The 113,117-nt window shown below is 64.6% G+C and carries 108 protein-coding genes, 1 tRNA gene and 3 pseudogenes (2 of these 112 only partly in view); 54 read left to right on the top strand and 58 right to left on the bottom strand.

Annotation, left to right across the window (positions count from 1 at the left end):
* On the top strand, positions 1–192 hold the 3' portion of the coding sequence (locus ASE49_RS02775) for a GlsB/YeaQ/YmgE family stress response membrane protein (protein ID WP_056768541.1). It extends 54 nt beyond the left edge of the window; 192 of the gene's 246 nt are visible here — the last part of the coding sequence; the start codon falls outside the window, past its left edge; its stop codon occupies positions 190–192.
* Between the two features lie 42 nt (positions 193–234).
* Here ASE49_RS02775 and nadB read toward each other — a convergent pair whose 3' ends face one another.
* Entirely contained in the window at positions 235–1,836 is a 1,602-nt protein-coding gene (gene nadB, locus ASE49_RS02770) for an L-aspartate oxidase (RefSeq protein WP_056768540.1), read from the bottom strand.
* A 190-nt stretch (positions 1,837–2,026) separates the two neighbouring features.
* On the opposite strand from nadB, the gene ASE49_RS18425 reads away from it, so the two are divergent.
* Entirely contained in the window at positions 2,027–2,197 is a 171-nt protein-coding gene (locus ASE49_RS18425; RefSeq protein WP_162234213.1) for a hypothetical protein, read from the top strand.
* Between the two features lie 201 nt (positions 2,198–2,398).
* Here ASE49_RS18425 and ASE49_RS02765 read toward each other — a convergent pair whose 3' ends face one another.
* Together ASE49_RS02765 and ASE49_RS02760 are read right to left on the bottom strand one after the other, a co-directional pair.
* Positions 2,399–3,361, bottom strand: a complete 963-nt coding sequence (locus ASE49_RS02765) for an ABC transporter ATP-binding protein (protein WP_056768660.1) — start codon at positions 3,359–3,361, stop codon at positions 2,399–2,401.
* 72 nt (positions 3,362–3,433) lie between these two features.
* Entirely contained in the window at positions 3,434–3,835 is a 402-nt protein-coding gene (locus ASE49_RS02760) for a winged helix-turn-helix transcriptional regulator (protein ID WP_056768539.1), read from the bottom strand.
* 91 nt (positions 3,836–3,926) lie between these two features.
* Between ASE49_RS02760 and ASE49_RS02755 the strand changes: the two genes are divergently transcribed.
* From ASE49_RS02755 to hglS, 6 genes are all read left to right on the top strand, one after another.
* Positions 3,927–4,496: an FMN-dependent NADH-azoreductase gene (locus ASE49_RS02755; protein ID WP_056768538.1), complete on the top strand. Its 570-nt coding sequence runs from the start codon at positions 3,927–3,929 to the stop codon at positions 4,494–4,496.
* 128 nt (positions 4,497–4,624) lie between these two features.
* A complete protein-coding gene (locus ASE49_RS02750; protein ID WP_056768537.1) occupies positions 4,625–4,822 on the top strand; it encodes a zinc-finger domain-containing protein in 198 nt (65 codons plus the stop codon).
* 64 nt (positions 4,823–4,886) lie between these two features.
* A complete protein-coding gene (gene tldD, locus ASE49_RS02745; protein ID WP_056768536.1) occupies positions 4,887–6,305 on the top strand; it encodes a metalloprotease TldD in 1,419 nt (472 codons plus the stop codon).
* Between the two features lie 76 nt (positions 6,306–6,381).
* Positions 6,382–6,792, top strand: coding sequence for a hypothetical protein (locus tag ASE49_RS02740; RefSeq protein WP_056768535.1), 411 nt, complete (start codon positions 6,382–6,384; stop codon positions 6,790–6,792).
* A gap of 31 nt (positions 6,793–6,823) precedes the next feature.
* A complete protein-coding gene (locus ASE49_RS02735) occupies positions 6,824–7,243 on the top strand; it encodes a DoxX family protein (RefSeq protein WP_056768534.1) in 420 nt (139 codons plus the stop codon).
* 114 nt (positions 7,244–7,357) lie between these two features.
* Positions 7,358–8,710, top strand: a complete 1,353-nt coding sequence (gene hglS / locus ASE49_RS02730) for a 2-oxoadipate dioxygenase/decarboxylase HglS (RefSeq protein ID WP_056768533.1) — start codon at positions 7,358–7,360, stop codon at positions 8,708–8,710.
* On the opposite strand, the gene ASE49_RS18900 is transcribed toward hglS, so the two are convergent.
* On the bottom strand, positions 8,685–8,789 hold the full coding sequence (locus ASE49_RS18900) for a zinc-binding dehydrogenase (RefSeq protein WP_442945931.1): 105 nt from the start codon (positions 8,787–8,789) through the stop codon (positions 8,685–8,687). The two genes, hglS and ASE49_RS18900, sit on opposite strands and share 26 nt — an antisense overlap.
* Between ASE49_RS18900 and ASE49_RS18600 the strand changes: the two genes are divergently transcribed.
* The gene (locus tag ASE49_RS18600) at positions 8,755–9,093 is read left to right on the top strand and encodes a hypothetical protein (protein WP_235522793.1); all 339 of its coding nucleotides are present in this window, start codon (positions 8,755–8,757) and stop codon (positions 9,091–9,093) included. The two genes, ASE49_RS18900 and ASE49_RS18600, sit on opposite strands and share 35 nt — an antisense overlap.
* Here the strand turns inward: ASE49_RS18600 and ASE49_RS18895 are convergent.
* The 3 genes and pseudogenes from ASE49_RS18895 to ASE49_RS02720 all read right to left on the bottom strand — a co-directional run.
* A pseudogene (locus ASE49_RS18895) lies at positions 9,001–9,339 on the bottom strand (hypothetical protein); the annotation flags it as partial. The gene ASE49_RS18600 and the pseudogene ASE49_RS18895 overlap by 93 nt on opposite strands.
* Before the next feature lie 29 nt (positions 9,340–9,368).
* Positions 9,369–9,566, bottom strand: a complete 198-nt coding sequence (locus ASE49_RS18505) for a hypothetical protein (protein WP_200921946.1) — start codon at positions 9,564–9,566, stop codon at positions 9,369–9,371.
* Complete coding sequence (locus ASE49_RS02720; protein ID WP_056768532.1) at positions 9,563–10,351, bottom strand: SDR family NAD(P)-dependent oxidoreductase; 789 nt, start codon at positions 10,349–10,351, stop codon at positions 9,563–9,565. Before ASE49_RS02720 ends, ASE49_RS18505 begins: the two co-directional genes overlap by 4 nt.
* 103 nt (positions 10,352–10,454) lie before the next feature.
* On the opposite strand from ASE49_RS02720, the gene ASE49_RS02715 reads away from it, so the two are divergent.
* Positions 10,455–11,012 carry a TetR/AcrR family transcriptional regulator gene (locus ASE49_RS02715; protein WP_056768531.1) on the top strand — a complete coding sequence of 186 codons (558 nt, stop codon included), beginning with the start codon at positions 10,455–10,457 and terminating at the stop codon, positions 11,010–11,012.
* Between the two features lie 247 nt (positions 11,013–11,259).
* Here the strand turns inward: ASE49_RS02715 and ASE49_RS02710 are convergent, their stop codons facing one another.
* The gene (locus tag ASE49_RS02710) at positions 11,260–11,682 is read right to left on the bottom strand and encodes a (R)-mandelonitrile lyase (protein ID WP_056768530.1); all 423 of its coding nucleotides are present in this window, start codon (positions 11,680–11,682) and stop codon (positions 11,260–11,262) included.
* 99 nt (positions 11,683–11,781) lie between these two features.
* Positions 11,782–12,996: an MFS transporter gene (locus ASE49_RS02705; protein WP_056768529.1), complete on the bottom strand. Its 1,215-nt coding sequence runs from the start codon at positions 12,994–12,996 to the stop codon at positions 11,782–11,784.
* A gap of 221 nt (positions 12,997–13,217) precedes the next feature.
* Between ASE49_RS02705 and ASE49_RS02700 the strand changes: the two genes are divergently transcribed.
* Complete coding sequence (locus tag ASE49_RS02700; RefSeq protein WP_056768528.1) at positions 13,218–13,904, top strand: SDR family NAD(P)-dependent oxidoreductase; 687 nt, start codon at positions 13,218–13,220, stop codon at positions 13,902–13,904.
* 44 nt (positions 13,905–13,948) lie between these two features.
* Here the strand turns inward: ASE49_RS02700 and ASE49_RS18010 are convergent, their stop codons facing one another.
* On the bottom strand, positions 13,949–14,098 hold the full coding sequence (locus ASE49_RS18010) for a hypothetical protein (protein WP_156370037.1): 150 nt from the start codon (positions 14,096–14,098) through the stop codon (positions 13,949–13,951).
* A gap of 249 nt (positions 14,099–14,347) precedes the next feature.
* Here ASE49_RS18010 and ASE49_RS02695 point away from each other — a divergent pair, with 249 nt between their 5' ends.
* Positions 14,348–15,169 (top strand): TorF family putative porin, encoded by an 822-nt coding sequence (locus tag ASE49_RS02695; RefSeq protein WP_056768527.1) that lies wholly within the window; start codon positions 14,348–14,350, stop codon positions 15,167–15,169.
* A gap of 119 nt (positions 15,170–15,288) precedes the next feature.
* Here ASE49_RS02695 and ASE49_RS02690 read toward each other — a convergent pair whose 3' ends face one another.
* On the bottom strand, positions 15,289–16,428 hold the full coding sequence (locus tag ASE49_RS02690) for a class I SAM-dependent methyltransferase (protein ID WP_056768526.1): 1,140 nt from the start codon (positions 16,426–16,428) through the stop codon (positions 15,289–15,291).
* A gap of 14 nt (positions 16,429–16,442) precedes the next feature.
* Positions 16,443–16,700, bottom strand: coding sequence for a hypothetical protein (locus tag ASE49_RS02685; protein WP_056768525.1), 258 nt, complete (start codon positions 16,698–16,700; stop codon positions 16,443–16,445).
* A gap of 102 nt (positions 16,701–16,802) precedes the next feature.
* Here ASE49_RS02685 and ASE49_RS02680 point away from each other — a divergent pair, with 102 nt between their 5' ends.
* The 4 genes from ASE49_RS02680 to ASE49_RS02665 are packed head-to-tail and all read left to right on the top strand — an operon-like array spanning position 16,803 to position 20,070.
* The gene (locus tag ASE49_RS02680; RefSeq protein WP_162234212.1) at positions 16,803–17,711 is read left to right on the top strand and encodes a LysR family transcriptional regulator; all 909 of its coding nucleotides are present in this window, start codon (positions 16,803–16,805) and stop codon (positions 17,709–17,711) included.
* Between the two features lie 56 nt (positions 17,712–17,767).
* On the top strand, positions 17,768–18,211 hold the full coding sequence (locus ASE49_RS02675) for a hypothetical protein (protein ID WP_056768523.1): 444 nt from the start codon (positions 17,768–17,770) through the stop codon (positions 18,209–18,211).
* Positions 18,212–18,256: 45 nt separating this feature from the next.
* Entirely contained in the window at positions 18,257–19,204 is a 948-nt protein-coding gene (locus ASE49_RS02670; protein ID WP_056768522.1) for a hypothetical protein, read from the top strand.
* Between the two features lie 50 nt (positions 19,205–19,254).
* The gene (locus ASE49_RS02665; protein ID WP_082456253.1) at positions 19,255–20,070 is read left to right on the top strand and encodes an alpha/beta fold hydrolase; all 816 of its coding nucleotides are present in this window, start codon (positions 19,255–19,257) and stop codon (positions 20,068–20,070) included.
* Between the two features lie 21 nt (positions 20,071–20,091).
* On the opposite strand, the gene ASE49_RS02660 is transcribed toward ASE49_RS02665, so the two are convergent.
* The 9 genes from ASE49_RS02660 to ASE49_RS02620 form a co-directional block, all read right to left on the bottom strand.
* Positions 20,092–20,544, bottom strand: a complete 453-nt coding sequence (locus ASE49_RS02660) for a hypothetical protein (protein WP_235522792.1) — start codon at positions 20,542–20,544, stop codon at positions 20,092–20,094.
* Between the two features lie 20 nt (positions 20,545–20,564).
* Positions 20,565–21,878 (bottom strand): acetyl-CoA hydrolase/transferase family protein, encoded by a 1,314-nt coding sequence (locus ASE49_RS02655; RefSeq protein ID WP_056768520.1) that lies wholly within the window; start codon positions 21,876–21,878, stop codon positions 20,565–20,567.
* Positions 21,879–22,000: 122 nt separating this feature from the next.
* Positions 22,001–23,878: a hydantoinase B/oxoprolinase family protein gene (locus tag ASE49_RS02650; protein WP_056768518.1), complete on the bottom strand. Its 1,878-nt coding sequence runs from the start codon at positions 23,876–23,878 to the stop codon at positions 22,001–22,003.
* Between the two features lie 15 nt (positions 23,879–23,893).
* The gene (locus ASE49_RS02645; protein ID WP_056768517.1) at positions 23,894–25,948 is read right to left on the bottom strand and encodes a hydantoinase/oxoprolinase family protein; all 2,055 of its coding nucleotides are present in this window, start codon (positions 25,946–25,948) and stop codon (positions 23,894–23,896) included.
* Positions 25,949–26,021: 73 nt separating this feature from the next.
* Complete coding sequence (locus ASE49_RS02640; RefSeq protein ID WP_056768515.1) at positions 26,022–27,032, bottom strand: zinc-binding dehydrogenase; 1,011 nt, start codon at positions 27,030–27,032, stop codon at positions 26,022–26,024.
* Positions 27,029–28,648, bottom strand: a complete 1,620-nt coding sequence (locus ASE49_RS02635; protein WP_056768513.1) for an FAD-binding oxidoreductase — start codon at positions 28,646–28,648, stop codon at positions 27,029–27,031. The genes ASE49_RS02640 and ASE49_RS02635 overlap by 4 nt, the downstream gene beginning before the upstream one ends.
* Positions 28,649–28,748: 100 nt before the next feature.
* The gene (locus ASE49_RS02630) at positions 28,749–30,134 is read right to left on the bottom strand and encodes an FAD-dependent oxidoreductase (protein ID WP_056768507.1); all 1,386 of its coding nucleotides are present in this window, start codon (positions 30,132–30,134) and stop codon (positions 28,749–28,751) included.
* Complete coding sequence (locus ASE49_RS02625) at positions 30,131–30,490, bottom strand: hypothetical protein (RefSeq protein ID WP_056768505.1); 360 nt, start codon at positions 30,488–30,490, stop codon at positions 30,131–30,133. The genes ASE49_RS02630 and ASE49_RS02625 overlap by 4 nt, the downstream gene beginning before the upstream one ends.
* Positions 30,490–31,707 (bottom strand): class I SAM-dependent methyltransferase, encoded by a 1,218-nt coding sequence (locus ASE49_RS02620; protein ID WP_056768503.1) that lies wholly within the window; start codon positions 31,705–31,707, stop codon positions 30,490–30,492. Before ASE49_RS02620 ends, ASE49_RS02625 begins: the two co-directional genes overlap by 1 nt.
* 84 nt (positions 31,708–31,791) lie before the next feature.
* On the opposite strand from ASE49_RS02620, the gene ASE49_RS02615 reads away from it, so the two are divergent.
* Positions 31,792–32,112 (top strand): REDY-like protein HapK, encoded by a 321-nt coding sequence (locus ASE49_RS02615; RefSeq protein ID WP_056768501.1) that lies wholly within the window; start codon positions 31,792–31,794, stop codon positions 32,110–32,112.
* Positions 32,109–32,945 carry an SDR family NAD(P)-dependent oxidoreductase gene (locus ASE49_RS02610; RefSeq protein WP_056768499.1) on the top strand — a complete coding sequence of 279 codons (837 nt, stop codon included), beginning with the start codon at positions 32,109–32,111 and terminating at the stop codon, positions 32,943–32,945. The genes ASE49_RS02615 and ASE49_RS02610 overlap by 4 nt, the downstream gene beginning before the upstream one ends.
* Positions 32,946–32,979: 34 nt before the next feature.
* Here the strand turns inward: ASE49_RS02610 and ASE49_RS02605 are convergent, their stop codons facing one another.
* From ASE49_RS02605 to ASE49_RS02585, 5 genes are all read right to left on the bottom strand, one after another.
* Positions 32,980–34,335 carry an MmgE/PrpD family protein gene (locus ASE49_RS02605; RefSeq protein ID WP_056768498.1) on the bottom strand — a complete coding sequence of 452 codons (1,356 nt, stop codon included), beginning with the start codon at positions 34,333–34,335 and terminating at the stop codon, positions 32,980–32,982.
* The gene (locus tag ASE49_RS02600) at positions 34,332–35,348 is read right to left on the bottom strand and encodes a zinc-dependent alcohol dehydrogenase family protein (protein WP_056768496.1); all 1,017 of its coding nucleotides are present in this window, start codon (positions 35,346–35,348) and stop codon (positions 34,332–34,334) included. Before ASE49_RS02600 ends, ASE49_RS02605 begins: the two co-directional genes overlap by 4 nt.
* A 93-nt stretch (positions 35,349–35,441) precedes the next feature.
* Positions 35,442–36,209, bottom strand: coding sequence for a GntR family transcriptional regulator (locus ASE49_RS02595; protein WP_235522791.1), 768 nt, complete (start codon positions 36,207–36,209; stop codon positions 35,442–35,444).
* Positions 36,210–36,412: 203 nt separating this feature from the next.
* On the bottom strand, positions 36,413–38,722 hold the full coding sequence (locus ASE49_RS02590) for a TonB-dependent receptor (protein ID WP_056768492.1): 2,310 nt from the start codon (positions 38,720–38,722) through the stop codon (positions 36,413–36,415).
* Positions 38,723–38,861: 139 nt separating this feature from the next.
* Complete coding sequence (locus tag ASE49_RS02585) at positions 38,862–40,139, bottom strand: MFS transporter (protein ID WP_056768490.1); 1,278 nt, start codon at positions 40,137–40,139, stop codon at positions 38,862–38,864.
* A gap of 126 nt (positions 40,140–40,265) precedes the next feature.
* On the opposite strand from ASE49_RS02585, the gene ASE49_RS02580 reads away from it, so the two are divergent.
* The 4 genes from ASE49_RS02580 to ASE49_RS02565 are packed head-to-tail and all read left to right on the top strand — an operon-like array spanning position 40,266 to position 45,748.
* A complete protein-coding gene (locus tag ASE49_RS02580) occupies positions 40,266–41,990 on the top strand; it encodes an alpha/beta fold hydrolase (protein ID WP_056768489.1) in 1,725 nt (574 codons plus the stop codon).
* Positions 41,990–43,333, top strand: a complete 1,344-nt coding sequence (locus ASE49_RS02575) for an MFS transporter (RefSeq protein WP_056768658.1) — start codon at positions 41,990–41,992, stop codon at positions 43,331–43,333. Before ASE49_RS02580 ends, ASE49_RS02575 begins: the two co-directional genes overlap by 1 nt.
* Positions 43,330–44,928, top strand: coding sequence for an FAD-binding oxidoreductase (locus ASE49_RS02570; RefSeq protein ID WP_056768486.1), 1,599 nt, complete (start codon positions 43,330–43,332; stop codon positions 44,926–44,928). Before ASE49_RS02575 ends, ASE49_RS02570 begins: the two co-directional genes overlap by 4 nt.
* A gap of 4 nt (positions 44,929–44,932) precedes the next feature.
* On the top strand, positions 44,933–45,748 hold the full coding sequence (locus tag ASE49_RS02565; protein WP_056768485.1) for a cupin domain-containing protein: 816 nt from the start codon (positions 44,933–44,935) through the stop codon (positions 45,746–45,748).
* 117 nt (positions 45,749–45,865) lie between these two features.
* Here the strand turns inward: ASE49_RS02565 and ASE49_RS02560 are convergent, their stop codons facing one another.
* From ASE49_RS02560 to ASE49_RS02530, 7 genes are all read right to left on the bottom strand, one after another.
* Entirely contained in the window at positions 45,866–46,591 is a 726-nt protein-coding gene (locus tag ASE49_RS02560) for a hypothetical protein (protein ID WP_235522790.1), read from the bottom strand.
* A gap of 62 nt (positions 46,592–46,653) precedes the next feature.
* Positions 46,654–47,313, bottom strand: a complete 660-nt coding sequence (locus tag ASE49_RS02555) for a hypothetical protein (protein ID WP_082456252.1) — start codon at positions 47,311–47,313, stop codon at positions 46,654–46,656.
* Positions 47,314–47,324: 11 nt separating this feature from the next.
* On the bottom strand, positions 47,325–48,173 hold the full coding sequence (locus ASE49_RS02550) for an alpha/beta fold hydrolase (protein WP_056768479.1): 849 nt from the start codon (positions 48,171–48,173) through the stop codon (positions 47,325–47,327).
* A 34-nt stretch (positions 48,174–48,207) separates the two neighbouring features.
* Entirely contained in the window at positions 48,208–49,110 is a 903-nt protein-coding gene (locus ASE49_RS02545) for a hypothetical protein (RefSeq protein ID WP_056768656.1), read from the bottom strand.
* A gap of 94 nt (positions 49,111–49,204) precedes the next feature.
* A complete protein-coding gene (gene leuD, locus ASE49_RS02540) occupies positions 49,205–49,834 on the bottom strand; it encodes a 3-isopropylmalate dehydratase small subunit (RefSeq protein WP_056768477.1) in 630 nt (209 codons plus the stop codon).
* On the bottom strand, positions 49,831–51,270 hold the full coding sequence (locus ASE49_RS02535) for a 3-isopropylmalate dehydratase large subunit (RefSeq protein ID WP_056768655.1): 1,440 nt from the start codon (positions 51,268–51,270) through the stop codon (positions 49,831–49,833). The genes leuD (ASE49_RS02540) and ASE49_RS02535 overlap by 4 nt, the downstream gene beginning before the upstream one ends.
* Positions 51,271–51,298: 28 nt before the next feature.
* The gene (locus ASE49_RS02530; protein ID WP_327195739.1) at positions 51,299–52,510 is read right to left on the bottom strand and encodes a CaiB/BaiF CoA transferase family protein; all 1,212 of its coding nucleotides are present in this window, start codon (positions 52,508–52,510) and stop codon (positions 51,299–51,301) included.
* Between the two features lie 81 nt (positions 52,511–52,591).
* Between ASE49_RS02530 and ASE49_RS02525 the strand changes: the two genes are divergently transcribed.
* From ASE49_RS02525 to ASE49_RS02490, 8 genes are read left to right on the top strand one after another with little or no spacing between them, the layout of a single operon-like run.
* Positions 52,592–53,548 carry a hydroxymethylglutaryl-CoA lyase gene (locus tag ASE49_RS02525; protein WP_056768473.1) on the top strand — a complete coding sequence of 319 codons (957 nt, stop codon included), beginning with the start codon at positions 52,592–52,594 and terminating at the stop codon, positions 53,546–53,548.
* The gene (locus tag ASE49_RS02520) at positions 53,545–54,225 is read left to right on the top strand and encodes an isochorismatase family protein (RefSeq protein WP_200921945.1); all 681 of its coding nucleotides are present in this window, start codon (positions 53,545–53,547) and stop codon (positions 54,223–54,225) included. The genes ASE49_RS02525 and ASE49_RS02520 overlap by 4 nt, the downstream gene beginning before the upstream one ends.
* Positions 54,225–55,127 carry a polysaccharide deacetylase family protein gene (locus tag ASE49_RS02515; RefSeq protein WP_056768471.1) on the top strand — a complete coding sequence of 301 codons (903 nt, stop codon included), beginning with the start codon at positions 54,225–54,227 and terminating at the stop codon, positions 55,125–55,127. The genes ASE49_RS02520 and ASE49_RS02515 overlap by 1 nt, the downstream gene beginning before the upstream one ends.
* On the top strand, positions 55,124–56,050 hold the full coding sequence (locus ASE49_RS02510; protein ID WP_056768468.1) for a polysaccharide deacetylase family protein: 927 nt from the start codon (positions 55,124–55,126) through the stop codon (positions 56,048–56,050). Before ASE49_RS02515 ends, ASE49_RS02510 begins: the two co-directional genes overlap by 4 nt.
* Positions 56,051–56,055: 5 nt before the next feature.
* Complete coding sequence (gene leuC, locus ASE49_RS02505; protein WP_056768465.1) at positions 56,056–57,429, top strand: 3-isopropylmalate dehydratase large subunit; 1,374 nt, start codon at positions 56,056–56,058, stop codon at positions 57,427–57,429.
* On the top strand, positions 57,426–58,016 hold the full coding sequence (leuD, locus tag ASE49_RS02500; protein WP_056768463.1) for a 3-isopropylmalate dehydratase small subunit: 591 nt from the start codon (positions 57,426–57,428) through the stop codon (positions 58,014–58,016). The genes leuC and leuD (ASE49_RS02500) overlap by 4 nt, the downstream gene beginning before the upstream one ends.
* 2 nt (positions 58,017–58,018) lie before the next feature.
* Positions 58,019–58,873 carry an isocitrate lyase/PEP mutase family protein gene (locus tag ASE49_RS02495; RefSeq protein ID WP_056768460.1) on the top strand — a complete coding sequence of 285 codons (855 nt, stop codon included), beginning with the start codon at positions 58,019–58,021 and terminating at the stop codon, positions 58,871–58,873.
* A gap of 4 nt (positions 58,874–58,877) precedes the next feature.
* The gene (locus ASE49_RS02490) at positions 58,878–60,014 is read left to right on the top strand and encodes an alcohol dehydrogenase catalytic domain-containing protein (RefSeq protein ID WP_056768457.1); all 1,137 of its coding nucleotides are present in this window, start codon (positions 58,878–58,880) and stop codon (positions 60,012–60,014) included.
* A gap of 29 nt (positions 60,015–60,043) precedes the next feature.
* Here ASE49_RS02490 and ASE49_RS02485 read toward each other — a convergent pair whose 3' ends face one another.
* Complete coding sequence (locus tag ASE49_RS02485) at positions 60,044–60,409, bottom strand: SDR family oxidoreductase (protein WP_235522789.1); 366 nt, start codon at positions 60,407–60,409, stop codon at positions 60,044–60,046.
* Between ASE49_RS02485 and ASE49_RS17590 the strand changes: the two genes are divergently transcribed.
* Complete coding sequence (locus tag ASE49_RS17590; protein WP_082456251.1) at positions 60,373–60,801, top strand: LysR substrate-binding domain-containing protein; 429 nt, start codon at positions 60,373–60,375, stop codon at positions 60,799–60,801. The two genes, ASE49_RS02485 and ASE49_RS17590, sit on opposite strands and share 37 nt — an antisense overlap.
* 85 nt (positions 60,802–60,886) lie before the next feature.
* On the opposite strand, the gene ASE49_RS18005 is transcribed toward ASE49_RS17590, so the two are convergent.
* Positions 60,887–60,973, bottom strand: a tRNA-OTHER gene (locus tag ASE49_RS18005).
* Between the two features lie 79 nt (positions 60,974–61,052).
* Between ASE49_RS18005 and ASE49_RS17585 the strand changes: the two are divergent.
* Positions 61,053–61,764 (top strand): annotated as a pseudogene (locus ASE49_RS17585) (IS5 family transposase).
* 342 nt (positions 61,765–62,106) lie between these two features.
* Here the strand turns inward: ASE49_RS17585 and ASE49_RS02470 are convergent.
* Positions 62,107–63,348 carry an MFS transporter gene (locus ASE49_RS02470; RefSeq protein ID WP_162234211.1) on the bottom strand — a complete coding sequence of 414 codons (1,242 nt, stop codon included), beginning with the start codon at positions 63,346–63,348 and terminating at the stop codon, positions 62,107–62,109.
* A gap of 142 nt (positions 63,349–63,490) precedes the next feature.
* Here ASE49_RS02470 and ASE49_RS02465 point away from each other — a divergent pair, with 142 nt between their 5' ends.
* On the top strand, positions 63,491–64,207 hold the full coding sequence (locus ASE49_RS02465) for a dioxygenase family protein (protein ID WP_200921944.1): 717 nt from the start codon (positions 63,491–63,493) through the stop codon (positions 64,205–64,207).
* A gap of 964 nt (positions 64,208–65,171) precedes the next feature.
* Here the strand turns inward: ASE49_RS02465 and ASE49_RS02460 are convergent.
* The 9 genes from ASE49_RS02460 to ASE49_RS02420 form a co-directional block, all read right to left on the bottom strand.
* On the bottom strand, positions 65,172–66,713 hold the full coding sequence (locus tag ASE49_RS02460) for a DHA2 family efflux MFS transporter permease subunit (RefSeq protein WP_056768445.1): 1,542 nt from the start codon (positions 66,711–66,713) through the stop codon (positions 65,172–65,174).
* 13 nt (positions 66,714–66,726) lie between these two features.
* Complete coding sequence (locus tag ASE49_RS02455) at positions 66,727–67,878, bottom strand: HlyD family secretion protein (RefSeq protein ID WP_056768442.1); 1,152 nt, start codon at positions 67,876–67,878, stop codon at positions 66,727–66,729.
* 10 nt (positions 67,879–67,888) lie between these two features.
* Positions 67,889–69,292 carry an efflux transporter outer membrane subunit gene (locus ASE49_RS02450; RefSeq protein ID WP_235522788.1) on the bottom strand — a complete coding sequence of 468 codons (1,404 nt, stop codon included), beginning with the start codon at positions 69,290–69,292 and terminating at the stop codon, positions 67,889–67,891.
* 4 nt (positions 69,293–69,296) lie between these two features.
* Entirely contained in the window at positions 69,297–69,716 is a 420-nt protein-coding gene (locus ASE49_RS02445) for a hypothetical protein (RefSeq protein WP_056768435.1), read from the bottom strand.
* A gap of 154 nt (positions 69,717–69,870) precedes the next feature.
* The gene (locus ASE49_RS02440; RefSeq protein WP_056768432.1) at positions 69,871–70,737 is read right to left on the bottom strand and encodes an AraC family transcriptional regulator; all 867 of its coding nucleotides are present in this window, start codon (positions 70,735–70,737) and stop codon (positions 69,871–69,873) included.
* A 210-nt stretch (positions 70,738–70,947) separates the two neighbouring features.
* A complete protein-coding gene (locus ASE49_RS02435; RefSeq protein WP_056768430.1) occupies positions 70,948–71,751 on the bottom strand; it encodes a TonB family protein in 804 nt (267 codons plus the stop codon).
* A complete protein-coding gene (locus ASE49_RS02430; protein WP_056768418.1) occupies positions 71,748–72,431 on the bottom strand; it encodes a Fe2+-dependent dioxygenase in 684 nt (227 codons plus the stop codon). The genes ASE49_RS02435 and ASE49_RS02430 overlap by 4 nt, the downstream gene beginning before the upstream one ends.
* Before the next feature lie 4 nt (positions 72,432–72,435).
* Positions 72,436–74,754, bottom strand: a complete 2,319-nt coding sequence (locus tag ASE49_RS02425; RefSeq protein ID WP_056768415.1) for a TonB-dependent receptor — start codon at positions 74,752–74,754, stop codon at positions 72,436–72,438.
* Positions 74,755–74,815: 61 nt separating this feature from the next.
* The gene (locus ASE49_RS02420) at positions 74,816–75,637 is read right to left on the bottom strand and encodes a tetratricopeptide repeat protein (RefSeq protein WP_056768411.1); all 822 of its coding nucleotides are present in this window, start codon (positions 75,635–75,637) and stop codon (positions 74,816–74,818) included.
* A 57-nt stretch (positions 75,638–75,694) separates the two neighbouring features.
* On the opposite strand from ASE49_RS02420, the gene ASE49_RS18890 reads away from it, so the two are divergent.
* On the top strand, positions 75,695–76,432 hold the full coding sequence (locus ASE49_RS18890) for a PepSY domain-containing protein (protein WP_056768409.1): 738 nt from the start codon (positions 75,695–75,697) through the stop codon (positions 76,430–76,432).
* 42 nt (positions 76,433–76,474) lie between these two features.
* Here the strand turns inward: ASE49_RS18890 and ASE49_RS18885 are convergent.
* Together ASE49_RS18885 and guaA are read right to left on the bottom strand one after the other, a co-directional pair.
* Positions 76,475–76,678 (bottom strand): annotated as a pseudogene (locus ASE49_RS18885) (Arm DNA-binding domain-containing protein); the annotation flags it as partial.
* A gap of 294 nt (positions 76,679–76,972) precedes the next feature.
* On the bottom strand, positions 76,973–78,532 hold the full coding sequence (guaA, locus tag ASE49_RS02410) for a glutamine-hydrolyzing GMP synthase (RefSeq protein WP_056768406.1): 1,560 nt from the start codon (positions 78,530–78,532) through the stop codon (positions 76,973–76,975).
* A 503-nt stretch (positions 78,533–79,035) separates the two neighbouring features.
* Between guaA and gyrB the strand changes: the two genes are divergently transcribed.
* Complete coding sequence (gene gyrB, locus ASE49_RS02405) at positions 79,036–81,573, top strand: DNA topoisomerase (ATP-hydrolyzing) subunit B (protein WP_056768652.1); 2,538 nt, start codon at positions 79,036–79,038, stop codon at positions 81,571–81,573.
* 44 nt (positions 81,574–81,617) lie between these two features.
* On the opposite strand, the gene ASE49_RS02400 is transcribed toward gyrB, so the two are convergent.
* The 3 genes from ASE49_RS02400 to ASE49_RS02390 form a co-directional block, all read right to left on the bottom strand.
* A complete protein-coding gene (locus ASE49_RS02400; RefSeq protein ID WP_056768399.1) occupies positions 81,618–82,376 on the bottom strand; it encodes an SPOR domain-containing protein in 759 nt (252 codons plus the stop codon).
* Positions 82,377–82,380: 4 nt separating this feature from the next.
* Positions 82,381–84,129, bottom strand: a complete 1,749-nt coding sequence (gene argS, locus ASE49_RS02395; protein ID WP_056768396.1) for an arginine--tRNA ligase — start codon at positions 84,127–84,129, stop codon at positions 82,381–82,383.
* Between the two features lie 93 nt (positions 84,130–84,222).
* Positions 84,223–85,242, bottom strand: a complete 1,020-nt coding sequence (locus ASE49_RS02390; RefSeq protein WP_056768394.1) for a PhoH family protein — start codon at positions 85,240–85,242, stop codon at positions 84,223–84,225.
* 262 nt (positions 85,243–85,504) lie between these two features.
* Here ASE49_RS02390 and ASE49_RS02385 point away from each other — a divergent pair, with 262 nt between their 5' ends.
* Positions 85,505–85,996, top strand: a complete 492-nt coding sequence (locus ASE49_RS02385) for an RcnB family protein (protein ID WP_056768651.1) — start codon at positions 85,505–85,507, stop codon at positions 85,994–85,996.
* 61 nt (positions 85,997–86,057) lie between these two features.
* Here ASE49_RS02385 and miaB read toward each other — a convergent pair whose 3' ends face one another.
* On the bottom strand, positions 86,058–87,416 hold the full coding sequence (gene miaB, locus ASE49_RS02380; RefSeq protein ID WP_056768393.1) for a tRNA (N6-isopentenyl adenosine(37)-C2)-methylthiotransferase MiaB: 1,359 nt from the start codon (positions 87,414–87,416) through the stop codon (positions 86,058–86,060).
* A 102-nt stretch (positions 87,417–87,518) separates the two neighbouring features.
* On the opposite strand from miaB, the gene ybeY reads away from it, so the two are divergent.
* The 4 genes from ybeY (at position 87,519) to ASE49_RS02360 (ending at position 90,747) form a co-directional block, all read left to right on the top strand.
* On the top strand, positions 87,519–88,010 hold the full coding sequence (ybeY, locus tag ASE49_RS02375) for an rRNA maturation RNase YbeY (protein WP_056768391.1): 492 nt from the start codon (positions 87,519–87,521) through the stop codon (positions 88,008–88,010).
* A 22-nt stretch (positions 88,011–88,032) separates the two neighbouring features.
* On the top strand, positions 88,033–88,956 hold the full coding sequence (locus ASE49_RS02370; protein ID WP_056768389.1) for a hemolysin family protein: 924 nt from the start codon (positions 88,033–88,035) through the stop codon (positions 88,954–88,956).
* Between the two features lie 53 nt (positions 88,957–89,009).
* A complete protein-coding gene (locus ASE49_RS02365) occupies positions 89,010–89,894 on the top strand; it encodes a LysR substrate-binding domain-containing protein (protein WP_200921943.1) in 885 nt (294 codons plus the stop codon).
* A gap of 91 nt (positions 89,895–89,985) precedes the next feature.
* Positions 89,986–90,747 carry a DUF2059 domain-containing protein gene (locus tag ASE49_RS02360; protein ID WP_056768385.1) on the top strand — a complete coding sequence of 254 codons (762 nt, stop codon included), beginning with the start codon at positions 89,986–89,988 and terminating at the stop codon, positions 90,745–90,747.
* Between the two features lie 77 nt (positions 90,748–90,824).
* On the opposite strand, the gene ASE49_RS02355 is transcribed toward ASE49_RS02360, so the two are convergent.
* Complete coding sequence (locus tag ASE49_RS02355; RefSeq protein WP_056768383.1) at positions 90,825–91,295, bottom strand: peptidylprolyl isomerase; 471 nt, start codon at positions 91,293–91,295, stop codon at positions 90,825–90,827.
* Between the two features lie 172 nt (positions 91,296–91,467).
* Here ASE49_RS02355 and mgtE point away from each other — a divergent pair, with 172 nt between their 5' ends.
* The 3 genes from mgtE to ASE49_RS02340 all read left to right on the top strand — a co-directional run bounded on the left by mgtE (position 91,468) and on the right by ASE49_RS02340 (position 93,835).
* Entirely contained in the window at positions 91,468–92,901 is a 1,434-nt protein-coding gene (mgtE, locus tag ASE49_RS02350; protein WP_056768381.1) for a magnesium transporter, read from the top strand.
* A 28-nt stretch (positions 92,902–92,929) separates the two neighbouring features.
* Positions 92,930–93,325: a DUF1489 family protein gene (locus ASE49_RS02345; RefSeq protein WP_056768379.1), complete on the top strand. Its 396-nt coding sequence runs from the start codon at positions 92,930–92,932 to the stop codon at positions 93,323–93,325.
* 69 nt (positions 93,326–93,394) lie between these two features.
* Positions 93,395–93,835 (top strand): hypothetical protein, encoded by a 441-nt coding sequence (locus ASE49_RS02340; protein ID WP_056768376.1) that lies wholly within the window; start codon positions 93,395–93,397, stop codon positions 93,833–93,835.
* Positions 93,836–93,850: 15 nt separating this feature from the next.
* Here the strand turns inward: ASE49_RS02340 and nudC are convergent, their stop codons facing one another.
* The 3 genes from nudC to ASE49_RS02325 are packed head-to-tail and all read right to left on the bottom strand — an operon-like array spanning position 93,851 to position 97,114.
* A complete protein-coding gene (gene nudC / locus ASE49_RS02335; protein WP_056768649.1) occupies positions 93,851–94,717 on the bottom strand; it encodes an NAD(+) diphosphatase in 867 nt (288 codons plus the stop codon).
* A gap of 43 nt (positions 94,718–94,760) precedes the next feature.
* Positions 94,761–96,062 carry a serine hydrolase domain-containing protein gene (locus ASE49_RS02330; RefSeq protein ID WP_056768373.1) on the bottom strand — a complete coding sequence of 434 codons (1,302 nt, stop codon included), beginning with the start codon at positions 96,060–96,062 and terminating at the stop codon, positions 94,761–94,763.
* Complete coding sequence (locus ASE49_RS02325; RefSeq protein ID WP_056768370.1) at positions 96,059–97,114, bottom strand: A/G-specific adenine glycosylase; 1,056 nt, start codon at positions 97,112–97,114, stop codon at positions 96,059–96,061. Before ASE49_RS02325 ends, ASE49_RS02330 begins: the two co-directional genes overlap by 4 nt.
* Before the next feature lie 29 nt (positions 97,115–97,143).
* On the opposite strand from ASE49_RS02325, the gene ASE49_RS02320 reads away from it, so the two are divergent.
* The 4 genes from ASE49_RS02320 to ASE49_RS02305 all read left to right on the top strand — a co-directional run bounded on the left by ASE49_RS02320 (position 97,144) and on the right by ASE49_RS02305 (position 102,783).
* Positions 97,144–97,716: a DUF721 domain-containing protein gene (locus ASE49_RS02320; RefSeq protein WP_056768367.1), complete on the top strand. Its 573-nt coding sequence runs from the start codon at positions 97,144–97,146 to the stop codon at positions 97,714–97,716.
* On the top strand, positions 97,713–98,450 hold the full coding sequence (locus tag ASE49_RS02315; protein WP_056768364.1) for a thioredoxin domain-containing protein: 738 nt from the start codon (positions 97,713–97,715) through the stop codon (positions 98,448–98,450). Before ASE49_RS02320 ends, ASE49_RS02315 begins: the two co-directional genes overlap by 4 nt.
* A 110-nt stretch (positions 98,451–98,560) precedes the next feature.
* Positions 98,561–99,322: a thioredoxin domain-containing protein gene (locus ASE49_RS02310; protein WP_056768358.1), complete on the top strand. Its 762-nt coding sequence runs from the start codon at positions 98,561–98,563 to the stop codon at positions 99,320–99,322.
* 20 nt (positions 99,323–99,342) lie between these two features.
* Positions 99,343–102,783, top strand: coding sequence for a chromosome segregation SMC family protein (locus ASE49_RS02305; RefSeq protein ID WP_056768355.1), 3,441 nt, complete (start codon positions 99,343–99,345; stop codon positions 102,781–102,783).
* A 160-nt stretch (positions 102,784–102,943) separates the two neighbouring features.
* Here ASE49_RS02305 and ASE49_RS18500 read toward each other — a convergent pair whose 3' ends face one another.
* Positions 102,944–103,114 (bottom strand): hypothetical protein, encoded by a 171-nt coding sequence (locus ASE49_RS18500; RefSeq protein WP_200921942.1) that lies wholly within the window; start codon positions 103,112–103,114, stop codon positions 102,944–102,946.
* 169 nt (positions 103,115–103,283) lie between these two features.
* On the opposite strand from ASE49_RS18500, the gene ASE49_RS02300 reads away from it, so the two are divergent.
* From ASE49_RS02300 to recQ, 7 genes are all read left to right on the top strand, one after another.
* Positions 103,284–104,312 carry an ArsR/SmtB family transcription factor gene (locus ASE49_RS02300; RefSeq protein WP_056768352.1) on the top strand — a complete coding sequence of 343 codons (1,029 nt, stop codon included), beginning with the start codon at positions 103,284–103,286 and terminating at the stop codon, positions 104,310–104,312.
* Entirely contained in the window at positions 104,309–105,214 is a 906-nt protein-coding gene (gene metF, locus ASE49_RS02295) for a methylenetetrahydrofolate reductase [NAD(P)H] (RefSeq protein WP_056768350.1), read from the top strand. The genes ASE49_RS02300 and metF overlap by 4 nt, the downstream gene beginning before the upstream one ends.
* Positions 105,211–106,257 carry a homocysteine S-methyltransferase family protein gene (locus ASE49_RS02290; RefSeq protein ID WP_056768348.1) on the top strand — a complete coding sequence of 349 codons (1,047 nt, stop codon included), beginning with the start codon at positions 105,211–105,213 and terminating at the stop codon, positions 106,255–106,257. The genes metF and ASE49_RS02290 overlap by 4 nt, the downstream gene beginning before the upstream one ends.
* Positions 106,258–106,269: 12 nt before the next feature.
* Positions 106,270–106,788, top strand: coding sequence for a GNAT family N-acetyltransferase (locus ASE49_RS02285; protein WP_056768346.1), 519 nt, complete (start codon positions 106,270–106,272; stop codon positions 106,786–106,788).
* Positions 106,789–106,807: 19 nt separating this feature from the next.
* Positions 106,808–109,432 (top strand): methionine synthase, encoded by a 2,625-nt coding sequence (gene metH, locus ASE49_RS02280; RefSeq protein ID WP_056768343.1) that lies wholly within the window; start codon positions 106,808–106,810, stop codon positions 109,430–109,432.
* A 7-nt stretch (positions 109,433–109,439) separates the two neighbouring features.
* Positions 109,440–110,015 carry an NUDIX hydrolase gene (locus ASE49_RS02275; protein WP_200921941.1) on the top strand — a complete coding sequence of 192 codons (576 nt, stop codon included), beginning with the start codon at positions 109,440–109,442 and terminating at the stop codon, positions 110,013–110,015.
* Between the two features lie 96 nt (positions 110,016–110,111).
* The gene (gene recQ / locus ASE49_RS02270; RefSeq protein ID WP_200921940.1) at positions 110,112–111,992 is read left to right on the top strand and encodes a DNA helicase RecQ; all 1,881 of its coding nucleotides are present in this window, start codon (positions 110,112–110,114) and stop codon (positions 111,990–111,992) included.
* A 7-nt stretch (positions 111,993–111,999) separates the two neighbouring features.
* Here recQ and ASE49_RS02265 read toward each other — a convergent pair whose 3' ends face one another.
* The gene (locus tag ASE49_RS02265) at positions 112,000–112,581 is read right to left on the bottom strand and encodes a class I SAM-dependent methyltransferase (protein WP_056768340.1); all 582 of its coding nucleotides are present in this window, start codon (positions 112,579–112,581) and stop codon (positions 112,000–112,002) included.
* A gap of 17 nt (positions 112,582–112,598) precedes the next feature.
* Positions 112,599–113,117: the final stretch of a L,D-transpeptidase family protein gene (locus ASE49_RS02260; protein ID WP_056768338.1), read on the bottom strand. 921 nt of this gene lie beyond the right edge of the window; only the last 519 of its 1,440 coding nucleotides appear in the window; the start codon falls outside the window, past its right edge; its stop codon occupies positions 112,599–112,601.

Genomic DNA, 113,117 nt, shown 5'->3' with positions numbered 1-113,117 from the left:
CGGTATTTCTATCCCGGCACGGTGCCGATGGGCTGGATCGCCACGATCCTGCTGGGCATCGGCGGCTCGCTGCTGGCAGGGCTCGTCACCAGCCGGGGGCGGGGCGATTTCAGCCGGGCGGGATGTCTTGCCTCGATCCTGGGCGCGATCGTGCTGATATTCATCGGTCGCCACCTCAACATCGACTTCTGACGTGGTTGACTGAAGCGGGCGACGCCCGGGGCGCCCGCTTCTTTACGGCACCAGCACCGTGTCGAGCGGCTGCGCATCGGTGCCCGGATAATCGAGCGTATAGTGCAGCCCCCGGCTTTCATGGCGCTTTAGCGCGCTGCTGACGATCAGCTCGGCGCTTTGCAGCAGATTGCGCAATTCGATGAGGTCGGTCGATACGCGGAAGTGGCGGTAGTATTCCTCGATCTCGCCGTTCAGCATCTGGATGCGGTGATGCGCGCGTTCCAGCCGCTTGGTAGTCCGCACGATCCCCACATAGTTCCACATGAACCGGCGAATCTCCGTCCAGTTCTGCTTGATGACCACCTCTTCATCAGAATCGGTAACGCGGCTGGCGTCCCACGGACGGACCGGCGGCGGTGCGTCGAAGCTGTCCCACCGCTCCAAGATGTCAGCCGCTGACGCTTCGCCGAACACGAAACATTCCAGCAGCGAGTTCGACGCCAGACGGTTGGCGCCATGCAGGCCGCTTTCGGTGCATTCTCCGGCCGCGTACAGCCCCGGCAGGTCCGTGCGCCCATCCAGATCGACCAGCACGCCGCCGCAGGTGTAATGCTGGGCCGGGACCACCGGGATCGGTCCCTTGGTCATGTCGATCCCCAGCGTCATCAACTTTTCGTAGATGTTGGGGAAATGTTCGCGCACGAATTCGGGGGGCTGGTGGCTGATGTCGAGGTGGACGTAATCCAGCCCGAAGCGTTTGATCTCGGAATCGATGGCGCGCGCCACGACATCGCGCGGGGCCAGCTCCAGGCGCTCGGGATCGTAGAACGTCATGAACCGCTTGCCGGTGCGCGGGTTGATCAGGTGGCCGCCCTCACCGCGCACGGCTTCGGTGATCAGGAAGTTCTTGACCTCAAGATTGTACAGGCAGGTCGGGTGGAACTGCATCATCTCCATGTTGGAGACGCGCGCGCCGGCCCGCCACGCCATCGCGATCCCGTCTCCGGTGGCGCCGCGCGGGGCGGTGCTGAACTGGTAGACGCGGCCCGCCCCGCCGGTCGCCAGCACGGTGGCGCGCGCCGTGAACGCTTCCACGTTTCCGGTCTCTTCGTTAAGCGCGTAGACGCCCCAGACCCGGCCCGAGCCGGAATACCGCAACTCGTGCCGCCCGGTGATCAGGTCGATGCAGGACCGGCCCGGCAGCAAGGTGATATTGGGGTGGGCCTGCGCGGCCTGAAGCAGCGCCTGCTGCACCGCCCAGCCGGTCGCGTCCGCCACATGGACGATGCGCCGGTGAGAGTGCCCACCCTCACGCGTCAAATGCAGCGCGTTGCCTTCAGTGTTGAACGGCACGCCCAGTTCAACCAGCCGGGCAATCGCGTGGGGCGCGCGTTCGATCACGTATTCCACGGTGTCGCGCCGATTGAGGCCGGCTCCTGCGATCATGGTATCGCGAACATGCTCCTCGAACGTGTCGCCCGCATCGAGAACGGCGGCGATCCCGCCTTGCGCCCATGCGGTGGAACCGCCGGTAAGCGTGCCTTTGGCCAGCACGCCTACCTTGACCTTTTCGGCCAGGGCCAGTGCTGCGGTGAGGCCTGCCGCGCCTGAACCGATTACGAGAGCGTCGAAGATCTGCGAGGGATCAGAGGGCGTGTTCATTTCGCCTCCTAGCCACCGCGATGGCCGGACTGCAACTGTTTGCTGACCTGGCCCACGTGTTGCAGTGCGGCGTGGGAACGCTTATGATCCAATACGTAATTATATATACGCAATTGCACTGTCATGTCTGCTTGTTACGCAATTCGATTAGTCTAGTTAGCAGCGGAACCACATTAAAGGGCAGTTTATCGTGGCCATCTCGATACCCTTATGCTTTGCCAACAGGCATGACCCGGTCCGCTCCGACGTGACCTGGGATGGCATCAGCTACGTCGGTACGTGCAAGAACTGCGGCATGCAGATTCGCCGCAAGAAGCGGCATTTGTGGAAGCTTGACGATCACAAGAAGTCCGACGGTTAAAACGTTAACCCGCGCCTAACCAAGCAGCGCTCTTTGGCAGGATCCAGAGTGGTGCGGTCCTCACGGCCATCACAGTTGACCGCCCGCGGTTCACGTTCCATCGAAACGCCATCCGCCGCTTTACGCCGGCAAATCTTCGTTAGTGTGATAAACTATTCCGGTCGCAACCAAGGCTTGGCTGCGGCATCCGTTGACCGCGAATCAAGCGGTTTCGCGCACTTCCGTAGTAAGGCTGACGAACACATCCTCCAGATCGGCCTCGCGCGTGGTCACGTCCACGATGGTGAAGCCTTGCGCCTGCACTGCAGACAGAATTTCACCCGCGTTGCTGCGATCCTTGTCATACGTGATTTCCAGCACGCGCTCCCCGCTCACTTCGCATTTCACAAAGCCAGGATGATCGGGAAGCGCCGTCACGTCACGGTCAAAGGTCAGAACGATGATCTTTTCACGCGCCATCCCCACCATTTCGCGCGTCGGTTTGTTGGCGATCAGTTCGCCGTGGTTGATGATCGCGATGCGGTCGCACAGCTGCTCCGCTTCTTCCAGATAGTGGGTGGTCAGCACGATCGTCGCGCCTTCGCGGTTCAGTTCCGACACCAGTTCCCACAACTGTCGACGCAGTTCGACGTCCACGCCGGCGGTCGGCTCGTCCAGCACCAGCACCGGAGGCCGGTGCACCAGCGCCTTGGCAATCAGCAGGCGCCGCTTCATGCCGCCGGACAGGGTGCGGGCATAGGCATTGCGCTTGTCGGCCAGATGCACCGCGCGCAGCAGGTCTTCCGAACGGCGCAACGCCTTGGTGATACCGTAAAGCCCGGCCTGGTTTTCCAGCACCTCGAACGGAGTAAAGAACGGATCGAACACGATTTCCTGGGGGACGATCCCGATTGACCGCTTGGCGTTGCGGGTATCGCGGTCGATGTCGAACCCCCAGATGTCCACCGATCCGGACGTTTTCATCACCATCCCGGCAAGGATGTTGATCAAGGTGGACTTGCCCGCGCCATTAGGGCCCAGCAGCCCGAATATGCCGCCTTCCGGCACGTCGAAGGACACGCCTTTCAATGCCAGTTTGCCTTCGTCCGTCCCGGCCGGCGCGTAACGCTTGACCAGATCGCGGATGGCTATGGCGGGTGTCGAGCTGGAAGAGGGTTTAGTCATGCCCGCCATGTGAAGCACGCCGAGCGTGGCGTAAAGACTGCATCGGCCATCTTCCGGGTCGAAACCGCCGCGCTATGGCCTGTCATTGCGGCTGTCAAAGGCCTGGCGACTGCTTTCGATCGCCGGCCGCGCCTCGACCGCCCACGCACCCAGTGCCGCCACCGGCGTGGCCAGCGAGCGGCCCAGGTCAGTCAACGCATATTCGACGCGCACCGGCACGTTGACATGCACGGTGCGCACCACCAGTCCATCGCGCTCCAGCGCCCGCAGCGTTCGTGACAGCATCTGCTGCGAAACGCCGCGCACGGCACGTTTGAGTTCGTTGAAATGCAGCGGGCCATCCAGCAGCGTCATCACCATCAGCATCGACCACTTGTCACCCACCCTGGCCAGGATATCGCCCACCAGCCGGCAATCCTTGCTGGCAGGATCGTGCACCGGCAGATCAGCTTCGTCGAAGGTAGTCAGCTTCATGGTACCAGGTCCCGCAAATATGCGCCCTTGGCGAACGCGTCACGCCAACATAGCTAGACCTGGTCACTTTTCCAGACCAAGGCCCTCCCCCATGAAGCTTCTCCACCTCGATTCCAGCATTCTTGGCGAAAATTCCGCCAGCCGCGCCATTTCCGCAGCGATCGTGTCTTCGCTGACCAAAGCCGACCCTTCGATCACCGTTACCTATCGCGACCTTGCCTCCGACGCGCTGCCGCACCTTACCACCGACGTGCTCGGCGCACCGGACGGCACCCCCGAACTGGCGGAGTTCCTGGCGTCGGACATCATCGTCATCGGCGCCGGCATGTACAATTTCACGATCCCCAGCCAGCTCAAGGCCTGGATCGATCGAATCCTGATCGCTGGCAAGACCTTCCGCTACACCGCCGAAGGCCCGGTTGGCCTGGCTGGCGACAAGAAGGTGTATGTCGGGCTGGCGCGCGGCGGCTATTACGGCGAAGGCGCGGCCGGCGCCGCTGTCGAACATGCCGAGACGTACTTGCGCGCGGTGTTCGGCTTCATCGGCATTCAGGACCCCACGTTCATCCTCGCCGAGGGGATCGCCATCGACGCGCAAACCTGCGAAAACGCGGTATCAAGTGCGGTCGAGCAGGCGAGCACCCTGTCAGTGTCGGCCTGACGCCCATCGCTTGAGACGAATTCCGCCGCCGCGCCCTGCGCACGGTGGCGGAATTTTGCGCGTCCAACCGCTCCCACGCACATTCGCATCTGGCAATCCGTGCGCGGCGTTGGTAATTGCAGCGCACCATGACCAAACCGCCTGAAACCATCCTCACCGATTCCCATCGCGTTTCCTGCGACGGGGCAACCGACATTCCCGGCGGCGCCGCGCTGGGGCATCCGCGCGTCTGGCTTGAGATCGACGAGCGCGGCTACACCGAATGCGGGTACTGCGATCGCCGCTTCGTGCTGAAGGGCGGCCCGGCGGATCAGCAGGCGGCCTGAGCCCCTCCCGCCCCCTCGCCGATGATGCCTTTCGCCCGCGCGCAAGGCTTACTATATCCCGGCGATGACAAGCACCGATCCGCGCTCGCTCCTCTACGCCCAGCTCTCGCCGCAGGAAGCGCAGGCGCTCGCCGCGCAAACGCTGCAAAATTGCGAGGACGGCGAACTGTTCATGCAGTTCGTGGCCAGCGAGGCGTTCGGTTTTGATGACGGGCGGCTGAAAACGGCGGACTATTCGCGCGATGCCGGGTTCGGCCTGCGCGGCGTTTCCGGCGAAATGACTGGCTTTGCCCACGCCAACGAGATTTCTGCCGCCGCGATCCGCCGCGCCGGCGAAACCCTGCGCCTGCTCGATCCTGCCGGCCCCGCGCGGCCTGCCGCGCCGATCCGTACCAACGCCAAGCTGTATACCGACGCTTCGCCGCTCGACCTGATACCGTTCGCCAAGAAGGTGCAGTTGCTCGAAACGATCGACGCTGCTGCCCGCGCCCGCGATCCGCGCGTGGCGCAAGTCAGCGCCAGCCTGTCAGGCTCATGGTCTGTGGTCGAGATCGTGCGGCCTGATGGCTATGTGGCAACCGACGTGCGCCCGCTGGTGCGCCTCAGCGTATCCATCGTCGCCGAAAGCAACGGGCGGCGCGAAACCGGCTCGTTCGGCATGGGTGGTCGCTATCTGTACGATGACCTGTTCAAGCGGGAAAACTGGAACGAAGCGATCGACGCCGCATTGGCCACCGCGCTGGTGAACCTGGAAAGCATCGACGCGCCGGCGGGCGAGTTTCCGGTGCTGCTGGCGCCGGGCTGGCCGGGCGTGATCCTGCACGAAGCGATCGGCCATGGCCTTGAAGGCGATTTCAACCGCAAGGGCACGTCCGCGTTCTCCGGCCGCATTGGCGAGCGGGTGGCAGCGCCGGGTGTCACCATCGTCGATGACGGGTCGCTGCCCAACCGGCGCGGCTCGCTCACCATCGACGATGAAGGCACGCCGACGCGCGAGACAGTGCTGATCGAGGACGGCATCCTCAAAGGGTACATGCAAGATCGCCTAAACGCGCGGCTGATGGGCGTCGATCCCACCGGCAATGGTCGCCGCGAAAACTACGCCCACGCGCCCCAGGTGCGAATGACCAACACCTTCATGAAAGCGGGCAACGACGATCCCGCCGCGCTGCTGGCAGGCATGAAGAAGGGCATCTTCGCCCGCAACTTCGGTGGCGGACAAGTCGACATCGTATCGGGCAAGTTCGTGTTCTCGTGCACCGAGGCCTACCTCGTCGAAAACGGCAGGCTCGGCGCGCCGATCAAGGGCGCGACGCTGATTGGCGACGGGCCCTCGGTGCTGACCAAGGTGCGCGGCATCGGCAACGATCTGGAGCTTGATCGCGGCGTGGGTGTATGCGGCAAGGGCGGGCAGAGCGTTCCGGCAGGCGTTGGCCAGCCTACGCTGCTGATCGAGGGACTGACCGTGGGCGGCACGGCCTGACCTCCGGTCAGCACAAGTTCAGACGAATCGTGCGATAGACGGGATAGTATGGGGACGGGTTTAAGAGGATCAGGCCATGAAGACGCTTGCGATTGCCGCCACACTTGCCCTCGGCGCTTCCGTGCTGGGCGTGCCTGTCGCCGATGCCCGGCCCAAGCTGACGGGCGAAGAGCAGCTGGCAAAAATCCTGCAGGGGCGTCAGGCCGGCAAACCGGTGACGTGCATTCCCTATTCGCAAACCAACAACGTCACCCTGATCGACAAGACGGCGCTGGTCTACCGCGTGGGCGGCACGGTCTATGTCAACCGGCCCACCAATGCCGATCAGTTGAACAACGACGAAATCATGGTGACCAAGCTCTACACCTCGCAGCTGTGCCGGCTTGACACCATCCAGCTGCGCGACCGCTTCGCCGGACACATGTGGCGCGGTTTCGTCAGTTTGCAGGATTTTGTGCCGTACACCAAGGTCCCAGACGCGAAGTGACGCTGGCCGCCCGGCAGTTGAGGATCGCGGCATGACGATAACCGGGCGCGCCGTCTCTCGATCCCTGCTGGGCGTGATTTACGCAGCCGCTGGCGTGCTTCATCTGGCGCACCCCGCCCCGTTTGTTGCGATCGTTCCACGGTGGGTTCCCCATCCCGATCTGACGGTAATGCTGACCGGCATCGCCGAGATCGCCGGCGCCGCCGGGTTGCTGCAACCCTGGTCGCCGCGTCTGCGCATCGCTGCTGCGTGGGGCCTTGCGCTTTACGCCTTGTGCGTGTGGCCGGCCAACGCCCAGCACATGGTGAACGACATGGCGCGCCCGGACCACGGACTGGGCCTTGCCTATCATGTCCCGCGCCTTTTGCTGCAGCCGGTGCTGATCTGGTGGCCGCTGTGGGCGGCCGGCATCACCAACTGGCCGTGGAAACCAATACCCCGCCGCGCATGATCGTGTCTTGCGCGTGAAATGATCGTTTCTGTTTGCGCAATCCCGTGGCAGATACGCGCTTTAGGTTGAACCGCGCGAGATCGCGCACAGCCGGCAATGGGAGCGTTTTTGGACATGGCCGTCATGCTATCCCCCGATGCGATCCGCTCGCGCTTTTCCGCCGCCATGTCCGCCATGTACCGCGAGGAAGTGCCCCTATACGGCGACCTTATCGCCATCGTAACGCGGGTTAACGCGGCAACGCTGGCAGCCGACCCTGCCCTTGCCGCGCGCCTGGACGCAGATGGGGAAACGGGCCGGCTGGGGCAGGAACGCCACGGCGCGGTGCGGGTCGGCACGGCGCATGAACTGGCCACTCTCGCGCGCGTGTTCGCAGTGATGGGCATGGAGCCTGTTGGCTATTATGATCTGGCGGCTGCAGGCATCCCGGTGCATTCCACGGCATTTCGCCCGATCACGCAAGCCGGCCTCGCGGCGTGCCCGTTTCGCGTCTTCACCTCGCTGTTGCGCAGCGAACTCATCACGGACACAGCCTTGCGCGCGCAGGCCCAGCAGATCCTGGCCGGGCGCCACATCGCGTCCGAAGCGTGTCTGGCGCTGGTGGCCAAGGCTGAAGCCGAGGGCGGCCTGGTGGAAGCCGACGCCGACGCTTTCGTGGCACAAGCGCTGGACATCTTCCGCTGGCATGGCGACGCGATCGTCGATGCGGCAACGTATACGCGCCTGCTGGCGGCGCACGGTCTGATCGCCGACATCGTGTCTTTCCACGGCCCGCACATCAACCACCTGACGCCGCGCACGCTCGACATCGATGCCGCACAGGATGCGATGCGCGCCGCAGGGATCGCGGTAAAGGACGTGATCGAAGGTCCGCCGGCGCGCGCCGTGCCGATCCTGCTGCGCCAAACCAGCTTCCACGCTCTGGCCGAAACATTCCGTCCAGTGGATGCGCAAGGGCACGGGGGGCATGGCGCGCCCAAGCACACCGCCCGGTTTGGTGAGATCGAACAGCGCGGCGCTGCCCTCACCCCAAAGGGCCGCGCGCTGTATGACCAGTGCCTGGAAAACGCCAAAACCAGCGGCATGGCCGAAGCCTTCAGCGCATTCCCGGACGACTTCGAAACGATGCGCGCTCAAGGCCTGATTTATGCTCGGTACGTATGGACGGGTGTATCCTCGTCCGATGCACCCGTGTCCGCAGACGACGCAGTGAAGCGCGGGCTGCTGCAGGCATCGCCCATTACGTACGAGGATTTTCTGCCCGTCAGCGCGGCCGGGATCTTCCGCTCCAATCTGGCCGGCGGCCCCGCCGACACGTATAAAAATTCGTCTTCGCAAGCCGCATTCGAAAGCGCGCTGGGGAGGCCCGTGCACGATCCTTTCACGCTTTACCAAGCGATAGAGGACGCCTCGCAGGAGCAAGCAATGGCCGAATGCAGGCCTACCCTCGATCCAGTGACACGATGACCTTGCCCTTGGTGCGGCCCGTATCGAGATAGGCGAAGGCCGCGTTGACATCGACGAAGGGAAACCGGCGGTCGATCACCGGCGTGATCGCACCGACATCGACCAGCGCCGCGATCTGCGCGAGCTGGCTGCCTCGACAACGAGATGAGCATGCCGCCCGGCTTCAACACCCCGACCGGCCGCGCCGGCGTTTTGGCATCCTGGCTGGCAAGGAGGAGTTCGTAGCCTGTAAGCCGCGTGCTGAAATCCTGCGTCTTATAGGTGATAACGATATCCGCCCCAAACCGGCGCATCAGATCGGCGCCTGTGCTGCTGGCGGTCGTGGCGACGGTCGCGCCAAGATGCTTGGCAAGCTGGATCGCAACCACACCAACGCCGCCTGATCCGGCGTGGATCAGAACCTTCTGGCCCGCGGTTAGCTTGCCACGCTCAACCAGCGCCTGCCACGCCGTCAACGCCGCCAGTGGAAATGCCGCGACGTCCTCCATGGACAGCGATGCAGGCTTGCGCGCCACGTCCGCCGCCGGAACTGCGATCAGTTCGGCAAGCGTGCCGATCCGCCCATCACGCGGGCGGGCATAGACGTCATCGCCGACAGCGAACCCGCGCACCGCACGCCCGACCTTCACCACCTTGCCGGCAACATCATGACCAAGGATCAACGGCGGCTTGTATGCCAGCAGTTGTTTGCCAGCAGTTGTTTGAAAGCGTCGTCCCGGATCTTGCTGTCGAGGGGATTGAGGCTGGCGGCGTGAATCTCGATCAACACATCATCCGCGCCAATGATGGGATCGGGCACGTCGGCAAGGCGTAGCGGCGCACCTTTGCCGTATGCATCAAGGACGAACGCCTTCACGTCAGATCGGCCCTATAGCGCGGAGCCGGCACCGTCTGCGCAAACCCCGGAATCATCGCCACGCGCGCCGCCTGATACGTGTCCCACTGCGCCGCGTCGTGCAGATGCGGAATGGTGACCGGTTCGCGGCGATCGAACCCGACGAGCGCCGCATCGACCAGCGCGTCAACGCCCATCAGCGGGGGAATTTGCGCCGGGTCCGCGCCGGCTCGGCTCCAGATCTCGGTTGCAGTCGCAGCCGGCAGAACCGCCTGAACATAAACGCCCTTCGGTCCCAGTTCGTGCGCCAGCCCCTGGGACAGGAACAAGACGAATGCCTTGGTGGCACCATAAACGGCCTGGCCAAATTCCGGCACCAGCCCCACCACCGAGCCGACATTGATGATCGTCCCGGTTCCGGCGGCGACAAAGCGGGGGGCCACGGCATGAGCGAGCCGCTGAACGGCGACCACGTTCACGGCAACAAGGTTGCTGAGATCGGCCTGCGATTGCGTTTCGAAAGGGCCGCCCACTGAGAGCCCGGCATTGTTGACCAGAACGCCGATATCGGCATCGTCCCGCAAGCGCGCTTCGACGCTCGCCACCCCGGCCTCCTTGCCCAGATCGGCCGGCAGAATATCGATATTGACGCCTGTTTCCGCATGGAGTCGGTTGCCCAGCGCCTCCATTCGCGCCGCATCGCGCGCCACCAGCACCAGGCCATGCCCGCGCCTGGCGAAGCGGTCTGCATATATGGCGCCAATGCCGGACGAGGCGCCGGTTATGAGAACTTTTGGTGCGGTCATGGGCTGATCCTTCGTGGTGATGGATTTTGGATGACATTTGTCATGTAAAATCATATATGATCATCATCATTTATATGTCAAGCGCACCGCAGGAGGTTTCAAAATGCGAGTCAGCCGAAAGCAGATGGACGCCAACCGCGTCCGTATCCTGGAAGAAGCCGGACGCCTGTTTCGCGAGCGCGGTTTCGATGCGGTGACCGTCGCGGACGTGATGAAGGCCGCAGGTCTTACCCACGGCGGCTTTTACGGCCATTTCGAATCGAAAGATGCGCTGATCGCAGCTGTAGTGGCGCACAGCCTGTCACCCGACCGCGTCGCCACGGCGGAGCTTGGCGGGTTGGTCGATGCGTATCTGTCGCCCGCGCACCGCGACACGCCGGCCCAGGGCTGCCCTACGGCAAGCCTTGCAGGCCTGATGCGGTTGCAAACGCCGGAGGCCAAGGCGGCGATGGCATCAGGCGTCGAAGCACAGCTGGCGCGGCTTGTTCAAAGCATGCCGGCAGCGAGTGACGGGGAACGCCGGCAAGCCGCGATCGGGCAATGGGCAGCCATGGTCGGCGCCGTCGTGCTCGCACGCGCTGTCGGCGAGGTGCCGCTGGCAGACGAGATACTCTCGGCAACGCGAAGCTGGATCAAGGGTGCAACGGAGACGCCGACATAAACGTGCCGCGCCATCGCCACGAACCTGAAGGGTACGGTTAGAATTCGCGATAGCGCCCGTATGTCAACGCTGGCGGCGCGTCAGCCCCGTGTGCGCAACGGCATCATAGGGAAATGCTCGTAATAGCCGACCCCGGCCTGCACGAGCGGATCCCGCGCATCCGCCATGCTCTTGAGGAAATCGGCGTGAGGCGGGATCCCCTTGGTCAGATACGCTTCAAAAAACCTCCTTGTCGAAAGCACCGCGATCAGGGGGCGATGACTTTTGAGCCAAGCGGCGCGAGATATTCCTCGTCTGTCACTTTTTCCATCCAGGTCACCGGCGTCCCGTTTACCGCCTCCTGGATCGCAATGTGAGTCATGCTGGCATGAGGCGTTCCGCCATGCCAATGCTTATGCTCGGCGGGGCACCACAAAATGTCGCCAGCGTGGAACTCCAGCTTCGCGCCGCCTTCGATCTGGGTCCAGCCGACGCCCTCGGTCACGATCAGAGTCTGGCCGGCCGGATGGGTGTGCCATGCCGTCCGCGCGCCAGGCTCGAAGTGAACGATCGCCCCGCTTACCCGCGACGGATCGGGGCGCGCGAATTGCCCGGTAATCGTCACCGTGCCGGTAAAATTCTCGGCGGGGCCGGCGACGGTCTTCATGTCATCCTTGCGCATGATGTCCATATTTACTGCTCCAGTTTCGAATTTTGTCGGTTGCGGATTGGCGGTGGCCTGCAACGCAGCGGCTGTAGCCAGGATCGTCAGGACTATCGGCATTCGTGTCTAGGCGACTGACGGGGCTGTAGCGGTTGTTGCCGAACGCCGCGCGCCGAGCAGTGCAAGAACGGCAGAGCCGATCAGCAAGGCCGCGCTGGCGATGAAGGTGGCGCGGTAGCCGGCAACGTCGAACAGTACGCCCCCGCCCCCTGCGCCCAGCGTGATGGCAAGCTGAACCACAGCCACCATCAGGCCACCACCGGCCTCCACATCCTCCGGCAGCGTCCGGCTCAGCCAGGTCCACCAGGCGACAGGAATGGCGGTGCCGACAAGGCCCCAGCCCGCAAGAAGCGCCGCTGTCGCCACCGGAATCGTGCCGGTGACAACCAGCCCGAGCGCGATCGCAGCCATCACAAGAGGCGCGAAAATCAGCGTGGTGGTAAGGCTTCTGGCGATGACGCGCCCGATCAGCCAGGTGCCGATCAATCCGGCTGCACCCATAGCGAGCAGCACCAGCGAGAGCAGCGAAATGCTCAGATCGGTAACAGTCTCCAGAAACGGGCGCAGATAGGTGAACAGCGCAAACTGGCCCATGAACAGCAGCGCCACCGCCGCCATGCCCAGCCGCGCGGCGGGCTTGCGCAAGACGCCCAGCGCGCTGGCGGCTTTTCCCCCACGTGCGGAAGGCATCTGCGGCAGGGTGCGCCAGAGCCAGACAAAGGTCATGATCGCAAGTGGCACGACAACGAAAAAGGCGCCGCGCCAGCCGATGTATTGGCCAAGAAAGCTGCCGAGCGGGGCCGCGACGGTAGTCGCCAGCGCATTGCCACCGTTCAACATCGCAAGGCCGCGCGGGACGCCGTTTTCAGGCAGCAGCCGCATGACCGTGGCGGCAGACATCGACCAGAAGCCGCCGATGACGATGCCGATCAGCGCACGGCCCACGATGAACACTGCGAAGTTGGGTGCAAGCGCGACCGTAAGCCCCGATACGAGCATCAGCACCGCCAGACCCAGCAGCAGCGTGCGGCGGTCCATGCCTGCCGTGAGCCAGGACAAGCTCAGGCTGGTGAGCACGGCGAAAAGGCCGGATACTGCGATGGCCTGTCCGGTATTTCCTTCGGTGACGCCCAGATCGGAGGCGATCGGGGTCAGGATGCTGATGGGCATGAATTCCGACGCGATCAATGTGGCGACGCACAAGGTCAATGCGAAGACAGCGCTCCAGCCGCCGCTGCGCGCGTGGGCCACCGGGTGGAGTGAAAGCGTTCCTGTCGCCATGCCGTATATCTAAGCTCTCGCGCCGGAATGGATTAGACGGCAAAATCGGCAGGCTTCGATGAGCAGTATTCAACGTCACGGCAGGAACCTATGGTGGATCGAGCGGCACGTGTCTGGCCATCCCGGATGCCCGGTTCATCCCCGCCCAAGATTTTTGCGTCAACGGCGGCACTTCAATCGTTACAACGAAGTTCTGACAACACCACACTTTGGAGAAGACCATGGCACGCCAAACCGTCCTGATCATCGGCGCCTCGCGCGGCCTGGGCCTTGCGCTCGCCGAAGAATGGCTGCGCCGGGGCTGGCACGTCATCGCGACCACGCGCGGAAATTCTTCCAGGCTGGATGCACTGGCGGGCCGCTTCGGTGATGCGCTTGTCATCGAGAACCTGGACATCCTCGATGTGCAGTCCGTTCGCGCATTGCATGCCAAACTGGATGGCCGCCAGATCGACGTGCTGTTCGTCAATGCCGGCATCGCGCTGTCGAACGACAAGACCCCGGTCGACGTGAACGAGCAGGATTTTGTCGACATGATGCTGACGAACGCGCTCGCCCCGGTGCGCGTGGTCGAGCTGCTGGACGAACGAGTCGTCGACGGCGGCGTGATCGCGATCATGACATCCGGCCTTGCCAGCATCGCCAACGGCACCGGGTTCTGGCCGCTGTATTCATCGAGCAAGGCGGCGCTGAACATGCTGATGAAAGGCTATGCCGCGCATCACGCGAGCGACGCACACGCTTTGTTGCTCATGGCGCCCGGCTGGGTTCGCACTGACATGGGCGGCGACGAAGCACCGCTCTCGATCGCGGACAGCATCCCCCATGTGGTCGACACCATAGAGGCCAATCGCGGCAAACGGGGCTTGCGCTATGTGGACCGCTTCAACACGGATGTGCCGTGGTGATCCCCAAGCGATCATCAGCACGAACTGCTGGCTGAAGCGCAACGTCACGCCGATCGTGCGCGGATCACTTGGCGTGGCCAGGATAAGCCCGCGTTCTCCTTGGCGCCGGTACGAATGTTGTCGATCACGCCATCGCGGCGGGTGCTGACGCCGGAGACGCGGAAGGCAAGCGTATCGGTGATCGGTCCCGTCACAGTGGCCTTGCCCTGAACGAAGTTGAAGCTGCCATAGGACAGCGCCGCGTCGCCGCCGCTGAAGCTAAGCGCATGCGCGGCGATGTTAATCGCACCGGCCTTTGATGTTTCGCCACCCGCCGCGCCTCGTTCATGCGGAAATACAATGCGATAGCCGCGCGCGTACTCTCGATATCAAACGCGGTCCTGATCTACTTGGGCCTCCTCGAAGCGCTTCGCCCGATGCGAAGCAATCCAATGAGGAACCCCATGAAATCCATCGTTACGGCCGCAGCACTGATCACCGCACTTGTCCCTCTGGCGGCGCGTGCGCAGGAGGATGCGGCGACCACACCCATTACCGTTTCCGGTTCAGTCGCGATTGCGACCGACTACAGGTTTCGCGGGGTTTCACAGTCTGACGATCACATGGCTATTCAGGGCGGCCTGACCGTCAGTCATGAAAGCGGCGTCTATGTCGGCACCTGGGCCTCCAACCTCGCGGGATGGGGCACCTTCGGGGGTGCCAACATGGAACTCGACCTGATCGGTGGCTACAAGGCCAAGTTGGGCAAAAACGCCACGCTCGACGTTGGCCTGACCTGGTACATGTATCCGGGCGGCGCGAACGATACCGATTTCGCCGAACCCTACGTCAAGCTGTCAGGTTCCACCGGACCTGCCACATTGACCGGCGGCATCGCCTATGCGCCCAAGCAGTATGCGCTCGCTAATGTATCGAATGCGCCGAACAGTCGCGGACAGAAGCAGGACAACCTGTACGTGTGGGGTGACGGCGCCCTTGCGATCGGCGGCACGCCTTTCACCGCCAAGGCGCATATCGGGCACTCCGACGGCAACCCGGGCCTTGGTCCGAACGGCACCAGCGTTTCCCCTACCGGAAAGTACTGGGACTGGTCGATCGGCATGGACACGACGTGGCGCAATCTCACCCTGAACCTGTCCTACATCGATACCGACATTACGGCGGCGAGGGCCGCGCGGCTGCAACCCAATTTCAGCAAGGGGCAGGACGGTTCGGGCTCGATAGCCAACGCCGCGCTCGTCGCCTCCCTGACGGCTGCATTCTGACGGCAAGCGCAGAACCGGGCACCATCCCTTGTAGGCAGACGCCCACTGGCGAATCAATTTGTCATCAAGGCGCTGTCGGAGGCGGCGCCTTGCATTGCTATCCTCGCCAACCCTACCTTTCAAAGCGGTTTGCGTGCGCCAGCCAGGAAATAGCGCCCGCCGCTTGTGCGCGTTTCCTGTGCGCGAAAGCCTTGTTGCACGATCAGGCTGGGCGCGTAGAGGCGGAACATGTTTGCCCGATCGAAGCCGGCGTGCGCGAACTCGTCCTCCAGGTTCATTGCATAATAGCCATCCATGAACGGCTCCGCGTTGCAACGGATGTCCCAGTCCCGCAGCGATTGCGTGTAGGGATCGAGTTCATCGAACTGCGGCGCGTCCGAATGGAACATGATGCCGCCGGGCCGCAGCAGGCGGTGACATTCGGCAAAGATATCGCGCGTGGCTTGGTCGCAGGTTTCGTGCAGCAGAATGCGCGAGAACACGAGGTCGAAGCTTTCTGTCGCGTAGCCGGTCCGCTCCGCCATGCGCTGGCTGAACGTCACCGCCACGCCCAGCGCGGACGCGCGCGCAGCACCGAAAGCAAGGCAGGCGCCTGCCACATCGATGCCGATGACCTCGGCTTGCGGATAGGCCTGCTTGAACGGCAGCAGCGTGTGGCCCACGGTGCACCCCATCTCCAGGATGCGCGAGGGGGCGAAATCGGGAAATGCCGCGATCAGCTTGGCGGCCATGCTGTGGCCAACATCATCGACCAGCGGGCCCATCGCGGCGACGCGATGCACGGCCAGCGCGCGATCGTATGTAGCGCCGGCGGCAAGCGGATCGCGTTTACCCGTGTCATCGTAGCCACCGGCCATGTTGTGCGGCTCTGGCTGGATGTAGGTGGGGAACGCCAGGTCCGGGTCCAGCTCCAGCCGCGCCGGACCATTGCCCAGCGCCGCCGCGCGCGCCGTCAACGCCGGGAGCTGCCCCTCCACGATGGCGCGCGACGCGTCGAAGGCCTGCCGCTGCGCTTCGGTGCGCGCGATGTACCACGCCCGGTTGGCTTCGTATTCAAGCATCGCTTCGGCAATCGCGTGCCGATCCGGGGCACGGCCAAGCGCCTGGTTAAGCCGTGGCGCGACGACGCTGTCGTAATGGGCCCGCAACGTCGGGCGCACCTGCGCTTCCAGAAAGGTTTGCAACTCCCCCCAATACGCTTCGCGCGACGCATCGTCGCTGGGGGCCGGGATCATCATGGCATGAGGGGTTTCGTGCATTTCAGACTCCCCTTTCATGCCCGCAGCGCGCCGAACACCCGTTCCAGGAACGAGAGCCGCTTGGTTTTCGCCTCTGCGGCAGCCTCTGGCGATAGCTGATAACCGTCGATGTCAGCACCGCTGAACACACCGCGCTCTGCGGCCAGCCGCTCGATGATCGCCAGACGCTCGCGCAGTACGATCACTTCGGCGGACAACGCCGTGGCGATGCGCAAGCTGCGATCCGCAACGGTTGTGCCAAGAGCATCGGCGGGCGTCGTATCGGCTGGCATGATCGTGGCCGCTCCATAGTTGGTATGCGCAAGTTCTCATCATCGGACGAGCCAGGCTATTGCAGATCCGGGCATTATCCATAACACTTGGTTATGGACTTCATGCGCATCGATCCCGCCAAGCTGCGCCATCTGGTCGCAGTGGTGGACGCGGGTTCGTTTGCCAAAGCCGCACAGACCATCAGCATCAGCCAGCCGGCGATCAGCAAGAGCATCAAGGCGCTGGAAGATGCCGTTGGCAATCGGCTGTTCGAACGCGGCCGCGCGGGAGCACGGCCAACCCCGCATTGCGAACTGCTTGTCGCCCATGCACGCGCCATCCTCGCCGAATACGGGCTGGCGGCGGCGGAACTTCACGCTCTGAGCAAAGCGGACACGCAGCAGTTGGCCATCGGCGCCAGCCTCAGCCTTGCCCAGTCCGTGCTACCACGCGCGATAAGCCGCTTTCGGCAGCGCTGGCCGGAAGCCACGGTGTCGGTGGACGTGGGCTTCTCTGCCCCGCTGCTTGACGGTTTGCTGGCGGGCGATCTCGATCTCGTACTCAGCGCGCCGGAGGATGGCGTGAAGATCGATGATCGCCTGCAGCAAACCTTTTTGTTGGAGGAGCGCGATGCCCTGGTGGTGGGTGCGGCGCATCCGCTGCTCCGGCACGATAGCGTAACGATCGCGCAGCTGCTGGAGTATCCGTGGATCGTGCCGCGCCGGTCAGGCCGGCTCGATCGCATACACGCGGTGTTCGCGGCTCACCGTCTGCCCCCGCCCGCCTACGTTCTGCGATCGGAATCCGCCGACCTGGCGCGCGGACTGCTACAGGAAGAGCCCTTCATCTGCCTGATGGGTGAAGGCGTTTTGCGCGCCGATCTGGCGTCCGGTACTGTTGCGGCGCTGCCAGCGCTTGGCTTCGAACAGCGGCGGGCGGCGTTCCTGTTCATGCGCCGCAGCACCCGGCCCCTCACTGCCGCGCGTAATCTTGCCGCAGTGCTGCACGACGTGGCCAAGGCATTTAATTGACATACAGATAATACATATTAGCCTGACCGAACGTGCAGTCAGGCGGAGATGGATCAATGACCGACATGGCCCAGCGCTTCCCGGTGCTTGCAAGGGGATGTGGCCGATGGACAGGCACGTATACCCATCTTGATCCCGCTGGCGGTCTGATCGACGAACACGCGGTCGATACCGATTCGGACTTTCCCACTGATGGCGCTGCAGACTTTTGCCTGCGCATCCACAATCGTTGGAGAGACGGGCGCGAAACCCGGATCGAACTGCTCGCCGACTATCGCAACGATCGGCTGGAGTGGCGTGATCGCCTGGTCGGCTGGATGTCCGAAATCGACGAGCAGACCGTGTATCTCAACTTCACGTATGCGAACGATCCCGCGATCCGCGTGTGCGAGATGATCCAGGTGAGTCCCGATGGCCAGAGCCGGGCGCGGACCTGGCATTGGTTTCGTGACGAACGGTTATTCAAGGTCACACTCGCACGCGAACGCCGCGCCGACTGATGCATCGCTTTTCTTACCCGACGCGCGAAATGGAGCGTTTCTGACATGGCCACACCGGACCAGACCCGGCCCGAAACACTTTCGATCCACGGGCCGATCATCTCCTCAAGCGACCTTGATGCGCATATCGCCCTGTTCGCGGCATTCGGGCTGGTCGAGGCAGGGCGTTGCGACCGGACCGCTGCGGAAACGCGCGCTATCTGGGGCATCGAGTCCGACGGTTCGCGTGAAGTTACGCTTGCTACGCCCGGAACGGCTTTCGGTATCCGGCTCGTCCAGTTTATCCCCGTAGGCGGCGAGCAGATCCGCGATCCGTCTCGCGGTTCGGATTGCGATGCGCTCAAGGTGATCGACTTCTACGCGCCCGACCTGCCAGCCGCGCGCGCCGCGATCGAGCGCACCGGTTTTCTCTTCAAGCCCGAAATCGCGGAGTATGACACGCCGGAAGGCCGCTATCAGGAAGCGCACTTGTGGGGTCCGGACGGCGTTGTCTGTGCGCTGATTTCCGGCGATGCCGGCCTGTTCGCCGACTTGGCCACCGTTCGGGACCGCCTGGTCAGCGAACCGCAAAGCATTTCAGGGCCGGTGCAGGATTCGGCGGCAACACTCGCATTCTTCGATCGCGTGCTGGGTCTGGACGTCATCCATCGATACGGATTGGAGGATGCCAGCTTTGACGCCATGGTCGGCAGCACGCAGCAGCTGCGGCTCCGCGCCTGGAACGTGGGCACCTGTAAGCGCGAACCTTATTTCGGGGTGATCGATTACGGCCTGCCAGCCGGATCGCAACGCTCGCTGCACGCCGCTTCCTCTCCGCCCAACCGTGGGCTGCTGGGTGCGACCGTCCGGGTACGCAATGCTGCGGCTGTTGCGCAGGCGGCAGGCGTAAAGACGGCCCAGGTAGCGATCCCAGGCTTGGGAGACGCGGTGATCGCCACGGTCAAAGCGCCTAACGGTGCCTGGTATCAGGCGCTGGAGATCCTGTCCGCCTGACGGTGCCGTCATGCTGATCGCCGCTCAACACAATTCCCCGTTTCGTGAAAATGGAGCTACGCATGGTTGCTGTTCGTAGAAGGTATGTGGACGGTCCCTTCGGGCAGATACACATTCGGGTTGCAGGGCCTTCGTCCCCCCAGCGTCCGCCCCTGCTCTGCTTTCACATGAGCCCAATGAGCGGGCGCATATATGCCAGGTTCATCGCGCAGATGGGGGAGGACAGACTGGCCGTTGCGGTAGACACCCCCGGTTTCGGGATGTCGGACACGCCGGAGGAGTTGCCCGAAATATCCGACTACGCGCGCGCGATGGCGGCCGTGATCGACGCGCTGGGGATCGAAGGGCCCGTGGATATCATGGGCTATCATACCGGATCGCTGATTGCCTGCGATCTTGCCCGCATGCGGCCCGAACAGATCCGCCGCATCGTCCTCGTTTCCGCGCCGCTGCTGAATGATGAGGAACGTGCAGCGATGCGCAGTCTGTACCAGCCCATCCTGCCCAGCCTTGACGGCGAACACGTGATGAAACGATGGCGCAGCTTTTCACATCACAACCTCGGTCACGGGCTTGATCTGGAGGCGGTGGCGGACATGTTTCCCGATGGCCTGCTTGGCCGCAACCGGGCATGGTACGGCCATCGCGCCGCGTTCAATCACCAGCCCGACATGGGGCTGCCGGAGGTCAAGCAGCCGATCATGGTCATCAACCCTGACGACGACCTTGTGCAATTCACGCCGCGTGCCGCAGCCTTGATGGTTGACGGCCACATCGTCGACAAGCCGGAATGGGGCCACGGCTTCCTGGACGCTTCCACGTCAGATGCTGTCGCGCTGGTTCGGGACTTTCTCGACCGGGAGTGACGCGCAAGCGAACAGGCTGGTTCAGCGCCTGGCGCGAATGGTGCGCAGCGCCAGCGCCGCCAGCGCGATCATGACCATCACCGCACAGGTATCGGCAGCCAGGTCGCTCCATTCGGCATCGCGATGCAATTGCGGGATCATCTGCGCGATCTCGATCCCCGCCCCCAACACTACCAGACCCAACCCGATCCTGAGCTTTGGTATCTGCGGGTATCCCAGCACGCCCAGCACCGCGAGTGTGGCGAATGCCAGCATATGCTGGAACTTGTCCCCCGGCTCGCCAGGGAATTCCGGCGGATGGGGGACAAGCGCCATGATCACGGCGAACACGAGTGCCAGCCAGAAAGCGATTCGAAACAGGTTCTGCATGGCGCGTATATTGCACTGCAGCACGATAAACGCCAATTGCGTTTTGCCGAGGCGCTGTCTGGCGTGGCGTTCGGCGAGGGCAACAGGGTCGCAGCTTTCAGCCACGCCTCAACTCTCGATCACCTCTAAAAAACGCCCCGCGCGAGATCTTCGCGAAAAGACGGGTGGGCAAGGGCGATGAGCGCTTCGGCGCGTTGCCGGGTGGTCTTGCCCTTCAGGTCCGCCCAACCGAATTCGGTGACCACGATATGCGTGTCGTTGCGCGGCGTGGTGACGGGCCCTGTCAAACGCGGCACTATGCGGGAGATCGTGCCGCCCGCGGCGGTGGCATGGCAGGCGATGATGGATCGCCCGCCCCTGGACGCATAGGCCCCGCGCACGAAATCGACTTGACCGCCCGACGCGCTATACTGGCGTCCGTTGACGTATTCCGAGTTGCAGGCCCCGTCGAGATCGATCTGGAGCGTGGCGTTCACCGACACGACATTGTCGTTACGGGCGATGATGCCGGGATTGTTCACGTATTCGACCGGATAGGCTTCCACATCGCGATTGCCGTCGAGGAACGCGTACAACGGCTTGTCGCCCAGCGCGAACGTGAACACGGAGGTGCCCGCGTGTATCTGCTTGCGGCTGTTATCGACCACGCCGCTTTGCATCAGCATGGACAAGCCCGGCGTCATCATTTCGGTGTGGATGCCCAGATGGCGATGCCCGGCAAGCCCGGCGCACACCGCATCCGGCAGGGCACCAATCCCCATCTGCAGGCAATCACCATCGTTTACGAGCCCGGCGATGATCGCCCCGATTGCATCGTCGGTGGCACTGCGCGGCGCCGGTGGCAGGCTTGGCAGGTCGTCGACGTCATTTTCGACCAGCGCTGTCACGTCCGCGATCGGGATCATGCAATCGCCGCGCACGTAAGGCATGTTGCGGTTCACCTCCAGGATGATCCGCACGCCGCGCTTGCGGGCAACGGCGAGAGAATAGTCGGTACTGGTGCCCAGGCTGAAATTGCCGTCCGCATCCATCGGCGCAACGGTTGCGATCAGGGTATCCACGCCGACATGCTCGGTCATCGAACGCGGCACCTGGCTGAAGTGGCAGGGCAGCACATCGACCGGCGGCAGCCCGCTGGACGCCCGGCGTTTATCCAGTGCACGCTCCACGCCGCCATGAAAGTAGCTCATCGGCACAACGCGATCGTGCAGATCGAAGTCGAACACGCTTGCCCCGGCAATGCCGGTGCACAACAGGTAATAGATGTGCACGTCCCGCACGGTGCCAGCCCTTGCCGCCTGGGCGAGAGCGGACAGAATCGCCGGCGGTTGCCCGGCGCCCAGCGCCATCGCCACTTTGGCGCCCGATGGAATGAGCGCGGCGGCATCGACCGCCGTGCGCTGACAGGCGCGATACCGCTGCCGGTGCGCTGCATTCATCGTTTTCAACCCTCTCCTGCGTCCATCCTCCGCCGTCGTATCGCGGCCGAGTGACGGGCTGGATAATAGGGCGACACCGAAGGCTAAAGCGCCATGCGCCCGGTGTCGCCCGTAAAATTGCCTTATTCGGCAGCCTGCGCGAAATGCTCCCACTGCGGCGCGCGCGGGGCGGGCAAGCCGGTTTGCGCTTCGCACTCTCGACGCAAGGTTTCGATATCGGGGCCGAAATCGAACACCGCGATCTCACCGCGCTCATCGCGCAGGCGGGCGCGCAGCGCCTGAGTGGCGCTCTCGTCCACCGTGCCGTCGCTGCCGATCACCACGCCGTAGGCCTTCGCGCCTTCGGCCGTGACCAGACCTTGCTCGATCTCCTTGGCGATGAGCGCAGGATCGCGCTCGAACGGATCGCCCCAGCCGCCGCCGCCCCAGGTGATGAAGTGGAGCACGTCGTTCGCCTCTACCTCAAGATCCTCGATCTTGTTGCCGACGATGGTTTGCGACCCATCCGGCTTTTCCAGGATCTTGCGCGCCCGCGCGCCCGGTGCGCCGCCGTTGACCCCCCAGGGCGGCACGAACCAGCGGTCGTCATGGATCGCGATCTTGCCCTTCTCCAGAAAGCGGTAGGACATGATGATGCCATTGCCGCCGCGGTGCAGGCCTGCCCCGCCGGAGTCCGCCACCGTCTCGTAACGCTCGATCACCAGCGGAAAATAGCGTTCGAGGAACTCGTTGGGCACGTTGGTGAAATTGGGGAACAGCGAATGGCCATCCGGCCCATCGCCTAGCGGACGACCGGGAATGCCGCCAAAGCCGATCTGGAACAGCTGGAAGTATTCGCCCGCCTTGTCGAACCCGGAATAGAACAAGTGCGGGCTGGACGAGAAGCCGGCCGCCGTCAGGAACTCCGGCGTCTTCTGGCCCAGCAAGCCGCCGAGAATGTCGAACATGCGGCCCAGCGCGTGGGTGCGGCCAGACAGCGCCGCCGGGAAGCGTGGCTTGAGCAGCGAACCTTCCGGAATGCGCACGTCGATCAGGTCGTAATAGCCGTCGTTGAACAGGATCTGCGGATCGAAGACCATGATCATGTAGATGCCGAAGAACATGCGCATCATGTTCTCGTTGAGGAAGAAGTTGATCGAGGCGACGGACTGCGGGTCGGTGCCGTCAAAGTCCAGGACCACCCGGCCGTTCTCACGCCACATCGTGCATTTGATCTTGTAAGGGCCAAAGCCCATGCCATCGTCGCAGATGTAGTCCTCGAAGCTGACTTTCTCCTCGCTGATCGCGGTGTCGATCAGTTGCGCCATCGCCTTGTGGTTGCGCGCCAGAAGTTCCTCGCAAGCGGAGACAAACACGTCATCTCCGAAGCGCCCGGCCATCTCGATCACGCGGCGCGAGGCCACGCGGCACGAGGCGATCAGGGCGTTGAGATCAGCCTTGCACCAGTCCGGCGTGCGGACCTGATGCATGATCAGCTTGACGATGTCCTCGTTGTAGACGCCCTGCTTGTAAATCTTCACCGGCGGGATGCGGACGCCCTCCTGGAAGATCGAGGTCGCGACGATCGGCATCGAGCCGGCGACCATGCCGCCGATGTCGGACTGGTGCCCGAACATCGAGGTGTAGGCGATCAGGCGTCCGTCCTTGAACACCGGCAGCAGCACGAGCCAGTCGTTGCTGTGGCTGACCGCACCGCCCACCGAATACGGATCGGACAGCATGATGAGGTCGCCCTCTTCCACGGTGCCTTCGTACCCGTCCAGGAACGGGCCGATGTAGGAACCGAACTGGCCCACGATCATGCGGCCCTTGTGGTCTGCGATCAGCGGGAAGGCGTCACCCTGCTCGCGGATGCCGGGCGACATCGCGGTGCGCACCAAGGTGGCGTCCATTTCCACGCGGGCATTGCGCAAGGCGTTCTCGATGATGTCGAGGGTTACGGGGTCGATGACCTTCTTCTCGAAGGCGGCTGCGTTGGTCTGGATGATCCGTGCGGGCATCTTGGCGTCCTTCGATCAGGCGTCGGCGAGAGTGATGAGGATGTTGCCGACCGCGTCGACCGTGGCGATGCAATCCGCCTCGACGAGCGTGGTGGAGTCCATCTCGATGACGATGGCAGGACCCTTGATGACGTCCTTGGCCTTCAGCCTGGCGCGATCGTAGATCACCGCCGGCTGCATGCGCCCATCCATGTACAACTGATGGTCGCGCAGCTTGGCATGCGCGGGATCGCCGTTGCCTTCCGGCAGACGGGCCGCCGGCAGGTCGAGCGCCTGGCCCAGGGCCACGGCGCGCAAATTCACGATCTCGTGCTCGCTGTCCATGTTGAAGGTGAACAGCCGCAAATGCTCTTCATCGAAGCGTTCAGTCAGGGCAGCGATGCCCTTGTCACGCAGCTGGTCGATGGTCACTTCCATCGGCACTTCGAAGGCCTGGCCCGAGTACCGCACATCCACTTCGAAAACGACGTCGATGTCCCCTTCAGCCACGCCCTCGGCCCGCAGTTCCTCGCGGATCTGCTGCTCCATTTCGGCCAGCACGGAGAGCAGGTCTTCGGCGGACGTCTTGGAGGCAAGGGTGGAAAACGAGCGCGCGGTTTCGGTGCGCATCCGCGTGGTCGCATCGCCTAGCGCACACAGCACGCCCGGCGAGACGGGCGAGACGGCGGGCCAGCTTCCCATCAGGCGCGCCACCGCGTTGACGTGGATCGGGCCGGCGCCGCCAAAGCCCATCAGCGCGAAGTCACGCGGGTCGTAACCCTGCTGCACAGAGATCATGCGCAGCGCGCCGAACATGTTCTCGTTCACAATGTCGATGATGCCGCGCGCCGCAGCGTACAGGTCGATCTTCAGCGCATCGGCAATGCCCTGCACGGCCTTGATCGCACCTTCGCGGTCCAGCTTGAAGGTGCCGCCCAGCAGCGCTTCGGGCAGGTAGCCCAGCACGACATTGGCGTCCGTCACGGTCGGCAGCGTACCGCCCTTGCCGTACGCGACCGGGCCGGGCACGGCGCCGGCGGACTGCGGGCCCACGCGCAAGGCGCCCGTCAGTTCGGGCACATACGCGATCGAACCGCCGCCCGCGCCCACCGTCTTCACGTCCAGCGCGGAGGCACGCACCGCCAGGTGGCCGACTTCGGTGGTGCGCACGCGGCGCGCTTCCAGGTTTTCGATCAGCGCGACGTCGGTGGAGGTGCCGCCCACGTCCAGCGTCAGGATGTTGCGGATACCGCTGTTCTTGCCGACCCAGATCGCGCCGGTAACACCGCCGGCCGGGCCCGACATCAGCAGCGAGACGGGATGTTCTTCGGACTTCTCCGAGGTCATCAGACCGCCGTCCGAGCGCAGCAGCGAAAGCTTGCCCGCCATACCGGCCTCGCGCAGCTGGTTGCGCAAGTTGCGCACGTAGCGTCCTACCACGGGGCGCACCGCAGCGTTGGCAACCGTCGTCAGGGTGCGTTCGTACTCCTGCATTTCAGGCAGCACGATGTGGCTGAGCGAAACCGGCACGTCCGGCATGATCTCTGCCGCCAGTTCGCCGACCCGCGCTTCGTGCACGCCGTTCAGGTAAGCGTTCATAAGGCTGACGGTCAGCGCCTCGACGCCTTGCGCCTTGAGCTTGCGCAGCGCGGCGCGAATGTCCTCGTCGTCGATCGGGCGCAGTTCCTGCCCTTGCGCGGTCATGCGGCCCTTGATCTCGACCGTGTCTTCCAGTGCGGCCAGCGGTACGGGCTTGGGCCAAACGATCCAGCCGGCAAGGCCACCGGGCACGAAGCTGCGGGCGATCTGCATGACCTGGCGATAGCCTTCGGTGACGATCAGGCCGACACGCGCGCCCTTGCCTTCCAGAACCGCGTTGGTAGCCACGGTGGTGCCGTGCAGGAAAACCTCGATGTCAGCTGGCGTGATGCCCGCCTTCTCGCAAACCGCGTTAAGGCCGTTGAGAATGCCTTCCGAACTGTCATGCGGGGTGGAGGGCGTCTTGTGGCGCCAGAACGCGCCGGTATCTTCCTTGAACAGCAACAGGTCGGTGAACGTGCCACCAACATCTACACCTAGCCGATAAGCCATGGGCAATCCTTGCGAATGACGGAAATGAAATAGGAATGTGCGGTGCCGCTGCCATGCGCGGCCGCAGGGCAGGTCACGGTCGCAGGTCCACGATGACCTTGCCGATGGACTGTCCCGAAAGCAGGCGTTCGACCGCGTCGTAAATGCCATCCAAGCCCGTGAACGCGCGATCGTCGAACCGGACCTTGAGCGTGCCCGAGCGATAGGCAGCGAACACCCGCTCACGCGCGGCGGGCCATTGCTCGGTCAGCAGGCCGTTCATGAACCCGCGCACCGATGCGCCCTTGTAGTACAGGCTATGCGCGATGCGCGGCTGCGTCACGATCTCGGGCCGGCCTTCCAGGTCCGCCGCCGCGCCGCCCACCACCACCCGGCCATGCGGCGCCACGTTCTTGAGGAACGCGTCGAAGATCGTGCCGCTTACCGTATCGACCGCAACGTCGAGCTTGTCAGGGTATTCGGCAGCGAGAATGTCCGCCACGGATTCGGACCGGTAATCGATCACCCGCGCTGCGCCGAGGCTGCGCACGAACGCCACTTTGTCCGCGCCGCCGCACACCGCCACGACATGGCAGCCACGCTCCACCGCCAATTGCACCATCAAGTGACCAAGGCCACCCGCTGCAGCGGAAATGGCGACCGTTTCGCCGTCCTTCACCGCGCCGATGTGCTCCAGAGCCATCGACGCCGACACCCCGGTAGACGCGAGCGCCAGCCATTCGGGCGCGAGTTCGGGCACTTTGACGAAGTGCGATGCCGGCGCCAGGTTCCATTCGCGATAACCGCCGGGAAAGCGCGTGGTGACTACGGCGTCTCCCACGTTGAACTCAGTGACACCCTCGCCGACAGCTTCGACGATGCCCATCGCCTCGACACCGGTGAGCGTGGGCAGGCCGATCTTCACGTAATCGACGGCGTTGCGGGCAATCTGCGTGTCGAAGATGCCGTTGATGCCGCAGTAGTGATTGCGCACCAGCACCTGGCCGGGCGCCGGATCGTTCAGATCGAGCGTGACGATCTGCGTGGCGGCGCGAAAGCTATCGGCAAATCGCTGGAGCTGGATCGCGCGGTACGTCCCGCTCATGCGTTGCCCTTCACCGGGAAGCCGAGAACGCCGGGATTGATCACGCCGTCGGGGTCCATGATCGCCTTGATCCCGTCCAGCAGGTTCCTGGACAGCGCATCGCGGCTTTCGCGATAGGGATACGTGCGCCCGATCTGGAAGTGGCCGCTGCCATAGCGTTCGAAGATCGCCACCACCGCCTTGCGCAGCGACGTTACGAGCGCCGTCGCCGCCTCGTTCTGCGGGCGCTGCTGCAGGCGCGCGAGGTGCGCAGGCTCTACCGCAGACTCGTGGACGGGACGCCAGCCCTGGGGCCAGAAGAACACCGGCTCCACGACAATCGCATTGCTGGACATCGTGGTGAACAGGAAGCCGGTGTGGATTTCGTGAGCGTCCATCTCCGCCTTGTGCTCGGCATACAGCGCCTGGATATCAGCGAAAGCCTGGGGCGCGGTGGATAGCGAGCAGACGCCGTGCACCGGCACCCACGCCTCGCCGGTGGGGCCGACCATAGAGTTGAGCGCCGGGAACGGCATGGCGCGGATCACCTTGGCGATGCTGTTCTCGATCTCCGCGCCGCCAAACTGCGCGGCAATCTTGCGGGTTGCCGCCATGTCGTGATCGACTGCGGCCTTGGAACGGCCCTCGCAGATGACATGGAGCGGATAATCCGTGGGGGCGATGAAGTTGCGCCCGCCCATCGCGATCTTCGCAGCAGCGAGGATGCCCTTGCCGAAGTTCTTCTCCTTGGCGACGACGGCGCTCAACGTCTTGACGTCGGCGGTGAGCGAAGCGCGCTTCATGCGTACCACGGTCAACCCGGGATCGAAGGCGCATGTTTCCGCCGCCAGGCCCTGGCGCGCGATCTCGGCCATGGCTTCGAGCATCGCCTCGCCGCTGGGGAACGAGAACGAGGCGTGATCCTCGACGGCGGGCATGGTGATGAGGCGCAAGGTAATTTCCGCCTTGATGCCAAGCGTGCCGCAGTCGCCGCAGAAGATGCCGGTCAGATCAGGCCCGAAGTGGCGATAGAACGGGGTTTCGCCGCCGGGCCCGCGCGCGCCAGTGCGGATGATCGAACCATCGGAGGCAACCACGGTCAGCGCAACCACGCTCTCGCTCGAGGTGCCGTAATGGCCCGCGCCGAACATCGCGTTGAGCTGCGAGATACCGCCGCCGATGGTGGAGCTGAGGCCGGACATCGGCCCCCAGAACGGCGTACGCAGGCCGTGCGGGGCCAGCGCTTCGTTCAGGTCTTTCCAAGTCACGCCGGCCTCGACGGTCACGGTCATGTCTTCCCGGTTGATGCGCACGACCCGGTTCATCCGCGACATGTCGAGCGAGACTGTGCGGTCGGCTACGGGCACATAGCCACCGGTGTAGCTCATGCCGGCACCGCGCGGCGCGATCGCATAGCCTGCCGCACGTGCCGTGGCGACGGCAGCGGCCAGTTCCTGCACGGTTGCGGGCGCGACGATCAGCGCTACGACGGGCCCGACCGGCGTCCAGATATCCTCGCTGTGCAGCCGCCGCGATGCGTCGTCCGTGCGGATGTTTTCCGCCCCGACAATGGCCGTCAACTTGGCGTGCAGGTCATCCGTGCCCGGCAGTTCCACCAGCAGTCCATCCTGTTGCATGATCTATCCCGAAGTTATGGCAGTGACCGAATATGTATTATGTTTATGACATATAAATTCGGCGTTGCAAGCGCTTCAAACGCGATTGATCGCGCTGCGGTCAATCGGCGCTGGCGCGCGCGGCACCTTCGCCCGCAAGGCGGCCCAACACCACGGCGGTGGTCAGGCCCATGGCCGGCAAATAGCCCCACGATGACGGCCCGGACACGGATCGGGCCGAGCCTCCGCCTGCGAACAGGTTCGCAAATGGCGTCCCGTCCTGGCGCAGCACCCGTGCCGCGCCGTCGATCTGCAGGCCGCCTTGCGTGTGATACAGCGCGCCGGTGACCTTGAGCGCGCGGTACGGGCCGGAAGGCGGCGTTTCGCTGGCCCACGATCGGCCGAAGGCGTCCGTGCCTTTCGCGGCTGCGACTCGTTGCACATCTCCCACGGCAGCAGCCAGCTGCGCCGGATCGGTGCTCGTCAGCTTGGCGAGCGTCTCAAGATCTTCCGCGATCTTCGGCGCATTCAGCGCCATCAGTTGCGCCAGTTCCGGGATCTGCGCACAGCGCTCCTCGATCCGGGCATCGTAGATCACCCAGCCCAGGCCATCCGGCTGCCCCGCCAGGGGATGGACCATTCCGGCAATGTCTGCCGATTCGTCCGTAAAGCGATTCCCCAGTTTATTGACGATGATCCCGCCCTCGATCAGCACCGGGGGGGGCACCGAGATGCCTTGCGGATCGGTAAGCATGGCGTAGCCCTGATAGCTGCCCATGTCCGCCAGCACCGCGCCCAGCCGCTCGGCCACGACGATCGCTTCGCCCTGGCTGCCTTCGTGTCCGTTGTACTTGAGCGTTGCGGTTTCGGGCATGTACCGGTCCGTCATGGCGCGGTTGGCGCCAAAGCCGCCGCACGCCAACACCAGCGCATCGCAGCCGACCTTCTCGATGGCGCCGTCCGCCCGCTCCAGCGCCACGCCGATAATGCGGTCGCCCTGGACGTAGATGTCGACGAGCCGGGTCTCCATCAGCACGTCCACCCCGGCATCGCTCATGCGCCGGTGCAGCAGTTGCACCATGTCGTCGCCGCTATGCCCGGGCCAGCCATGCAGGCGCTGGCGGCTGTTGCCGTAGGACGCGCGGAAACGCAGATCCAGCTCCCACGGCAGGTCATGCGCCGCGCGCAGCCATTCCAGCGTAGGTGCGCTGTGATCCGCCAGCGCCCTGGCGATCACCGGGTCGGTCTGGCCCTTCGCCTTCTCGATAATGTCCGCAAAGAAGATGTCGGCATTGTCCTCAATCCCATGCTCGCGCTGGGACTGAGTTCCCGCCGCACAGAACAGGCCCTGCGACATGCCGGTCGAGCCGCCGGGCCGGTCATCACGTTCGATCACCAGCGGGGTCACCCCGGCATTGAGCGCCGCCAGTGCCGCAACCGCGCCGCAAGCCCCCGCGCCAGCAATCAGCACCGGCACCGAGAACTCGAACCCCTCCGCCTCGCTCACGAGCGCGCGCCCAGTTCGCTGCCGACCGCCTCGGAGGCGATGTCACCGCTCGTCAGGTTGGCCTCGTTGCGCTGCTGCACGATGCGCAGGACCCGGGCGATATATTCCTGGGTCGACAAGGCCCGCTCGATCGCGACGGAGGGATCGGGCGTGAACGTCTCGATCTCGGAGCGGCTGAGCACGCCCTTGCCTTCCAGCAAACGCTCCAACGTATCGATCCGCTGGCGGGCGACGGCGAGTTCCTGCACGGCGGCCATCGTGATGGCGAGCACCGCCTCGACCTCGTGGTCCAGAAAGTACGGGCGCTTTCCGGCGGCTTTCGCCCCGGCTTCGGCCAATGCGTCAGCGATGCTCATCAGACCGTGGCTCCGATCACGTGCCAGGCCGCCTTGCGACCGTAATCCTCGGTTTCGTCGTCCGCCGCATCGGGGAACAAGTCCTTGTCGACCACCGCCGTCACGCCGCCGTGGATCAGCTTCTCGCGTTCGAAGCCGGCGGCGACCATATGCGCGTCCAGATCCAGCTCGTGCATGCGGCTCCAGAACGGCTCATTGTTGTAGAATGCATCCCAGTCCCGCATGGCCTGTTCGAACAACGGCATCTCGGGCGTATATTGCGGCTGCTCCACATGCAGCACGATGCCGCCCGGCTTCAGCAGGCGGCGCGATTCGCGCAGGATATTGTCAAGCGCGGTGCTCGACAGTTCGTGGAGGAACATCGTGGTCTGGATCCAGTCGAAGCTGGCATCGGGGAAGATCGCCAGATCCTCGCCGCTGGCCTGCACGAAGCTGACGTTATCGACACCGAGCGACTTCGCGCGGGCCAGACCGTAGCGCAGCACCGGCGCGCCGAGATCGACGATGGTCATGTGCGCGTTCGGATAAGCCTGCGCGATCGGCAGGCTGGAGTGGCCCACGGTGCCGCCAATCTCCAGAATGCTGGTCGGCGCGAAATCGGGGTAATTGCGCTTTACCCATTTGACCACCGCATGGCCGCCACCATCGGCGTACTTGCCGAGCAAGCCGGCGGTCGTCACGAAGTTGCCGTGATCGTAATTCGCCCCATTGGCGACATCGCCGGGGAACGCCTCGGTATAATAGCTGCCCGGCATGCAATGGTGATCCACCGCCGAGACATACCGGGGCACGGCCACGCCGGGATCGAGCTTGAGCCGCTCGTCGCCATCGGTGAGCTGCGCCGCCGTTTCGGCCAAAGCCTCACGCTGGCGGATCGTCGTCCAGCGGCCAGCCTGCTGGCGCTGCTCCATCGTCATCCGGCGCAGCGCCGACCACAGGCAGAAGCTGTCGTCTTCCAGCAGGGCGCGGCGCGCTTCGTGCCGGTCAGCGATGGGGCGGCCCTGCGCCTTGGCGAAACCGGGCGCGACCTTGTTATCGTACGCCGCCTTCACGCCGGGCACCACGCGGGCAGACAAATGCCGGTTCATCTGCGCCAGGAAATTGATTCGCTCGATCTCGTCATGATTGGTCTGCGGGAACACGGCGTGACGCCCGACCACACGGTAATCGGGAGGGCCATCGTAAGGCTGGGCCGGAGGCACATTCGAGCGTGTCATGACGAGAAGCCGCTTCCCTTCGTTTGGTATATCTCTATAACATATGACACCACACTTCACAGAAGCCAAGAGGATGACGCAGGTATGACTCGGATAATCGTATTGGTGAACCTCAAGCCCGGCAAAAGCGCGGCGGATTACGAGCGCTGGGCGCTCACCACCGACCTGCCGACCGTCAACGCGCTCACGTCGATCGACGGCTTTACGCTGTTCCAGGCAACCGGCCTGCTCGGCAGCGACGACAAGCCGCCGTACGATTACATCGAGATCATCGACATCAACGACATGGACTTGTTCGGCCAGGAAGCCTCCACCGAAGCGATGGGCCGCATCGCCGCCGAATTCAACGAGTGGTCGACGCCCACGTTCATCCTCACCCGCCCCGTCAGCGGAGAGGCTGCATGACCAAACCGCTCGCGGGCAGGACCGCGGTCATCACCGGCTCGGGCCGGAAGGGTGGTCTGGGCGAGGCGATCGCGCTGCGCCTGGCGGAGGACGGTGCCAATATCGTCCTGTCCGATGTCGGCGCGTCGCGCGATGCTGCAACGCCGGAGGGCATGATCGGCCTGTCATCGGAAATGGACGCAATCGCCCAGGCCATCCGCGCCAAAGGCGTCGAGGTTTCCGCCAAGTCCTGCGACGTGCGCAGCCGCGATGAAGTGCAGGCGCTGGCCGACCACGCGGTGGCCACGCACGGCAGCCTCGACATCTGGGTGAACAACGCCGGCATCGGCTATATCGTCAAGCCGCTGCTGGACGTTTCGGAAGACGAGTGGCGCGCGGTGCTCGACGTCAATCTGAGTGGGGCGTTCTATGGCATGCAGGCGGCGGCGCAGCGCATGGTGGCCCAGGGGCGCGGCGGCCGGATCGTCAACATCGCCAGCCAGGCTGCCAAGAGCGGCTTTCCCAACATGCAGGCCTACACGGCCTCCAAGCACGGGCTGGTCGGCCTGGTGCGGTCAGCGGCAACGGAGCTGGGGACGCATGGAATTACCGTGAACAACGTGTGCCCCAATCACGTGACGACCGGTCTGGGCGCCTGGCAGAATGCCTACTTCGCGCAAAAGCAGGGCAAGACCATCGAGCAGTATATGGCCGATATGGCCGGGCGCATCCCGATGGGTCGCCCCGGTCTGCCCGAAGACACCGCCAACGCAGTCGCCTTCCTGTGCCAGGACGGGTCCGGGTACATCACCGCCGAATCGATGAACGTATCGGGCGGCGAAGAACCGCACTGACGCAGTGAGCCCTTCCCTTGCGGAAGGGAGGGGCTCATTCGATCACGGCCGCCAGGGCCAGCACCACGTCGTCCAGTTCATCGAACCGCTCGATCAGATCGACCAGCCCCCGGTGTGCGTGCCCCAGCCCGCCGAACGACAGGCAGCGCTCTGCCTTGGCAAGATGCTCCTCACGGCTGAGCGGCCATTCGGGCGAGCCGAACTGACGTGAGACGCTGTCGCTGACAACCGTGCCATTCGTCAGCACTGCGGTGCCGACAGCCGGTACGAAGGCGGCGGGATCGCCGTTGTCATCGACCTCCACCATGATCCGTTCGGCCAGCGCCAGCAGCGCGGGGTCGGACAGCCGCTCTGGCGTGAAGTCGGCAAGGTCGATCGTGCCGCGCGTCAGGACGACCGCGCCTAGCCAGGCAAAGCACAGCCGCGCATAAGCGACGCTCATGCCCGCAAATGGCCTGCGTCCGACCAGGCGATGGATCAGCGGCGGGGCCCGGTACGTGAAGGACCGAAGGTTGTCGGCGGTGACGCCGCGCCGTTCCATCAGGCTGCGCAGCGCGATGATGGCGCCGTGCGCGGCGCGCCCGGTGGGAAACGGCTTCCAGCTCAATTCCTCGATGCGGTGACGCTTGCCAAGGTCCGCCAGCACGGGCTCCAGATCCACCTCGTCCTCGAACAGCGACAAGTACCCGAACGGACCATCGATCGATCCGTGCGAGCCTTCAAACCCGAGGCGTGCCAAGTCGGCCGCTTCGATCGCCGAGCGCGCGGCGGCGGCGACCTGGATCGCCAGTGCCGGCTTGCCTTCGACATGCGCCTGCATCGTGCCGCTGGCGAAGGCGAGGCCATAGCCCAGCGCGTTGCGCGAAACTTCCGGTGTCAGCTGCCGCATGCGGCATAGACCGCCGATCGATCCGAACACGCCGGCGGTTGCCGGGCGGAAAAACTTGAGCGGTGATTTTACCGCGACGCCCAGCGACGCCACGATGTCCACGCCCGCCACGATGCCGGCCAGAAAGTCAGCCCCGCTCACCGGTGCGCGGCTTGCTTCGGCCAGCAGCACGGCCAGCACGCTTGCCATCGGATGCGCCACGGCGGGTTCGTGCACGCAGTCATATTCCTGCGCGTGGATCTGGTAGCCGTTGGCGAAAGCGGCGTGCGGTGCCGTCAGCCGCGCGCCGGGGCGGCCGAGCACCAGCCCGGTGCCGCCCTGCCCGCTCCACCCGGTAGCGGCATGGAACGCCTCGTCCGCCAGGGCCGCGTTGCGCCCGGCGATGCCGACGGCAAGGCTGTCATGCAAGAAGTTGCGCGCGGCGCGCTGCGCGCTGGGCCCGAGGTCGTGCCACGAGACACCCAGCGCGTGGCCGACGAACCGGTCCGACGCGGCGGTCATCGCAGGGAAATCAGCACCTTGCCGACATGTTCCGCCGCATCGAGATACGCGTAAGCCGCCGGCGCCTCGTCGAACGCGAATGTCTTGTTGACCACGGTTTCGATCCCGTTAGCCTCGACCGCGCGCACCAGATTGACCAGCATCTCGCGGCTGCCGTTGGCAATACCCTTGAGCGTCAGGTTCTTGCCGATGATCGTGCCATAACCCGGCACCGACATGCCCTGCCCGGCGGTTACGCCGATGATGACGATCCGCCCGTTCACCGCCGCCGCCGCGATCGACTGGCCCAGCGTGCCCTGCCCCCCGGTCTCGACCACGATGTCCGCGCCGGCGTTGCCGGTCTGCGCCATCAGTTCAACGCCCCATTCCGGGTGAGTCTTGTAATTGATGGTGATGTCCGCGCCGAGTGCGCGCGCCAGTTCCAGCTTCTCGTCACTGGATGAGGTGATCGCAACCCGCGCGCCGGCGGCCTTGGCAAGCTTGAGCGCGTATATGGCAACGCCGCCGGTGCCCAGGCACAGCACCAGGTCTCCGGCCTTGACCTTGCCCACCTCCACCAGCGCGTTCCACGCCGTGAGCCCGGCTGACGCCAGGGCCGCCGCGTTCTCGTCGGCAATGGCTTCGGGCACGCGGATCAGGGACGTTGCCGGCAGTACGACCTGCTCGGCCAGCCAGCCGTCATGCGTCACCCCGACATCGAAACCGAAGGCATGATACCCAAACGTACCGCCTGCCCAATTGACGAAGTGCGGACTGATCACCCGATCACCCACCTTCACGGCACTGACGCCTTCGCCCACCGAGACAACTTCGCCCACGCCTTCGGATACGGGCACCCGATCGACCGCCTTCTTGGCGCCATAAGCCCCGCGCAGGATCTGGAGATCCCGGTTGTTCAGGCTGATGAGGCGCGGGGCGACGACGGCTTGGCCGGGGCCGGCCACCGGCGTCGGACGGGTGGTCGCCTTCAGCGATTCCAGCCCGCTCTGCTCGCCAATTTCGAATGCTTTCATGAAGATACTCCCGCTTGCTCGCCTCAGGCCCAAGGCCGGCGCGACGGTTGATTTGTATCTTCTATATATCAATTAAAAGCCTTGTCACGCCCTTCAGCGCACATTCGTCGAGAGGGTTGGCGTGATCGTGCCGCCAAGGTGCTGAAGATCAAGACGGATCGTGAACTTGTCGGCGCGATAGTGAGCGAAGGTCAGCAAAAACGGCGTATTGGCGCCATCATAGCTGGTGCGCGTGATGCGCAGAACCGCAGCGCGCGCCTCGATCTCCAGGGCCTGCGAGATCACGCCGTCCGCCTCCATGGCGCTGATCGTCTGCTCTGCGTGTTCGGCCTTGTGCCCGGCTTCTTCGAGCACCTTCAGGATCGGGGCACGGGCGAGAGTTTTGGCGGTAATGACCTTGTGCAGGCGCGCCGGTACGTAGCTGACGATGTAGCCCAGCGGCGCGCCTTCCAGGCTGCGCACGCGCACCGCACGCACCACCTGCTCGTTCGCCGCGATCTTCAATGCGGCGGCCACGGCGGGCGGGGGCAGTTCGGTCGCCACCTCGATGACGTTGACGGTGGTGCGCCGACCGAAGGCGAGCAGCGAATCCACCGCCTGATCGATGTTGGCTTCCATCGGCTTGGTAGGCGATTGAAAGATCACGCGCGTGCCAAGGCGCCGCTTGCGCTCAACGAAGTTCTGCTGCGCCAGCTCTGTCAGCACGCGCCGTGCCGTGATGCGCGACACCGCGTAGATTGTCGAAAGTTCCTGCTCGGTGGGCAGCGCGCTGTGAAACGGGCGTTGGCCGCTCAGGATCTCGTCCCGAAGCTGGAGGTAGATCTGGTGGTAGAGCGGCACTGCCGCGTCCCGATCAATCACTTGCAATTCCTCTGACGCCTGCCTCTGGACATAGCGCTTCCAGATGGCTTGTGCGTAGTTGAGGGTTTGTTACGCGACGTCAAGCACGGGTATCTCCGCCAGGCGGGCAAGCGCCGGCGATCGTCTAGGCGCGGTGAGCCGAAAGAAAAAGGGGCCGCCAGCGGCAGCCCCCTTCCAATTACGTCGTCCGACTGAACCGGTTCTTAGAAGTTGAACCAGAGGCGGCCGGTGAAGCGGCGCGGATCGCCGGGGAACAGAGAGATGAAGTTCGCGGTGATCGTCTCCTGCTTGGTGAGATTGCTCACCCCGAACGAGGCCCCCCACTTGCCCTCGGCGTTGTCGTACGTGAGATTGAGGTCCACGAAGTTCTCGACAGGCGCGAACGCTGTGTTGAGCGCGGCGACCGCATACGACGAGTTGTGGCGATACGCGGCGCTGAAGCCCACGTCGCCGTCCAGCGCGTCCACAGGCAACTTGTAAGTGGCACCGCCGGCAAGCTGGAACTTGGGAACGCGCAGCGGGATCGTGGATGTCTGGATCTGCGACGCATCCGGGACGCCCGGCGTCAGCACCGTCGAGAGGTATTTGCCACGGTTGACAGATCCGTTGATGAAGATCGAGAACCGGGTCGTCGGCGCATACAGCGTTTCCCACTCGAAACCATACGTACGCAGCGTGCCGGCATTGCGGGCCAGCTGCGACACGATGGTCGAGGGCGGGACGATGATACCCGAGGTAACCTGCAGGTCCTGCGTCTTGGCCAGATAGAACGTCCCGTTCAGGCGCAGCTTGCGATTGAACAGGTCGGACTTGAAGCCGGCTTCGTAGGACCAGGTCTTTTCCGGCCGGAATGGCAGAACCTGGAAGGGCACGCTGTTGGTGCCGTTCCAGCCACCCGACTTGAAGCCATTGGTGGCCGAGGCGAACAGGATCGTACCCGGCATGGCCTTGTAGGAGAGCGCGATGCGCGGGGTGACCCGCTTTTGCGTCTGGCTCAGCGGGATACCCGCGGCCAGCACGTCTGCGCTGGTGTAACCGGCGGCGCCATGGTTCCACGCCGGGTTGAAGAACCGGTCCGACTGGTAGAAGTCCAGCTCCTTCTTCTCCCAGGTGTAGCGTGCGCCCAAGGTTGCGGTCAGGTTGTCGACCAGTTCATAGTCGGCCTGCAGGTATGCAGCGGCCGTCTCGACCTTCTGGTGGAAGCGTACATCGACGCCGTACGTTACGCCATTGGCCCGAGTGGTCGCCAGGACATAGGACGTCGTGCCGCCGGTGAACTGGGCTGTCGCCAGATCGTTGTTCTCCTGCAGGTAATAGACGCCCGCCACGTACTTCAGGCGCCCGTCCAGCAGTTCGCTCGACCACTTGAGCTCACCGGAATACTGGTCGTTCTTGATGGCATCGGCCAAGATGAACCCGGCGTACTTGTTTACCGTGCCCGAGCTGTAGTTGTTGATGTAGTCTTGGTTCTGCTTGCGATAGCCGAAAATGGCTTGAAGCGTGCCGCCATCCGTCGCCCAGGAAATGTTGGCGGACGCCGCGTAATTCTCGGAATTTAGGCACAGACCGTTGCCGGTGCTCAGCAGGATGTCGACGGGATTGCCCTTGCAGCTGGTCTTGCGCATGTTGGTCGACGCTTCGTAGAACACAGGCGTCGTGGACGTCCGGAACTTGCTCGACGCCACCGGCAGCGTGCGCACGCCGAAGTATGTGCCGGTATTTCTGGTATACTCGCCCGAAAGATCGATCGTCAGCTGGTCAGTTGGCAGCAGGCGAACGTCGCTGCGAAAGCCATAGCTCTTCTCACCATTCAGATGCTCACCAGTGGTGATGTTCTTCAGATAGCCATCATCATGGATGTAAAACGCCGACCATTTGGTGAGAATTTTTTCCGAGATCGGGATGTCCACGCTCGCCTTGGAGGTGACACGACCGTACGAGCCGTAGGTGCCCTCGAACTTGGCGCCATAATGGTCAGACGGCTTGCGCATGATGATCGACACCGCGCCACCCGTGGTATTGCGACCGAACAGCGTGCCTTGAGGACCACGCAACACTTCGACGCGCTCGGTATCGAAAAAGGCGTAGTTGTTGGCGTTCTGGCGCGCGACGTAGATGTCGTCGACATACGTGCCAACCGGCGGATCGAAGGTCGCAGCCGATTGGGTGTTGCCCAGGCCGCGCAGGAAGTACGAGTTCGCCGTCGCCAGACCCGCGTTGTGCTGCGAGATCATCGAGGGAACGTACTTCGACACCGAGATGGCATCGTTGAGGTTGAGATTGCGGATGGTCGCTTCTGAAAATGCCGTCACTGCAAGCGGAATTTCCTGCACCTTCTCAGGCCGACGCTGCGCGGTGACGACGATGTCGGTGAGGTTGCCGCCCGATGCCGGCGCAGCTTGCGTGCCGGTCTGTTCAGGTGCCGTCTGTGCGTAGGCGCTGCCTCCTGCAACCACCGAAATGATTGCGGCGAGCGCCAATCGCGATACGCACGTGTAATGCTTGTTGCTCATCAAAATGCCCTTCCCTGAGGATTTTGTTCCCACCGCTGCGACTGCCTGCCAATATTTTGTATGGCATATTGTTATGACAATAAGACATATCAAATTGGCTTATGTGTCAAGCGGCATTGATGACGGGGTGCGGCACTTTTCAGTTTTGTTGCCGAATTGTCGCATCTGGCGCTGTAAACACCGGATAGGCGCCAAGAAGAAGCAGCAGGACACTGCCCGTCAGCACACACCCCACGCCAAGCAGCAACGCCGTTGCATACGTTCCGGTGCTGTCGAACGCGTAGCCATAGACTACCGGCCCCAGCCCGCCGCCAAAAGCAATCACCGTGTAGAAACAGCCGTAGATCGTGCCATAGTTGCGCTGCCCGAAGTACCGGCTGATGAGATAGGCCAGCAGATCGAATTCGAAGCCGGCGCCAAACCCCAGGCAAAGCACCGCTGCGAAGGCCGCCGGGCTCGTCAGCGACTCGCCGGAGAGCAACCAGCTGCCAAGCGCTGGCACGAGCAGGATCGCAAAGGCGCACGCCGGCGCCCAGAACCGGTCCAGCAACCATCCGCCGATGATCCGCCCGGCAATCACCGCCAGGCCGAAACTGGCCGTGATCTCCCCGATCCGCGCTAATTCAAAGTGGAAGGACTTGAAGATGTTCTCCAGGTTCGGGGTCGGCGCAGTCAACGCAAAGGCGATCAGGAAGAAGGCCGCCGCCATCAGCCAGAAGCGCGGGCTGCGGATGGCCTGGACCAGCGTGAGACCGTATTCCTCGATGACCTCCGCCGCCTCTGCTGCAAGCGGGGTGGCAACGTCTTTGCGTTCCCGGAACAGCAGCAGGATAAGCGGTATACCGATCACGATCGGCAGCAGCCCGATGGCGACAAAGGCGGTGCGCCAGCCGTAATCCAGAATGATCCATGCGGTGAACGGCTTGATCAGAAAGCCGGTAAGCCCCGTTCCGGTGCTGGCAAGACCAAGCGCGAGGCCACGATTCTTGTCGAACCAGCCGTTGACCACGCGGGTCCAAGTTGCGGAAAGCGTCCCGGCGCCCAGCACCGACATGACGCCCCACTGCGCATAGTACAGCAACAGCGAACCGTTGCTCAGCGCCAGGCTCATGAAGCACAGGCCGAACAACCCCAGCGATACGATCGCCACGGGCCGCGCGCCCCACTTGTCCACCGCGAAGCCGGCCAGCGGGCCTGACACCATCACGACGCCGGATTGCACGCCGATGCTTCCCATCATCGAGGCGAACGACCAGCCGAACGCCTTCGACAATTCGGGCGCGAACATGCCGATGGTGTAGAACGGCACCGGGCTGAGCCCTACCGCCACGCCCACCATCGCCGCCAGCACGACAAGCCATCCCCGCGGCGTTTCGCGCGAAAGCACCTGCGGTTGGGCACCCAAAGCCTGGCTCATCATCAAAGGTTACTCCGGGGCTGGACAAGCGGTCGGTGTTGCCGCACGATAAGTTATAAGAGTATATCAATTGATCGGACGCAAGCTCTGATTGGAGCGTGATGGCCGATCATCAGGAGCGTGACCATGGACAACCGCAGTTCCAACGCCTCCACGCCATCGCGCGATGTTACGCGCCGCTATGTCGACGCCGGTGGCTGCGTGATTCACTATCGCGTGGCGGGCGATGGCCCCGCCGTGGTCATGCTCCACGATTCGCCGCGTTCCTCCCGCCTGCATCTGGCGACCATGCGCGCGCTATCGCGCCGCTTTCGCGTCTATGCGCTCGATACACCGGGGTATGGCAATTCGCAGCCGCTCGCTTCCAGCGATCCCACGATCGCGGATTTCGCAGCGACGCTGGACGCCTGCCTTGCCGCGCTGGGGATCGAGGGCGCGCCCATCTATGCCACGCACACCAGCGCCAAGATCGCGCTGGAATATGCTGCACATCGCGATGCAGCAAAACCGCGCGGCAAGGTCATTCTCGATGGTCTTTCCATTCCGGAGCAGCCGACCGATCCGGCATTCATTGCCGCCTATATGCGCCCTTTTGTCCTTGACGATTCTGGCGGCTATCTGGCGGCGGAGTGGACCCGGATGAGGGACATGCTGCGCTGGTTTCCGTGGTTCGATCGAGCGCCGAGCACGCGTATGCCGATCGCGCAACCGTCCGATGACTGGATCAGCGCCTACATGGTGGACTTCCTCTCCGCCGGGCCGAATTATGCGTGCGCCTATGCCGCGGCCATGCGTTATGATCCGATGCCGGCGCTGCTGCGCGTCAACGCACCGGTAACGGTGGCGGCGCGCTCTGACGATGTGCTTTACGCCAGCCTGGACCGCGTACCGGTGGCGGCAAATCCAAACCTGACCGTCGAGCGCCTGTCCGCCGATCTGCCGGCGTGGCTGGCGTGGCTGGAGAATGCCCTGACCGCTGCCTTGGCGGATGCAGCACCCGCACCGCCGCTACCGGCACAACCTGGCACGGGCGCACACTACTGCGACCTGCCGCACGGTCAGATGCGTGTGCACCGCGCCGGTCCCTCAAGCGATGTGCCGCTACTGGTCCTGTCCGCGCCAACCACGCTGCAGGCGCTTGCCTGGCAAGCCGCGCTGCCGGATCGCGCCACGCTGGTCCCGGAACTGCCCGGTTACGGCGAATCCGATCCCCTTGCTGCGCCCACGCTCGAAAACATGGCCGACGCTGTGGCCGCGATGCTGCAGCAACTGGGCTGCACACACCTGGACCTGCTTGCCAGCGGCCTTGCCACTGCGCTGGCCTGCACCTTGGCTGACCGCCACCCCGATGCCATTGCGCGTATCGTGATCGACTGTTGCCCCAGCCTGACCATTCCCGGCGCGCCTGATCTCGAAACGCTGATGGCCCCCGTTTTCCCCTTCGATCCCGGCGGCGGGCATATCCATCGCTACTGGCACATGCTGCGCGATCAGGAAGCCAACTGGCCGTGGTTCGATGGCAGCGGCGCAGCCGCGCGCCGGATCGCGCCCAGCCTTGCCGCCCGCCCCCTGCACGATGCGCTGGTAGGCATCCTGAAACAGCCGGCCCGGTATGGTGATAGTGTACGCGCTGCCTGTCGGGCCACCGAGACAGCCGCTCGCCCCAACCCGCGCCAACCGGTGCTGATCCTGGAGGACCCGGCAGATGTCGGGTGTTCCGGCACGGAGGCACTTACAGCACAGCTTGCGCAGGCGACGATCATGCACCGACCGGCCCACATCGGCGAAACGGCGCAAATCGTGGCGCAGTTTCTTGCTGAACCCGCCCGCCAGACTGAAACCGTAGCATGATGGGCAGCGCACCAACCTTCACCCCGGCGCACGTCTGGCCCGCACGCAAGTACGCCTGGTACATCGTATCGCTGCTGACGCTGGCATATGCGCTGGCGATCCTTGACCGGGTGTCCATCGGCCTGCTGATCGTCCCGCTGCAGGCTTCGCTGCACATCAACGATACGCAGTTCGGGTTGCTGCAGGGCATGGCGTTCAGCCTGTTCTACAGCGTGCTGGGGCTTCCGCTTGGCGTCTGGTGCGACCGGGCACGGCGCGTTCCCCTGCTCGCCACCGGGTTGTTCCTGTGGAGCGCGGCGACGATCGGCTGCGCGTTTGCCAACACCTTCGGCCACCTGTTCGTGGCGCGCATGCTGGTGGGCGTCGGTGAGGCGGCACTGGTGCCGTGCGCGGCATCGCTTATCGCCGATTATTTCGACCCGTATGTGCGACCCAAGGCATACGGCGTGTTCGTCACCGGCAGTTCGCTGGGCACCGCCGCCGCGCTCACGCTCTCCGGGCTGTTCCTGATCATCGCAGAGGTGCTGATCGCCAGATACGCCGCGTTTGCCGGCATGGCCCCTTGGCAGATCGTGTTCGTCCTTTGCGGTGCGCCGGGGCTGCTGCTGTCAGCGATCATCATCCTGACCGTGCGTGAGCCCAAACGCCACGGCGCCAGCGCCCAGACGCCGCCGATCAGCCTGAAGCCGATCATGCAGCTTTTGCGCGACCATCCGCGCGCTTTCGTCACCCTGATGGTGGGCACCGTGCTCAACCTCGTGTGCGTTTATGCGATCATCGGCTGGTTTCCCGCACTGTTCATCCGCGTTCATGGCTGGGGCGCGGCCGAGACGGGGTGGCTGCTGGGCGCGGTTGGCATGCCCGTCAGCATCTTCGCGGCCATCAACAGCGGGTGGGTTATCGCCTGGCTGACCCGGCGCGGGCACAAGGACGCGCCGATGATCGCCGCGATCTGCTGCGCGCTCTCGATGATCGTCTTCGGCACGTTTTCCTGCATCGTGCCGTCCGCGATCCTGGCCCTCATCGGCTATGGCCTGAACGCCCTGTTCGTGAACTGGAACATCTCGGGCGTCTATTCCGGCATCTCCGCCATCGTTCCCAACGAGCTGCGCGGGCAGGTCATGGCCTTGCACAACATCCTGTCCGGCCTGATCGCGCTGACCGCCGGGAATTTCGCGGTCGGCTTCCTGTCCGACACCGTGTTCACCCAGCCCACCGGCATCGCCTGGTCCCTGGGCACCGTCTTTTTCGCCTGCGGCCTGACATCGGCGATCATCCTCCTGTCGGGACGCGCAGCGTTTCGTGCTGCGGCACAGGCCAATCTGGAAAGGGAAGCTGCATGAACGACACCGCCACGCTGACCCGTGACACGCTTTTCGACCGGCTGGCCACGATCCTGGGCGCAGAGGGGTTCCTGCACGATGACGAGAGCCGCACCCTGCACAGCGCCGACCTGTTCGGCGCCGGGGGCCGGGTCGCAGCCGTCATCCGCCCTGCTTCGATCGACGAACTGAGCGCCGCCGCCAAAGACATCGCCGCCGCTGGCCTGCCCCTGCTGCCGCGCGGTGGCGGGCTGACGTACGTTCAAGGTTATGTCAGCGAGCGCGACGGCGCGGTGGCGGTCGACATGCGCCGGATGAACCGCATCCTGGAGATCGACGAGCAGAACCTGCTGATCACCGTGGAGGCCGGCGTCACCTGGATGCAGATCTACGATGCGCTGAAGCCGCGCGGCCTGCGCCTGCCGTTCTTCGGTACATTCTCGGGCCGCGCCGCCACGGTCGGCGGCGGCCTGTCCAACGGCGCGCTGTTCCTGGGCACCGCGCGCTATGGCACGTCGGCGGAGATCGTGCTGGGCATGCAGATCGTGCTGGCGGACGGCGCGATCCTGCACACCGGGCAAACCGCGATCCGCAGCGCCAAGCACGCCTTCACCCGCACGTTCGGCCCGGACACCACCGGCCTGTTCACGCACGATGCTGGCGCGCTGGGCATCAAGGGCGTCGTCACCCTGCGCATGATGCGCGCGCCCGCACACACAGACTATCTCTCGTTCGGCTTTCAGGACCGCGATGCGGCGGTGGAGGCACTGTGCGAGATCGGCCGCTCCGAACTGGCCGAAGATTGCTACATGATGGACCCGGACAAGACGCGCGCCGCGCTGTCCGCGCCCAGCGACATGGTGAAAGACGCCAAGACGCTGCTGAAAGTCGTCAGCCAGGAAAAGGGCCTGCTGCGGGCCTTGCGCGCCGGCGCGCAACTGGCAATGGCCGGGCGCGATTTCATCGAGGAGGGTTGCTACTCGCTGCACATGGTTCTGGCCGGCCGATCGCGCGAGGCGGTGGACGCAGACATGGCGCTGGCGCGCGCGGTGATCGCCGCCGCAGGGGGCAAGGAACTGCCCAATTCGATCCCCCGGGCCGGGCGCGCCGATCCCTACTCGCAACTCGACGCGGTGGTCGGGCCGACCGGCGACCGCTGGCTGGCACTCAATGCAAAGGTCGCGCACAGCGAGGCCAAGGGACTTGTCGATGCGGCGGAAAGCCTGATCGCGCGCTATCAGCCGGAACTGACCGCGCGCGGCGTCGTCGTGTCGCGCCTCCTTACGGTCATCGGCAATCACGTTTTCAGCTACGAGCCGGTCTTCAACTGGCACGACGCCTGGCTGCCCGTCCATCACGGCAGCATCGGCCAGCCGTTCAAGGCCAGGGTGCCTGAGCCCGCCGCCAACCCGGAGGCGCGCGCGCTGGTGATGAAAGTGCGCGCCGAGCTTATCCAACTGTTCGCCTCGCTGGGCGCGCAGTCCAACCAGATCGGTCGCACGTATCCCTACGCACAGATCATGCGCCCGCAATCGCGCGCATTCCTGAATGGCATCAAGCAGGTGGTCGATCCCGACAACCGGATGAATCCCGGCGCGCTCGGATTGGGAGGCTGACACTATGGCACGACCACACATCGAATTCGTCCAGACCCAGAACGTGGAGTGGCACGATCAACCCGACGGCACGCGGATCAAGTTGCTCAATTGCGATCCGCAGGACGGCGAGGAAACCTACCTCATCCGCTATCCTGCCGGCTTCGATCGCGCAGACCTGGGCCTGGAGGACCGCGCCGAGGAATACTTCGTGCTCGACGGCGCCATCACCATCGGCGGGCTGGAGCGCGGCTATCACGCGTATGGCTTCACCCCGCGCGGGGAGAGCGCCGGGCCGCGCGCGAGCGCTGCAGGCGCCACGTTGATCGTGTTCCGTTATGGCCGCAGCGATCCCAACAGCGTCACGGGCGTGTCCGAGGCGATGGCGGTCGATGCCCTGAACGCGCCGTGGGACATGCGTGCCAGCGATGCACAGATCGCCCACCTGCGGCTGACCCGAAAAGTCCTGCGCCTTGGCCCCAACGACAGCTCCCGTACGTTCCTGCTGCTGGGGCTGCCCCACGGCATGCCGGCGCAAGCCGAGATGCCGGCAGAGATCCACGATCATTTCGAAGAGATGTTCATGCTGCAAGGCGAGATGTGGACGCCCGAAGGCCTGATCCGTCCGGGCGCCTATTTCTACCGCCCGCCCGAGATCGTCCACGGCCCGCATGTGTCGGTGGGCGGTTTCTTCCAGATCATGCGGGCGGGCGCAAACTACGTGCGCACGACCTGGACCGACCCCATGCCGCTGCCAATCGGCCAGGCCTATGCGCCCAAAGTGCCCCAGGGCACGCCGCCAGGCTGGACGCGCGCATACGAGGCCCCTGCGCCTTATTGAGATCGACGCAAAAAACCCGGCCCGGCTTGCTGTTGAAAGCGCGCCGGACCGGGCAAAGTCACGAAGCGAGGGTTGCCCCGCAAGGGCCCCCGCTTCCAGGGTGGACCGTAAATATAATCAGCGGCGGGTCAGTTCGACCAGTTCGTACCAGGTCTGCATATAACCGCCGACGCCGCCCTTGAGGAAAATGGCGTCGTCGTCCGCGGTGACCCACACGTCATAATCGGGGTGGCCGCCGGCCATGTCGCCATGCGGATCGGTGAAGCGGTAGTGCGATGCCTCGAAAGTGCCGGCTCCCACCGTCACCGTCTCATCGCCGACGTAACCGAGATAAATGTTCGTTTCCGCGATCAGCGGCGGCGTCGCGCCGCGATGGTCGGGCGAGGGCAGGAAGGTGCGGAACTTGCGGTCGTGCACGCCTTTGCTCTTGTCGATCTTCTTGGTGATATACGCATCGCCCGCGATCGGGTGCGTGCCGAAACCGTCGAAGTCGCCGCCAACCGGCATTTTCTGCGATACCCGGCCGATCAACGGCCCGAAACTTTCGCATTCGACGAACTCGGGCGTGATGCGAAACAGGCCGGCGCCCATGAACTTGTCACCGATCATCAAGCGCACGAAGCAATCGGTCGGCATGTCGTTGGCATCGAGGCTGTAGGTGATGTCGCGCAGCACCGTGGGCGCGGGTTCGTCAATTTCGCACAGCGCCCGCATGGTGCGGCTGCCATCGGTGTGCTTGGTCCAGGTGAAGTATTCGCGCCCTCGCTCCTCGCCTTCGCGGCCCGGCTTGTTGGACGTGTACAGGATCTTACCAGTGATCGTCTGGTGCACCATTCCGGTCATGCGCAGCTCTCCTTGAAAGTGTTGCTGTTGGTTGATGAGCGTGGATAGGGTTCCGCAAATCCTCAGGTCGGCGTGGCGATGCCAAGCACGCTGGCGGCCAGCACCAGCGCCCAGATGGTAAGCACGGACACCCGCGCGCGGCTGTTGACCGCAGCGATGATCGCATCGGATTCAGGCGTGGGACCGGTGCCGGTCATCGTGCGGATGGCGCCGAACAGCGGCACCAGTTGTTTGCGCACGATCAGACCCAGGGCGATGCAGCACGCCAGAATGCACAGCTTCACTGCGATGAAGAACGGGATCGCGAACGTGCCGAGCAGCCCGCCAATGCCGGCAGCCGCAAGGCCGACAAGCACCCCATAACGGATGGCGATGTCGAGCGTCTTGAAACCCGCGCCGCCGCCGTGCTTGAGATGCACCACCCACGCCAGCGCCAGCCAGGCCAGGAACAGCACCGCGACCACGGCCACACTCGTGCCCGGTACATCGAGCCAGCCCTTTGCCCAGGCCAGCGCAAAGCCGGTGGGAAAGGCCAGGATCAAGGTGGTGCGCGGCGCCATGTCAATGTTGTTGAGGATCTTGAGCGCCATCATCCGCTCACCCACCGACCGCTTCGGGTCGGTCATGAACGTGGAGCTGTAGAACGCCCCCAGATCCCCGCCGAGCCAGTAGATCGGGATCAGGATGTGCAGCAAGGTGAGCAGGGCAAGGCTGATGTCCACAGCTACGATCCTCAGGCCGCGACGGGCTGGGCGAAGAAGCGGGTGATCTTCGCCTTGCGGTCGGCGGCAAAGCCGGGCGCATCGAAGCGCGGCATCGCCTCGAACCGGGCGCCCGGTATCAGCTGCGTCAGTTCTGCGGTAATGTCGAACAAGGGGTCGTTCTCACCGGCGATGACAAGGGAGGGCACGGTGATCAGCGGCAGGCGCGGCTTGGCATCGTACTTGAAGGCGGCACGATAATTCAGGTGATAGGTTTCGCTCGCCTTCATCACCTCGACCACCCAGGCATGCAGGTCCTGCGCACTGCCCAGCCCCCCGTCCCGGCGTCCGGCGCGGGTGCGGTTGTACCACGGGAAAAAGAAATACTGGTCGCGGCAGAACTGGAACAGGCGCAGGAGATAGCTGCCATCCTGATCGGGCACGAACGGATGCGCGTAATGCGTCAGGATATCCTCCAGCTCGTCCGGCGTCAGCCAGCTCATGCCATCGAGCACGACCTTGTTGATGCGGTCCGGCGCGAGGATCGCCAGCTCTCCGGCGATCGCGGCCCCGGTGTGCGAGCCGTACAGGTCTACGGTATCGAGGCCCATCGCGTCCATGAAGCGCAGTTCCGCTTCGGCCAGTTCCTGGATCGTCGGCTCGCGATCAAACAGCGGCGGGGTATCGCCGTTGCCGGGCGTATCGGGCGCATAGACAGTGGCGCTTTCCGCCAGATCGCGGATCAGGCCGAGCAACTGGCGCGAACTTCCCGGCGACGCGTGGATCGCCAGCGCCGCCGGTCCGGAGCCTGCCTTGCGGTAATGGGTCTGCCCGTGGGGCATGTCGACGAAGCCGCGTTTCACTTCAACCACTGGGGTCATGGGCATTGTCCTTGTTGCGATAGGGCGGGCCGGGTCAGCCCCAGGGAAGCGGCTCACCTTCGATGACTTCGAGCAGCGCCCCTTCGGGCGTGCGCAGCACACCCACGGGCACCCCGGCATAGAGCGGCCCATCGCGCGCGACCGGCGGCGAGGCCCAGTGCCCCTCGAGCCGCGCCAGATCGGGATGCACGATCGAGACGATCGAGACGCCGGGCGGCAGCGCGCCGGGATTGCCGACACGCTGTGTCGTACCTTCGGGATACTGGTCCGCTTCCAGCAGGACCTGCCCCTGCCACTTGGCGGTGACCAGCGCGTGCTTGTCGTCCGCAGGCAGCCCAAAGGCGAGCGAGATCATCGAATAGCGGATCGCGACCGGCGCGGAGACTTCCAGCGCCAGCACATCGGCCATCCACGCTGCCGTCTTTTCAAGGTCCGGGCAGGCCAGCACCATAATGAACGGACGGTCGATCGGCGATTTGGGCCGGGGCAGGCCGGCGGAGGGATCGTCGACGCGGATCTCGGTCAGGTAGACGGTTTCCTGATCGGGCCCGCGCACCTGCATCGGCTTGACGTTGGGAAACCCGTCAAGCGGCTTGGGCGGGCCGATCACTTCGAAGTCGCCCGATGCCAGCATGCGTTCGTTGACCGCTTCCACATCCTGCACGCAGATTTCGATCGCCGCCCAGCCATATGTGCGGATCGGCAGATAACCGGGAACGGGATCGCCCTCGATAAAGCGCAGGAACACCGGCGTGCCCGAGGCGGGCTGCAGCACCGCATATCTGCGCTCGCCGCTGGCCGGCGCATCCCAGGATGCGGCAAGATCGGCGCCGACCCGGCCCTCCTCCACCACGGTGTAGTCCAGCCAGCGCGTATACCGCGCAACGGCCGCATCGATGTCGGCAACGATATGCGTTGCGCACTTCAGCAGTGTCACGGACCGCCCTTCCATGTCGGTTGTCTAAAGCCTGCGACCATGCGCGCGACCTGAGGGTTATTTGACCTACTTATATAACAATATGCAAGCGCCTTTATGCGCCGCCAGTCACTTTTTCCAGATACACCCATGGCCGCTGGCGAGCGTCGGCTTCGCGGAAGGCGGCGATCTCTGCCCGGCGCTTGAGCGTCAGTTCGATCGCATCGAGCCCCTCCATCAGCATGGTGCGCGCCTCGTCTTCCATCGCGAAGGTGAAGGCGTGCGAGCCGGCGCGAACGGTGCGTGTTTCCAGATCGATGGTGATGGTCTCGCCGCGCTCCGCCGCTGCAGCAAGATCCGTCACGGCATCTTGCGCGAGCGCGATCGGCGCGATCCCGTTGCGCACGCAGTTGCCGCGAAAGATCGGGCTGAACGACGGGGCGATCACGACCCTGAAGCCGTATTCCGCCAGCGCCCACACGGCGTGCTCGCGGCTGGAACCACAGCCGAAGTTCGCGCCTGCGATCAGGATCTGCGCATCGGCGAAGCGGGCATCGTTGAGCACGAAAGCGGGATCGGGCGTGCGGCTGCCGGGCGCGACATAGCGCCAGCCGGCAAACAGGCCGTCCGCCAGCCCGGTTTTCGACACCGACTTCATCTCACGCGAGGGGATGATCGCGTCAGTGTCGATATTGTCGCGCATCAGCGGCACGGCTTTGGCTTCAAGAGCGACGAGCGGGGTCATGCGTCGCACTCCGCCATGACGCGCGGATCGGCGATGCGACCCGCGATCGCGGACGCCGCCACCGTTTCGGGCGAGGCAAGGTGCGTGCGCGTGCCCGGCCCCTGCCGGCTTTCGAAATTGCGGTTGGTGGAACTGACGACGCGCTGCTGGGCGCCGAAGCTTTCGCCTCCGGCAAAAAAGCACATCGAGCACCCCGCTTCGCGCCATTCGAACCCGGCATCGCGGAATATCCGGTCCAACCCCTCAGCCTCCGCAGCGGCTTTTACCTGGGTGGATCCCGGAACGCAGATCGCCCGCAGACCGGGCGCGACATGCCGGCCATCGAGGATTGCCGCCGCGCGACGCAAGTCGGAGATGCGACTGTTGGTGCAGCTGCCGATGAACGCCGCGTCGATCGGCAAACCCAGCAGCGGCATCTGCGGCGACAGCGCCATATAGGCGAGCGCGCGGTCGTAGTCCGCCTGACCGACACTGTCCTGCAAGGCCTCGGCGGTCGGCACCGTGGCGTCGAGCGGGATGGAATGCTGCGGGCTGGTTCCCCAGCTGATCATCGGCGCCACATCCGCAGCATCGAAGCGGTGCTCGACCGCAAAAACGGCCTGCGGATCGGATGCCAGGCGCTGCCAGTTCGCCAAAGCCGCGTCCCACTGCTCACCGGCCGGCGCGAACGGTCGACCCTTGAGATACGCGAACGTGGTTTCGTCAGGCGCGATGATCGCGCCGAACGCGGCCAGTTCGGTCGCCATGTTGCACAAGGTCATGCGTGCTTCCATGTCGAGCGCGCGCACGGCTGACCCTGCAAACTCGACGATATAGCCCTTGGCGCCGCCGGAACCCAGACGGCTGATGATGTGCAGCGCCAGGTCCTTTGCCGTTACGCCGCGCCCCAGCGAGCCCTCGATGGTGATGCGCATGTCGAGCGGGCGGTCGACCCGTAGCGTCATCGTCGCCAGCGCATGCTCGGCCTCGGTCGATCCGATCCCCCAGGCCAATGCGCCGAACGCCCCTTGCGTGCAGGTATGGCTGTCCGGACAGACCAGCGTCACGCCCGGCAACACGATCGCCTGCTCGGGCGAAATAACATGGACAATACCCTGGCGCGGATCATGCAGATCGAACAGTGTGATGCCGTGGCGGTGAGCGCCCTCGCGCATCGCCGTCAGGAAAGCGGTTCCGGTGGGCATCAGCGTCTTGTCGCTGCGGCCGGGGAACGTGTCGACGATATGGTCCATCGTCGCAAACACCTGTCCCGGCGCCAGCACCTTTCGCCCCGCCTGGTCCAGGCTCTTGAGCGCGACGCCGCCAGTGCGCTCGTGCAGCAGCAGGCGATCGATGGCGAGCAGATCCGTGCCGCTGTCAAGCGAAGCGACCACGTGATCCTGCCATAGCAGCCCGGCCAACGTGCGCGGCCCGCCGTTGCCATCACGGGTCTGCATCGTGCCTGCGGCTTTGCCCTCGATCACGTCAGTCGATCGCGATCTGCGCGGTGGCGACAGCGTTTGAGCGCACCAGCGCGGCGATCTCCGCATCGGCGAAACCGAAGTCCTTCAGGATGCGTTCGCTGTCCTCGCCCGGGCGCGGCAAGTCATGGCGCACACCGGGCAGCACGCCGTTCATTTCGATAGGCGTGGCCGGCAGGCGCACCTTGCGCCCGTCGTTCAGCGTCAGGTCGACCAGCGAGCCATTGGCGTTGAGATGCGGATCGTCGAACAGATCTTCTGGGCGCGCGATCGGCGCAAAGGCGACGCCCGCCTTCTCCAGCTTCGCCAGCAGATCGGCGCGCGTCTGAGCCACCATGATCGCACGGACGACCGGCAGGATCGTATCGCGCGCCAGCACCCGGTCGTTATTCAGCGCAAACCGGGGATCGCGGCCCACTTCGCCCAGATCGAACGCTTTGGTGAATGCGGCCCATTGCGCATCGCTGACCACGCCCACGAACAGCAGTTCGCCCTCGATCGCAGTCTCGAACACGTCGTAAATCGCCCAGGCGGAGATCCGCTCCGGCATCGGGCGCGCAGCGCTGCCGGTTACCGCCATCTGCGCCATATGCTGGCCGACCATGTAGGCGCTGGTTTCGAACAGAGATGAGCGCACGGTGGTGCCCTGCCCCGTAGACTGGCGCTGGTGCAACGCCGCCAGGATGCCGATCACGCCGAACATGCCGCCGGTGATATCGATGACCGAAGCTCCAGCGCGCAGCGGGCGTCCGCTCGGCCCGGTCATGTACGCCAGCCCGCCCATCATCTGGGCCACTTCGTCAAGCGCGGCGCGATGCTCGTACGGTCCGGACAGGAAACCCTTGGCGCTGTGATAGATGAGGCCCGGATTGCTGGCCTTGAAGGCATCGGGGCCAAGGCCCAGCTTGTCGAGCGCGCCGGGCCGGAAATTTTCGACCACGACGTCCGCGCCCTCCACCAGCCGCTTGGCCGTCGCCAGGCCCGTCTCGCTCTTGAGGTCGATGCAGATGCTGCGCTTATTGCGGTTGAACATCGGGAAATAGCCGGAGCCCGAACCGAGCAATTGCCGTGTACGGTCTCCGCCCAAAGGCTCCACCTTGATCACGTCAGCCCCGAGGTCAGCCAGGATCGCGCCGGTGGACGGCCCCATCACCATGTGGCTGAACTCCACCACGCGCACCCCCGCGAGGGGAAGATTTTCCGTCGGCTGCTGCAAAAGTTCGTTCCAGTCGTCTCGACACTGCGGTTTCATTTGATATATAGGCAATACAAATGAGATCAACAGGAATGTCGCAGCATGGACGTCTTGATCAGTGAAGTAGGTCCGCGTGACGGGTTGCAGAGCATCGAGCGCATCATGCCCACCGCCGCCAAGAAAACGTGGATAGACATGTCCGTGGCCGCCGGCCTGACCGAGGTCGAGGTCGGCAGCTTCGTGCCGGCCAAATTGCTGCCGCAACTGGCGGATACCGCCGAAGTGGTGACGTACGCGGCGACCATTCCGGGGCTGACGGTGGCCGCGCTGGTGCCCAACGCGCGCGGTGCGCAGGACGCCATCGCAGCCGGCGCGCACAAGATCACCCTGCCGCTGTCCTGCAGCGAATCCCACAGCCTGGCGAACTTGCGCCGCACCCACGCGCAAGTGATCGCGGATGCGCGCAAGATCGCCGCCGCCATCCGCGAATTGCCGGAAGGCCAGCGCCCGCACTTCGAAGGCAGCTTGTCCACCGCGTTCGGCTGCACCATCGAAGGCGTGGTGCCGCAGGCGAAAGTCGTGGAACTGGCCGAAGCGCTGATGGCGGCGGGTTGTGACGAGGTGGGCCTGGCCGACACCACCGGCTACGCCGATCCCGCAGCCGTCAAATCGATGATCGCGGCGATCTGGAGCGCGGTGGGCAAGGACGCGCTCACCGGCATACACGTCCACAACACGCGCGGGCTGGGCCTGGCCAATGTACTGGCCGCGTTCGATGCGGGGCTGACTACGTTCGACAGCTCGCTGGGCGGCCTGGGCGGCTGCCCCTTCGCGCCGGGCGCCAGCGGCAACATCGTTACCGAAGACCTCGTCTTCATGTTCGAGGCGATGGGCGTGCGCACCGGCGTTGACATCAACGCGCTGATCGCAGTGCGAGAATTTGTGCAGAAGACTCTGGGCGACGAGCCCCTCTACGGATTTACCCCGCTCGCCGGCTTGCCGCTGGGGTTCGTGCCGACGACACAAAAGACCGACATCAAGCAAGGAGCATGGGCGTGACTGTGATCGGAACCAGGATGATCCGCGAAGACAAGACGGCGCGGCAGCTGTTTGACGATCTCATGGCCAATCCCAATCGCGTGAAGTTCGGCTTTGGCCGCAAGCTCGCCATCGTCAACGTGGATTTCCAGAAGGCCTACACCGCGATCGACGAGTTCAAGACCGCGTACGAAACCGATCCGCGCCAGATCGAATACACTAACACGATCTCCGCCCTCGCGCGCTCCAAGGGTATGCCGGTGATCTGGACGCGCGTGGCCTATGCCGAGGATGGTTCAGACTGCGGTGTGTGGGGCACGCGGACCAACACGCCCGACAGCCTGCAGAACATCAAGTACGGCAGCCGCCGCCACGAGTACGACGATCGCGTCGAGATCGATCCTAAGGATGCGCAGTACAACAAGCGCATGCCGTCGGCCTTTTTCGAAACGCCGCTGCAATCGCTGCTGGTCTTCCACGGCGTGGATACCGTCGTCGTCACCGGCGGCAGCACCTCAGGCTGCGTGCGCGCCACGGCGGTAGACAGCCTGTCGCGCGGGTATCGCACGATCGTTCCGATCGAGACGTGCGCGGACAAGCACGAGAGCTACCACTTCGCCAACCTGACCGATCTTCAGATCAAGTACGCCGACGTCGAGCCGGTGCAGACGGTGATCGACTGGCTGGAGGCCCAGTAATGCGTGAGGGCGAGGCAGACCCGGGGCTTTACGATTATCGGCCCTATCGCGACCGACCCCGGATCGAATGGCCCGATGGCAAGACGGTTGCGGTCTGGGTGTCGCCCAACCTCGAATTCTACGAACTCGATCCGCCCGCCAATCCGCACCGCAAGAGCTGGGCCAAGCCGCATCCCGACGTGGTCGGCTATGCGCACCGCGACTACGCCAATCGCGTCGGCCACTGGCGCATGGCCGATGTGATGAGCAAGCATGGCTTTCCCGGCTCGGTCTCGCTGTCCGTCGCGCTGTGCCAGCACGTGCCCGACGTAGTGGCGGACGCCAACGCGCGCGGCTGGGAGTTTTTCAGCCACGGCATCTATAACACCCGCTACAGCTACGGCATGGACGAGGCGCAGGAACGCGCGATCATCGAGGATTCGATCCGCACCGTGCGCGATGCCACCGGCCAGACGATCAAGGGCTGGCTCGCCCCTGCCCTCACCCACACGACCCGCACGCTCGACCTGATCGCCGAATATGGCCTGAGCTACACGTGCGACCTGTATCACGACGACCAGCCGATGCCGGTCGCCACCAGGGCCGGCCAGCTGATCTCGATGCCCTACAGCCTTGAGGTCAACGATCACTACGGCTTTTTCATCTACAACATGAGCCCGCGCGAATACGCCCGCACGCTGATCGAGCAGTATGAGCGGCTGGCTGCCGAGGGGGCGCAGTCCGGCACGGTGATGTGCATTCCGTTGCACAGCTACCTGATCGGCCAGCCCCACCGCATCGGTCCGTTCGAAGACGTGCTGCGCCACATCGCCGCCGATGGCCGCGCCTGGATTACCCGCAGCGGCGACATCGCCGATCACTTCCTGACCCACTATCCCGAACGTGCGAGGGGCGCGGCATGACTTTGGACCCCAGCTATCTAGACTATGCGCATCGCCGCCAGGGCATGGACCATGACCTGTATCCGTGGTCCAATCTGTTCGCGCGCGAGCCGATAGCGTGGCCGGAAAATCGCCAGGTGCTCACCTGGATCGTGATCGACCTGGAATGGTTCCCGATCACGCCGTCCGACACGCCGTTCCGCGCGCCCGGCCACATGCAGACCGCCTATCCCGACTATCGGCACTACACGTCGCGCGATTACGGCAACCGGGTGGGCATCTATCGCCTGCTCGATGCGCTGGCGAAGGTGGGCGCAAAGGTCAGCGTGGCGGCTAATGCCACCTTGGCCGCGCGCTATCCGGCCCTTATCGCAGACGTGGTGGCAGCCGGGCACGAGATCATCGCCCACTCCACCGACATGAACGGCACTATCGCCTCCGGCCTGCCGGAAGACGAAGAGCGCGCTCTGATCGCCGAATCGCTCGACGGAATCGCGCAGGCGGCAGGCACGCGGCCCACCGGCTGGCTATCGATCGCCCGCTCGCAGTCGTTCAACACGCCTGCCCTGCTGGCGCAAGCCGGCCTCACCTACATGTGCGACTGGGTGAACGACGACCTGCCCTATCGCATGACAACGCCCAGCGGTCCGATCCTCAATCTGCCGCTCAATCACGAATTGTCGGACCGGCAGATCCTGAATGTGCAGCAGCAGTCGATGGCCAGCTATCGTCAGCAAATGCAGGATGCCTACGCCTGGCTGAGCAACGAGGCCAAGACGCACGGCGGGCGGATGCTGACGCTTAACCTCACGCCGTACATCACCGGCCTGCCCTATCGCATGGCGGAGTTCGAGCGTCTGCTTGGCTGGCTTGCCGAGCAGGCCGGTCACGGTTTCGCCACCGGGGCGCAGATCGCCGCTGCCGTAGCCCCGCAGCTGGATTGAGCGGGATGGTACGCACGCTCTACGAAAAGCTGTGGGACGCGCACGTCGTGACGCAGGCGGGCGACAAGGCGCTGCTCTATATCGACAGGCACCTGCTGCACGAAGTCAGCACGCCGCAAAGCTTTGAGGCCTTGCGCGAGGACGGCTTGACGGTCCGCCGGCCCGAAACGCAGCTTGCGGTTGCCGACCACTCCGTGCCGACTCACGATCGCGATGGCGCGATTGCCGATCCGCAGGCCGCCGCGCAGATCGCTTTGCTGGAGCGCAACTGCGCGCAGTTCGGCATCGAATACCTCGCGCTTGCCGGTGAAGACCAGGGCATCGTCCATGTGATCGGCCCGGAACAGGGCTTCACCCTGCCCGGCATCACGCTGGTATGCGGCGATAGCCACACCTCCACGCATGGCGCGTTCGGCGCGCTGGCCTTCGGGGTCGGCGCTTCCGAATGCGGCACCGCGATGGCCACGCAAACGCTGTGGCAAGCCAGGGCCAAGACGTTGCGCGTCACGTTCACCGGCGCGCTGCAGCCGGGCGTTTCGGCCAAGGACATGGCGCTGACGTTCATCGGCACCGTTGGCGCATCGGGCGCAACGGGCTATGCGGTGGAATATGCCGGCGATGCAGTGGAGGCGCTCTCGATGGAAGGGCGCATGACCTTGTGCAACATGACCATCGAAGCCGGCGCCCGCACCGGTCTGGTCGCCCCAGATGCCAAGACCTTCGCCTACCTGAAAGGTCGCCCGCGCGCGCCGCAGGGCGATGCCTGGGAACAGGCCGTGGCCGCCTGGCGCGCCTTGCCGACAGACCCCGACGCCCGGTTCGACCGTGAGATCGTGATCGACGCGGCAGCTATCACGCCGCAGGTCACCTTCGGCACCAGCCCAGATCAGGTCGTGCCCATCGGCGCCACGCTGCCGAGCGATGACAAACTCGCCAAGCCGATGCGCTACATGGGCGTCCACACAGGCGAGGCGATCGAAGGGCTGGCCATCGATCATGCCTTCATCGGCAGTTGCACCAATGGCCGGATCGAGGACCTGCGTGCTGCGGCAGCGGTGATCCGGGGTGGCCATGTGGCCAGCGGCGTGCGCGCGCTGGTGGTGCCCGGTTCCATGCGTGTGAAGGCGCAGGCCGAGGTCGAAGGACTGGACGAGGTGTTTGAAAAAGCAGGCTTTGAATGGCGCGAGCCTGGCTGCTCGCTGTGCGTTGCCATGAACGATGATCGTCTGCCCGCCGGCGCGCGCTGCGCCTCTACCTCGAACCGCAACTTTGAGGGCCGGCAGGGTGTCGGCGCCCGCACCCACCTGATGAGCCCGGCCATGGTCGCAGCCGCTGCGATTGCCGGGCGCATCGTCGATGTACGCAAGGTGCTGGCATGAAGGCCATGACGCAGGTCAGCGGCCAGGCGATCTCGCTACCGGACGCGGACATCGACACCGACATCATCTATCCGGCGCGCTTCCTGCTGATTACCGAGAAGAAAGGTCTTGGCCGCTACGCCTTTGCCGACCGCCGTGACGATCCGGGTTTTCCCTTCCGCGTTCAGGAGGATCGTCCGATCCTGGTTGCCGGACCCAATTTCGGGTGCGGCTCAAGCCGCGAGCAGGCACCCTGGGCGATTGGCGACCTTGGCGTCCGCGTGATCATTGCGACAAGCTTCGGCGACATCTTTGCCAACAACTGCTTTCGCAACGGCATTCTGCCCATCCAGCTTGCGCCTGCCGACGTGCAGGCGGTGCGCGCCAGCGCTGAAGCGGGCAAGATCATCACCGTCGATCTGGTTTCCCGCACCATCACCGCAGCGGGTGCGCCAATCGCTTTTTCCGTACCCGACGATCAGCGCGAGACGCTATTGAACGGCTGGAACGACACGACCCGCATACTCGCCCTGCACGGCGAGGATGTGACTGCATTCGAGGCGGCGCAACAACGCGCAGCGCCCTGGCTCTGGACAACAAGGATATGACGATGGCCGATACCCGCCTGCGCGACAAACTCGCCACCAAGGACTTCTTCGTGGTGCCCGGCATCCACGACATGATCACCGCCGTGATCGCGGACCGCGTCGGCTTCGACGTGGTGTACGGCACCGGCTACTGGCTCACCGCATCGGCATACGGCATGCCCGATGCAGGCCTGGTGTCCTACACCCAGATGCTGGACCGGCACGCCACCATACTCAAGACTAGCAAGGCCGCGCTGATCGCGGATGCCGACACCGGCTTTGGCGGCTTGCTCAATGTGCAGCACACGGTCCGTGGCTACGAGGCCGCAGGCGTCTCGGCGATCCAGATCGAGGATCAGGAATTTCCCAAGAAGTGCGGCCACACGCCGGGCCGCAAGGTGATTCCGGTCGAGGATATGGTCGAAAAGATCAAGGTTGCCGCCGAAGCGCGCGAGGATATGCTGATCATCGCGCGCACCGACGCGCGCCAGGCCGAAGGCATGGACGCCGTCCTGCGCCGGCTTGAAGCCTATTCCAAGGCGGGCGCGGACATCCTGTTCCCCGAAGCGATGGAAAGCGAAGAGGAGATGCGCCTCGCATGCTCTACGTTCGACAAGCCGGTCATGGCGAACATGGCGAACGGTGGTTCCACCCCGATCCTGAAGGGCGATGTGCTCAAGGACATCGGCTATGCCTTTGCGATCTATCCCTCGCTCTCCAGCCTGATCGCCGCATCCGCGATCGAGACCGCGTTCGTCAAGCTGCGCGATCAGGGCGACGGTGAGCCGGTCGACATGCCGATGTTCAACTTCAAGGAATTCTGCGGCCTGATCGGTTTCCAGGAAGTCTGGGATTTCGAAAAGAAGTGGGCGCGCTGATCTGATGCACATCACTGCCGCCGTGCTGGAGCGTTCCGGCGACAACCCGCGCCCTTACGCTGCGAATAGCCCGCTTAAGCTGACTACGCTGACGCTGGACCCGCCGCGCGCGGGCGAACTGCTGGTGCGCATCGATGCGGCGGGGCTGTGCCACTCAGACTTGTCGGTGATCAACGGTGATCGTCCCCGCCCCATGCCGATGGCCTTGGGGCACGAGGCGACGGGCATCGTCGAGGCGCTGGGATCGCCCGACGACCCCGGCTTTGCGGTTGGTGACCGGGTGATCCTCGCCTTCCTGCCATCGTGCGGAGAATGTGCCCGGTGCAAGGCGGGTGAGCCGTTCATGTGCTCCGAAGGCGCCAGGGCCAACGGCGAAGGGCGATTGCTGAACGGCGGCCGCCGCCTGCACGATGCGTGCGGCAACGATGTGCATCACCATCTCGGGGTTTCCGCATTCGCCAGCCACGTCGTGGTCGACCGACGCTCTGCGGTGAAGGTCGATAATGATATCCCGGCGGAAATCGCCGCCCTGTTCGGCTGTGCGGTGCTGACCGGCGCGGGGGCGGTGGTGAACAGCGCCGCGGTCAAGCCTGGCGAGAACGTGCTGATCTATGGCCTTGGCGGCGTTGGCCTTTCCGCACTGTTGGCTGCACGGGCCTCGGGCGCCGGGGTGCTGGTTGCTATCGATCCCTCGGCAGAGAAGCGTGCGCTCGCCACGCAGCTTGGCGCAATTGCCCTCGATCCTGCTGACGGCGTGCAGCTCGGGGCGGTTTTCCCGGAAGGGGGCGCCGATGTCGTGATCGAAACCGTTGGCAAGGCCTTCGTGCTCAAAGCCGCCTACGCTGCCGCGCGGCGCGGCGGGCGCATCGTCACGGTAGGCCTGCCCAACCCCGCCGAAACGTTCGACATTCCCGCCGTCTCGCTTGTCGCCGATGGCAAGACGCTGATCGGTTCGTACATGGGTTCAGCGATCCCTTCGCGGGACATCCCGCGCTACATCGCCATGTGGCGCGGTGGCCGCTTGCCGGTGGAAAAGCTACTCACGTCCGTCAGCCCGATGTCAGACATCAATACTCTGCTGGACCTGATGGCTGACGGCAGCGCCATCCGCCAGGTCATGATACCCGGAGCGCCGACATAAGGCGTTCTGGAACGCTGCCGCTGGGTTCCTCAAGCTGTCGGCACGGTTCCGCCGTCGATCACATATTCGGCACCGGTGATGGAGCCTGCCCGATCGGATGCCAGAAAGGCGACAAGACTTGCCGCCTCCTCCGGCTTTGAGGGGCGTCCTAGGGGTATCCCGCCAAGCGACTCCATGATCATTCTCCTGCCGTGTTCGATGTCGCCGCCATGGTCGGCCGCCAGCCGCGTCGCCAGGTCAAGGGATGCCTCGGTTTCGATCCAGCCGGGAGACACACGAACGACTCTGACGCCGTGAGGGGAAACCTGCTTTGAAAGGCTTTTGCTGTACGTCGATAAAGCCGCCTTTGCCGCAGCGTATGCAGTCGTCGCGTCGGGCAAAGGGAGTTGGCTCACCCGTATACTTTCAGAACAACCCGAGACCGCATGTTCCGCCCGATCTGCTTGGTCATTCGTGCATCCGCGTCCGCCTGCCAAATGGATCGCTTTATCGCTGGCAATTCGAGAAAGACGGACAAACGGCGCTGATGGACGTTCATGGCACCATTACGCTGGATGAAGCCAACCATTCACGGATCGCCGTAATGCAGAATTTCTGCGTCAGCTTCTTCATGGAATCGGACGTTTTCGAAGACATTGCATCAGGGCGGCTCATCCGCGTGCTGGAAGACTGTATGCCGCCTCTCGCCCCGCTGTGTCTATACTACCCGAACCGACGCAACCACTCGGCAGCGTTCCGAGCCTTCATTGATCTCGCTCGCTATTTGGCTAGCCAAGAAGCGACTTGAACTGCGGGCCAACATAATTTCCTTACGCCGTGGCGGAACGGCTGCGGATGTCACTGCATCTTAGGTTGTGAACCCATAAATGGGACGCCAGCGGCAGGGGATCGAACCCGCACCTAAGCCGTAGGGCTCAGAATCACTGTGGTGATACGTCTACCAATTCCGCTACGCTGGCCCCGGCGTTTTAGCGCAAAGTTGGGCATACGGCTATCAAAGTCCTTTCGTTGGCGTTTGGGAGGTGATTCCGGTTCGGCATGAGCCAATATGATTTGACCGACTTCGAATGGCGGGCGACTGAGCCACTGCTGCCCAATAAGCCGCGAGGCGTGCCCCGCGTTGATAATCGCCACGTGACGAACGGCATTTTTTGGGTGCTTCGGTCCGGTGCGCCTTGGCGCGACCTGCCTGAACGATATGGTCACGCACAACCTGCTACAATCGCTTCGCTCGATGGCGATATACAGATGATCGACAGCACGTCCGTTCGCGCCAACCAACAGGCGCCGCAACGGCAAAAAGGGGGATCGAGATCATTGTCTCGGTCGTTCCCTAGGCGGGCTCACGACCAAAATCCACGCGCTCGTCGACGGGCAAGGCCTCCCGATCCGGTTGCGCCTGACCGCCGGGCAAAGCCATGATAGTTAAGCGGCTGACGGTCTGCTCGATCATGTTGGCGCTGAAACAATCGTCTTGGCGGACAAGGCCTACGATGCGGATCGCATCCGGGCATCCCTCCGCGAGAAAGGGGCATTCGCCAATATCCCGCCAAAGCCCAACCGCCGGTCGAAACCGTACTTCAGCACCTGGCTCTACCGCGAGCGCAACTTGATCGAGCGCTTCTTCTCCAGGCTGAAGCACTTCCGGCGAGTTGCCACCCGCTACGATAGGCAGGCCGAGACCTTCCTAGACATGGTCCAACTCGCCTCAATGCGCCTGTGGCTCCGCGCTTATGAGGCTACGGCCTAGTCAATACCCTACGGCTCGAGATGTAGTCGGTGCTGAAAAGCCGTTGTGCGAAGCACTTCGCCGGCTTGCCCGGTGCGACCTTAGCCACGCGGACCAGTATGCAAAGTTCGCCGTCCGAATGAATGCGCACGTGCGGCGCATTTCCGCGCGCAGAAGATGCATAGCGCAAGCGACCATCACAGCGCCTTCCCAGCCACAACCAGCGGCAGCAAGCCCCACGAAACGTCGCGCAACAAAGCCAACGGGGGCTGGGCCCACTGCCAACACGATCAGCGCCGCGGCGATCCCGACAAGCCTGGTGGGCAGGCCCCACCCACGACGTTCTGCCGGGGCGATACCAAGTTAGGCCGGCTTGTCGCCGAGCCGGTCGGCGCGGCGCAGCGCCTTGAAGGCCACGGCGACGACACCGGTTACCGCGATCGTCGCCGCTCCTCCAAACACCACGGCAGGGACGGTGCCGAACCAGTACGCGGTAAGGCCGGATTCGAAAGCACCGATCTGATTGGAGCTACTGATGAAGATGCCGTTCACCGCACCTACCCTCCCGCGCAGTTCAGGCGGAGTGCGCAACTGGATCAACGCGCTACGGATATGGATGCTGACCATGTCGGCACCGCCCATGACGGTCAACATCACCAGCGTAAGCTCGTAGCTTTTGGAAATGCCAAAAATGCATGTAGACAGCCCGAACATGGCAGTCGCCAACAGCAGCACCTTGCCGGCCTTGCGGTCCACCGGGTGGCGCGCCAGCCACAACCCCGTGACCACCGCACCCAGCCCCGGCGCTGCCCTCAGAATGCCCAGCCCTACCGATCCGGTATGCAGGATGACCATGGCATAGACCGGCAGCAGCGCCATCGCGCCGCCCAGCAGCACTGCCAGCATATCCAACACCATCGCCCCGCTCAGCACCCTGTCGCGCCAAATGACGCCGATGCCGGCCAGGGCGGAGCGCCATTCGAGTGCGGACTTGTCGGCAGACAGACCGACCGTGCCAAGCATGGCGGCAAGGACGCCCGAACCAAGGAACAGGGCCAGAGCCGTGCCATAGGCTAGCTGCGGGCTGAGCGCATAAAGCGCGCCGCCCAGTACCGGCCCGACCAGCGTGGCGATCTTGGCCACGGTTGTGGTCCACGCCACCGCGCGCGCTACATCGCGATCCGCTACCACGCTGGGTAGAAGCGCGGTGTTGACAGGATGCTCGAAGGCGCGCGTTCCGCCGGTAATCAGTGCGCCCGCGAACAAGGTGGGTACGATCAGGGCGGCGGGCATGCCGGGAACGACCAGCAACAATACGGCGGCCAGCGCATTCGCGATTTGCGCAACCATCGCGATGCGTCCCGGTGCATACCGATCCACCAGATGGCCTGCGGGCAAAGCCAGTGCCAGGCTGGGGAAGAATTGGACCAGCCCCAGCAGACCAAGGTCAAGTGTCGATCCGCTGGCCTGAAACAGTTGCAGTGCCAAACCGAAAGCGAAGATCTGCCCACCCAGCGCCGAACACCCGCGCAAGAGCCAGACGAAACAGAAACGCCCCCGGAATGGAGAGAAAGCCGGGGGCGTTTCCGAAATCGATGCAGTCATGGTTTTCCTCCCCGCTTCACCGGGGCGGGGCAGCATCAGGCGGCGGGTGCGAGCCGCTCGTCGATCGTGCGGGTGGCCAGCATGGCCGCCGTACGTTCGTAAGCCAGACCCGGATTGGTGCGCGCCATCGATATGTCGCTGGATGGCGGGGATCGACTTTCTCACGCGCACCGGCCAGATGTGCAGCGAAGCGCGCCAGGAGTTCATTCTGCTATCCGACACGCTCGGTGCATCCATGCTGGTCGATGCGATCAACCATCGCCTGCCCACCGGCGCCACGGCAACGACGGTGTTCGGCCCGTTTTACACACCGCCGCCTGCGTTTGCCGATGGCGACGACATCAGCGAAGGGTTGACCGGCACACCGCTGTTGATCACCGGGTCGGTCAGGTCGGCATCGGGGAAGCCCTTGCCCGATGCGATCGTCGATATCTGGCATTGCGATGCCGATGGCTTCTACGATCTCCAGGGGCCCGCCGGCATAACGTCGCTGTCTGGGCGGGGTCGCTTTTGCACGCAGGCGGACGGCAGCTTTCATCTGTGGACGATCCGCCCCACAGCCTACCCCATCCCTACGGACGGCCCGGTCGGTGAAATGCTCGCGGCCCAAGGTCGTCATCCCTTCCGCCCGGAGCACGTCCACTTCCTGGTCGAAGCGCCTGGCCATCGCAAACTGGTCACCCACTTGTTTGCGCAGGATGACGACTGGCTGTTTTCAGATGTTGTTTTCGGAGTGAAGAATTCCCTGATCCGTCACTTCGAACGGCATGAGGGCGGCACCGCTTGGGGAAACAGGCAGATGGACGGCACCTGGTTTTCCCTGCGCGGCGACTTCCAACTGGCCGAGGCCCTTGGTTAGGTAGAGGCTCGAGGCTCGGGGATATGCTACGCTATAATACGCCCCGTCATTCCCACTCCATGTTCATCGAAGCATAACGAGTTGAATTTTAAGAGAAAAATATTTCTTTGGTCCACCCTTACCGAACGCAAGGACCGTAAAAAGTTTCCCTTTTGTTTTCAAAGGGAAAATATCTCGATTTGCTGAAATCTCGTCTTCAGGGACAATCGGCAGTGCCCTGCAAAGCCGCCCTGAATCGGTAGCTCGATGCCTCAATCAAGGTTGAGTGAAATTTACCGCCGCCGGCCCAGATAAGCAACAAATTCAAAGCCGACTCGCGACTTTGCAAAACGGCAGCGCTTTGGGCAAAATCACCCGGTGAACTAATGGCGGATTCCGCTCCGCGAGACATCGTGTGATCAGGTGGTCTCGGGAAATGAGATTGTGACCCATCGCGAGTAGGCGGCCAATCGCGGTCAGGCCTAAGCTCGCCGCGCCGTTCGGGGAGCCATCTTTCGAAGACAATCAAGAAGTCCGTCGTGGCATGGTGTTATGGGCGAGGCAGTAAGCCCGAGAGCTTCAGCGAGAGCGGCCGGGTCAGTGACGCGGCGTCAGAGGGTGTGCAATTTGAAGTGTGCGTATAGCGCGTCGAGCTTCTAGCCGGGCTCAGAGAATCGTCATCTTTATTCCCCTCTCGTGGACCGCGCATGCCGATCTCTTCGATCAAACGCTTGAGAACTTCCGGATTTGGCTGTGGCAAATTCGCGGGAGGTAAGGTGCGCGCCGTGGCAGGCACGCCGGTGCCGATGATAAGCTTCTCAAACCCGCCGGGCGTGTACCCGTTGATGACGCGCAGCGGCTATTCCCGAAACACCAGAACAATCGAGAAGGCTTCCGCGTTCTTACGGAGCGACCCGCGCGATGGCGTAGGCGTCTCGACCAGATAAGCTATTCCCATTCCTCGCAAGGCTGCGGAACTTCCGCCTCAATGCCCCCCGCTCGTATCGATCGGACCTTTCGGCTTCGGTGCCAGCCAGATTAACACCCCGGTGAAGGCAAAACACAACGCTACCGCGGCGAACATGTTGAGTGTGGCGAGCATCACGCTCTGGCTTTCGACGACATTGCTCAGCAAGGTCGTCGCCGTTTCGTGCGACAGACCCGACGCGACCATCGCCTCTATCGTGGAGGGCCCCTGTTGCATGGCGCCGACCAGTTCGGAATGATTGATCCGCGCGGCGTTGATCCAACCCGTCTGCACCAGCGATGCGGCGAAGGCGGCGGTGAGTGTGCGCAGAAAATTGGAGATGCCCGAGGCGTCGGCCTGTTCGTCCGGCTCGACGCTGGCGATACACAAACCAGTGACCGGAATGAAGAACATCATCAGGAAAGGCCCGGTCAGCAGCATCGGCCAGGCCATCTGCAGAAAGGTCATATCCGGCGTGAATCCGGTCCGCCAAAGCGAGATGAGCCCCATCCCGGCAATCCCGGTCGAGATGATCAACCGCACGTCCATTTTGGCGGCGGCAGCACCGATGGCCGGTGAGGCGAGCACCGCGAATATGCCCATTATGCCGGTCGCATACCCAGCCCACGTCGCAGTGTAGCCCATGTTCTGCTGGAGCCAGAGCGGGATAAGGACGACAGTCGCGAAATAGGCGCCGAAGCCCAGTGCATACGTGACGGAGGCGACGACGAAACCGCGATGCCGAAAGACGCGCAGGTTCACGATGGGGTGTTTTGCGGTCAGCTCCCAGATCAGGAACGAAATGAAGCCGATTGCCGCAACAACGGCCATTACGCGAATCTCGGTCGCCGCGAACCAGTCGCGATTGCGCCCCTCGTCGAGTACGATCTGGAGCGATGCGACCCAGATGACGAGGAGGACGAGGCCGACCCCGTCGATTGGCGATCGGGCCGTCTTCTCGGGCCGTCCACGCAGCAGATAGAAAAGACCCGCGGCGCCGGCGGCTGCTACGGGCACGTTGAGAAAGAATATCCACTCCCAGCCGGCGTTGTCGGAAATGATGCCCCCCAGGATGGGTCCGGCAATCGGCGCAACCGTGGTGGTCATCGCCCAGACGATCGTCGCGAGGGTCGCCTTTTCGGCAGGAAAGATGCGCAGCAGCAGTGTCAGCGACAGGGGTATGATCATGCCGCCGGCAAGACCCAACAGAACCCGACCCGCAATAAGCATCTCAAGCGAGCGTGCCAGGCCGCACAGCAGTGAAAAGGCGCCAAAGGCTATAAAGGCTGAGATGAACACCCTCTGCTCGCCGAAGCGCCGAGCCAGGAAGCCCGCCAGTGGTACAGTGATGGCGTCAGCGACGGCATAGGAGGTGATGACCCAGGTCGCCTCCGTCACCGACACACCGAGCGAGCCGGCAATGTGCGGGATGGAAACGTTAGCGATGGTCGTGTCGAGCACGACAAGGAAATTGCCCAGCCCGATCAGCAGCGCGGCAAGAATGAGGGTCGCGCCGGTGAGCGGCCTCGCCATGTTTGGCTTGGCGACAGTGTCCGTCATATCCAGGTTCCGCTTAGTTCGAGAGATCCACGGTGGCGTTCATCGACAGTCCGACCCGCAGCGGATGTTGGGCCAGTTCCTTCGGATCGAGCGTGATCCGCACGGGCAGGCGCTGAACCACCTTGATCCAATTGCCAGTGGCGTTCTGGGCGGGAACCACCGCGAAGGCGGCGCCGGTACCGCCGGAGAATCCGATGACGCGGCCGTGATATTTGACATCCTCGCCGTAGAGATCGGAGGTGAGGGTGACGCGCTGTCCCGGTGCGACGTGGGCGAGTTGCCCTTCCTTGAAGTTGGCGTCGACGAATGCGGCCTGGACAGGCACCACCACCATCATCGTCGCGCCTGCCTGGACGCGCTGTCCGACCTGCACCTGGCGACGCGAAACGATGCCGTCGAACGGCGCCCGCACCACCGTGCGATCGAGGTCCACCCGCGCCTGATCGCGCGCGGCGCGCACAGCCAGCACTTCCGGATTGGCTTCGGGGGTGGCGTCCGCGATCAGGGCGCGATTGGCGTCGCGGCTTCCTACTGCCGAAGTCCGATTGGCCTGCGCCAGCGCATTCTCCGCTTGTGCGACCTTCAGGTTTGCCGTGGCCGTGCTGTAAGCGTTGCGCGCGATGGTCAGCTCGTCGCCGGAGACGGAGCCTGACGCTGCGAGTGCTTCGCGACGGTCGAGATCAATCTTCGCCTTGGCGAGATCGGCGCGCGCCGCAACCAGCCGCGCGTCGGCGCGTGCCTGATCGGCACCGCGTGCCATCACCTGAGCGCCGAGGCCGCTATCGGTTGCGAGGAGCCCACGAACCCGGCGTTCAGTCAGCGCCAGCTCGGCTTCGGCACGCGCGAGCGAGAGGCGGGCGTCCGTATCGTCGAGTCGGACGAGAACGTCACCGCGCTTCACGCGCTGAGCGTCGTCGACCAGCACCTCGCGCACCGGGCCACCGATCAGCGGCGTCACCTGGGCGACATTGGCGCCAACATACGCATTTTCGGTCGAGACGTGCCGCGACGCGATAAAATAGACGTAGGCCCAATAGAGAGTGCCGAGGCCAAACACCGCAATTGCAAGAATCGCGAACAACTTGCGGCGCTTGGCTTTCATGGCGGCGTCATTCGGCTCATCGACAGCCAATGGAACGGAAGCTGTGAGGGTTTCGGTGGACATGGGAGATCCTTCAGGAACGGAAGCCGCCGCCGAGCGCGCGGATGAGGGCGACATCGAGGACGAACCTGCGATTGCGGAGCGTGGCGAGGTTGCGCCGTGTGTCGATCAGAGCGTCTTCGGCCACGAGCACATCGAGAGATGTGGCCAGCCCGCCGCGGTAACGATTGTCGGCGACTGTCCAGGCCGCGGTCGCGGCGCGTTCGGCTTCATCGGCTCTGGCGATGCGTTCGGTGAGCGCACGTTCGCTTGCGGCTGCATCAGCGACCTCGCGCAGAGCCTGGGCGAGCGCGCCGTCATATTCGGCAACCGCACCGCGATAGTCGGCTTCAGCGGCGCGATAGGCGCCGGTCAGCCGCCCCCCGTCGAAGATCGGCAGGCTGATGGCTGGACCGACGGTACCGAAGGTGGAGCCAGATTTGACGAGATCGCCGATGCCGATGGACTGAAGACCGATCAGCCCGGCAAGATTGACGTTGGGGTAGAAGGCAGCACGGGCTTCCTTGATCCGACTTGCTGCCGCCTGTGCTCGCAGTCGCGCAGCGATCACGTCTGGACGACGCCCGATAAGGTCGGCCGGTAAGTTGGCGGGGAGACCGAACGTTTCTACCGCACGCGCGGTCGGCCGGTCGATGGAAAGGCCCCTATCGGGTCCGGCGCCGAGAAGTACAGCGATCCGGTTGCGCGTGAGCGAGACGGTTTCATTAAGGGCGGCAAGCTCTCCTTGAGAGGAGGCGAGCGCCGAGCGCGCCCGCTCGACAGCACCAGCATTTTCAAGCCCCTGGGCTCGTCGCCCATCCATCAGTTCGACTGTGCGTCGCCGGATCTCGACGGCGCGACGCGCCGCATCGGCTTGCGCGAAAAGATCGGCTAGATCGGCATAGGCTTCGGCGATACCAGACGATATGACTAAGCGTGCCGCCGCCGCCTCAGCCTGGGCTGCCGCAGCATCTGAACGCGCGGCACCAAGTGCAGCCCGGTTCCGCCCCCAGAAATCCAGCTCCCAATCGAGCCGCATTGTCGCCTGGCCATAGTCTTTCCAGCCTTGGGGCGCGATCGCGCGCGGGATGAGATAATTGTAGCTCTGCTTAGTACCGCCAATCTCCCCATTCGCCTGAAGTGACGGCAGCAGTCGGCTCCGTGCTTCTCGCACCAGCGCGCCTGCCCGTTCAAACCGTGCTTGCGCGACGCGCAGATCGGTCGCATCCGACAGGCCTTCTCCGATCAGCGCGGTGAGCTGCGGGTCGCCGAAGCCCTCCCACCAATGATCTGACGGCCAGGATGTCTCGGGCGCTGCCAGACTGGCGGTGCTTGCAAAGGCGCTGGCCGGGCGCATCGCCGGCACCACGCCTTGTTTCGGCAGCGCCGCGCAGCTGGCGAGCAGCGGCGCTGCCAAGCCGAGCTGCGTCCAGATCATTCTCCTACGCATCAGGCTGTTCCGCTTCGATCTGGGCGGGCTGCTCGCCTGCGAGCAGCCGCGCGGCAACGCCTTCAGCTTCCGCTTCGGAAGCGGAAACGACGATTGGATAGCCCCAGAACTTCTGGAAGATGGGGGCCGAGGTTTTCGCCAAGAAGCGTTTTGCCGGGCTCGGCTCGACATACACCATCGCCCGGACATAGGTGTGGAGCGCTTCACGGTTGCGCTTCATCCAAAGCGTCAACCGCTTTCGTTCCTCATTCGACTGAACCTGATCAGCTTCTGCGCCTAAGCCGACTAGGACAAAGGGCTGATTACGCCCCAACAGACGTTCGAAAATCTGGAAACTGACTTCATCGCCTCGGTCATCAGCGCGATTATAGTGCATGCGCACTATCGGAAATTGTGTGTCGTCCACCAGCATGGCATGAATCCAACAAGTTGATCAATCCAAACCCTCATAGGCTCTTCATGTCACTTTGGATTTTGCCCGTCAGGCAGATGATTTACCTAAACTGCCAATCTTTGATGTTCGTGAAATTCTGGCGGACGTTGGCAAGATCTCGCAGCGCCTCGTGTCAAAACCCCAGCGCGCGCTGAGCCTCCATCATGGTGGTTATGAGTTTGGGATCGCTCTGTTGCGGCGTGGCCGAGGGAGCCGCGCTCCTTCGCGCGGCGAGGAACTGCCCCGGTGGCTGTCCCATGACCTTCTTGAACATCGTGATGAAAGCGCTCGCGCTTTCATAGCCCAGATCGAACGAGACGGTCTGCACCGACGCGCCTTCGGTCAAACGCTCGATCGCGAACATTACCTGGAACTGCTGGCGCCACCGGCCGAAGTTCATGCCCGTCTGGCTCATGATGAGCCTGAACAGGCTACGCTCGCTCATGGCGACGATCCTTGCCCATTCCCCGATGGTCGTGCGATTGCCGGGATCGGACGACTGGGCCTTGGCGATGGTACGCAATCGTGGGTCGGCCGGCATTGGCAGATGGAGACTTCCCACAGGCGCGCGCTCGAGCTGGTCGAGCATGGTCTGAATGAGACGGCCGTCAGCGCCGTCGACATCATAAAGTGACGGGAGGCGGGACACGGCGATCAGCAGTTCGCGCAGCAGCGGCCCGGTTGAGAAAGTGCTGCACTCCGCAGGTAGATTGCCGGCAAGCTCGGGATCGATGAAGAGCGTGTAAATCTCAAGGTCGCCGACACAGCGCACGCTATGCTCCATGTCGCCAGGGATCCACAGCGCACACTGCCGTGGAACCATCCACAGACCGTGCTCCACCTCGCATGTGATGAGGCCACGGACCGCCAGGATGAGTTGTGCCTTGCGGTGCTGATGCGGCGGTTGCTCGAACCCTTCCGTAAAAAGCTCCATCCCCACCGCCGAAACGGGCCGGGGAATCTCCGTAGGCTCAAAAACCTCATAGTCGTCGTTTTGCATCGTTGTGGTCCAGAGTGGGCAGCCTTCCTTCTGTCAGCAAAGCCCGAGTCGTGCGAACGATTCTCAACTAGATGGCGGCATTGCGAAACATTTTGGCAATATCGCTCAATTTGACCGCACTCATGCGGCTGGCAACCTCGCGAGACAAACCTGCTAGATCAGAGACTCCGGCCTGCTTTTCGGTGGAGCACGATGGTTCCGAGCTTGCCCTCAACCCCTTCGGCGAGTGCCGAGGAAAAACTCGATCGGCACGACCACTTCGATCTCGTCAGGACGGCCGGCGGGGATCGGGGGATAGGGTTGTGCGCGTGCGACGGTCGCCAGCGCCTCCAGATCGAGCAACCGGCTTCCCGACGAGCCTTCGAGCGATGAGGATAGCAGGCCCCCCTGCCGATTGACCCGAAAGCGGACGGTCGCGACACCCTGGTCGCGGCGGCTCCGAGCCGCGGGCGGAAAGCGCTTCAGGCTTTCGAGACGCGCGACGACGCGGGCTTCCCAGCTATCCTTGCCGGCTGACCGTACCGGCGGGCTCGATGGCGCGGTGTCCGGAGAAGATGCGGCGACCGGTAGAGTTGCAGGTGACACTATGGGCGGCCCTGCGGGCAGCGTCGGCGCAACCGGAGAGATCTCCGCCGGTGGCGACGGGGGCAGCGGCGTCTGCATTGGACGGGCAACCGGAGGCTTGCCAGCAACGAGCTTCGCCTTCTGTCGCTGGACCGGCTTGGGCTCCACCTGTGCGGGCGGACTGAGCGGGAGCAAGGTCACGGTCAGCGGCGGCATCTGCGGCTGCCGCCTGACCGCCACGTGCCAGGTCAGTAAGGCGAACAACAGCGCAACGTGGGTCAGCGTCGTCACGATGAAGGCGGAAGCAAAGCGCTTTCGGTCGGGCCGATAGCCATATCGTTCGGAAGCGTTCGGCCCGGGCAGGATCGTGGGCGCCGACTCTGCCGGGCCCGATGGTGTCGCGTCACCGATGCCGGGTTCGTTTTCGCCCAGAGCGACCATCAGAGTCATAGCTCGACCGCGCGACGCAGCAGGTTATGATAGACACCGGTAAGGCTAAGCGTGCCGTGCGTGTCCTGCCCGAGCTGCTGACGCACCTCGATGATCGCCATGTCCAGGTCGTAGAGCAGCGCGCGCAGCCCGTCGTCCTTGAGCATCGACTGGGTCCAGAAGAAGGCCGAGGTCCGCGTGCCGCGTGTAACCGGGTTGACCCGGTGGAGGCTACCAGCCGGGTAGACGATCATCGCGCCGGCAGGCAGCTTGACACTGCTGGTCCCATAGGCGTGCTCGATCAGCAGCTCGCCGCCGTCATAGTCATCAGGGTCGGTGAGGAAGAGTGTCGACGACACGTCCGCACGCATCCGTGGGCCACCCCAGGGCATGGCACGCACCGCGCCGTCGACATGGGCGTCAAACGCCATTCCGACTTCGTAGCGGTTGAACAGCGGCGGCAGGACGCGGAACGGCAGCGCAACGCTGTTGAACAGCGGATTGCGGCCCAGCGCCTTGAGCACGATCTCGCCCGCATCGCGCGCGGCCTGGCCTTCCTGCGGAAGCTGGAGGTTACGCTTGGCGTGAGCAGCCTGCTCGCCCGCCGTCGCGCGGCCGTCGACAAGGTCCGCCGCATCGATGATGCGACGGATCTCGGCGAGTTCGGCCGTGGTCAGCACGTTCGGTATCTCGACCAGCATGGCTTCAGAACTTCACGGCGATCGTTCCGGTGAAGGTCCGGCCCGGTGCCACCTCGGCACGATAGAAGAAGGCGGAGGTGTAGCTGAGCTTGTTGGTGAGGTTGGTCACGTTGAGCGCGACCCGATAGCGATCGTCCTCCCACGAGATCAGACCATCGAATGTGGTTGCGGCCGGGATCCGGTATATCTCGGTCGGATCGCCGTTATAATGGCTGCGGTAATTGACGCCGCCGCCGATCAGCAGCCTCCCCGGTAAACCGGGGATCAGGGTGGCGACGTCATAGGTCGTCCACAGCGCCACGTTGTTTTTGGAGACATAGGCTACGTCATTCCCTGTCGTGTCGACGGGGACAAAGACGCTCAGCGGCGCCGCCGCGAGGATCTTGCTGTCGTAATAGCTGTACGAGGCCTGGACTTCCCAGGCTCTGGTAATCTTGCCGGTCAGTCCCAGTTCGATGCCCTGCACCCGATCCCGCTCGCCGCTTGCCACGGAAGCCCCGGTTACCGGGTCGCTATAGCTGCCCCGATTCTTGACCGTGCGGAACACGGCAGCGGTTGCTCCGAGCTGGTCGCCGATCAGGCTCCATTTGCCGCCAAGTTCCAGCGTATGGTTCTTGTCCGGTTCGAGGTTAGGCTGGCCCGGGGAGACCGTGCCCTGGAAGCTTATGTTCTGCCCGGCCGGCGTGAAGGAGCGCGCATAGCTGAAATAATAGTGCTGACCTGGGCTCGGCTCCCAGTTCAGCGATGCCTTCGGGCTGAGGAAATGCGTGACGCTCTTCGCATAAGGCGGGTAGCTGCCGTCCGCCGCCTGTGTCGTCGACTTGGCGGTATAGCTGTCCCACCGCAGGCCGGCGGTCACCGAGAGGGTTTGTGTGAGCCAGGCCTGATCGCTGGCGAAGAGTCCGATATCCCACGCTCGGGCGCGGATCCGCCCGCCGGCTTCGGAAATCGTGAAACCAGGAGGATTAGCGAAGTCGGAGGCGAGCAGCGTGCCGCCGGTTCGCAAGCTGGAGCCCGTCAGGCTCCCGAACAGGTTGCGCTGATAGTATGCGTCGACGCCGGCGATCAGTTCATGCTTGATGCCGCCCGTATCGAACCGCGCGATCGCCGTCGTGATATTCTGACCACCAGTGCTCTTCTGCGTGTCGCCGACGACCGGCCAAACCGTGTAAGGCGTATTTAGATTGCCGGCGAGTACGTCGGTTGAGCAGGTCCCGAAATCCGCGAAGCCACCGAAGCCCATCCCGCAGATGGTGGGCGTGAACGGCATCCACCGCGTGTAGCGCGCCCAACGCGTGTCGTTCGAGATGGTCAGCCAGTCATTGACCTCCGCATGGAAACGCGCGGTCACCATGTCGACGTTGGTGCGGTCGCGATCGGATTCCTTGCCGAAGTAGCTGTCTTTCGGCACGCCATATTCGGTGACGGGAAGCGTGTAGCCCGTATAGCCGGCCGGCGGCATCGGGATCGGCGCGCCCATGTCGGGGCGCCGATCGCCATGCTGGTGCATATAGTTGAGCGTGAAGGTCGTTGACGTCCCAAGGCCGAAGCCGAGCGAGCCGAGCACGCCCCAGCGCTTGGCGTAGACATGGTCGCGATCGACCATGTCCTGATCGTGCCACATGCCGACGATGCGCACAGCGGTCGTGTCGTTGACCTGCTGGTTGACGTCGGCGACGATGCGTTTCTGGAGCCCGCTGCCGAGCGTGCCGGTGACACTGTAGCTGTCGCCGAGATGTGCGGTCTTGCTGGTCTGGTTGATGACGCCACCGGTCGATCCGTTACCGAAGCTTTCTGACGTCGATCCCTTGAAAACCTCGACGCTCTCGACGGCGAAGGAATCGCGAACGTAGGCGCCAAAATCGCGCAGGCCATCGACATAGACGTCGCCCTTGGCATCGAAGCCGCGGATGCGGAACGCATCGCCGTTCATGCCGCCGCCGCCTTCGCCCGTCGCTACCGTGACCCCCGGCACATATTTCAGCACCTGGTCGATCGTCGTCGCCTGCCGCTGTTCGATCACGACCTGCGGTATGACGGTGATGGTTTGCGGCGTGCTCTGGATGTCGCCGGGAAGGCGATCGAGCTTGGTGCCGTGGCGGAGGGTGTTAGGGCCGCTGCCGGTCTCGTCGGCCGCGCCGACGCGAACCGGACCGAGCTGGACAGGCGCATCCTGCTTGTCGGCTGGAGGCGAATTGTCCTGGGCGTGCGCCTTGCCGGCGCCAAGCAACATCAGCCCCGTGGCAAGGCCGGCGGAAAGCGATGAGGCCGAGAGGCTGTTGCGCGCCGCACTGGTGTGAGAGCGTAAAGATGGTGACTGCATTGCTATCTTGGCCTCGATCGTAAGGTGGGCCGCGACGACGCGCGGCTATGAATTGGGTGGTTCAGCGACGGCTGAAGGACGCGACACGAGCGCCCGGCGGCTTGAAGGGGCTCACGCGCTGGAGCACGCGCCCAAGCGCCGTGAAGCGCCTGCGCGGCGGTTCGTGAGGCGCTGGCGGCGACGCGAGCGGCTTGCACCGTGCAAGAGCTTCGGCGCCGATGGCGCGCAACCGATCGTCCGGTTGGTCGAGCAGGACCGCAGCTACGCGACCGCGAAAACCATCGTCGCTGTTCTCGACGCAGCGACCGAGCCAATTCAGCGCCTCGGCGTGATTGCCTTGGGCATAGAGCAAGGTGGCGAGGTTAAACTGCGCCCAGTGGTCGCCTTGCCCGGCCGCGAGGCGGTAGAGGGCGACCGCCCGCGGCGGATCGGCAGGTCCGGCCCAGCCTTCCTCGAGAAATCGGGCCAGCGAATTGATCGCCTTGAGATTACCAGCCTTGGCGGCTTCCTCGAACAGACGATAGGCGCGCGGCCGCTCGGCGGGGTTGCCGAGGCGCATCAGGATCTGGGCGAGGTTGACCCTGGCCCAGACATGATCGAGCGCGATTGCTCGCTCGAAATAGGGCATCGCGCGGCGATAGTCCTGCGGCGTCCCCCAGCCTTTTTCATGGCAGCGCCCGACCATATTCCAGGCTTCGGACTCGCCACTTTCGGCGGCGCGCTCGAACCAGGTCAGCGCCGCGACGGGATCGCGCACCACACCGCGGCCATCGAGCAGGAGTTGGCCATAAACGAGCTGGGCGGGCGCGATCCCTCGCTTTGCGGCACAGCGTATAGCGCTGGCGGCTTCACGCGGATTCCTGAGCATGATGTGCGTGCCCAACCGCTGCCGCCAATCACTCCTCTGGTGGAGCGGGTTCGTCGATCATCGCCCACTGCCGTGATCGAGGCGATCGACATACAGCAGCCGGGCACGCGCGGCCAGCGGATGGGGATCGGTTTGCGCAACGCGGATCCGCTGCTCCGTGCTACGCGGATCGTATTCGACGGTGATGGCCGGCAGATTTACTCCAGCGTGACCCGGCCGCACTCGTTCCCGCAACGACTTCTCTTGGCGACCCAGCCCATCCATTTCGGATGGTTCGGCGGCATAGGTGTGAAGATTGCCTATGGCCTGCTCGGGATCGCACTCTGCGTGACGACATCAACCGGCACGCAGATTTGGCTCCGCCGTCGACGTGACAAGGGGCATCCGGCTCCGGTCTGCGAGCAGCTATGGCTCGCTATCAAATGGGGACAGCCGCTTGGCATTGCACTTGCCGTCGGGGGTACACTGATCGGCACGAGCGAGGCATTGCCGACGCTGATTTGGCTGATGGTCAGCGCGGCGACATTGCTGAGTGCTTCCTTCTTCGGTGCGACAGATCGACTGGATCGTTGGTTGCGGATCGCGCTTGCGTCCGCGCTTGTGGCAGTGGCTGCATCGCACCTCTGCCGTTGGCACGCTTCTGAACAGGAGCCGATTGCGCCACGCAGGCAGCAGTTCACGCTCGAAGATCGAGCGGCGCATCGCGCGGGTGCTGTCGGCCATCGGCGCCGCAGTCAGCCACTTCTCGCCGAACTGGCCAAAGCTCTTGGCCTCCTTGATCCGGCGCTTGTCCCTTTGCTTTTCAATTGAAGGCGATAGCCCTTCCTGGACCATGCGCTTGGCGTCGATGCACTTCTCTCGGGCGCGTGCCAGCGAAACGCCGGAAGGCCCGTATTTTCCGATAGTTACGGTCTCCCGCCTGCCGTTCAGACGGTAATCCAGGCGGAAGGAAATGGTGCCGTTCGTCCCGACGCGCACATACATGCCGTCACGGTCCGTAACCTTGTACGCTTTCTCTTTTGGTTTCAAATGCTTGAGTGCTGCGTCGGTCAACATTGCCAGGGCCTCCGATCATTTTTATGGTCACCCCCAAAACGCACCTCTCCCGACCCGAAAAGCACACCGTTTCCAGTGGCTTAGGCGGAAAAAATTACCGTCATGGGCTGTTGTATCCCTGACGGTAACGGCGATTTTGGCGATGAACAAGGGGAGGCGATACCGTCAGATCACCTGACGGATTTGAATGCTACCCACCGATTGTCGTTGAACGTCGCTGCGATAAAAATAAATTTTATCAGACACTTACGTCGTATTCCGGCGTAGTCCCGGCCCCCTCTGGAGGGGCCTAAATCATTCCCACTCGATCGTGCCGGGCGGCTTCGATGTGTAGTCATAGACCACGCGGTTGATGCCCTTTACCTCGTTGATGATGCGCGTGGCGACGCGGCTCAGGAACGCGGCGTCGAAGGGGTAGATGTCGGCGGTCATGCCATCGGTGGACGTGACGGCGCGCAGGCCGCAAACGCTGTCGTAGGTGCGGCCATCGCCCATCACGCCCACGGTCTTGACCGGGAGCAGTACGGCGAACGCCTGCCAGATCGCATCGTATAGTCCCGCGTTGCGGATTTCTTCGAGGTAGACGGCATCGGCCTTGCGCAGGATGTCGCAGCGTTCGCGGGTCACTTCGCCCGGTATGCGGATGGCCAGGCCCGGCCCCGGGAACGGGTGGCGCCCTACGAACACATCGGGCAGGCCCAGCTCGCGGCCCAGATCGCGCACTTCGTCCTTGAACAGTTCGCGCAACGGCTCGACCAGCTTCATGTTCATGCGCTCGGGCAGGCCGCCGACATTGTGGTGGCTCTTGATCGTGACCGAAGGCCCGCCGGTGAAGCTGACCGATTCGATGACGTCGGGATAAAGCGTGCCTTGCGCCAGAAATTCCGCGCCGCCGATCTTCCTCGCTTCGTCCTCGAACACGTCAATGAAGGTCTTGCCGATGAACTTGCGCTTGGCCTCAGGATCAGTGAGCCCTTCCAATCCTTTGAGAAACAAGGTGGAGGCATCCACGTGGACGAGAGGAATGTTGTAATGCCCGCGGAACAGTGAGACGACCTGATCCGCCTCGCCAAGGCGCATCAGGCCGTGGTCCACGAACACGCAGGTCAGCTGGTCGCCGATCGCTTCGTGGATCAGCACCGCCGCCACGGCGGAATCGACACCGCCCGACAGACCGCAGATGACCCGGCCGCTGCCCACTTGCGCGCGGATCTCGTCGATCTTGGTCTTGCGAAATTCCGCCATCGTCCAGTCACCGGGCATCCCGCAGACATGGCGCACGAAGTTCTTGAGCAGCTTGCCGCCATCGGGCGTGTGCACCACTTCGGGGTGGAACTGCATGGCGTAGATGCGCTTGTCATCGTTAGCGACGACCGCGAACGGGGCGCCGGGGCTTGATGCCACCGGGCGGAAACCGGGCGCCAGGCTGGTCACCTTGTCGCCATGACTCATCCACACCTGGTGCTTTTCGCCGACGCTCCACAAGCCGTTGAACAGCGCGCAGCCATCCTGGATCTCGATGAACGCGCGGCCGAATTCGCCGCCGTCCCCGCCGCTGACCGAGCCACCCATCTGATGCATCAGCGATTGCTGGCCGTAGCAGATGCCCAGGATCGGGCGGCCGCTTTCCAGGATCGCGGCAGGAATCCGCGGCCCTTCCTCATCCAGTACCGAGGCCGGCGATCCTGACAGGATGATGCCCACCGGATCTAGACGGTGGAACGCTTCCTCGGCAGTAGTGAACGGCGCGATCTCGGAATAGACACCGGCTTCGCGCACGCGGCGCGCGATAAGCTGGGTCACCTGGCTGCCGAAATCGACGATCAGGACGGATTCGGTGGTCTGGATATTCATGTCGGGCACCTAATCGCGCGCGCTGTAGCTGTCCAGAGGCCGTGTGCAGGAGGGGAGCGCTGGCAGCAGGCTGATTGGGGCGGCGTGTGGGCGCAGTTGCACAACGCGCAACTCTCTTTGCTCGAAACGAAGTTGCATCAAATTCAATCGAGCCTATTTCGCACTTGCAGCATGACGGCGAAACGCCCCATGCATGCGATAAAATGAAAAGAATGTTTGCAGGAGCATACCAATGACCATCGTCCACCGGACGTTCGGTTTCGCCGCCGCGCTGGGTACCAGCGCGTTGGTGTTCGCCCTTACCCTGGCCTGAGCCGGAACGCCCGCGTCAACGGCGGGCGAAGGGGAAATCGACTCACGAGAAGGGCGGCCGCAAGGTCGCCCTTTTGCGTTTCCGCGCCTGTAACCGCGAGGCGCGGCCGCTCCCGGCACGCTTGTGGAAAACACGGGCGCCGGTGGCGGTTTCGCTTGGGTTTGCGGGCGCCAAACCCTATATGCTGGGCATGTCCACCAATCCCGAACCCAAGAACCAGAACGCCTATGGCGCCGATTCCATCAAGGTCCTCAAGGGCCTGGATGCCGTGCGCAAGCGCCCCGGCATGTATATTGGCGACACCGACGATGGCTCGGGCCTGCACCACATGGTGTTCGAAGTGTCCGACAACGCGATTGACGAAGCGCTGGCCGGGCATTGCGATCTGGTTTTGATAGAACTCAATCCGGACGGTTCGGTTTCCGTAGAAGATAACGGGCGCGGTATTCCCACCGGTATTCATACGGAGGAAGGTGTTTCCGCCGCCGAAGTGATCATGACCCAGCTGCACGCCGGCGGCAAATTCGAGAACACCAGCGACGACAACGCTTACAAGGTGTCCGGCGGCCTGCACGGCGTCGGCGTATCCGTGGTGAATGCCTTGTCCGAATGGCTGGAACTGACCATCTGGCGCGAGGGCAAGGAGCACTGGATGAAGTTCGCTTTCGGCGACGCCGTGTCGCCGCTGGAAGTGAAGGGCCCTGCCCCCAAGGTCGATCAGAACCCCGATGACCAGGGCTTCAAGAAAGGCACCCGCGTCACCTTCCTGGCCTCTACCGAGACGTTCAAGAACGTTACCGAGTTCGATTTCGACAAGCTGGAGCATCGCTATCGCGAGCTGGCGTTCCTCAATTCGGGCGTGCGCATCAAGCTGCGCGACAAGCGCCACGAGGAGGTCAAGGAACACGACCTGTATTACGAAGGCGGCATCGCGGCGTTCGTGAAGTATCTGGATCGCAACAAGACCCCGCTGCTCGCCGAACCCATCGCCATCTCGTCCGAACGCGACGGCGTTGGCATCGACGTGGCGCTGGAGTGGAACGATTCGTACTACGAAAACGTCCTGTGCTTCACCAACAACATTCCCCAGCGCGATGGCGGCACCCACCTGGCGGCGTTCCGCGCGGCCCTGACGCGTACCTTGAACAACTACTCCGAAAAGTCCGGCCTGCTCAAGAAAGAGAAGGTTTCGCTGACCGGCGACGACATGCGCGAGGGGCTGACCGCGATCGTCTCGGTCAAGCTGCCCGATCCCAAGTTCTCGTCGCAGACCAAGGACAAGCTGGTCAGCTCCGAAGTGCGCCAGCCGCTCGAAAGCCTCATGGCCGACCGGATGACCGAGTGGCTTGAGGAAAACCCCGCGCACGCCAAGTCGATCGTGCAGAAGATCATCGATGCCGCCGCCGCGCGCGAAGCCGCCAAGCGTGCCCGCGAACTCACCCGCCGCAAGGGCGCGATGGACATCGCCAGCCTGCCGGGCAAGCTGGCCGATTGCCAGGAGCGCGATCCGTCCAAGTGCGAACTGTTCCTGGTCGAGGGTGATTCCGCCGGCGGTTCCGCCAAGCAGGGCCGTGATCGCAAGATCCAGGCGATCCTGCCGCTCAAGGGCAAGATCCTCAACGTCGAACGCGCGCGGTTCGATCGCATCATCTCGTCCAAGGAAGTGGGCACGCTGATCCAGGCGATGGGCACCGGCATCCGCGACGATTTCACGCTCGACAAGCTGCGCTACCACAAGATCGTCATCATGACCGACGCTGACGTGGACGGAGCGCATATCCGCACTCTGCTGCTGACGTTCTTTCATCGCCAGATGCCCGACATCATCCGCGCCGGGCACTTGTTCATCGCTCAGCCACCGCTGTACAAAGTCGCCAAGGGGCGCTCGGAAGTCTACCTCAAGGACAACGCCGCACTCGACCGGTATCTGGTGGAGGCTGGCCTTAACGGCCGGGTGCTGGAAAGCACCACGGGTGCGCGTTCCGGCAAGGATCTGGAGGCGCTGGTCGAACATGCGATGCGCCTGCGCAACCTGATGGCCTTCGTGCCTCGCCGCTACGATTACACGATCATCGAGGCGCTGGCGCTTTCCGGCGCGCTGGAACCCGATCTGGACACCGATGCCCGCAAGGCCGCGCTGGCCCGCACCGGACAATGGCTGGATCGCGGCGACACCGAAGCGAAGTGGTCGGCCCGGTTGACCGATGACGGCACCGTCGAAGTCGAACGCCTCTGGCGCGGGGTCACCGATCATCACAAGATCGAGTCCAGCTTCCTGTCCAGCGCAGAAGCCCGCAAGCTGGCGCGCGTTGCCGGTGAACATGCGGACGTCTACGAAAGCGTCGCCCGTCTCGTGCGCGGCGGTGGCAGCGCCGCCGAACCCGAAACGCTGGACACCATCGAGGTGGAAGGCGAGGACCAGCCTGTCGCCGCCCGCCCGGCCCACGGCGGGGATGGCATCACCCGGCCCAGCCAGTTGCTGGAGCTGGTGCTGGCAGCGGGCCGCAAGGGCCTTTCCGTCCAGCGCTACAAGGGCTTGGGCGAAATGAACGCCGACCAGCTTTGGGAAACCACGCTTGACCCGGACAACCGCGCGCTGCTGCAGGTCAAGGTAGAGGACGCGGACATTACTGACGAGATCTTTACCCGCCTGATGGGCGACATCGTCGAACCGCGCCGCGAATTTATCCAGGAAAATGCGCTGAACGTGGCGAACCTGGACGTCTGACGAACCATGCTCTCCCGGACAATCCGGGAGAGTTTATTTCGGGTTCAGTTCTTGACCTGGCAGCTTAGTCCGGCAGCCTTCATGCCCGCACACAGCGAGCGGGCTGCGGCGCTGTCTCCCGGCACGGCCTGTAGACGATAGACGGTGCCGATATCGGCCTTGCCCTGCACGATGCGATGATTGACCGCGCCCAGTGGCTCGTACTGTGACTTGAGCGTGGCCCAGCCTGCCTCGGCCTGATCGCGGTTAGCGTAGGCGCCGATCTGTACGCCCACGCCCCCAGCAGGCGCCGCTTCTGCCTTTTCGGCGGAAGATGCCCCGGCTGCGGTAAAGCCCGGCGCGGGCGTATCGTCGCTCTTGTCTATCTGGGGTGAGCGCGACTGTCCCTCAGCCACCGCGAAGCTGGTATCGCCCGTGCCGGCCACCACTTCGCCGCCGGGATTGGAGGGGCGCACCTTGTACGGCGTCTTGGGCGCGGCGATCACACCGCCATCGGCAACCAGCGTTGGCGACGGGCGGCTTTTCACCGCCCATATCACGCCGCCGGCAATAACCAGCAGCGCCAACAGGCCGAGCGCGCCCAGCACCAGCCCCTGGCCGATGCCGCCGTGGCGTTCATTCTCGTAATCCTCGTCGTCGCCTTCCAGCCACGGCAGGCGAACGTCTTCGGGCAGTTCGAGCTGCCGCGAAGTGTCAGCCGCGCCGCCATCGCCCTCGAAATACGGGCTGGTCGGAGAGCCGTTGCCGAACACCGGCTTGCGGTTTTCGGGCCGCGGAAAGTAGCTTTCGTCAGCGCCTGCCATGATCTTACATTTCCTCTACCGCCTCAACGCCGAGAAGCGCGAGGCCGTTGCGGACAAGCTGCCCGATCTGAGCGGCCAGGAAAAGCCGGGCGGAGGTAAGTTCGCCATCCTGCGCCACGATGAAACGCTTTTCCACCCGATCGTTGCCAACGTTCCAGTAGCCGTGGAAGGCGGCGGCCAGATCGCCCAGGAAAAAGGCGATGCGGTGCGCTTCGCGTGCAGCGGCGGCCGCTTCGACAATGCGGGGGAATTGCGCGGCCAGCTTCACCAGTTCCAGCTCCTCCTCGCCAAGCCGCTCGACATGCGTAGGTGACGGGGTGAAGCCGCCCTCCGCGAGGCCCTTACGCAGCGTGGAATGCACGCGGGCATTGGCATACTGCACGTAGAACACCGGGTTGTCCTTGGAGGCTTCCACCACTTTGGCGAAGTCAAAGTCCATCTGCGCTTCAGGCTTGCGGGTCAGCATGGTGAAGCGCACCACATCCTTGCCCACTTCCTGCACCACTTCCGCCAGCGTCACGAAATTGCCCGAACGCTTGGACATCTTCACCGGCTCGCCGTTGCGCAGCAGTTGCACCATCTGCACCAGCTTGATCTCGAACGGGGTGGGGTCGCCATCAGCGCCGGTCATCGCCGCCACAGCAGCCTTGATGCGCTTTACGGTGCCCGCGTGGTCAGCGCCCCAGATATCCACCAGCGCATCGGCATTCTGCGCCTTCTGGAAGTGGTAGGCCAGATCCGCGCCAAAATAGGTCCACGTCCCGTCCGACTTCTTGATCGGGCGGTCCTGATCGTCACCGAACTGCGTGGAGCGGAACAGCGGCAATTCCACCGCCTCCCAGTCTTCCAGCGTCTTGCCCTTGGGCGCTTCCAGCACGCCGTCGTAGACCAGCCCCTTGGACCGCAGCCACGCTTCGGCCTCGTCCGGCTTGCCCGATGCCTGCAGTTCGGCCTCGGAGCTGAACAGATCGTGGTGAATACCCAGCAGCGCCAAGTCCTGCTTGATCATCACCAGCATCGCTGCCACCGCCTTTTCGCGGAACAGCGTGAGCCACTCCGCTTCGGGCGCATCGGCATAGCGATCCCCGAATTCGGCGGCCAGTTGCTGGCCGACCGGGATCAGGTATTCGCCGGGATACAGCCCCTCGGGGATTGCGCCCACGTCATGCCCCAGCGCCTCGCGATAGCGCACATGAACGGACCGGGCGAGGACCTGAACCTGTGCTCCGGCGTCGTTGACGTAGTATTCGCGGGTCACGGTGTGGCCCGAAAACTCCAGCAGGCTCGCCAGCGCGTCACCCACCACCGCGCCGCGGCAGTGGCCCATGTGCATCGGTCCGGTGGGGTTGGCCGACACGTATTCGACATTGACCCACGCGCCGCCGCCCATGGTCGAGCGGCCATAATCCGCGCCCAGCACCGCGATCGTGCGCAATTCAGCCAGCCACGCCGCTGCTGACACGCGCAGGTTGATGAAGCCCGGCCCGGCGATCTCGACGCTGGTGACCGTGTCCAGCTTGGCCAGTTCGGCGGCCAGCGCCTCGGCCACGTCGCGCGGTTTGAGGCCAGCGGGCTTGGCCAGCACCATCGCTGCGTTGGTGGACAGATCGCCGTGCGAGGGATCGCGCGGCGGCTCTACCGTAATCGCGCCGCGCTTGAGCCCGGCGGGCAAAGTGCCGGCCGCTTCCAGCGCATCAAGGGCGGCGGAAAGGTGGTTGGCGAACGTGGCGTAAAGCGTCTTCGTTTCAGTCATACCGCGCGCGGATAGCCGGTTTGCAGGCAAAGGGGAACACACTGCTGTGGCGACCTATGCCGCACCCCTTTGCCCCGACAGCAAAGCGCGCCGTTACTCCGTCGGCCCTTCGTAGGCCTCGACGATGCGGCCCACGATCGGATGGCGCACCACGTCGGCCACGGTGAAGCGGGTGACATCGATCCCCTCCACACCTTCCAGCCGGCCCACTGCGTCCGCCAGGCCGCTCATCCGCTCACCACCGGGAATGTCGATCTGGCGCGGATCGCCGCACACCACCATCCGGCTGTTAGGGCCGAAGCGGGTGAGGAACATCTTCATCTGTTCGCGTGTGGTGTTCTGCGCTTCGTCAAGGATGACGAAGGCATCCGCCAGCGTGCGACCGCGCATGAACGCGATCGGCGCGATCTCTATCTCGCCATTGGCAAGACGCCGCTCCACCTGTTCGGGCGGCATGCAATCGTACAGCGCATCGTATAGCGGGCGCAGGTACGGATCGACCTTTTCCTTCATGTCGCCGGGCAGGAAGCCCAGCTTTTCGCCTGCTTCCACCGCAGGGCGCGACAGGATCAGGCGCTGGACCGAGCCGGTCATCAACTGGCTGACCGCCTGCGCCACCGCCAGATACGTCTTGCCGGTGCCTGCCGGCCCTAGCGCGAAGATCACGTCCGACCGGGCGAGCGCGCGCATGTAGTCGATCTGGGTGGGCGAGCGCGGAACGATGGTTTTCTTGCGCGTGCGTATCATGATCGGCGCCGCGCCTGCATCGCCGGTGATGATGCCTTCCAGGGTGGGCTCCGAACTCATGGCGATCAGCGACTCGATAGCGCCGCTATCCAGCTGCTGCCCCATTTCCAGCCGGTGATACATGCCCTTGAGGGTATCGCGCGCGCGGGCAACGGAATCGTCCGGGCCTTCGATCTGGATTTTCGCGCCCCGGGCCGCGATATACACGCCAAGGCGATTTTCCACTTGCACCAGGTTGGAGTCGAACTGTCCGAACAAGGCCCCCAGCAACACGGGTTCGTCGAACTCGACTTCGACACGCGCCCGACGATGGGTTTCGGGGCGGAACTGTGCCGGATCAACGACACGGGCTGCTTTACGGGCCATGCGTTCCTTTCATGCGAGGAGTGTCTCGCCTTGTCCTGAAGATGGCTCCGCACGCCGCACCTCGCAAGATGGCGATCAAAGTTTTCCGGTGTTCTTCGGGGATAACAAGGCGTCAGCCGTTTTTGGGCACGCAACTGTAACAGGGTTTCGACATTTATGTCCGCAGGCTGCACGCCGCGTTCCCTGCGCATTCAGGGGCACGGGTGCAATCAACGATCAGAAGGCCGGTACAGACGGCCCCGTTTGAAAAAGGAGAAGTATGGTGCGCAAGCTCTTTACCATCGCCATCGCCGCCAGCGTCGCGTTGCCGGCCCTCGCGGTTCCGATGGCCGCATCCGCGCAAAGCGCCCGCGAAGTGCGTCAAGACCAGCGCGAAGTTCGCCGTGACCAGCGCGATCTTCGCCAGGCGCAGATGCGCGGTGATCGCCACGACATCCGCGAAGCCCGCGAGGACTTGCGCGATTCGCGCCGTGAAATGCGCGAAGACTGGCGGGACTATCGCCGTACGCACCGCGATATTTACCGTCGTCCCGCTTATGCCGGCCCGCGTGGCTATGCCTATCGCCCGGTAACGGTCGGCTACCGTTTCGACCGCGCCTATTACGGCGACCGGTATTGGGTGCGTGATTACGCCCGTTATCGCCTGCCCGCGCCGATGGCCGGTCACCGCTGGGTGCGCTACGGCAACGACGTGGTGATGGTGAACCTGCGCAGCGGCCGCGTTGTGCGCGTGAACAACGGGTTCTTCTTCTAAAGTCGACTGCATCCCCTTGCAGGAATGGCCCTCGGAACTTGCGTTCCGGGGGCCATTTGCGTCAGGCTGCGGCGGAAGATTGCGCGCGAGAAGGCTGGGCGGCGATCGGCACACCCGCCAGACTGTTTGGCCCGGCGCTGACGATCTCCACGCGGACCAGATCGCCGATCTGCGCGTCCCCCAGAAAATGGACCGACTGCAGCCACGGCGACTTGCCCAGCCACTGCCCGGCCAGCTTTCCGCGCCGTTCCACCAACACATCACAGACCTTGCCCACAGACGCGGCGTTGAAAGCGTGCTGGTTGCGATTGATTGCCGCCTGCAGGCGCTGGAGCCGATCGGCCATCACGTCCCCCGGCACCTGATCGCCCATCGTCGCCGCCGGCGTGCCGGGGCGCGGCGAATACGTGAAGCTGAAGCACTGCGCATAGCCCACCGCGTCCACCAGTTGCAGGGTCTGCTGGAAATCGGCCTCAGTTTCTCCGGGAAAGCCGACGATGAAATCGCCCGACAGCGCGATGTCGGGGCGCACCGCGCGTACCCGCTCAAGAATGGCGAGATAGCTTTCCACCGTGTGACTGCGGTTCATCGCCTTGAGCACCCGATCGCTGCCCGCCTGCACGGGCAGATGCAGGAACGGCATCAGCGCGTCGATCTCGCCGTGCGCATCGATCAGGCCCTGCGTCATGTCGTTGGGGTGGCTGGTGGTGTAGCGGATGCGCGCCAGGACGGGAATGCACGCCAGTTCGCGAATCAGCCTCTCCAGCCCGACGCGCTGGCCTGCGGCGTTTTCGCCGGCCCACGCGTTGACGTTCTGGCCCAGCAGCGTGATCTCGCGCGCGCCGGCTTCCACCAGACGCTGCGCCTCGTCCACCAGCGCCGCGTAGGGGCGTGAGAATTCGGCACCGCGCGTGTAGGGAACGACGCAGTAGGTGCAGAACTTGTCGCAGCCTTCCTGCACCGTCAGGAACGCAGTAGGGCCGGACCGCCGGCGGCGGGGCAGCACATCGAACTTGGTCTGCGCGGGCATGTCGGTATCGGTGACCCGCTCACCCGCGCTGGCGGCCCGGATCATCTCGGGCAGGCGATGATAGGCCTGCGGCCCCACGACCATCTTGACCGATGGCGCGCGGGTCATGATTTCCTCGCCCTCGGCCTGCGCCACGCAGCCGGCCACCGCGATCAGCGGCGTCGTGCCATCGTCCCGCTTCAGCCGGCCGATGTCGGAATAGACCTTTTCCGCCGCGCGCTCACGGATGTGGCAGGTGTTCAAGACGACCAGATCCGCGTCCTGCCCATCGGCGGCAGGCGCGATACCTTGCGCCGACAGCAATTCGGCCATCCGCTCGCCATCATAGACGTTCATCTGGCAGCCAAAGCTTTTGACCCGGTACGTCCTGGGATTCTTAATGTCCTGCATCTGCGCGCCGTTACCCGATCGTGGCGCATTTTGACAGAGGGGTATGGCGGCCCCGCGCTTAGCCGCTCGACCGGCATCGCCCTGCGCGTTACAGCCGTGCCCATGGATCTTGAAATCGACATCGAAGCCCCCTGGCCCACCACTACCGATTGGGCCGACCTTGCCGAAGCCGCTCTGGAAGCGCTGGTGCAGGTGGCGCCCGAACTGGACAACCAGCGGCTCACCGCCAGCGTGCTGTTCACCAGCGATGCCGAGATCCATGTGCTCAACCGCGAATGGCGGGCCAAGGACAAGCCCACCAACGTGCTATCCTTCCCTATGATTGCACGGGCCGACCTGTTGGCCCTGGCTGCTGACGGCGCGCCCGAAATGCTGGGCGATATCGCTCTGGCGTGCGAGACCTGCACCCGTGAAGCCGCAGAAAAAGGCGTGCCGTTCGAACACCACGCCAGCCACCTGCTCGTCCACGGACTGCTGCATCTGGCCGGGCACGATCACGAGATCGGCGAGGGTGAGGCCGAAACGATGGAAGCGCTGGAAACAAAGGCTCTTGCGATCCTTGGCATTCCCGACCCATATGGGGACCGGATTTAAGCAACAGGGGCACTAGCGCACGATGGCCGACAATGGCCGCCATACCGAGGCGGGCTCGGGAGAAGGCGACAGTAGCGGCACGCTTTGGCGTGCCTTCAGGCGATTGTTCCAGTCCGATGGCGATCAGTCGCTGCGGGCGCAGCTTGAAGACGTTATCAACGAGCATGAAGGCGAAGCCGGACATTCGCCGGGCGCGCGTGGAGACCTCTCCCCGCTGGAACGGCAGATGCTGCGCAACCTGCTGCATTTCAGCGAGCACGATGCCGATGACGTGGCGATCCCCCGCAGCGAGATCATCGCCATTCCCGCGTCTGCCACGTGGGCCGAAGTGATCGAGGCGTTCGCGGAGCACGGCCACAGTCGTATGCCGGTCTATGGTGAGACGCTGGATGCGATCAAGGGCATGATCCATATCAAGGACGTGTTCCCGCTGCTGGCGCGCGGCGCGCCGCCGCCGGAGGACTGGACCACGCTGCTGCGCCAGCCGCTCTACGTGCCCCAGTCGCGCGGGGCGCTGGACGTGCTTGCCGACATGCGCGCGCAGCGCATCCACCTGGCGGTGGTGATCGACGAATACACCGGCACCGATGGCATCATCACGATCGAGGATCTGGTCGAGGAAATCGTCGGCAACATCGAGGACGAGCATGACGATGCGCCGCAGGACTTGCTGGTTGCGATCGGCGAAGGCATGTGGGACGCCGATGCCCGGGCGGAACTGGACGACGTGGCGCGACTGATAGACCCGCGACTTGCCGAAGTGGAAGAATCAGTAGACACCCTTGGTGGGCTCACGTTCGTGTTGGCCGGGCAAGTGCCCGAGGTGGGCGCGATCGTGAATCATCAAAGCGGGTGGCGCATCGAAGTGACGGACGGCAACGAACGCCACGTCACCCGGCTGCGACTGCACCCGCCGGTGGAAGAACTGGAACCGGAAGCGGATTAACCCTCGCCGTCCGCATCGGGTGGCGATCTTGAACGAGTGAAAAGACAAACACGTTGGCGTTACGTCGATTACCCCCCTTGCGCGCGCTGGAAGCTTTCGTGCGCGTGGTCCGTCTCGGCTCCGCCAAGGCGGCTGCCAACGAACTCGCGCTCAGCCCGTCCGCATTGTCGCGCCGGGTCGCCGCGCTTGAGGATTTCACCGGCAAGCGGCTGTTTACCCGCCAGCACCAGGCGATGAAGCTGACTGACGAGGGGCAGGCGTTCTACAACGCCATCGCCCCCAAGCTCGAAGAACTGGCCGAAGCGGTGGAAGGCCAGATCGATCGTGGCCAGGTGCTGCGCCTGCACCTGGGCGTGCCGTCGCTGTTCGGCGGGCAGCGCCTGTTTCCGCGCCTGCCCGAACTGCGCAAGCAGCACCCGCGCCTGCACATCGACATCGATACCGGCGCCCATCTGGAAGACCGCGTCGGCGATACGCTGGATGCGGCGATCATCCTGGCCAAGGAACCCGACCCACAATTCTACCGCGTGCAGCTGGACCATAACAAGGTCTACGCCATCACCTCGCAGGACTTGGCACAAGAGTTGGGCGCAACGCCCGACGAAAGCCGCTTGTCGCGCCAAACCTTCCTCATCCACCAGGACTTGCCGGACAGCCTCGAGGCGTGGAAGCACGCGATAGACCTGCCTGACCTGGAGCCCGCGTCCGTAGACCGGTTCGATTCCGGCCAGTTGCAGCTGGAAGCGGCAGCACAGGGGCTGGGCATCGCCATCATGCACGACGACCACTTCCGCCGTGCCCACGACCCCCGGCTGGCGCGCCTGTACGATATCGACGTGGAAAGCCCCTACCGCTACTGGTTCGTCTGCCGGCCTAAGGCGCTGGAATCCCGGCCCGTGCGTATGTTCCACGAGTGGTTGCTGCAGGCCGGCCTGTAAGTTCACAATCATACGGTTGGCCCGCCTTAACAGGCACGCTATATCCGGAGCGCCTTGCCGCCAAGGTGCGGCGCTGAAGTGGGGAATTTGGATGCGCTTTGCCGTTGCCGCCTGCATGGGGCTTTTCGCTCTCGCCTCGCCTGCGCTTGCGGCGCCTGAAGGTCCCGCTGCCGCCACCACCAAGGCCGACGCTGCCGTTGATCCCGCCCGCCTCGCCGCGGCCCGCCGCACGGTGGATTACGTTTTCCCGACGGGCACATACGCGCGAATGCTGAACGGGACGATGGACAAGATGATGGATTCCATGATGGACTCCATGATGAAGATGCCCGTCCGGGATCTGGCCGGCATCAGCGGCGTGGACGCCAGCAAGCTAGGCCCCGGCACGACCGCCCAGATCATGGAAATCTACGATCCGGTCTATCGCGAACGCATGCGGGTGACCACGCACGCGATGATGGGCGAGATGAGCACGCTGATGACCCGGTTCGAACCGGATATTCGCGAAGGGCTGTCCCACGCGTATGCTGCCAAGTACGACGTGCGCCAGCTGGGCGAACTCAACGCCTTCTTCGCCACGCCCACCGGGCGGCAATACGCCGCCGATTCCTACCTCGTCATGATGTCGCCCGAAGTGATGAGCAAGATGCAGGCGTTCGTGCCCGAACTCATGAAGCAGATGCCGGCGATCGTGGAAAAGGTGAAAGCCAAGAACGCATCGCTGCCGCCGGTGCGCAAGTACGCCGACCTGAGCGATGCGGACAAGACGAAGCTGGCCGGCCTGCTTGGCATTTCGCGTCAGGACTTGGACAAGAGCGAGGCCACCAAGGCGCACGCCGAGCCCTCGCCGTAAGCCGCGCCGGCCACACGCGGCAAACAAAAAGGGCGGCCCCGCAAAGGCCGCCCTTTCTCTACGCGCAAGGTTTCCGATCAGCCTTCGCTGATGGTGGCCTTGACGATCTTGCCCGGCTCACGCGGCGGCTCGCCCTTGGGCAGCGCGTCAACCACGTCCATCCCTTCAACGACCTGGCCCCAGACGGTGTACTGCTTGTCAAGGAAAGTGGCGTTGTCGAACACGATGAAGAACTGGCTGTTGGCCGAGTGCGGATAGCTGGTGCGCGCCATCGACGCGACGCCGCGCACATGCGGCTCGGCGCTGAATTCAGCCTGCAGGTCAGGCTTCTTGGAGCCGCCCATGCCGGTGCCGTCAGGGCAGCCGCCCTGCGCCATGAAACCGGGGATCACGCGGTGGAACTTCACGCCGTCGTAGAAACCTTCGTTGGTCAGTTCCTTGATCCGCTCGACGTGACCGGGGGCCAGGTCGGAGCGCAGCTTGATTTTGACGTCGCCGCCTTCGCCATTGCCGGTGTCGAGGGTCAGGTTCAGAAATTCATCGGCCATTGGCATGTCTCCTTGTGCCGGCACCCGACGATCTGCGGGGCGCCTTCGGCTTGGCGGCCTGATATAAGGCGCAGCGCGGCAAAGTCACGCCATCGCGACGCAGTTTGCGTGTAGCCCGGCAATCGTCAGGCGCGAGGTTGCAATTGCGAACTAGCCGCGTAGACCGGCCAGCATGAGCGATCTCGATCTCAAGGATGAACCGGCCGACGTGGTGATGGACCTTACGCGTCCGGATACCCCCGAATCCGAATCGCTCGACGCGGACAACCATCTGCGTCCCGAATTCGTGCGCAACGTAAAGGACGCGCTCGAAGACGGCGATTCCGACCGCGTCTACGACCTGGTCGAACCGCTCCACCCCGCCGACATCGCCGACTTGTTCGAGATCGTGGACGAGCGTGAACGCGCCGCCCTGGCCAGCTCGATCCGCGACCTGATGGGCGTGGAAGTCATCGCCGAGTTGAACGACTGGGTTCGCGAAGCGTTGATGGAAGCGCTTCCAGCCGACGTGGTTGCCGGGATAGCCGGACAGCTCGAAACCGACGACGCGGTGGCGATGCTGGAGGATCTGGACGAGGACGACCAGCAGGCCGTCCTTGCCGAGATGGAGCCCGAAGGCCGCGCGGCGATCGAATCGGCGCTGTCCTATCCCGAGGAATCCGCCGGCCGCCTGATGAGCCGCGATTTCATCGCCGTTCACGAGGCGATGAAGGTGGGTGACCTGATCGACTTCCTGCGCGAACATCGCGAATTGCCTACCGAGTTCTGGGAAGTGTTCATCGTTGATCCGCTGCACCGGCCGATCGGCGCCTGTGCGCTGTCATGGATCCTGCGCGCGCCGCGCAACATCCCGCTTTACGACGTGATGGCACGCGACCAGACCCTGATACCGGTAGACATGGATCAGGAGGAAGTGGCGCTGCGCTTCCAGAAATATGCGCTGATCTCTGCCGCCGTGGTCGATACCTCGGGCCGGCTGATCGGCCAGATCACCGTCGATGACGTGGTGCACATCATCCAGGAAGAAGCCGGCGAGGACGCGCTGCTTCTGTCCGGTGCCGGCGATGGCGACATCAACGAGCCAATCCTGCTCACCGTGCGCGCCCGCCTGGCCTGGCTGGTAGTGAACCTGGCCACCGCGATGCTGGCCGCTTCGGTGGTCGGTCTGTTCCAGGGCGCCATCGCCCGCTTCGCGCTGCTCGCCGTGCTGATGCCGATCGTCTCGGGCATGGGCGGCAACGCCGGCACACAGACGCTGGCGGTGGTGGTGCGCGCGCTCGCCACCAACCAGCTGACCAGTTCCAACACCAAACGCATGATCTGGCGCGAACTGCGCATCGCGATGGCCAACGGCTCGGCGCTGGGGCTGCTGATCGGCGGCGGCACGGCGCTGGTGTTTTCCAACCCGCTGCTGGGCGCGGTGATCGGCGCGGCGATGGTGTTCAACAACATCGTGGCGGGCCTGGCCGGCATCATGGTCCCCGTCACGCTCGATCGCTTCAAGGTCGATCCGGCGGTATCCTCCGCCGTTTTCGTGACCACCGCTACAGATACGATGGGCTTCTTCTCGTTCCTGGGCCTGGCGGTACTTACGGGACTCGCCTGAAGCCTGCGCGCTTCCTATCTTGGCGGTGATGCCGCTGCACATGACCAAGATCGCCTTTTCCGCCACCAGCCCCGCCGACTTGCGGCGGTGGCTGGAAAGCCACGCGCACGAGGCGCTGATGACCACCCGCTACCTGCCCAAACGATACGAGGAGATGATCGGCGGCTCGCTGTTCTGGATCTTCGAACATACGCTGATCGGCCGCTCACCCATCAAGGGCTTCGAACAGCGTGAGGACGGGCGCTGGCACATCCGCCTGGAACCGGTGCTGATCCCGATCCTGAGCAAACCCAAGCGCGCCCACCAGGGCTGGCGCTACCTGACCGACGCGGACGCCCCGCGCGATCTGGTGGACGGCGAGACCGCGGGCGACACCATCCCCCCCAAGCTGGCCCGCGAACTGACGCGACTGGGTTTGGTGTAGCCTTTGTTGCACTGGCGGCGAAGCGAACCGGTGGTAGGATCTGAAGTCCGCTCATTGCCGGAGTTTTGGATGAAACGTGCCGCCATCGCCTGTGCGCTGTTTGCATTGATACCCGGGGCCGCGCAGGCCGCTGACACTTTCGGCGAGGTATGCACAGGCACAGAAACGCTCAAGGTGGGCGATCAGCCGGGCAGGACCCTGCCTTACACTCTGACCTTCAGCGCGGACCTGATCACCGGATATTACTGCTATGGCCCGTGCGGGCCGGCCCAGACGTTCGCGATCAGCGATGCCCGATCCGATCCCCTGATACTGGCGAACCTCAACCGGGCCGGACAGGTCCGTCGCATCACATTCGATGCGCACAAGATGCTGCTGACAGATCACCAGGTCTACAGGGTGGGCATGATCGGCCCGATCGTCAGGAACGCATCGGCCAGTTGCCGCCCCGTCCCGTTTCACCAACCCCCTACGTTGCCCCTCGACAGCCCGTCGCAGCGGCACGACTGACTGGGGCGGGCGATCTCACCCGCGATCCAGCCACCAGCGCAGCAGCACATGCGCCACCGCATACGGAGGCGGAGCGCCAAACGCGTGGCCCTGCCCGCCGGTTTTCACGGCGTCCATGGCGTCCGCCACCTCGTCGCGCGTGAACCAGCGCGCATCGTCCAGCTCGGTGGCGTCGATGGTGATGGCTCCATTGTCGGCAACGGCGTGGCAGGCGATCATCAGCGAGGACGGGAACGGCCACGGCTGGCTGGCGACGTAGACCACATCGCGCACCCGCACGCCCGCTTCCTCGAAAACTTCACGCGCGACGGCCTCTTCCACCGTCTCGCCCGGCTCGACGAACCCGGCCAGCGCTGAGTATCGCCCCGCCGGAAACCGTGGCTGACGGCCCAGCAGCAGCTTGCCCCCATGCTCCACGGTCATGATCGTGACGGGATCGACGCGCGGGAAATGCTCGCTCGCGCAGGACAGGTTGGTGCACGAGCGTTGCCAGCCGCCCTTTGCCAGCACCGTGGGATGCCCGCACACCGCGCAGAAGCGATGCCGCGCATGCCAGCCCACCAGCGCCCGCGCGCCGCCGTATGCGGCAAGCTCTGGCGGTGCCAGAACGCTCATCGCGTTCCAGCTTGCCGGGCCGGCGTGCGGCCCGCCTGTGGGGGTGACAGGCGGCACAGCGGCGAAGCACCCGCGCCCGCTTTCGTCGATGCCCAGAAACACCAGTTCCGCATCCGGCCCGGCGTCAGCGATCGTGCCCCAGTCCAGCTGGTTGTCCACGGTCAGCACCGGGTCCAGCCCATCCAGCCGCAGCAGACGGCCATCGCCGCTCATCAGCGCGGCGATGGCTTGGGGATCGTTGCGTATGTGATCGGCGCGGTCGATCATCGATCCGGCAAAGGCGATCGGGGCCACGGGGGTCTTCAGCACGTCAATGTTTCTCCATCAGCGCCATGACGTCCGCTTTTAACGCCGTCTGGAATTCGGGTAGCAGGGTATTGGCGTCCGGCGGCATGAACTGCGCGAAGAATTGGGAGCGCAGGCCGTGGATCATGTCCACCATGCCCACCGTACCCGCCGCACCGGCCCAGCCGTAGATACCGTATTCCGCGCCAACGCCTACGCGCCCGCCGGCCCCGAACAAGCCGCCGCTGCCGATACCGGACGAAATCACGACACCCGGCGGCAGCAGGTTGCCGGTGCCGGCACGCACCGCCTGCGCCTGCAGCACCCGCCGCCCGTCGATCTCCCCGCCTTGCGCCAGCATGCGCAGGAAGCGGTCATAATCGCGCGGCGTGCTGACGAGGCCCGCGCCGCCGAACGGAAACGGCGGTTCGTCCAGAAAGATCGACGCATCGCCCGGATCGATCGGCACCAGCACCCCGCCCACCGCCGCGTAATTGGTGGTCAGCCGGAAGCCTTGCGATGCGGGAACCTGGAACCACGTGCTGGTCATCCCGGCCGGGCCAAGGATGGTTTCGGCCAGATACGCGTCGAACGCGCGGCCAGTCACCACTTCGATCACCCGGCCCATCAGGTCCAGCCCCATCGAATAGCTGAACCGCGTGCCCGGATCGGCGACCAGCGGCACTTGCGCCAGCCGGTCGGCAAAGGCTGCCAGCCCCTTGACCGGCGCGTTTTCGGTGAGGCCCGGCAGTTTCATGCGGCTGATCTGGCCCGCGACCAAACCCTTGCTTTCCATCAGCGTCTTGATCGGCCCGGTCTGGACGATGGTATAGCCGATCCCCGAGGTATGGGTCATCAGGTGGCGCATGGTGATCGGCCGGGCCGCGGGATGCAGTGCGGTAAGTGAACCGTCGTACGTGTCCTGCACCTGCATCTGCGCGTAGGCCGGCAGGATGTCCGACACCGGCTGGTCGAGGCCGAGCTTGCCCTTGGCGATAAGGTCCATCGCCGCCATCGCGGTGATCGGCTTGGTCATCGAATAGATGCGAAACAGGCTGTCCGGCGTAACCGCATCGGAATCGTTGAACCCCTCGGACCCGCGCGCCACGAACTCGGCGTCCTGACCAGGCAGGCCGAGTGAGGCCACCATGCCGGGAAACTTGCCCGGCCCCACCCACCGCGCGATCACCGCACGCACGTGCGCCATCACGTCCGGTTGCGAGGCAGCCAGCGCCAGGCGCGGCATCAGCGTGGCGGACAGGCCTGCCGCCGCCGCCAGCCGCAGGATCATGCGGCGGTCGATCGCCGCATCCAGATGCGCGTTCATGCAGGCTCCTTATGTGCCAGCGCCAGACGCGCGGCCTTGGCGAACACGGTGGGAAGGCCTGCCTCGTCCAGCCGATCAAGCGGCCACCATTCGCCGTCCGAAAGGCCGGACAAATTCTCGCCGCGATAGATCGTCAGTGTCAGTTCCAGCGCAAAGTGGGTGAACGCATGAACGACCTTGCCGGCATCGACCCATGCTCCGGTCACGGGAGGCTGTTCGCTGCCATCGGTGCGGGCGGCCCAGCCGTCATCAGGCAGCGCGCGCATTCCGCCCAGCAGACCGCTACCCTTGCGGCGCACCAGCCACACCTCGCGCCCGTCCCGCTCGATCCAGAAGGCGCGGCCTTGCCGCACGGCCTTGGCCTGCTTCGCGGCCTTCACCGGGAAACGCGCCGGATCGCCGGTCTGCCGGCCCGCGCATGGCCCGGCGATGGGACACAACAGGCAGCGCGGCGCGCGCGATGTGCAGATGGTGGAGCCAAGGTCCATCATCGCTTGCGCGAAGTCACCGGCGCGGTGATCGGGCGTGATCGCATCGGCACGGGCGCGGATGGCAGGGCGCGATCCGGGCAGCGGTTCTTCGATGGCGAACAGGCGGGAGACCACCCGCTCCACGTTGGCGTCCACCACCACGGCCCGCCGCCCGAAAGCGATCGCGGCGACCGCAGCGGCTGTGTAGGCGCCCAACCCTGGCAGCGCGCGCAGTTCCGCCTCGGTATCGGGAAAGCCGCCCCCGCGCGCAGCCACCTCACGCGCGCAGGCCAGCAGGTTGCGAGCGCGCGCGTAATAGCCCAGCCCCGCCCAGGCGGCCATCACGTCGGCATCGTCCGCACTGGCCAGCACCTCCACCGTGGGCCATCGGGCGGTAAAACGGGCAAAGTAGTCCTTCACCGCCGCCACCGTGGTCTGCTGCAGCATAACCTCGGACAGCCATACCCAGTAAGGATCGGGCGCAGGCGCGCCGGGCGGGGCGCGCCACGGCAGATCGCGGGCATGCTGATCGTACCAGTCAAGCAGAAGAGCGGCGAGCGCGATGTCGGAACTGGCGTCCATCACCGGGCTATGGCATTGGTCCGCCGGGAATGGAACGGGACATCGACAAACCGGCTGGCGATCGTGCCAAGCCTCGCAAGGCGGCAGCGGGCAAGGCCCCGGCCAAGCCGTTCGAGCGGGCGCGCGGCGGGCCGGCCCGCCAGATTTCAGACCTGATGCCGGAAGTGGGGCGCACCGCCTTTCGCCGCTTCGGTTTCGTACAGTCCAGCGTGGTATCGCGCTGGCCGGAAATTGTCGGCGCGCGCCATGCCCGGGTCTGCTCGCCCGAATCGATCCGCTTCCCGCCTGGCGAGAAAAGCGATGGCATCCTGCAGCTCGTCGTCGTGGCCGCGCATGCGCCGATGATCCAGCACGTGATCCCCGAAATCATGGCCCGGGTGAACCGCTTCTTCGGCTATAACGCGGTGGCGCGGGTCAAACTTCGGCAAGGCGAGGTTAAGCCCCCGCCATCCACAGCCCCGCGCAGCGCGCCCCCGTCGCTCAAGCCCGTGCCAATCGAACTGGGCGAATCGCTGCGGGATATAGGCGACCCGGAACTGCGTGCGGTGCTGGAATCGCTGGCCCGCGCCATGCTAGACCAGGAAGGCCAGGACACGACATGAGGATCCATGCCCGTATGAAGACCGCGCTGCGCATCACCGCCCTTGCCGCCTGCGCCGTGGCAAGCATCGCCGCCGCGCCAAAGCACGCGCCGGCAGCGCGCGGCGTGAACTGGATCGGCGTAACGGCGGTCACCGCGAACGGCGGCCATCGCCTGGGCAACCCGGATGCGCCGCTCAAACTGGTAGAATACGTCAGCTACACCTGCCCGCATTGCGCGCATTTCACCAAGGAATCCGAGCCGGTCCTGCGCATGACGCTGATCCCCAAGGGGCAGATCTCGGTGACCGTGGTCAACCTGCTGCGCAATCCCATCGACATGACCGTGGCGATGCTGACCAATTGCGGCGATCCCAAGCGCTTTTTCGTGCGCAACAACGCGTTCTTCGCCTCGCAGGACCAGTGGCTGGGCACCGCGGTGAAGTTCAGCGCGGAGCAGCAGAAGCGCTGGTATCAGGGCGAGCCGCCGCAGCGCATGCGCGCGATGGCCGCCGATCTTGGGCTTTACGACAAGATGGCAACCTGGGGCATCACCCGCGCGCAAGCCGATGCCTGCCTGGGTGACAAGGCCATACTCGCCAAGCTCAAGGCGCAGCAAACCGAAGTGCAGTCGCTAGGGCTGACGTCCACCCCCAGCTTTACGCTGAACGGCGAGGTCCTTGACGGGCATGACTGGGAATCGGTCTCCAAGGCGATCACCGACAAGATGGCCGAGCAGCGCGAAGGCAGCACCTGAAGCCTGCGCCTGTGGAATACGCCGCGCGGGATGCAACGCGGGCGCTTTGCCTTGGTAACGGCTTGGTCTAGCTGTTTCATTCACATCTCCACGCGAAGGATTCGCAACGCATGATCCGCAATTCCCTCCGTTCGGTTGTTCTTGGCATGGTTGCCGTGCCGCTTGCGCTGGGCCTTGCCGCCTGCGGCAAGAAGGACGAGACGAGCGCGACTGCAACCACGTCGGGCGCGCCGATCGGCAAGATCGCACCGCCTGCGGGCAAGTCCTGGGCCGACGTGCTGGTGAAAACGCCGGAAGGCGGCTACCGCATCGGCAACCCGGATGCGCCGATCAAGCTGGTGGAATTCGGCGCGCTGAGCTGTTCGCACTGCGCGGCTTTCGCGCAGGAAAGCTACGCCAAGATGCGCGATGATTACGTCGCCAGCGGCCGCGTCAGCTATGAACTGCGCTATTTCATGCTCAATGCGCTGGACGTGCCGGCAACGCTGCTCGCCACCTGCGGAGCTACCGAAGCCGTCATCCCGCTGAGCGAACAGTTCTGGGCCTGGCAGCCCAAGATGTTCGAGAACCTGCAAGCTAACCAGAAGCAGTTGGCCGCGATCGACGCGATGCCCAAGGCCCAGCAGCTTCCCGCGATTGCGCAAGCATCCGGCATGAGCGAGTTCTTCGCTTCGCGCGGGATCGCCCGCGATCAGGCGAACGCATGCCTTTCCGATGTCGCCAAGGCCAAGGCTCTGGCCGACCAGACGCAGAAGGCGTCGGACACCTTCAACGTCACCGGCACGCCCACCTTCATCATCAACGGCAACAACGTCGGCTCGATGGAGTGGAAGGAACTGGAAGCCAAGCTGCAGCAGGCCGGCGCGCGCTGATGCGGCGCTGACGGCATCCGATGCGCATTCACCGGCTCAAGCTCAGCGGGTTCAAGAGCTTCGTCGAGCCGGCCGAACTGCGCATCGAGCCGGGGCTGACGGGCGTCGTCGGGCCTAACGGCTGCGGCAAGTCCAACCTGCTCGAAGCGATCCGCTGGGTCATGGGCGAAAGCTCACCCAAGTCGATGCGCGGCGGTGGCATGGAAGATGTGATCTTCGCCGGCACTGACAAGCGCCCGCCCCGCGCTTTCGCCGAAGTGGTGCTCAAGGCCGAAACAGCGGCACGGGCGGACGGTACGCGTGAGGATCTGGAAGTCGTGCGCCGGATCGAGCGCGGGGCCGGCAGCGCCTATCGCATCAACGGGCGCGATGTGCGCGCGCGGGACGTGGCGCTCACGTTCGCCGATGCCGCCACCGGTGCGCACAGCCCCGCTCTCGTCAGCCAGGGCCGTATCGCTGCTGTCATTGCCGCCAAGCCTGCCGAACGACGCGCCATGCTGGAAGAAGCCGCCGGCATCGCCGGCCTGCACGTGCGCCGCCGCGATGCCGAACAGCGCCTGCGCGCTACCGAGGCCAATCTGGCGCGGCTGGACGACATCATGGCCGGGCTGGACAAGCAGGTGCTCGCTCTGCGCCGGCAGGCCCGGCAGGCGGAGCGCTATACCGCGCTGACCGACCAGATCCGGATCGCCGAAGCGCGGCTGGTGTTCGCCCGCTGGCGCGATGCCGCCGCTGCCGCAGACCTCGCCCGTAAGGATGCGTTGGCAGCTGAGGCGCGGGTGAGCGCGGCCCAGCACACCGCCGCCACCGCGCAGGACGCGCAGGCCAAGGCCGCGCAAAGTCTCGCCAAGGCGCGCGATACGCTGGCCGACCGGCGCGACGACGCCAGCGCGCAAGGCCACCGCATGGCCACGCTGAACAGCCAACTGGACTCCGCGCGGCAGCGTCTGGCCGATCTGGATCGCCAGCGCACCCGGCTGGAAGAGGACCGCCGCGATGCCGATCGCCTTACGCGCGATGCGGCCGAAGCGCTCACCCGGCTGGAGCGGGAACTGGCAGCCGGTGAAGCGCAGCTGGCCGCAGACGAGGCCCTGCGCCCGCGCTTCGCCAATGCGCTGGACGGGGCCGAACAGGCCAGCCGCGCCGCCGAACTTAACCTTGCGCAAGCCACCGCGCGGCAGGCCGGCGTGGAAGCCGAATGGCGCATCGCCGACGCGGAACTGGCGCAAGCTCGCAGCCGGCAGGCCCGCGCGGCGCAGGACGCTACCCGAATCGAAGCGCAGATTGCCACGCTCGCCGATGCCGCCATCCTCGATGCGGACATCGCCGCCGCCCATGCCACGGCGCGGGAGGCCGCGCGCCGGGTTTCGGAATCGCGCGACGGCCTGGAGGCAATGCAGGCGCGCAAAACCGCGCTTCAGGCAGGGCGCGACGCCGCCGCGTCTGCGCTTGCCGGCGCGCGCGGCGACCTGACCGGCATCGAGCGGGAACATGCGGCCCTGCTGCGGGATCGGGACGCTCGCGCCAAGGGCGCCAACGCCGCTCATGGGTTGCCCGTTGCCATCGATGCAGTGCGCGCCGCGCCGGGATACGAGCGCGCGGTTGCCGCCGTGCTGGGGCGTGACGCCAAGGCACCGCTGGGCGCGGCTTCGGGCGCAGAGGGTCGGTTTTGGACCGGGGCGGATGTGCCGCCCGCGGTCGGCGGCAGCCTGGCCATGCATGTGACGCAGTGCCCGCCCGAGCTCGCCGCGCGGCTGGCGCTGGTGCACGCGGCCGAAGATGACGACGGGCGCGCGCTCAAGCCGGGCGAATGGCTGGTAACCCGCGCCGGCGTGCTCCGCCGCTGGGACGGTTTCGTGGCACGCGGTGAAGGCGCGGCGGAAGCGGCGCGGCTGGAGGCGGAAAACCGCTTCGCCGACCTGGATGCGCGCCTGCCCGCGCTGCGTGCCGCAGTAATAGAGGCGGAAGCCGGGCAGGGCGCGGTCCAGAGCGATCTGGCGGCGATCGCCGCGCGACTGCTTGCCGCCGAACACGCGATCGCCGATGCGGCACAGGCCGAGCGCACCGCGCTGCGGGCAGTCGATCAGGCGGAGGATGCCCGCACGCGCCTACAAGCCCGCCGCGCCGAACTGGACGCCGCGCTGGTGCAGGCAATGGAGCAACGCACCGCTGCAGACGCTGAAGTCACCGCCGCCGAAGGCAAGCGCAGCGCTCTCCCCGACCCGGCGGCGGGCCGCGCGGGGCTGCAGGCCGCGCAGCAGGCGCATGTGGAAGCGCGCTCTGCCCTGCAACATGCGATTGCCGCGCTTGCCGGTCACGATCAGGCGCTGGCTGTCGCGCGCGAACGCACCACCACCCAGCGCGCAGACATTCGGGGCTGGCAGGCCCGCTCCGGCGATGCCGCCAACCGGCTGGCGCAGATGGGCGGCAGACTGGAAGAGATCGAAGCCGAACGCGCCGGGGTCGCCGCCAAGCCCCCCGCGCTTTTGGCCCAGATCGAGGAGGGTGACGCAGTCCGCGTGCGACTGGCTGGGGAACTGGCCGCCGCAGAGGCCGCACTGCTGGCTGGGACGGACACTGCCGCCCGCGCTGACGCGGCCTTGGCGCTAGCGCAGGAAACGCTGGCGTCCGCGCGCGAAGTGCGGGCCGGGGCCGCCGCGCGCGCCGAAAACGAAGACGCGCGGCGCGTGGAAACGAGCCGGATTTCGGGCGAGCGCTTCCAGTGCCCACCGCCGCTGTTGCCCGAACGCTTTGCCTTCGCCGAAGCCGAGGTCGGCAATGCGGAGGGCGAGGCAACCGCGATGGACCGGCTGACGGGCGAGCGTGAACGGATCGGCCCGGTCAACCTGATCGCGGCGCAGGAACTGGCCGAAGCGGAAAGCCAGCTTGGCCTCAACGTGGCGGAAAAGACCGAACTGACGGAGGCTGTGAATCGCCTGCGCGGATCAATCGGTAACCTCAACCGCGAAGGGCGTGAACGTCTGCGTGCCGCGTTCGAGGCGGTCGACGGCCATTTCCGCCGCCTGTTCACCCGGCTGTTCCAAGGCGGACAGGCGCATCTGGCGCTGGTCGATTCGGACGATCCGCTGGAAGCGGGCTTGGAAATCTATGCCCAGCCGCCGGGTAAGCGCCTGCAATCGCTGACGCTGCTGTCCGGCGGCGAGCAGGCGTTGACCGCAGTGGCGTTGATTTTCGGCCTGTTCCTGACCAATCCGGCGCCGCTATGCGTGCTCGACGAAGTGGATGCGCCGCTGGACGATGCCAATATCGAGCGGTTCTGCGACCTGCTGGAAGCGATGACGCAGGAGACCGATACCCGCTATCTGGTGGTCACGCACAACGCGGTCACGATGAGTCGGATGCATCGCCTGTTCGGAGTGACGATGGTGGAGCCGGGCGTATCGCGCCTGGTGAGCGTGGATCTGGGCGGGGCGGAGGCATTGCTCGCCGCAGCCGTTTAAAGTGTTTTTATGCGGATTACAGACACAAAAAACCCTCCCGGAAGGGAGGGCTTTTATGTCCGCCGTAAAACCGCTTTTCCGTAGCCCCTGTTTAGGGGACCCAAGAAAAACGGCGGGAGCCAGCCTGCCGCAAGGGCAGACGCCGGCCCCACACGCCGGATTACATTGCCTCGGACGGAGCCTCGGACGGAACGTCAGTCGCGTCACCAGTCATCAGCTCTTCCGGAGTGGTCTCAACCGACTCGGTTTCCGTAGGAGCGGGTTCCTTACCGCAAGCCGCGAGCGACAGAGCGGCAACCGTCGCGAACGCGGCGAAAGCAATTTTCTTCATGCGAATCCCCTTGCATTGTTTGGCCCATAGGCCAACGCTTGCAGGCAAGCCTGCAGCGCCATTCTTTAGACGAGACTATGGTGCAACGCAAACAGGAAAGTGGAGAGGGCAAAACACGCGGAATTGCTGGGGCTTGCTTACATATAAAGATATCTTTATATGACTTCGCATGCGGATCGACCCTCTCTTGCGTGCGCTTTCCGAGCCGACGCGCCTACGCATGATGCGCCTGCTGGCGCACATGGAACTGGCGGTTGGCGAGGTCGCGCAAGTGCTGGGGCAAAGCCAGCCGAGGGTATCGCGCCATATCCGCATCCTGTGCGATGCCGGCCTTGCCGAACGGCGCAAGGAAGGCAGCTGGGTGTTCCTGCGCAGCGCGGTCAGCGAAGAAGCATTGGTATCGAAAGGCGTGTCGAGCGGATTGTCGAGCGGCCTGGGGCTTGGCCGCGCCGCCGCACACCTGCTGGCCGTTGCGGAACGCGAAGACCCGCAATTCGCCGCCCGCTGCGCCGAGGATCGCCGGCATCTGGCCGCCATCCGCGCCGGGCGCGAGGCCAATGCGCAGGCCTATTTCGCGCGCCACGCCGCCGAGTGGGACACGCTGCGCCGCCTGCATGGCGCTGACGAACCGGTGGAGGATGCCCTGCTGGCAGCGCTTGGCGGCCATTCCCTGGGCGCCGCGCTGGACGTGGGGACAGGCACCGGCCGGATGGCGCAGCTGCTGTCCGCGCGGGCAGACCATGTGACCGCGCTGGACAAGAGCCCCGAGATGCTGCGCATCGCCCGGGCGCGCCTGCAATCCCTGCCAGCAGACAAGGTGGACCTGGTACAGGGCGATTTCACCGCATTGCCTTTTGCGCCCGAAGCCTTCGACACCGTGCTGTTCCATCAAGTGCTGCATTATGCGCAGGATCTTGCCCCGGTGCTGGGCGAAGCGGCGCGGGTGCTGCGCCCCGGCGGACGGATCGCCGTGGTCGACCTTGCCGCGCACCAGCACGAGGAACTGCGCGAGCGGCACGCCCATGCCCGGCTCGGCTTTTCCGACGAACAGATGCGCACACAGCTTGTCGCTGCTGGCTTGACCCCGGCCATCCCGGTCGCCCTGCCCGGCGATCCCCTGACCGTAAAGATCTGGACCGCGCGGCGTAACACTGCGCCCGCACCCGACGCCTTCGAACGTGAGACTGCCCCTGTATGACTGCCACCACCCGCCCATCGGAAGCCCCGCTGTTCGCAGGCCTGCCCGGCGATATTGCCGTATCGTTTGAATTCTTCCCGCCCAAGTCGGAGAAGATGGAAACCCAGCTGTGGGACGCGATCACCCAGCTTGCGCCGCTTGACCCGGCGTTCGTATCGGTGACTTACGGCGCGGGCGGCTCCACGCGGGAGCGCACGCACGCCACCGTATCGCGCATCGTGCGTGAAACCGATCTGGTGCCCGCCGCGCACCTGACGTGCGTGGCCGCCAGCAAGGCCGAGATCGCGGATGTGGCGGACCAGTACTGGGATGCGGGCGTGCGCCATATCGTGGCCTTGCGCGGCGATCCGCCCCCAGCCGATGGCGGCCGGTTCGTGCCGCATCCGCAAGGCTATGCCAGCGCTGCCGATCTGGTGGCGGGGCTAAAAGCGCAGCACGATTTCGAGATTTCGGTCGCCGCTTACCCGGAAATCCATCCCGAGGCGACGAGCAGCGCGGCCGATCTTGATAACCTCAAGCGCAAGATTGATGCCGGCGCCACCCGCGCGATCTCGCAGTTCTTCTTTTCGACCGAGGCCTATTTCCGGTTTCTGGACAAGGCGCTGGCGGCGGGCATCACCGCGCCGATCCTGCCCGGCATCATGCCCGTCACCAGCTTTGCCGCGATCCGGCGGATGAGCGGCAACACGCTGGTTCCCGCCTGGCTGGAAACGATGTTCCAGGGACTGGACGAACGCCCCGGCCCGCGCGCCCTAGTGGCGGCGGTGGCCGCGGCCGACTTGTGCAAGCGCCTGTACGAGGGCGGCGTGCGCGATTTCCACTTCTACACCCTCAACCGCGCCGAGCAGGCATATGCGATCTGCCAGCTGCTCGGCCTGCGTCCCAAGGAGAACGCGGCATGAGCGCACGTGAGACATTCCTGGCCGAAGCGGCCAAGCGCATCCTGATCACCGACGGGGCGTTCGGCACCGAGATCCAGAACTGGAAGCTGTCGGAAGCCGACTATGCCGGCGCGCTGGGCCTTGGCCACGACCAGAAGGGCAACAACGACATCCTCGCGCTTACGAAGCCGGAGGTGCCCGAAGCGATCCACCGCGCCTATTTCGAAGCCGGCGCCGACATCGCCGAGACCAACACTTTCTCCGCCAACCGCATCAGCCAGGCCGATTACGGCGCGGAAGATCTGGTGCGTGAGATCAACGCGGAATCGGCCAAGCTGGCGCGCCGGCTGGCCGACGAGTTTCAGGCCAAGGACGGGCGCCCGCGGTTCGTGGCCGGCGCGATCGGGCCGACCAACAAAACCTTGTCACTCAGCCCCGACGTGAACGATCCCGGCTACCGCGAGATCGAGTGGGACACGCTGGTCGATGTCTACAAGGAGCAGGCTGCCGCTCTGGTGGAGGGCGGCGCGGACTTCATCCTGATCGAGACGGTGTTCGACACCCTCAACGCCAAGGCCGGCATCATGGCGGTGCGCCAACTGGAGCAGGAGCTGGGCCGTGAGGTGCCGATCATGCTGTCGATGACGCTTACCGACCTGTCGGGCCGCAACTTGTCCGGCCACACAGTGGAAGCGTTCTGGCACGCGGTGCGTCACGCCAAACCGATCACCATCGGCCTCAACTGCTCGTTCGGCGCGACGCAGCTGCGCCCGCATGTGAAGACGCTGGCGGAAACCGCCGACACCCTCATCATGATCTACCCCAACGCCGGGCTTCCCAACGAGCTGGGCGAGTATGACGAGATGCCCGATACGACGGCGGGCTTCGTGGGCGAATGGGCGGTGGCCGGCCAGGTCAACGTGCTGGGCGGCTGCTGCGGCTCCACGCCTGCGCATATCGCTGCCATCGCCCGCAAGGTTGCCGGGCTTGAGCCACGTAACCTGCCCCGGCTGGAGCCAGTGACGCGGCTGGCGGGCCTCGAGCCTTTCATCCTGCCGGCCTGAGACAGCACAGCCATGAACACCCTTCCTATCTGCCGCATTCGCCCGGCCGGGCCGGACGATGCCGACGCGCTGGCACTGGTGGGCGCGGCGACGTTTCTGGAAAGCTTTGCCGGCGTGGTCGACGGGGCGGCCTTGGTTACCCATTGCCTGCACCAGCACAGCGCCGGGGCCTACCGCGCCTACTTCGCCAAGGGTGCGAAAGCGTGGCTGGCGCAGATCGAGCCGGGCGGTGCGCCGGTGGGCTATGCGCTGTCCTGTGCGCCCGAACTCGATCACGCCCGACCTGGCGACGTCGAATTGAAGCGGATCTACCTGCTGTCCCGCTTTCAGGGCACGCCTATCGCCGGCGCCCTCATGCGCGCGGCGCTGGACGAAGCGCAAGGGCACGCCCGGCTGCTGCTGGGCGTGAAGGCGGACAATCACCGCGCGCTTGCCTTTTATGCCAAGCACGGGTTCACGCCCATCGGCACCCGCCGCTTCGACGTAGGCGGCAAGACATACGACGACGCCGTGCTGGCGCGGCCCCTCTGATTCAACGAGTAGACCCAAGATGACCGCCACTTCCTCCGGCTCCCGCTTCGTCAATATCGGCGAGCGCACCAACGTCACCGGCTCGGCCAAATTCAAGAAGCTGATCATGGCCGGCGATTATCCCGCCGCCGTGGAAGTGGCCCGCCAGCAGGTGGAAAACGGCGCGCAGGTGATTGACGTCAACATGGACGAGGGCCTGCTGGACGCGGTGGAGGCGATGACCACCTACCTCAAGCTGCTCGCCGCCGAGCCTGACATCGCGCGGGTGCCGGTGATGGTGGACAGTTCCAAGTGGGAGGTCATCGAGGCGGGCCTGAAATGCGTATCGGGCAAGCCGATCGTCAATTCCATCTCGATGAAGGAAGGCGAAGCGCCGTTCCTCGAAGCCGCGCGCAAGTGCATGGATTACGGCGCTGCCGTGGTCGTCATGGCCTTCGACGAGACGGGACAGGCGGACACCAAAGCGCGCAAGATTGAAATCTGCAAGCGCGCTTATGCGCTGCTTACGGGCATCGGCTTCCCGCCCGAAGACATCATCTTCGACCCCAACGTCTTCGCCGTCGCCACCGGCATCGAGGAGCATGACCGCTACGGGCTGGACTTCATCGAGGCGGTGGCGGAAATCCGCGCCGCTTGCCCGCATGTCCACTTCTCCGGCGGATTATCCAACCTGTCGTTCAGCTTTCGCGGCAACGAGACGGTGCGCCGGGCGATGCACTCGGTGTTCCTGTATCACGCGATCCCTGCGGGGCTCGACATGGCGATCGTCAACGCGGGCCAGCTTGACGTGTACGACCAGATCGACCTGGTCCTGCGCGATGCCTGCGAGGACGTGATCCTGATGCGCCGTCCGGGCGTTGGCGAGGATGGCAAGACCGCCACCGAACGCCTGATCGACCTGGCCGAAAGCTACAAGGGCAAGGACGTGGTCGCCGAAAAGGCCGCCGAGGAATGGCGCGGCTGGGACGTGGTCAAGCGGCTGGAACACGCCCTGGTCAAAGGGATCGACGCGTATGTGGTCGAGGATACCGAGGAAGCGCGCGCGCGCATCTTCGCAGCCGGCGGCCGCCCGATCGAGGTGATCGAAGGCCCGCTGATGGGCGGCATGAACGTGGTGGGAGACCTGTTCGGCAGCGGCAAGATGTTCCTGCCGCAGGTCGTCAAGTCCGCGCGCGTGATGAAGAAGGCGGTCGCCCACCTGATCCCCTTCATCGAGGCTGACAAGCAGCCCGGCGCGAAGGCCAAGGGCCGGATCATCATGGCCACCGTCAAGGGCGACGTGCACGATATCGGCAAGAACATCGTGGGCGTCGTGCTGCAGTGCAACGGCTACGAGGTGATCGACCTTGGCGTGATGGTGCCCTGGCCTAAAATCCTTGAGGCCGCGAACGAGAATCAGGCCGACATCATAGGCCTCTCCGGCCTCATCACCCCGTCGCTGGACGAAATGGTCACGGTGGCCGAGGAAATGCAGCGCGCCGAAATGAACATTCCGCTGCTGATCGGCGGGGCGACCACCTCCAAGGTGCACACCGCGCTGCGCATCGACCCAGCCTACACCGGCACCGTGGTACACGTGCTGGACGCCAGCCGGGCGGTGGGCGTCGCCTCGCAGCTGCTGTCCGATACGCAGGCGGACGGCTTCAAGGCGTCCGTCGCGATCGATTACGAGAAGGTGCGTGAAGCACGGGCGAACAAGGGGCAGAGCGACCTGCTACCGCTGGCCGAGGCGCGCGCGAACCGCTTCCCGGCAGACTTCGCGCTCAAGCCCGGCGCGCCTGCCCAGCCCGGCCTGCATGTGTTCGAGGCGTGGGATCTGGCGGACCTGGCCGAAGTGATCGACTGGACGCCGTTCTTTCGCGCCTGGGAGCTTGCCGGCAATTACCCGGCGATCCTGACCGATGACGTGGTGGGCGAAAGCGCCACCAGCCTGTTCGCCGATGCGCAAGCGATGCTGGCGCGCATCATCGACGAAAAGTGGCTGACCGCGCGCGGCGTCTGCGCCTTGTGGCCGGCCCATGCGGACGGTGACGACGTGGTGCTGGAAGGCGGCACCCGCCTGCCGTTCCTGCGCCAGCAGGTGAAGAAATCGCGCGACAGGGCAAACTTCTGCCTGGCCGATTTCATCGACCCCGCTGGAGACTGGCTGGGCGGGTTCGCCGTCGCGATCCACGGTATCGAGCCGCATCTGGCCCGCTTCCAGGCCGTGCACGACGATTACTCCGATATTCTGCTCAAAGCGCTGGCGGACCGCTTCGCCGAAGCCTTTGCCGAACGCCTGCACCAGCACGTGCGCACCACGCTGTGGGGCTATGCGCCCGGCGAGCAGTTGACCAACGAGGCGCTGATCCGCGAGGAATATCGCGGCATCCGTCCCGCCCCCGGCTATCCCGCCTGCCCGGATCATTCGCTAAAGCCCATCTTGTTCGACCTGCTGCGCGCGCCTGACAACGCCGGCATCGTGCTGACCGAAAGCCAGGCGATGCTGCCCACGGCGGCGGTGTCCGGCTTCTACTTCGGGCACCCGCAAAGCGAATATTTCGGCGTGGCGCGGATCGGGCGCGACCAGCTGGAGGAATACGCGGCGCGGCGCGGCGTCGATGTGCCGACCGCCGAGCGCTGGCTGCGGCCCAACCTGGACTGATCGGGCGATGACAGCAGCGCGCATCGTCAGCCGGACCGTCCTTCACGATGGCTGGTACACATTCTCCCGGCTTGAGTTGGAGATGCCCGACGGCGTGCGGGTGGAACGCCACTTGCTGGACAACGGCTCGGCGGTAGCGGTGCTGCCCTACGATCCTGTGCGCCGGGTGTGCATGCTGATCGAGCAGCCCCGCGCCGCGGTGCTGTCCGCCGGTGAACCGCCGCTGCTCGAAGCCATCGCCGGCGGGCTGGACGGGGCGGACCCGGCGCACCGCATCGTCGAGGAAGCCCACGAGGAAGGCGGCCTGCGCCTGGGCGTGCTGGAGCCGGTGAGCAACATCTGGCCGCTGTGCCCGGTCTCGACCGAGCGGGTGCAGCTGTACCTGGCGCCGTACGCCAGCGCCGACCGCATCGGCGCAGGCGGCGGTGCGCAGGGCGAGGACGAGAACATCACCGTTCACGAGATCGGCCTGGACACCTTGCGCGAACTCGTCCTCGACGGGACGCTGACCGATGCCAAGACGCTGATCCTGGCGCAGGCCCTGCTGCTGCGCCACCCCGGCCTGTGGACCGAGCCAGCCTGACCGTCGCGCCCATCTGCCCGCAAACCCGGGCGAAACTGCGGAAAGCGCCGCGCCGTCGCCTTCCCGTACCCCGGCCGCTCTGCCATAGTCGCCCGCGTGAACGACGACGACTGGCCTTACGAGACGACCTTCTACGGCGAACCCGACGCTGACATGGTGGACCCTTACGCGCCGGATGTGGACTGGTCGCCAGCCCCGCCGCCCGCCGCCGCGGATGTCAGCCAGGCGCTGCACGACGTGTTCGGCTTTTCCGGCTTTCGCGGCGTGCAGGACAAAGTGGTGGACCGGGTGCTGCATGGCCGCTCCACCCTGGCGATCATGCCCACCGGCGCGGGCAAATCGCTGACCTACCAGCTGCCCGCCGTGCTGCTGCCGGGCACCTGCGTGGTCGTCTCGCCGCTGATCGCGCTGATGCATGACCAGCTGCGCTCGGCCCGCGCCAATGGCATCCGGGCGGCCACGCTGACCAGCGCGGATACCGATCGCGGGCAGACCATGGATGCGTTTCGCGCCGGTGAGCTGGACCTACTATATATCGCCCCTGAACGCGCCAGCCAGAGCCACTTCCGCGACTTGCTCAACACCGCGCGCGTGGGCCTTTTCGCCATCGACGAGGCGCATTGCGTATCGGAATGGGGCCATGATTTTCGCCCGGATTATCGCCTGCTGCGCCCGCTGCTGGATGCCTTCCCCCAGGTGCCGCGCCTGGCGCTGACGGCAACGGCGGATCACCACACCCGCGCCGATATCCTTGCGCAGCTGGGCATCCCGGACGAAGGGCTGATCGTCGCCGGGTTCGACCGGCCCAACATCCGCTACGCCATCCGCCCGCGCGAAAACGCGCTGCGCCAGTTGAAGGCGGTGGTGGAGGAGAATCCCGGCCCCGGCATCGTCTATGCGCCCACCCGCGCCCGTGTTGAACAGCTGGCCGAAAGCTTGGCGTCCGCCACCGGGCGACGCGTGCTGCCCTATCACGCCGGCCTTCCCGCCGACGTACGGGCACGTAACCAAGCCGCGTTCGTGGAAAGCGAAGACATGGTGATGGTCGCCACCGTGGCCTTCGGCATGGGCATCGACAAGCCGGACCTGCGCTTCGTCGCCCACGCCGGCATCCCAAAGTCGATCGAGGGGTATTATCAGGAAACCGGGCGCGCAGGCCGCGATGGCGATCCGTCCGTTGCGGTGATGCTGTGGGGCGCTGACGATTTCATGCGCGCCCGCCAGCGCCTGGCCGAGATAGAGCCGCACCGTCAGCAAAGCGAACGCCAGCGCCTCGATTCGCTGGCCGGCTTGGTCGAAACCGCGCAATGCCGCCGCGCCGTGCTGCTGCGGCATTTCGGCGAAGACCCGCCCGCGCAGTGCGGCAACTGCGACAATTGCCTTGAGCCGGTGGGCGTGGTGGACGTGACCGACCTTGCGCGCAAACTGCTATCCGCCGTTTATCGCACCGGGCAGTCCTACGGGCTGGGGCATCTGGAAAAAGTGCTGGGCGGGCTGGCGGACGACCGCGTCCTGCAGCGCGGGCACGATCAGCTCTCGGTGTTCGGCATCCTGACCGAGGATGAAAAGCCGCTGCTCAAGGCACTGGCGCGCGCCCTGCAGGCCCGTGGCAGCCTGACCGCCACCGAACACGGCGGGCTGGCGCTGGGCGGCGATGCACGCGCAATCCTGAAGGGCGAGGCCGCCGTGGCGATGGTCGTGCCGCCCAGGCAGGAGCGCAAGCGCCGCACTCGTGGCGGCGATGCCGGCGCCAACCCGATCGACGACCCGCTGTTCGAAGCCCTGCGCGCGCTGCGCCGCGATCTGGCCAAGGAGGCCGGGGTGCCGCCTTACGTGATCTTCCACGATTCGACGCTGCGCGAAATGGCGCAGGCCCGCCCCGCCTCGCTGGCAGAGCTTGGCCGCATCGGCGGCGTAGGCGCGCGTAAGCTGGACGCGTACGGCGACGCGTTTCTGGAGGCGATCCGGGCGGTTTAAATCGGGATTACGCTGCGCTGGACACGGCGTGAAAATAGTCGTTCGCGCCGTCGTCGACATAGGCATCCACCATGCCGAACCCGGCAGCGGTCAGCGCCTCGTGATAGCCCGCTTCGCCCAGCGAGACGGATCGCCGCCCCGTCAGCGTGTCGGTCCATTCGCAAGGCTGGCGCGGCGCGCTGAACAGGAAATGCCCGCCGGGATGCAGCGCCATACCGACACGGGCGATCACGGCGCGCTGGTCTGCTTCCGGCAGCAGAAACATCAGACCTATGGCCACGACGCCATCGAACTGACGGTCGAAAAAGCGGCTGGCCAGCGCCGCTTCGCAGGCCGCTTTGGCACCGGGCACGTTCTGCCGAAACTGCGCCAACAGCGTGGGCGACGCATCGACACCCCAGACAGCGAACCCGTCCTGCGCCAGCGTTTTCGAAATCGGCAGGCCGTTGCCGCAACCGATATCGAGGACGGCGCCGGCAGGTGGCAAGCATCGGGACCAGCGCTTTACGACATCTGCCCCCACGTTTGAACGCATGGCGGCGAATTGCGCAGCGACGCCCTCCCAGCCTGCCGCAGGATCATCGCTCATGCCTTGCGGCTACCTTCTTACAGCGGGTTATCCAGCTGGATGACCGCCTCGTCGCTGGCGCGCTGGGTGGTCTTGAGCTGGCGGGGGCTCTTGAAGCTGGCGAGCACCGGGGCGTCACGGCCGTAGATGTCGTTGAACGCCTGCAGCGTCCCGTCAATCGAGCGGGCGAAGGTGAAGTACGTGATATAGACCGGGAAAGTCCGCGTCATCGGCACTTTCTTGTATTCGCCCGCGCGGGATAGTTCGGCGGCGTCGGCGGCGGGCATCTGCGCGCCCAGGATTGCCATCGTCATCCCCAGTTCCACCGCGCGCTCGGTGCGGATGCAGCCGTGGCTGAAGGCGCGCACGTCGGAATTGAAATACTGCTTGGACGGCGTGTCGTGCAGATAGATCGCGTGCGGATTGGGCATGTCGATCTTCATCAGGCCCAGCGCGTTGCTGGGGCCCGGCTGCTGGACGACGGTGATCGTGCCATCGGCGCTGCGGAAGCCCTTGTAGTGATTGGCGGCGGCCCAGCGCGGGTTGCCCATCACCTT

It is taken from the genome of Novosphingobium sp. Leaf2, assembly GCF_001421325.1.
GTDB lineage: Bacteria > Pseudomonadota > Alphaproteobacteria > Sphingomonadales > Sphingomonadaceae > Novosphingobium.
The sequence above is the reverse complement of the archived record's forward strand: the minus strand, read 5'-3'. Positions and strand labels throughout refer to the sequence as shown.

Bases quoted from the DNA above. Each gene is read 5' to 3' on its own strand.
- ASE49_RS02610 (WP_056768499.1), top strand. From the start codon at position 32,109: ATGACCAAACCGCTCGCGGGCAGGACCGCGGTCATCACCGGCTCGGGC.
- ASE49_RS02455 (WP_056768442.1), bottom strand. From the start codon at position 67,878: ATGTCCACCGAAACCCTCACAGCTTCCGTTCCATTGGCTGTCGATGAG.
- ASE49_RS02700 (WP_056768528.1), top strand. From the start codon at position 13,218: ATGGCACGCCAAACCGTCCTGATCATCGGCGCCTCGCGCGGCCTGGGC.
- ASE49_RS02390 (WP_056768394.1), bottom strand. From the start codon at position 85,242: ATGGCCCGTAAAGCAGCCCGTGTCGTTGATCCGGCACAGTTCCGCCCC.
- ASE49_RS02290 (WP_056768348.1), top strand. From the start codon at position 105,211: ATGAGCGCACGTGAGACATTCCTGGCCGAAGCGGCCAAGCGCATCCTG.
- ASE49_RS02440 (WP_056768432.1), bottom strand. From the start codon at position 70,737: ATGCAAAACGACGACTATGAGGTTTTTGAGCCTACGGAGATTCCCCGG.
- ybeY (WP_056768391.1), top strand. From the start codon at position 87,519: ATGGATCTTGAAATCGACATCGAAGCCCCCTGGCCCACCACTACCGAT.
- ASE49_RS02560 (WP_235522790.1), bottom strand. From the start codon at position 46,591: ATGACCGGAATGGTGCACCAGACGATCACTGGTAAGATCCTGTACACG.
- ASE49_RS02495 (WP_056768460.1), top strand. From the start codon at position 58,019: ATGGCCGATACCCGCCTGCGCGACAAACTCGCCACCAAGGACTTCTTC.
- guaA (WP_056768406.1), bottom strand. From the start codon at position 78,532: ATGAATATCCAGACCACCGAATCCGTCCTGATCGTCGATTTCGGCAGC.
- ASE49_RS02670 (WP_056768522.1), top strand. From the start codon at position 18,257: ATGGCCACACCGGACCAGACCCGGCCCGAAACACTTTCGATCCACGGG.
- ASE49_RS02340 (WP_056768376.1), top strand. From the start codon at position 93,395: ATGAAACGTGCCGCCATCGCCTGTGCGCTGTTTGCATTGATACCCGGG.
- ASE49_RS02715 (WP_056768531.1), top strand. From the start codon at position 10,455: ATGCGAGTCAGCCGAAAGCAGATGGACGCCAACCGCGTCCGTATCCTG.
- metH (WP_056768343.1), top strand. From the start codon at position 106,808: ATGACCGCCACTTCCTCCGGCTCCCGCTTCGTCAATATCGGCGAGCGC.
- ASE49_RS02750 (WP_056768537.1), top strand. From the start codon at position 4,625: ATGACCAAACCGCCTGAAACCATCCTCACCGATTCCCATCGCGTTTCC.
- ASE49_RS02450 (WP_235522788.1), bottom strand. From the start codon at position 69,292: ATGATCTGGACGCAGCTCGGCTTGGCAGCGCCGCTGCTCGCCAGCTGC.
- hglS (WP_056768533.1), top strand. From the start codon at position 7,358: ATGGCCGTCATGCTATCCCCCGATGCGATCCGCTCGCGCTTTTCCGCC.
- ASE49_RS02640 (WP_056768515.1), bottom strand. From the start codon at position 27,032: ATGAGCGGGACGTACCGCGCGATCCAGCTCCAGCGATTTGCCGATAGC.
- ASE49_RS02645 (WP_056768517.1), bottom strand. From the start codon at position 25,948: ATGGCTTATCGGCTAGGTGTAGATGTTGGTGGCACGTTCACCGACCTG.
- ASE49_RS02325 (WP_056768370.1), bottom strand. From the start codon at position 97,114: ATGGACGCCAGTTCCGACATCGCGCTCGCCGCTCTTCTGCTTGACTGG.
- ASE49_RS02510 (WP_056768468.1), top strand. From the start codon at position 55,124: ATGACTTTGGACCCCAGCTATCTAGACTATGCGCATCGCCGCCAGGGC.
- ASE49_RS02650 (WP_056768518.1), bottom strand. From the start codon at position 23,878: ATGCCCGCACGGATCATCCAGACCAACGCAGCCGCCTTCGAGAAGAAG.
- ASE49_RS02705 (WP_056768529.1), bottom strand. From the start codon at position 12,996: ATGGCGACAGGAACGCTTTCACTCCACCCGGTGGCCCACGCGCGCAGC.
- ASE49_RS02710 (WP_056768530.1), bottom strand. From the start codon at position 11,682: ATGGACATCATGCGCAAGGATGACATGAAGACCGTCGCCGGCCCCGCC.
- ASE49_RS02490 (WP_056768457.1), top strand. From the start codon at position 58,878: ATGCACATCACTGCCGCCGTGCTGGAGCGTTCCGGCGACAACCCGCGC.
- ASE49_RS02445 (WP_056768435.1), bottom strand. From the start codon at position 69,716: ATGCTGGTGGACGACACACAATTTCCGATAGTGCGCATGCACTATAAT.
- leuD (WP_056768463.1), top strand. From the start codon at position 57,426: ATGAAGGCCATGACGCAGGTCAGCGGCCAGGCGATCTCGCTACCGGAC.
- ASE49_RS02465 (WP_200921944.1), top strand. From the start codon at position 63,491: ATGGCGGGGATCGACTTTCTCACGCGCACCGGCCAGATGTGCAGCGAA.
- miaB (WP_056768393.1), bottom strand. From the start codon at position 87,416: ATGCAGGACATTAAGAATCCCAGGACGTACCGGGTCAAAAGCTTTGGC.
- ASE49_RS02565 (WP_056768485.1), top strand. From the start codon at position 44,933: ATGGCACGACCACACATCGAATTCGTCCAGACCCAGAACGTGGAGTGG.
- argS (WP_056768396.1), bottom strand. From the start codon at position 84,129: ATGACTGAAACGAAGACGCTTTACGCCACGTTCGCCAACCACCTTTCC.
- ASE49_RS02515 (WP_056768471.1), top strand. From the start codon at position 54,225: ATGCGTGAGGGCGAGGCAGACCCGGGGCTTTACGATTATCGGCCCTAT.
- leuC (WP_056768465.1), top strand. From the start codon at position 56,056: ATGGTACGCACGCTCTACGAAAAGCTGTGGGACGCGCACGTCGTGACG.
- ASE49_RS18500 (WP_200921942.1), bottom strand. From the start codon at position 103,114: ATGAAGAAAATTGCTTTCGCCGCGTTCGCGACGGTTGCCGCTCTGTCG.
- leuD (WP_056768477.1), bottom strand. From the start codon at position 49,834: ATGACCCCGCTCGTCGCTCTTGAAGCCAAAGCCGTGCCGCTGATGCGC.
- ASE49_RS02470 (WP_162234211.1), bottom strand. From the start codon at position 63,348: ATGACTGCATCGATTTCGGAAACGCCCCCGGCTTTCTCTCCATTCCGG.
- ASE49_RS02525 (WP_056768473.1), top strand. From the start codon at position 52,592: ATGGACGTCTTGATCAGTGAAGTAGGTCCGCGTGACGGGTTGCAGAGC.
- ASE49_RS02685 (WP_056768525.1), bottom strand. From the start codon at position 16,700: ATGCCAGCCGATACGACGCCCGCCGATGCTCTTGGCACAACCGTTGCG.
- ASE49_RS02305 (WP_056768355.1), top strand. From the start codon at position 99,343: ATGCGCATTCACCGGCTCAAGCTCAGCGGGTTCAAGAGCTTCGTCGAG.
- ASE49_RS02760 (WP_056768539.1), bottom strand. From the start codon at position 3,835: ATGAAGCTGACTACCTTCGACGAAGCTGATCTGCCGGTGCACGATCCT.
- ASE49_RS02575 (WP_056768658.1), top strand. From the start codon at position 41,990: ATGGGCAGCGCACCAACCTTCACCCCGGCGCACGTCTGGCCCGCACGC.
- ASE49_RS02655 (WP_056768520.1), bottom strand. From the start codon at position 21,878: ATGAATGCAGCGCACCGGCAGCGGTATCGCGCCTGTCAGCGCACGGCG.
- ASE49_RS02625 (WP_056768505.1), bottom strand. From the start codon at position 30,490: ATGAGCATCGCTGACGCATTGGCCGAAGCCGGGGCGAAAGCCGCCGGA.
- ASE49_RS02345 (WP_056768379.1), top strand. From the start codon at position 92,930: ATGCCGCTGCACATGACCAAGATCGCCTTTTCCGCCACCAGCCCCGCC.
- ASE49_RS02460 (WP_056768445.1), bottom strand. From the start codon at position 66,713: ATGACGGACACTGTCGCCAAGCCAAACATGGCGAGGCCGCTCACCGGC.
- ASE49_RS02740 (WP_056768535.1), top strand. From the start codon at position 6,382: ATGAAGACGCTTGCGATTGCCGCCACACTTGCCCTCGGCGCTTCCGTG.
- metF (WP_056768350.1), top strand. From the start codon at position 104,309: ATGACTGCCACCACCCGCCCATCGGAAGCCCCGCTGTTCGCAGGCCTG.
- ASE49_RS02285 (WP_056768346.1), top strand. From the start codon at position 106,270: ATGAACACCCTTCCTATCTGCCGCATTCGCCCGGCCGGGCCGGACGAT.
- ASE49_RS02665 (WP_082456253.1), top strand. From the start codon at position 19,255: ATGGAGCTACGCATGGTTGCTGTTCGTAGAAGGTATGTGGACGGTCCC.
- ASE49_RS02320 (WP_056768367.1), top strand. From the start codon at position 97,144: ATGGAACGGGACATCGACAAACCGGCTGGCGATCGTGCCAAGCCTCGC.
- ASE49_RS02680 (WP_162234212.1), top strand. From the start codon at position 16,803: ATGCGCATCGATCCCGCCAAGCTGCGCCATCTGGTCGCAGTGGTGGAC.
- ASE49_RS02370 (WP_056768389.1), top strand. From the start codon at position 88,033: ATGGCCGACAATGGCCGCCATACCGAGGCGGGCTCGGGAGAAGGCGAC.
- ASE49_RS02580 (WP_056768489.1), top strand. From the start codon at position 40,266: ATGGACAACCGCAGTTCCAACGCCTCCACGCCATCGCGCGATGTTACG.
- gyrB (WP_056768652.1), top strand. From the start codon at position 79,036: ATGTCCACCAATCCCGAACCCAAGAACCAGAACGCCTATGGCGCCGAT.
- mgtE (WP_056768381.1), top strand. From the start codon at position 91,468: ATGAGCGATCTCGATCTCAAGGATGAACCGGCCGACGTGGTGATGGAC.
- ASE49_RS02695 (WP_056768527.1), top strand. From the start codon at position 14,348: ATGAAATCCATCGTTACGGCCGCAGCACTGATCACCGCACTTGTCCCT.
- ASE49_RS02620 (WP_056768503.1), bottom strand. From the start codon at position 31,707: ATGACACGCTCGAATGTGCCTCCGGCCCAGCCTTACGATGGCCCTCCC.
- ASE49_RS02360 (WP_056768385.1), top strand. From the start codon at position 89,986: ATGCGCTTTGCCGTTGCCGCCTGCATGGGGCTTTTCGCTCTCGCCTCG.
- nadB (WP_056768540.1), bottom strand. From the start codon at position 1,836: ATGAACACGCCCTCTGATCCCTCGCAGATCTTCGACGCTCTCGTAATC.
- ASE49_RS02600 (WP_056768496.1), bottom strand. From the start codon at position 35,348: ATGAAAGCATTCGAAATTGGCGAGCAGAGCGGGCTGGAATCGCTGAAG.
- ASE49_RS02300 (WP_056768352.1), top strand. From the start codon at position 103,284: ATGCGGATCGACCCTCTCTTGCGTGCGCTTTCCGAGCCGACGCGCCTA.
- ASE49_RS02690 (WP_056768526.1), bottom strand. From the start codon at position 16,428: ATGCACGAAACCCCTCATGCCATGATGATCCCGGCCCCCAGCGACGAT.
- ASE49_RS02355 (WP_056768383.1), bottom strand. From the start codon at position 91,295: ATGGCCGATGAATTTCTGAACCTGACCCTCGACACCGGCAATGGCGAA.
- ASE49_RS02550 (WP_056768479.1), bottom strand. From the start codon at position 48,173: ATGACCCCAGTGGTTGAAGTGAAACGCGGCTTCGTCGACATGCCCCAC.
- ASE49_RS02635 (WP_056768513.1), bottom strand. From the start codon at position 28,648: ATGCAACAGGATGGACTGCTGGTGGAACTGCCGGGCACGGATGACCTG.
- ASE49_RS02735 (WP_056768534.1), top strand. From the start codon at position 6,824: ATGACGATAACCGGGCGCGCCGTCTCTCGATCCCTGCTGGGCGTGATT.
- tldD (WP_056768536.1), top strand. From the start codon at position 4,887: ATGACAAGCACCGATCCGCGCTCGCTCCTCTACGCCCAGCTCTCGCCG.
- ASE49_RS02425 (WP_056768415.1), bottom strand. From the start codon at position 74,754: ATGCAGTCACCATCTTTACGCTCTCACACCAGTGCGGCGCGCAACAGC.
- ASE49_RS02310 (WP_056768358.1), top strand. From the start codon at position 98,561: ATGATCCGCAATTCCCTCCGTTCGGTTGTTCTTGGCATGGTTGCCGTG.
- ASE49_RS02675 (WP_056768523.1), top strand. From the start codon at position 17,768: ATGACCGACATGGCCCAGCGCTTCCCGGTGCTTGCAAGGGGATGTGGC.
- ASE49_RS02430 (WP_056768418.1), bottom strand. From the start codon at position 72,431: ATGCTGGTCGAGATACCGAACGTGCTGACCACGGCCGAACTCGCCGAG.
- ASE49_RS02275 (WP_200921941.1), top strand. From the start codon at position 109,440: ATGACAGCAGCGCGCATCGTCAGCCGGACCGTCCTTCACGATGGCTGG.
- ASE49_RS02535 (WP_056768655.1), bottom strand. From the start codon at position 51,270: ATGCAGACCCGTGATGGCAACGGCGGGCCGCGCACGTTGGCCGGGCTG.
- ASE49_RS02615 (WP_056768501.1), top strand. From the start codon at position 31,792: ATGACTCGGATAATCGTATTGGTGAACCTCAAGCCCGGCAAAAGCGCG.
- ASE49_RS02330 (WP_056768373.1), bottom strand. From the start codon at position 96,062: ATGAACGCGCATCTGGATGCGGCGATCGACCGCCGCATGATCCTGCGG.
- ASE49_RS02605 (WP_056768498.1), bottom strand. From the start codon at position 34,335: ATGACCGCCGCGTCGGACCGGTTCGTCGGCCACGCGCTGGGTGTCTCG.
- nudC (WP_056768649.1), bottom strand. From the start codon at position 94,717: ATGATCGACCGCGCCGATCACATACGCAACGATCCCCAAGCCATCGCC.
- ASE49_RS02765 (WP_056768660.1), bottom strand. From the start codon at position 3,361: ATGACTAAACCCTCTTCCAGCTCGACACCCGCCATAGCCATCCGCGAT.
- ASE49_RS02435 (WP_056768430.1), bottom strand. From the start codon at position 71,751: ATGACTCTGATGGTCGCTCTGGGCGAAAACGAACCCGGCATCGGTGAC.
- ASE49_RS02400 (WP_056768399.1), bottom strand. From the start codon at position 82,376: ATGGCAGGCGCTGACGAAAGCTACTTTCCGCGGCCCGAAAACCGCAAG.
- ASE49_RS17590 (WP_082456251.1), top strand. From the start codon at position 60,373: ATGCAGTCGTCGCGTCGGGCAAAGGGAGTTGGCTCACCCGTATACTTT.
- ASE49_RS02315 (WP_056768364.1), top strand. From the start codon at position 97,713: ATGAGGATCCATGCCCGTATGAAGACCGCGCTGCGCATCACCGCCCTT.
- ASE49_RS02755 (WP_056768538.1), top strand. From the start codon at position 3,927: ATGAAGCTTCTCCACCTCGATTCCAGCATTCTTGGCGAAAATTCCGCC.
- ASE49_RS02720 (WP_056768532.1), bottom strand. From the start codon at position 10,351: ATGACCGCACCAAAAGTTCTCATAACCGGCGCCTCGTCCGGCATTGGC.
- ASE49_RS02570 (WP_056768486.1), top strand. From the start codon at position 43,330: ATGAACGACACCGCCACGCTGACCCGTGACACGCTTTTCGACCGGCTG.
- ASE49_RS02585 (WP_056768490.1), bottom strand. From the start codon at position 40,139: ATGAGCCAGGCTTTGGGTGCCCAACCGCAGGTGCTTTCGCGCGAAACG.
- ASE49_RS02590 (WP_056768492.1), bottom strand. From the start codon at position 38,722: ATGAGCAACAAGCATTACACGTGCGTATCGCGATTGGCGCTCGCCGCA.
- ASE49_RS02265 (WP_056768340.1), bottom strand. From the start codon at position 112,581: ATGAGCGATGATCCTGCGGCAGGCTGGGAGGGCGTCGCTGCGCAATTC.